This is a genomic window from Tsukamurella sp. DT100, from assembly GCF_049844855.1.
GTDB lineage: Bacteria > Actinomycetota > Actinomycetes > Mycobacteriales > Mycobacteriaceae > Tsukamurella.
The window spans coordinates 270,061-353,598 of record NZ_JBNCLV010000006.1; the positions used below are offsets into that span (position 1 = coordinate 270,061).

Here is an 83,538-nt window from a genome sequence, read left to right on the forward strand (position 1 = left end):
GACAGGTCGACGGCGCGGTCCACGGCGTAGCCGTAGCCGGCGATCCCGAATCCGGCGATCACGCCGGCGGCGATGGGCGAGACGTAGGAGTGGTGCCGGAAGGCCTCACGCGCGTGGACGTTGGAGATGTGCACCTCGATGATCGGCACCTCGGGGATCACCAAAGCATCGGCGACCGCTACTGAAGTATGCGTCCACGCTGCCGGATTGATCACGATCGCGGAGAAGTTTCTGTCGCGTGCGACATCGTGGATCCACCCCACCAGCTCGGCCTCGTCATTGGTCTGACGGACCTCTACTTCTACTTCGGCGTCGCGCGCGGCGGCCGCTCGGCGGCAAACGTCGACGACGTCGGCGTACGAATTCTTCCCGTAGACCTGCGGCTGCCGCACGCCGAGCATGTTCAGATTCGGTCCGTTCAGCACCAGAATGCGGGCTCCCATGGGGCCAGAATAGCCCGGAGCGGATCCAGGGAAATGGGATACATGTCCCACGCCGTGCGCATCGGCCCCGTGGATCATGTAATCTCCCAGTATTCGCAATCTGGAAGGGAGGGCCTTATGACGACGTTCGCGGCCAAATTGAACCGACTTTTCGAGGTCGTGCATCCCGCAGACCGGGGGCCCTACACCTCCTCCGAGTTCTGCAGGATGGTCGAGGAGAGCGGCGGCAAGCTGTCCGTTCCCTATCTGTCGCAGCTGCGCTCGGGCCGGAGCTCGCGCCCCGCGTACGACATGGTGGCGTCCATCGCACAGACCTTCGGCGTCCGCGCCGAGTACTTCTCGGACCCGCTCTACGAGCGCGAGGTCCTGGGCGACCTGGAGCTGACCCGCGAGCTGCGCGAGTCGGGCATGCTCGAGATGGCGCGTCGTTCGACGAAGCTCTCAGCGGACCGTCGGGCGGCACTCGCCGGGCTCCTCGCGGAGCTCGAGGCGGAGGACGGCAAGGAGGGCACGGCCTAGGCCGTGCACTCTCCGGGCCTTAGGCCCGCCGGGCCGGTAGCGGCCCACCGGGGCTCAGCGCACCCGCTCCAACAGGGGCGACGGGGTGTGCTGGGCCCTTTTCGTCACTGCGGCCGTCCAGCGCGAGGTCCGCCAGCCCGACGGGGGCTCCAGATCGACGGCGTGCACGGAGCCGTACGGCGCCTCACGATCCAGCCATCGCGCCACCGCGGCGGCGCGGTCGACCGGCGAGGCGTCGGACAACTTGCCGTCGCCGGGGCTGGCCAGCATCGCCCAGCCGTCGAGCACGACGACGGCACGCGCCTCCGCCGTCTCGACCCAGCCGCCGCCCTGCCGCACGACGGCCTCGAGGTCGGGGAACAACTCCTTGACCTGCTCGTACGCCGGCCGGAAGTGCAGCCACTCCCGCGCCGAGATGAGGATCGACGCGAGCCACGAAGCCATCAGCACCAGCGTCCAGCTCGCGAACGCGGCGTCCAGCATGAACCGGTTCAGCCGGAGCACCCACACGCCCACCTGCAGCTGCTGGAGCAGGACGCCGCCGGCGATGACGTTCGCGACCGCGACGACCGCGAGCAGGACCCCACCCAGCGCCAGAAGCCGGAGCTGCGCGCGGTGCACCCGGCTGCGCTTGGACACCCGCCACGTGGACACGGCCACGACCAGCGCCGTGGCTCCGAGGCAGGTGTAGACCAGCGCCGTCTCGACCGCGAGCCCGAAGTCGCCGCCGAAGCCCAAGCCCGTCGGGTCGCCGAGGTGGCCGAGGGCGGACCCGGTCACGATGATCACGCCGACCACGACGAGCGGCGGCGCCCATACCAGGAGCCGGGCCCGGCTCAACCGCCCGTCGAGCGCGAAGGCGAAGACGAGCGCGCCGTAGCAGGCCACGAGCAGCAGGACCCGCTCGATGGTCACCACTTCGTACTCGGACAGGCCCAGTCGGCCCAGCGCCTCGATGGACACCGGGGTGTCGATGGTGACCATCAGCGCGAGCGCGACCGCGGTGAGCAGCGCACCGCCCGCCGGGGGGTTCCGGTTCGTCTGCCACCGGCTGAATCTTTCCAGCGCACCGAGCCAGAGGATCGGTGCGACGAGCGACGCGATCATCCGAGCAGTTCGTCGACCACCGAGTCGACGCGGGTGATCGTGTGCCCGGCCTTCACACGGCGCACGAGCAGCGTGGCGAAGGACTCCGCCTCGGCCTCGCACCGCGCGGCCCGGCCGCTGTCGGGATCGGAGGAGCAGCCCTGCTCGTGGCCGAGCACCAGGTGGCCCAGTTCGTGCGCGAGCGTCTGCTCGAAGGTGGCGACGCCGCTGGAGACCACCAGCAGGTCGCGTTCGTCGGAGCGCAGCCACATCCCGAAGACGCCGACGGGCAGCGTCATGCGCTGCACGTCGATCCGCCGGCCGAGATGCTCGGAGTACGCGGCGACCACTTCGGCGACGGTTCCCGGACCCGATCCGGACTGCGGGGTCACCGCACGCACGACGGCGCGGACTGCGCGTGTCGGCCGGTCGGATCCCCTCATGACCGAAACGATACGTCGGTTCGTCGGCTCGTTGTACACCAAGCCACTCATAGAACCGGTTCGCCCGGATTCCGCCAGGTCGCGACGTCTAGACTCGCGGGGTGCCCGAACCGTCCGACGCTGCCCGCACCGTCCGCTCCACGGCCCGGACCGCCGCACTGACCGGCGTTCTCGGCGTCCTGTTCGCGCTGCTCACGCCGTTCATGCCGGTCCAGCAGACCACCGCCGCACTGGACTGGCCGCAGCGCGGATCGCTCGAGGCCGTCACGGCGCCGCTCATGTCCTACGTGCCCGATAGGGTCGACGTCACAATCCCCTGTTCCGCTGTGGGCGGACTTCCGGGGGGCGCTGGGACCCTGGTCGCGACCGGGCCCGTCGACTCCCCCGACACCGTCCGACGGGGCATGACCATCGGCGTCAACACACTCCCCGACCAGCGGCGCATGCTGGAGGTGGTGGTCCGCAACACCCCCCTGCTCACGGTCGACGTCGCGGCGCTGACCGCCCCGGGCTGTCGCGCGATCGTCTTCTCCGGCGACAACAAGACGGTGAAGGCCGAGGTCGTGGGCGTCTCCGCCCCCGACGGCACGCCCCTCGCGGGCGGCAAGGACAACGGCTTCGACTACCGGCCCCAGGTCGTCGGGGTGTTCACAGACCTGCATGGCACAGTCACGGGCAGCACGCGGATTCAGTTCCGTGCGGATATCGACACGCGCTACTCGACGGTTCCGGCCGCCGCCCGGTGGGTCGTCATCGTCCTCGCGATCGCGCTGATCCTCGCGAGCCTCGTCGCCCTGCACCGGCTCGACGTCGCGGCCGACGGCCGCCGGCACCGTCGGATCATGCCCGAGGGGTGGTGGCGCCCGACGAAGCTCGACAGCACCGTCCTCGCCCTGCTGGCTACCTGGCACGTGATCGGCGCGAACACCTCCGACGACGGCTACATCCTCACCATGGCCCGGACGGCGGAGGCCGCGGGCTACACCGCGAACTACTACCGCTGGTACGGCGCGCCTGAAACCCCCTTCGGCTGGTACTACCAGGCCTTCGCCTGGCTCTCGCACCTCTCGACGGCCAGCCCGTGGGTCCGGCTGCCCGCCCTGATCTGCGGGATCGCGACCTGGCTGATCATCAGCCGGGAGGTGGTGCCCCGGCTGGGCCGGGCCGCGCGCTCGCGGTTCGCGCTGTGGGCCGCCGCCGGGGTCTTCCTGGTCTACTGGTTCGCCTTCAACAACGGGCTGCGCCCCGAGCCCGTGATCGCCCTGGGCGCGCTGCTCACCTGGTGCTCGGTGGAGCGGGCGATCGCGACGGGCCGGGTCCTGCCCTTCGCGGCGGCCGCGGTCTTCGCGGGGTGGACGGTGGCGGCCGGGCCGACGGGCATCATGACGGTGGCCGCGCTGCTGGCCGGCGTGCGGCCGGTGGGCCGGCGGATCCTCGCCCGGGCCCGCACGAGCCCCGCCGGGTTCCGGCTCACGATCGCCGCGTACGTGGCGCCGGTGCTCGCCGCCGGGGTGCTGCTGGTGCCGATCATCTTCTCCAAGCTCACCGCGTCGGCCTTCGTGCAGAAGACGCTGATGCAGTCCGACGTGGGCACCGTCGTCGACACCAAGAAGTGGTACAACGAGATCGACCGGTACTCGGCCCTGTTCACGTTCACGGCCGACGGCGGCGTCGCCCGACGGTTCGCGGTCATCGTCACCATCGCCTGCCTGCTGCTCACGGGCGCGGTGCTGCTGCGCAAGGGCCGGATCCCCGGCGCGAGCCTCGGGCCGAGCCGGCGCCTCGTGGCCGTCACGCTGGGCGGCCTGCTGCTGCTCATGTTCACCCCCACCAAGTGGACGCACCAGTTCGGCGCCTTCGCGGGCCTGGCGGGCGCGCTGGCCGCGCTCACGGCGATCGCGCTGGCCCCCGCGGCCCTGCGCAGCGCCCGCAATCGCGCGCTGAGCGCCTCCGTGGTCCTCCTGGTGCTCGGCCTGTCCTTCAGCGGCCCGAACGGCTGGTGGTACGCCAGCAACTACGGCGTGCCCTGGGGCGAGTCGACGGTGCTCGCCCTCGGCACGGTCTTCTTCGCCGGGGCGGGCGTCGCGCTGCTGGTCGCCGGGTGGCTGCACTTCCACGAGCCCGATCCGGCCCCGGTGCCGCCGCGGGCGAAGCGGGTCGTCGACTTCTTCAGTCGCCAGTCGTCGATCACGTGGGCCGCCTGGACGGTGGTCGTGTTGTGCGTCGGCTCGATGCTCGCGACGACCGGCATCACCCAGTTCTCCTCGTTCTCCAACGGCAAGGCGAACCTCCGGGCGTTCGGCGGCGACGGCTGCAACCTGGCCGATTACGTGCTCACCGAGCCGGATCCCACGTCGGGCCTGCTGCTGCCGCTCGACGGGAACATCCGCGACGGCCTCGCCGGGCCGGGCACCACCGGCGTCTCGCCCGACGGGGTGCCGACCATCATCAACGCCACCACCAGCTCCAACACCGACGATTCGAGCACCTCGCTCGACGCGATGGCGCGGCTGCCGCAGGACACCACGTCGGGCCGCACGTCGACGGCCGGGATCAACGGCTCGCACATGCGTCTGCCCTACGGCCTGGATCCCGCGCGCACCCCGGTGCTCGGCTCCTACTCGCAGGAGGGCCAGGTCAAGGCCCAGGTGGTCTCGAAGTGGTACCCGCTGCCGGCGAACGCCGCGGACCGCTCGCTCATCACGCTCTCCGCCGCCGGGAAGTTCACCGACGACGAGCTCTACGTCGAGTACTCCACCGATCCGCCGGCCGCCGGCGCGCAGCCGAAGGTCGCGGGCAAGAAGTCCTTCATCGACATCGGGCCGAAGCCGGCGTGGCGGAACCTGCGCCTGCCCCGCACCGACCTGCCCGCGGACGCCACCGCGATCCGAGTCGTCGCGCTCGACGACGACCTGGCGATCGACCACTGGCTCGCCGTGACCCCGCCGCGGGTGTCGAAGCTGGTCACGGCGCAGGAACTGATCGGCTCCACCGAGCCGGTGCTGCTCGACTGGACGTCCGGCCTGGCCTTCCCGTGCCAGCGGCCGTTCAGCCACGCCAACGGCGTCGCGGAGGTGCCGCAGTGGCGGATCACCCCCGATCAGAACCTGTCGCCCGTCACCACGGAGTGGGAGGGCACCCTCGGCGGCGGCCCGCTCGGCTGGTCACAGATGCTGCTCCAGCAGGAGAAGATCCCCGGCTACCTCCAGGGCGACCTGGGCCAGGACTTCGGCGACGTGATGCGGCTCGTTCCGTACTCCCAGGCGCGTGCGGCGGATCTCACACTCGGGACCCGCACCGTCTGGGGCACGCACGTCGAGGCGCCGATCCGCAAGGACCGGACCGATTCCTGACGGACTTTCCTGACCTGCGGCATCGCACGGACTGAGAATCCCTTAAGCGATCCCGTCTTCCCCGGACGGCGAATCGGTTCTCGCAGCTGACTCGCATACCATGAGCACCCGTGTCCGTGCCTACGTCCCGCTCCGAGTCGGAGCCCGGCCCCCAGCGTCGAGCCGCCGCCGCGGCGCCGCCGCGAGCCGCCGGTGTCGCCCGCCTCGCCGCGGTCGTCGCCGGTGCGGTCGGCCTGCTGCTCTGCCTGCTGACCCCGCTGCTGCCCGTCCAGCAGGCCACCGCCTCGCTCGACTGGCCGCAGCTGCGACCCGGGGCCGAGAGCGCGGAGGTCACGGCCTCCCTCGTCACGCAGTCGCCCGCCGACCTCACGGCGACGGTGCCGTGCTCGGCGATCGCCCGCGCCGCCGGCTCCGGGGGCACCGTCCTCTCGACGCTGCCCGTGGGCTCGGGCGCCGCCCGCGAGTTGGGCCTGAACGTCACCGTCGGGGCGCCCGGGCCGGGCCAGGCGGTCACCGTCTCCTCCCGCAACACCGTCATCGCCGCGGCGCCCGTCGACCGGCTGCGCGGCTGCTCGCAGCTGCGCCTGTGGTCCAACGCCGCCGAGGTGGGCGCGCGCTTCGAGGGCATCGACGTGGCGGGGTCCATCCCCACGGAGAACCGCCCCGTCATGGGCGGCGTCTTCACCTCCCTGAAGGCCGCCGACGTCGCCGCCGCGGGCCCGGGCCTGCGCCTGCACGCGGACCTCGACACCCGCTTCGAGCTGTCGCCGTCGCCCCTCAAGGCCGCGGCGATCGGCATCGGCCTGCTCAGCGTGCTCGCCTCGCTGATCGCGCTGTGGCTGCTGGACCGGAACTTCGGCCACCACCGTCGCGCGCCGCACCGCACCGTCGGGCAGATCCTGCGCCCCCGCCTCGTCGACGTGGCCGTGCTCGGCGGCCTCGCCCTGTGGACCGTGCTCGGCGCGGGCAGCTCCGACGACGGCTACATCCTGTCGATGGGCAAGGTCGCGCCCGAGGCCGGCTACACGGCCAACTACTACCGATTCTTCGGCGCCCCCGAGGCGCCCTTCGACTGGTACTACACCTTCCTCTCGCACTGGGGCTCGATCAGCGCGAACGCGATCTGGATGCGGCTGCCGATGCTGGCCGCGGGCGCACTCACGTGGCTGCTGCTCAGCCGCGTGCTACTGCCGCGCCTCGGCCCGGGCGTGCGCCGCTACCCGCTGGCCGTGTGGACCGCGGGCGCGATGCTCCTGGCCTTCTGGTTCCCGCTGGCCTCGGGCCTGCGCTCCGAGCCGATCATCGTGCTCGGCACCATCGTCACCTGGGCCGCCGTCGAGCGGTCCGTCGCGACCCACCGCGCGCTGCCCGCGGCGGTCGCCGCGATGGCGGCGGGCCTGACGCTGGGCCTCGCCCCGCAGGGCGTCGTCGCGGCGGCCCTGCTGCTGGCCTCGTCGGCCGCGGTGCTCCGCGTGCTCGTCGCGCGACGGCGCGAGGCCGGCCTGGCCGCGCTGGTCCTGCCGGTGCTCGCCGCCGCGGCCGTGGTGATCCCGATCGCCTTCCGCGACCAGTCGCTGGCCTCGGTGGCCGAGGCCATCCGGATCCGGCTCGAGGTGGGCCCGGCCGCGCCGTGGACGCAGGAGTACCTGCGCTTCTTCTTCCTCACGGTCGAGACGACCGACGGCTCGCTGGTCCGCCGCGTGCCGGTCTACCTGTTCGTCATGTGCCTGTTCGTGGCGCTGTTCGTCATGCTCCGCGGCCGCCGGATCCCGCGGATCGCGCCGGGCCCGGTGTGGCGCCTGGTCGGCGCCGTCTTCATCGCGGCGGCCCTCCTCTCGCTCACGCCCACCAAGTGGACCGTGCACTTCGGGGTGTATGCCGGGCTCGCCGCCGCGCTGGCCGCGGTGACGACGGTGGCGGTGGTCGAGGCCGCCCGCACCTCCGTCCGGAACTTCACCTTCTTCCTGTGCGGGATGCTCTTCGCACTGGCCGCCGCCTTCGCGGGCTTCAACCTGTGGTCGTGGCCGTACCTGTGGGGCGTGCCGTGGTTCGACCGGCAGCCCGAGGTCGCCGGCATCACCTTCAGCAAGGCCTTCCTGATCCTGGCCGGCCTGGCGGGCGCGCTCGCCGCGTGGCAGCACTTCCGGATCGACTTCCGCGGCCGCGGCGAGGGCGGCCTGGTCGAGGACGGCACCGTCGACGAATCCGCGCTCGACGACGCGGAGCTCGCCACGCACACCCGGGCCGACCGCGACCAGGCGCTGCGCAGCCGGCGCCGGCTGCAGCTGGCCTCGCTGCCGCTGGTGGCGGTCCTGGGCATGCTGGTGCTCGGCGAGGGCGCGATCTTCGCGAAGGCCTATGTCTCGAACCCGGCCACGTACACCGTGGCCAAGGGCAACCTGGACGCGCTGCGCGGCAAGAGCTGCGGAATGGCGCGCTCGGTGCTCGTGGAGACCGACCCGAACGCCGACATGCTCACCTCCGCCGAGGGCCGTCCAGCCGCGCAGGCGCTGGTCGGGGCGGGATCGACCGGCTTCACGCCCGACGGGATCCCGAACGAGCTCAAGCCCCTGGCGATCAGCTCGGCGCCCGGCCAGATCAACATGGCGTCGCCGATCACGTCGCCGTTCACGTCGACCGCGGCGACGGCGGGCACCGGAGGCGGCACCGGGCCGCGCACCGTCAACGGCAGCACCGCCGCCCTGCCCTTCGGGCTCGACCCGGCGCGCACGCCGGTCGTCGGCTCGTACGGCCAGAACACGGTGCCCGCGGAGCTCTTCAGCGACTGGTACGGCCTGCCCGCGCGGTCGGCCGACCGACCGCTCGTGGCCTTCGCCGCCTCCGGCGCCATCTCCTCCGTCGGCCCGACCGGCAAGAAGGAGTACGGCCAGCCCGTGACCCTGGAGTGGGCCGAGCGCCGCGCCGACGGCTCGATCGGCGCCCGCGGCGTCATCGACCCGATCGACCCGGGCCCCAACAAGCCCTGGCGCAACCTGCGGGTCCCGATGGAGGCCATCCCGCCGGCCGCGAACGTGGTCCGCATCCACGTGCGCGACCCGAACCTGGGCGCACAGCAGTGGGTGGCGGTGACGCCGCCGCGCGTGCCGCGCCTGCGGACCCTCCAGGACGTGGTGGGCGAGAAGGACCCGGTCCTGCTCGACCTGCTCGTGGGCCAGCAGTTCCCGTGCCAGCGCCCGCTGGCCATCCGCAACGGCACCTACGAGGTCCCGAAGTGGCGGATCCTGCCCACCCGCAAGGACGCGCTCTCGACGTCGGGGACCTGGCAGGCGCGGGAGGCCGGCGGCCTCCTGACGGTGCCCGACACGCTGCTGCGGACCACGACGCTGCCGACGTACATGACGGGTGACCTCACCCGGGACTGGGGCGAACTTCAGCAGTACGCGCCCCTCGCCGACGACGCCCCCGCGGCGGACCTGACGGTCGGTGTCCAGACGCGGTCGGGATGGTGGCGCCAGGGCCCCATCCGCGCGCTGACCAACCAGACGGTGAAGAGCTAGGAATCGATGATGAGCAGCGATAACTCGACCGCACCCGCGACGGTGCCGCCGGAGCAGCGCTACGGGAAGTGGCGGATCGTCGCCGCCGTCGCGGGCCTGCTGGGCTTCGTCCTGGCGATCCTCACCCCCTTCCTGCCCGTCAAGGAGACCACCACCGCACTGCACTGGCCGCAGAACGGCAAGGTCGCGAACGTCGAGGCTCCGCTGGTCTCGTACACGCCGGTGCGGCTCGACGTCACGCTGCCGTGCTCGGTGGTCGACGAACTCCCCGCGGCCGGCGGCACGCTGCTGCGGACGCTCCCGGAGGACGGCCCGCGCCCGGGCCTGCAGGGCCTGGTGATCCGCGCGGACGCCAAGAACGTCATCATCGCCGACCGCGACGTCGCGCTGGCGACGGCGAGCCGCGCCGACGTGGCGCGCGCCGGCGCGGGCTGCGCGATCCGCTTCGTCTCGACCCCCGAGGCGACGACGGCCGAGTTCACCGGGATGCCGGAGGGCGCGCAGACCTCCAACCAGCTGTCGAACACCGTCGCCGACCCGAACCTGCGTCCGCAGATCGCCGGCTTCTACACCGACCTCCCGCCGTCGACGCCCGTCGCCGGCATCGACGTGGCGACGCAGGTGGACACCCGCTTCAACACCTCGCCCTCGACGATCAAGCTGATCGCGATCATCGTCGGCATCGCCGCCACCATCCTCGCGCTCGTCGCGCTGGGCTTCGTGGACATGCGCGACGGCCGCGGCCACATCCGGTTCATGCCGCAGGGCTGGCTGCGCCCCCGGCCCGTCGACTTCACCGTGATCGGCGTGCTCGGGATCTGGTGGCTGATCGGCCCGAACACGTCCGACGACGGCTACCAGATCACGATGGCCACGCAGACCAAGTTCAGCGGCTACATGATCAACTACTTCCGCAGCTTCGGCGTGCCGGAGAACCCGGTCGGCTGGAACGACTACCTGTTCACCGCGATCTCGCACTTCACGACGGCGGCGCCCGCGATGCGCGTGCCCGGGCTGATCTTCGGACTCCTGACCTGGCTGATCATCTCGCGCGAGATGATCCCGCGGCTCGGCCGCGCGGTGCGCAACAACCCCGCCGCCCTGTGGGCCGGCGCGGGCGGATTCCTGCTGATCTGGCTGCCGCTCAACAACGGCCTGCGTCCCGAGCCTGCGGTGGTCTTCTTCTCCCTGCTGACCTGGGTCTCGGTGGAGCGCGCCATCGCGACCGGTCGCATGCTGCCCGTCGCGATCGCCGTCCCGTGCGCCGCGCTCTGCGTGGGCGCCGCGCCCGGCGGCCTCATCGCCGTGGCCGCCCTGCTCGCCGCGTCGCGCCAGATCATCACGCGCATCGTCAAGCGCCGGAAGCGCGACGGGCTGCTCCCGATGATCGCGCCGATCCTCGCCTCGGGCATGGCGTACCTGTTCTACGCCTTCTTCACGCCGACCGCGGCGGCCCTCCGGGAGGCCATCACCGTCAAGGGCGTCACCGGGCCGACGCTGGACTGGTACGAGGAGGGCGTCCGCTACTACTACCTGATGCTCGAGACGGAGGACGGCTCCGCCGTGCGCCGCATCGGCGTGCTCACCGCCTTCCTCTGCCTGCTCACGGTGCTGACCTTCATGCTGCGCCGCAAGCGTCCGGCGGGCATCTCCGCGGGCCCCGTGTGGCGGCTCATGGCGGTCTTCTTCGCCACCGTGGTGCTGCTGGCGTTCACCCCGACCAAGTGGACGCATCACCTGGGCCTGTTCGCCGGCTACGCCGCGGGCATCGCCGCGGTCGCGGCGACGCTGACGATGGCGCCGATGATGCGCTCGAAGCGCAACCGCGTCTTCTTCGCCGCCGCCGCGCTGTTCATCGCCGCGATCTCCTTCGCGGCGCGCGTCGGCTACTACTGGGTGGGCACCTACGGCATCCCCTGGAACACCATGCCGCCGCAGCTCTTCGGGCTCGAGATCTCCTGGATGCTGTTCTTCGCCTCGGTGCTCACGGCCCTCTACGGCCTGTGGCTGCACTACCGTCGCGACTACGCGCCGGAGCCCACGAAGACCCACGGTCGTACCCTCCCGACGCTGGCGATCCTCACCATGCTGATGGTGCTCTTCGACGTGGGCACGATGGCGAAGGGCGCCTACGCGCAGCGCGGCAGCTTCTCCTGGACCGCGTCGAACGTCCGGGCGCTGCAGGGCGATACGTGCTCGATGGCGGACTACGTGCTGATGGAGACCGACCCCAACGCGGGGCAGCTCAAGCCCGCCCCGCGGCCCGACGGTTCCGTGCCGAGCGCGGCGCAGGCTCTGGCCGGCAAGTCGACGGGCTTCTCCCCCACGGGTATCCCCGGCTGGCTCTCGCCCGTGAAGTCGAACCCGGGCCACAACACCGACGTGACCAACTCCGACGTGCCGGAGACGGTGGGCGGCAAGCGCAATCCCGACCCGAAGACCGACGGGGTGCCGCTGCCCTTCGGCCTGAACCCGGCGACCACGCCGGTGCTCGGATCCTCCGGCGCGACCGGCCTGGCCAACCTGACCACCGACTGGTACACGCTCGGCGCGGTCGACGAGTCGACCCCTCTGGTGACCCTCTCCGTCGGCGGCCCCGTGGCGGCGACCGGCCTGAACGGCGTGAAGCGCGACGGCCGGACGCTGTTCCTCGAGGCCGGGAACCGGTCCGCGAACGGTGCGGTGCAGCCGCTGGGCCGCCTGGCACCGCTCGACGCGTGGACCAACAACAACTGGCGCAACCTCCGCTTCCCGACGGCCGACCTGCCCCGCGGTACGAACACGGTGCGCGTGGTCATCGACGACAAGGTGCCCTCGGCCGATCCGATCGTGGTGACGCCGCCGCGGATGACGCCGATGAAGACGCTGCAGGAGTTCCTGGGCCGCGACACCGTCGTGGCGTTGGACTTCATGGTGGCCTTCGCCTTCCCGTGCCAGCACCAGGTACGGGCGGTCAACGGCCTGTTCGAGCGGCCCGAGTACCGGATCTCGCCGGATTACATGGCGACCGTTCTCACCTCGAACACGTGGCAGGGCTGGAAGACGGGCGGCCCGCTCGGCGTGAGCGACGCGCTGTACCACGAGCAGATCGTGCCCACCTACCTCAAGGGGAAGTGGGCCATGGACTGGGGCACGCTGACGAAGTTCACCCCGTGGACCGCGGCCGAACCGGCGCAGCTGGAGCTCGGCACCACGACCCGCACGGGCTGGTACACCCCGGGGCCGATGCGCTCCGCGCCGTACTGATCGGCGCCGGCGCACCGGCCGGTCCGCGCTAGCGCACTCCGTCCCAGAGGGCGCGGAGTTCCGGTGCGGGATCGACGACGGTGCCGCCCTCCCCGCCGAACACCCGCACGGTGCGGGCGGGGAGGTAGGGCGCCCAGCCCGGGTCCTCGCCGCGGGTGAAACGCACCCAGGCGCCGTGGGTCTCGTCGGCGACGGCCTGTGAGGGGTCCGGCCCGGTCAGGTTGGTGACCCCGTCGGCGTGGAGGTTGTCGAAGGTGAAGGCGAGCTCGACGGCGTGGCAGGCGCCGAGGCGGCCGCCGAGCGCGGTGGACGGCTCGTCGAAGCGGTAGAAGAAGGTCTCCGCCGGCGCGTCCGCGCGGGCCTCGGCGATCCGCACCGCGGGGATGCCGAAGAACCAGTCGGCCATGATGCGGCAGAACAGGTCCCCGGGCGACGCGGCGGGCTCGGCCGCCCGGTACGCGGCGACCGCGGCCGCCGGGTCGGGCAGGCCGTACTTCGCGGCGGTGGGGGCGAGCGCCGCGTCGGGCAGTAGGTCGATCAGCCCGCCGGGAACGATGAAGAAGCGGGCCTCGTCGGCGTTGGCGCCCACCAGGACCCGCACGCCGGCGCCGGAGCCGGCGCGGATCGCGTCGATCGGCAGCTGCGGCAGCACGTCCCCGTCGATCACCGGCTCGAAGATCATCACGTTCCGCGAGAGCTCGCCCCACGCGGCGGGGTCCGGGTTCGCCTGGATCTCGGCGTCGAGGGCCGTCGTGGCGTCGACGAGGGCGGCGGGTTCGACCGTCGCGAAGCCCTCACGGCTGGGTTCCACGCCGAGTCGCTCGGCGAGGGCGCGGGTAACCTTCTGCGCGGTCTCCCGGGTGATCGCGTGGTGGCCCGCGCCGCTCTGCAGCACGGCCTGGGCGAACAGGCCCTGTGCGAGGGGCGATCCGAGCAGCGAGCCGACGCTCATCCCGCCGGCGGACTCGCCCGCGACGGTGACCCGCGCCGGGTCGCCGCCGAAGCCGGCGATGTTGTCGCGCACCCATTCCAGCGCCATGATCTGATCGCGCAGGCCGAGATTGGTGTGCTCGTCGCCGGTGTCGAGGAAGCCGAGCGCGCCCAGCCGGTAGTTGATGGTCACGCACACGACGCCGTCGCGGGCGAAGGCGGCGCCGTCGTAGTAGCCGCTGCGGCCGCTGCCGTTGCGGAAGGCGCCGCCGTGGATCCAGACGAAGACCGGCAGCCCGTCGGCGCCCTCGGGCGCCCAGACGTTGAGGTTGAGGCATTCGGCGCCGGGGAAGTCCGGCTCGGCCGTGAGGATCTCGGCGACGGGGCCCTGGTAGCCGGGCTTGGGCACCGTCGGGCCGAAGGCGGAGGCGTCGCGCTCGCCCTCCCACGGCGCGGGCGGCGCGGCGGGCAGGAGCCAGCCGGCACCGTCGAGCGGGGCTGCGTAGGGCAGGCCCAGGAAGCGGGCCACACCCTGCTCGACGGTGCCGCGGACGCGGCCGGAACGGGTCTCGGCGGTGACGGAGGAGGTCATGCCTCCCTGTCTACCGGGAGGCGTCGTCCTTCGGATCGATTTCGATCGGCCCGGAGTGATCGGCGTCGTAGACCTCGACGGTGACCAGCTCGCCGGTGTGCGGCGGGTGGTAGAGGTCCTCCGGGACCTCGCCGTCGGAGTACACGGGCAGGTCGTCCGAGGGCAGCACGTCGGTGCTGTCGTCGGTCACCGCGAGCGTGTTGGCGTGCCAGCGCATCCGCTCGCCGAGCTCGTCGCGGTGCGCCCGCTCCGCCACGATCAGCGGATCGTGCCAGAGGTCCATCATCAGGCCCACGCACATCCCGACCATCACCACGAGGAAGGGCGCCGCCGCGATGATCGCCATCTGTTTGATGCCGGTCAGCGCATCGTCGCCGCTCACCCAGAGCAGTAGCGCCGCAACGGTACCGGTGAGCACGCCCCAGAAGATCGTGATCATCCGGTTCGGTTCCTCGGCCCCGCGCTGCGACAGCGTGCCCATCACGATGGACGCGGAGTCGGCCCCGGAGACGAAGAAGATCCCGACGAGGAGCACCACCAGGAAGGCGGTGATGGTCGGCCACGGCAGGTTGCCGAGGACGTCGAAGAGCATGACCTCCTCGTTCTCCGCCTTGCTGATGCCGAGGCCCGCCTGCTCCTGGTTGATCGCGGTGCCGCCGAAGACGGCGAACCAGACCAACGAGACCAGGGTGGGCACGGCCATGACGCCGATCACGAACTCGCGAATGGTGCGGCCGCGCGAGATCTTCGCGAGGAACAGGCCCACGAACGGCGTCCAGCTGACCCACCAGGCCCAGTAGAAGATGGTCCACGAGGCCAGCCACTTGCCGGCCTCAGGCTCGTTGGCGGCGGACCGGGCCGACATGTCCATGAAGTCGGCCGCGTACGCGCCCATCGACGTGGGCAGCAGGTTCAGGATGAACACGGTGGGGCCGACCACGAAGACGAAGACCGCCAGCACCAGCGCGAGCACCATGTTGGTGTTCGAGAGCCACTGGATTCCCTTGGCGACGCCCGAGACCGCCGAGGCCACGAAGGCCAGCGTCAGGATGGCGATGATGGCCACGAGCAGCAGCTTGCTGGAACCGTCCTCGGCCCAGCCGAGCCGCTCCAGGCCGGCGCCGACCTGCGCGGCGCCGAGGCCGAGCGAGGCGGTGGTGCCGAACAGCGTGGCGAAGATGGCCAGGATGTCGATGATCCGGCCGCCGACGCCGTGCCCGCCGGTGCGATTGAAGATCGGCGCGAAGACCGAGCTGATCAGCTGGCTGCGACCGCACCGGTAGGTGCTGTACGCGATCGCGAGGCCGACCACGGCGTAGATCGCCCACGGGTGGAAGCCCCAGTGGAACATGGTGGTCGCCATCGCGACGGCCACGTCGTGGCCGTTCATTCCGGGAGGCGCGCCGACGAAGTGGTAGATCGGCTCGGCGGCGCCGAAGAACATCAGGCCGATGCCCATGCCCGCGCTGAACATCATCGCGATCCACGAGACGGTCTTGAACTCGGGCTTCTCACCGTCGCGTCCCAGCGGGATGCGACCGAATCGGGAGAAGGCGAGGAAAGCTGCGAAAAGGACGAAGAAGCTGGCTGAGATCAGGAACAGCCAACCCAAATCGGTGATGATCCAATTGAGGACATCGGAGGTCGTCTTCTTCAACCCGTCCGAATCCAGGAAACCCCAGAGGACGAACGCCAGAACCGCGGCGGCCGTCACACCGAAAACGACCCAGTCGGTCGTCCGGCGATGGTCTCCTGTCTTATTAGTTACAGTAGCCATGATCCCACTAGATCACAGTGGACATGGCACCGGTCAAATCTCCGGTGAAGTCCCACAGGCCCTGACGCGGCGAACTACACTGCCCGACCTGGGCGTTCGTACGCCGGAGAAACCTTCCGACGTCTAACCGGACGGGACGACCGACCGCACCCAGCCCTCGAGGCCGCGCGGATTCCGGGTCTGCAGCAGCACCCGCCCCGGGCCGGTGAACTCGAAGACCATGCCCTCGCCGGACTTCATCGACTGGATCCACTTCCCCTGCACGGCGCGCCGCATGGTGAACTGCATGTTGAGGTCGTAGGCCACGACGTGCCCGGTGTCGATGACCACCTGCTCGCCCGGCCGCAGGTCGATCACGTCGATGGCGCCGTAGCAGGCGACGAGCACCTCGCCCTGGCCCGCGGCCTGCAGGCCGAACGCGCCCTCGCCGCCGAAGAAGGTCTTCGCACCACCGAACTGGGTGGTGGTCTGCACGCCGTGGGAGCTCGCGAGCCACCCGCCGCGGGTCACGTAGTAGGGCCGGTCCGGCTGGATCTGCAGCACGGCGATGTCGCCGGGCAGCGTGCCCGCGATGTCGACCCAGCCGCCCTGCGGCGGCGCGGTGAAGGTGGAGACGAAGAACGACTCGCCGGAGAGCAGGCTGCGCTTGAGGCCCTGCATGATGCCGCCCTGCGCCTGCGACTGGAGGTTCATCCCGGCGGAGTGCGCCACCATCGCGCCCGACTCCACGGTCATCGGCTCGTTGGGCGCCAGCTGGCAGCGGGCCATGGAGAACGACGGGTTGTGACGGAGCTGTACCTGCATGCCGTCGAATCTAGCCGAATCCGGTCACCCCGCGACACGCTCCCGGCGGCGGGCGTCCCGCTCGAGTGCGCGGTCGCGCGCGGCCTCGAACTTCCGTGCCCGGACGTCCAGCTCCTCGACGAAGTCGCCGATCAGGTCGCGCAGCCGCGCGGCCTCGCCGGTGAGGTCGGTGCGCTCGAGGAGCCGCCAATGGCGCAGCACCGGCACGACCACGGCGTCGCGGTGCTGGCGCAGGTCGTAGATGCCGCTCTTCGCCATGAGCACAGCGTCGCGCCGGAAGTGCGGGAGCGCGGCGCCGGGCATCTGGAAGTTGGTGAGCACGGCGTGGATCGCGGCGAGGGCCTGCGCCGGCGCGACCTCGATCGCGGCGCCGAGGATGTTGCGGTAGAAGAGCATGTGCAGGTTCTCGTCGGCGGCGACCCGGGCGAGCATCCGGTCGGCGACGGGATCGTCGCAGACCGCGGCGGTGTTGCGATGGCTGATCCGCGTCGCGAGCTCCTGGAAGGTCACGTAGCTCACCGACAGCAGCATCGAGTTCATCCCCGGCGCGAAGCCGTGCTGCATCTGCGTCATCCGCAGGCCCTCGAGTTCGACGGGATCGACCCCGCGGGTCACGGTGAGGTAGTCGCGCAGCACGATCGAGTGCCGCGCCTCCTCCGCCGTCCAGCGGTGCACCCAGTAGCCCCAGGCACCGTCGAGGGTGAAGTTCTCGGCGATCTCGCGGTGGTAGCTCGGGAGGTTGTCCTCGGTGAGCAGGTTCATCACCAGCGACGCCCGGGCGACGGGCGACAGCGCGGAGTCGCTCTCCCGGAAGTCCTCGCCGCCGAGCGCGGCGAAGTCGCGGCCGCGGCTCCACGGCACGTAGTCGTGCGGGTGCCAGTCGACCGCCTGCCGGAGGTGCCGGTCGACCTCCCGCTCGGCCGTCTCCGAGAGCTCGTACAGCAGTTCCAGGTCGGTCAGATCACTCATGATTCCCAGCCTGGCCCGCCGCGGCCGGCACGGGCAGGGGCGATGGTCCCCGACGGCGTCCCGCATCCCGGCCCGGCGGTGCGTCACCACTGGTGGGGACGTGCGTACCGGTGCGCCCGGGACGTATGTCCCGTCCTCGCCCGGCGACGGTCCGCCGAGGAGGGCCCACGCCCCGTACGGGCCTACGCTGAGGGCATGTCCTCGGTATTCCTCGTCGACGACCACGAGATCGTCCGGCGCGGCCTGGCCGACCTCCTCGCCTCCGACGGCAGCCACACCGTGGTGGGCGAGGCGTCGACGGTCCGCGAGGCCCTCGCCCGCATCCCCGCCGTGCGCCCGGACGTCGCGGTGGTCGACGTGCGCCTGCCCGACGGCTCGGGCATCGACCTCGTCCGCACGCTCCGCGACCAGCTGCCCGACCTGCCCTGCCTCGTGCTCACCTCGTACTCCGACGACGAGGCCCTGCTCGACGCGATCACCGCGGGCGCGCAGGGCTACGTGCTCAAGCAGATCCGCGGGACCGAGCTGGTGTCGGCGATCCGCACCGTCGCGGCCGGCGGTTCGCTGCTGGACTCCGCGAGCACCGCCCGGGTGCTGCAGCGCATCCGCCGGGGCCAGGAGGCCCCGCCGGCACCGACGGGCCTGACCGGGCAGGAGGAAGCCGTCCTCGAGCTGCTCGCCGAGGGTCTGACGAACAAGCAGATCGCGGAGCGGATGTTCCTGGCGGAGAAGACCGTCCGCAATCACGTGACCGGCATCCTGGCGAAGCTCGGCGTGGAGAACCGGGTGCAGGCGGCCCTGCGCGCGGCGCAATGGCGCGACGCGGGCGGGGCCCGCCGATGACCGGCTCAGGCCAGCGCCGCGCGGGCCTGGCGCCACGCGTCGACCGCGGGGGTGCCGCGCTGCACCGCGCGCTCCGCGAGCAGCCGGCCCAGGAGCCGGCACACCAGGTACTCCCAATCCAGGTCGTCGAGGGCCGCGGTCGTGCGCACCTCGTTCCAGCGGGCGAGGCGGCCGGTGTAGGCGGCCTCGGCGAGGTCCACGACGAGGGCGCGCACGTCGGACCGGTCCAGCGGGTCGATGTCGATTCCGTTCACGCCGCCCAGCGTGGCGCCCGGATGGGCTCCGCGCCAGGGACGTTCGTCCCGACGCTGCTCCTCCATCTGCGGGGCGCGGTCCGGTGACGGCGGAGCACGGGCCGGACGCCGACCTGCAGGACATCCTCAGCGCCGTGATGGTCGTGGCCCAGGGACTGGACCTGCCCGCGACGGTGCGCCGCATCGTCACCTCCGCGATGGCACTGGTGGACGCGCGGTACGGGGCGGTGGGCGTGAGCAGTGACGACGGCTCGCTGGAGGAGTTCATCTACGTCGGCGTGGACGCGGAGACGGCGGCGCTGATCGGTGATCCCCCGTGCGGCCGCGGCCTGCTGGGGTACCTCCTCGAGGTGCAGCAGCCGGTCCGGATCGCGGAGCTCTCCGAGCACCCGTCCTCGGTCGGCTTCCCGCCGAACCACCCCCCGATGCACAGCTTCCTGGGCGCGCCGATCATCGTCGGCGGGAACCTGTTCGGGTGCATCTACCTGGCGGAGAAGGCCGACGGTGTCGCCTTCACGGCCGGCGACGCGAAGGCGATCGAGATCTTCGCCGCCGCCACGGCGGTCGCCATCGACAACGCCCAGATGCACGCGGAGACGCTGCGCCAGCAGCAGCGTCTCGGCGAGCTGCAGGTCATCGAGGAGCGCGAGCGGATCGGGCGCGACCTGCACGACCACGTGATCCAGCGGATCTTCGCCGCCGGCCTCGGGCTGCAGGTGGCGCGCTCCGCCGCGGCGGACGAGCCCGTCCGCGAGCGGCTCGACGCCGCCATCGGTGAGCTCGACCGCACGATCGCCGACATCCGCTCGACGATCTTCGAGCTCTCGACCGACGGGAGCGGGCTCCGGAGCCGGCTCGTGCGCGCGGTGCGGGCCGTCGCGCACGGCGGCGAGACGGCCGTCGACGTCGGCTTCTCCGGCCCGGTGGAGAGCGCCGTGGCCGACGACGGCCTCGCCCGTGATCTCGAGGCCGTGGTGACGGAGAGCGTCTCCAACGCGATCCGCCACTCGGGCGGCACCCGCGTCGCGGTCACGGTGATCGCGAGCGGCGAAGCGGTCACCGTGGAGGTCGCCGACGACGGGACGGGCATCCCCGACGGTGGCCGACGCAGCGGGCTGCGGAACCTCGCCACCCGCGCGGAGCTGCGGGGCGGCACCGTCGACCTGCTGCCGGCGGACGCGACGGCGGAGCGGCCCGGCACCGTCGTGCGGTGGTCGGTTCCGCGGGACCCCTAACCGGCGGAGGGCACCGCCGTGAGCGCCTTGTACCCACCCGCGAGGTCCGTGGCGCGGTGCAGCCCGATGTCGCGCAGGGCGGCGGCGGCCAGGGAGCTGGCGTAGCCCTCGGAGCACAGCACGATCCACCGCACATCCCAGCCCGTGGCCTCGGGGATCCGGGCGTCGGACGTCGGATCGAGCCGCCATTCGAGCACGTTCCGCTCGATGATCAGGGCTCCGTCGACCTCGCCCTCGACGGCGCGCTGCGCCGCGGGACGGGTGTCGACGAGGACGGCGCCGGCGTCCAGCTCGGCGCGCAGGTCGGCGGCCTCGACCCGGTCGATGCGGTCCCGCGCGCCCGCCAGGAGCCCGTCGACGCCGCGCCCGCCGGTGGGGCCCTCGGGTTCGTCGGTCAGCTCGCTACGCACGCGGCGCAGCCTGCCGACCGGCGTCACCTCGTAGTACGACATCGCGGTGAGCGGCGGGGAGTAGGCGTGCACGGAGAGGGTGGGCGTGGCCGCCTCGCCCGTCGCCGCGTCGTGGGCGTCGGCGTGTCGGGTCACGTCGTGCACCCAGCCGCGGTCGAAGGACGCCTGCCCGCCGGCGTCGATCCGCCGCTCCCGCAGGGCTTCCCCGTCCCAGCTGCGCTCCGCGAGCGCGCCCGAGACCACGGTGAGCGCGCCCAGCGAGCCGGCGTGGTCGTGCAGCTCCGTCGAACGCTCGGGCACCCAGCTGATGAGCCAGACGTCCACGTCGTCGTCGCCCCACAGGCGGGTCGACCACCGCTCGCCCGCCGGCCAGTCGGTGGGGATCACGCGGTCGTACTCGCCGGCACACACCTTCGCGGCCTCGGTCGCGGTGAGCGCCAGCAGGTCCGGTGCGGTATCGGTCATGCGGTTCAGTGTCGGACGGGGCACCCGCGGGGTGAACCCTTCCGCTCACCGCGACCGAAAGCCGCGGGCCCTCAGCGGACGAGCCCCACCTTCTTGAGCCAGGTGGCGGCCACGTCGGCGGGATCGCGGCCCTCGATGTCGATCTGCCCGTTGAGCTCCTGCATCGTCTCGTTGGTCAGCAGGCGGCTCACCTTGGCCAGCACGTCCTTGATGGCGGGGTACTTCGCCAGCGCGTCCGTCCGGACCTCCGGCACGCCGTCGTAGGGCAGGAAGAACTTCCGGTCGTCCTCCAACAACTGCAGCCCGAGCTTGCGAATGCGGCCGTCGGTGGCGTAGACGTCGCCCGCGAGGCAGGTGTTGCCGGAGATCGCGGAGTAGATCACGCCCGCGTCCATCGTCGTGATAGTGTTCGCCGGCGTGCCGCTGCCGAGCGGCACCTCGTACTTGTCCAAGAGGCGCCCCAGTCCGTCGGGGCGCGACTGGAACTCGGGGTCGACGCAGAGGGAGCGCTGCGCGGGCGGCAGCCGGAACAACTCGCTCAGCGTGTTCAGCTTCAGCTGCGCCTTCTGCGCCGGGGTCACCGCGAAGGCGTAGGTGTTGTTGAACGGGGCCGGGGTGAGGACCTCGATCCCGTTGGCCCGCTCCGCGTCGCGGACGCGGGTCCACAGCGCGGTGGAGTCGCTGATCGTCTCCGTCTGCCCGAGGTAGCTGACCCAGATGGTGCCGGTGTACTCCCACGAGACGTCGGCGGCGCCGCTCGTCATCGCCTGCCGGGAGGACATCGAGCCCGGCGCGTTGGTGAGGTCGGTGATCTCGGCGCCCGCGGCCTGCAGGATCGTCGTGCTGATCTTGCCGAGCAGGATGCCCTCGGAGAAGGACTTCGACGTCACCGAGATCTTCGCGCCCGCCAGCGGGGTCTGGCCGTCCGAGGACTCGGCGTGCACGAAGTGGCCCGACGAACTCTCGAGCCCGCAGCCTGCGAGCACGAGCGACAGTGCCGCCACCACGGGCAGCAGTGCGCGCCGCACGCGCACCCGCCCGGTCCCGCGCGCCGTCATGCGGTCACCCCGCGCAGGCCGCGCGGCGCCAGCAGGTACTCGGCGAGCCGGGCCAGCCAGTCGATGCCGAGCGCGAGCAGCGCGACCAGCAGCGCGCCCGAGAAGAGCAGGGCCGGCAGGTACAGGGTGACGCCGGTGGTGATGAGCACGCCCAGTCCGCCGGCGCCGATGAAGGTGCCGAGGGTGGCGGTGCCGACGAGGATGACCAGCGCAGTGCGCACACCGTGCAGGATCACCGGAACCGACAGCGGCAGCTCGACCCGGATCAACGTCTGGAAGGCCGAGAAACCCTGGCCGCGCGCGGCCTCGATGACACGGTCGTCCACCTGCCGCAGGCCGGTCACGGTGTTCTGCAGGATCGGCAGCACCGCGTAGACGACGAGCGCGGCGACGGCGGTGCCGAAGCCGGTACCGAACCACATGGCGAACAGCACGACCATGCCCAGCACGGGCGCGGCCTGGCCGACGTTGGCGAGGGCGACGATCACCGGCGCGATGCGCGCGAACCGCTTGCGCGTCGCCAGTATCCCCAGCGGGATCGCGATGAGCACCACCAGCACGGCGGAGACCACGGTCAGCTGGATGTGTTCCCACACCGAACCGCCGAGCTCGGACCACTGCAGCTGCACCGCCTCGGTCTCCGAGAAGTCCTGGCTCGCGTGCCAGATCAGATAGCCGACGAAGCCGACCACGACGAGCAGCGGTTCGAGGATCAGGTCGATCGGCACACCGCCCGCGAATCGCGGCGTGGGCCCGACGCGCGCCTCCTTGGACGCGTTCGCCGCGGCGGTCACGACGGGGCCGCCCGGTAGGTGTCGGCGGCCTGTTCGGGATTCGCGATGGCCTGGCGCTCGCGGATCCGCTGCGCGACCTGTTCGATGGTGAGCGCGCCGATCACCTTGCCGCGCTGCGTGACGAGCACGCCGCCCTGGCTGGCGGCCAGCATCACGTCGAGCGCGTCCGCGAGGGTCGCGGTGCGCTCGGCGACGGGCAGTCGCTGGTCGACGTAGGTCGAGACGACGGGCTTGCTCAGCACCTCGGAGACGGAGGGCCAGGCGCGCGGCCGGTCGTCCTCGTCGACCACGACGACCCAGCTGAGCTTCGCCTCCTTGGCCCGCGCGGCCACCTCCTCCGACGGGTCGCCGGGGCGCGCGAGCACGACGGGGGCGCTGGGGATCTCGCCCACGGAGCTGAGCGAGAGGTGCTTGAGGGTGGCGCCCGAGCCGACGAACTCCTCCACGAAGGCGTTGGCCGGCGCGGTCAGGATCTCCTCGGGCGTGCCGAACTGCTCGATCTGGCCGCCCTCGGAGAGGATCAGCACCCGGTCGCCCAGCTTGATCGCCTCGTCGACGTCGTGCGTGACGATCACGATGGTCTTGTGCAGCTCCTCCTGGATCGCGAGGAGCTGGTCCTGCAGCCGCACGCGGGTGATGGGGTCGACGGCGCCGAAGGGCTCGTCCATGAGCAGGACCGGCGGATCGGCGGCGAGCGCGCGGGCGACGCCGACGCGCTGCTGCTGGCCGCCGGACATCTCCTTGGGGAACCGGCCGCGGAAGACGTCCGGGTCCAGCCCGACCAGTTCCAGCAGCTCGGTGACCCGGGCGCGGGTGCGGGCCTTGTCCCAGCCGAGCAGGCCCGGCACGGCGCCGATGTTCTTCTCGACGGTCCAGTGCGGGAACAGGCCACCGGCCTGGACCACGTAGCCGATGCCCTGCCGCAGGCCGTCGGCGTCCGCCTTGGTGACGTCCGTCCCGCCGATGAGCACCCGACCCGAGGTGGGCTCGATCAACCGGTTGATCATCTTCAGCGTGGTGGTCTTGCCGCAGCCGGAGGGACCGACGATGGCGACGGTCTCGCCCGCTTCGATGACGATGGACAGCTCCTTGACCGCCGGCTTCTCCTGCCCGCGGTAGCGCTTGATCACCTTCTCCAGCTCGATGGCAACGCCCGTGGTTTGACTCATCGCAGTCCCTTCGAGACGGTGAAGCGGCCCAGGAGCACCAGCAGACCGTCGAGTACGAGCGCGACGGCCACCACGAGAACGGTGCCCACCAACGCGGATTCGAGTGCACCGGCGCCGCCGAGGCGGGCGAGGCCGGAGAAGATCAGGGAGCCGAGGCCCGGCCCGAGCACATAGGCGACGACCGTCGCGACGCCGACCACGAGCTGGGTGCTGACCCGGATCCCGGTGAGGATCACGGGCCACGCATTCGGCAGTTCGACGGTGGCCAGCACCCGCCAGCGGGGCATGCCCAGGCCGCGGGCGGCCTCGACCAGCGCCGGCGGCACCGCCTGCAGCCCGACGATCGCGCTGGTCAGGATCGGCAGCGTGGCGTAGAAGGCGAGCATCGTCACCGACGGGGTGACGCCCAGCCCGAACACGATGAGCAGCAGTGCGAGCAGGGCGAGGGACGGCACCGTCATACCGACGGAGGCGACGGCGGTGGCGAACGCGGCCCCCGCGCGCGAGCGGTACACCAGCGCCGCGATGACCAGCGCGATCACCGCTCCCAGCACCACGCACTGGATCACCAGCGAGGCGTGTTGGTAGGTGAGGAAGCCGAGCTGACCCCCACGACCGTCGAGGAATCTTCGGAGGTCCACGGATCCGAACCTACAGACGATGGAGGGTTCGCGCGCGATTCGCGTCAGAGTGGGCCGAACCGGGAATGGCCGGAGAAGGCGTGCGGCGAAGCGGGAGCGGACACACGGCACCCCGAAGTCTTTCCCCTTCTAACTTATAACGCACCCCGGGCCTTGCCGCAAGGCCCCGTGGAGGGCGCATACTCGCTGGCCGGATCCGATTTCTGTCGAGGTGGGTGCATGTCTGAATACGAGAACGAGCTGACATCGGAGCGCGAGTACGTGGCGGGGTTGTACGCACGGCTGGACGCCGAACGGGACCGGGCGCGGCGACGCTACACGGACGCCCTGCGCGACCACGAGGGCCGGGCGGTGGACCGGGAGGGCGACGTGATGACCTCCGCGCGGGAGGTGCGGCGGCTGAGCGTCGCCGAGGAGGGGCTGGCCTTCGGCCGGCTCGACGGGGAGCCGGGCGGCACCGTCGGGACGAGGTACGTCGGGCGGCTGGGCCTGTTCGACGACGAGGACGGCGAGGAGGAGTTGCTGCTGGACTGGCGGGCCCCGGCGTCGCGGCCGTTCTACACCGCGACGGGCGCGCACCCGGAGGGCGTGCACCGGCGGCGGCAGTTCCTCAGCGAGGGCCGCGCGCTGACCGCGTTCACCGACGAGATGCTGGGCCGCCCGGGCGCCGACGCCCGCGGCGACGCGGCGCTGCTGGCCGCGGTGAACGCGCCGCGCGGCGAGGGGATGCGCGACATCGTCGCGACCATCCAGGCCGATCAGGACCGGATCATCCGCTCCGACAATCCGGGCGTCACCGTGATCGAGGGCGGCCCCGGCACCGGCAAGACGGTGGTGGCGCTGCACCGGGTGGCGTACCTGCTGTACACGCAGCGGGCGCGGTTCGAGCGGCACGGCGTGCTGGTGGTGGGCCCGAACACGTCCTTCCTGCGGCACATCGGGCGGGTGCTGCCCTCGCTCGGCGAATCCGACGTGGTGTTCGCGACCCCGGCGACGCTCTACCCGGGCGTCACGACCCGCGCGGAGGACACGCCCGCAGTCGCGCGGATCAAGGGCGCGGCCGCGATGGCGGACGTGCTCGCCGCCGCGGTCGCGGACTTCTCCACCCTGCCGGAGACGCCCGTCTCCATCGGGCTCGGCGACGCCACGGTGCGGATCGAGGCCGACGTGGTCGGCTGGGCCCGGGACGAGGCGCGCGACAGCGGGCAGCCGCACAACCAGGCGCGCACCGTCTTCCTCGACGTGCTGACCTGGGCGATCACCGAGCGGGCGCTGGGCCGGATCGGGAAGCAGTGGCTGCGCCGCGAGGACACGCGGGCGTGGGAGGAGATGCGGGCCGGCATGCTCGCCGACCTCGCGGCGGACGGGACGTTCCGGCGCACCGTCGACCGGCTGTGGCCCGTGCTCTCCCCCGAGGCGCTGCTCGCGGACCTGCTGAGCTCGCCCGAGCGGCTGGCCGCGGCGGGCGCGGACCCGTCGCTGCTGCGGTCCGACGGTGCCGCCTGGACCGTCTCGGACGTGCCGCTGCTGGACGAGCTCGCGGAGCTGCTCGGCCCGCACGAGGTCCCGGACGACTCCGCGGCGCGGGTCGCGCGCGAGCAGGCGGAGTTCGCGGAGGGCGTGCTGGATTCGCTGGTGTCGCGGGCGGATTCGATGGACGACGAGGACCATCTCTTCGCCACCGATCTGCTCTACGCCGACGACCTGGCCGAACGCTTCGAGGAGCGCGATACTCGTGATCTCGTGGACCGCGCTGCGGCCGACCGCACCTGGGTGTACCGGCATGTGGTGGTCGACGAGGCGCAGGAGCTCTCGGCGATGGACTGGCGGGTGCTGATGCGCCGCTGCCCGTCCCGCTCGTTCACGGTGGTCGGCGACCTCACGCAGCGCAGCGCCCCGGCGGGCGCCCGTTCGTGGGCGGAGATGCTGGATCCGTACGTCGCGGGCCGGTGGGCGTACACCGCGCTCACGGTGAACTACCGCACCCCGTCGGAGATCATGGCGGTGGCGGCGGACGTGCTGGCGGAGTTCGCGCCCGGCACCGTGCCGCCGGAGTCGGTGCGCGCCTCCGGGGTCCGGCCATGGGCGCGGCGGGTGACCGGCGACGGTCTCGCCGGGGCGATCGACGAGTTCGCCCGCGACGAGGCGGGGCGGGAAGGAACGTCCGTCGTCATCGGGCCCGACGGTACGCCGGGCGCGGTCCCGCCCTCGGAGACGAAGGGGCTCGAGTTCGACGCGGTGCTGGTGGTGGACCCCGAGGCGATCCTCGCCGACGGCGAGCGCGGCGCGGCGGAGCTCTACGTGGCGCTCACCCGCGCGACGCAGCGCCTCGGCGTACTGCACCGGGCGCCGTTGCCGGCGTGCCTGTCCGGGCTCGGGAGCCCCGTCGCCGCGTCCTGACGCCGGGGCGCGACGGGCTCAGCCTCCGCTCTTGATCCAGTCCAGCGCGATCGCCACGACGGCCGCGTTGAAGAAGAAGCTGAGCACGCTGTGCACGATCACCAGCCGCCGCGTGGAACGCCGGGTGACGGTGACGTCCGAGACCGCGAAGGACGTGCCGATCGTGATGGAGAAGTAGACGAACTCGGTGAGCTGCGGGCGCTCGCAGTCCGGGAACTGCAGGCCGCCGGCGGAGAAGTAGTCGCGGGCGTAGATCTGGGCGAACGCGGTGTGCAGGAGCAGCCAGGAGAGGAGGACCGTGGCCGCGGCGACGGGCTGGAGCACGGGATCCGGCTCGTCGCCGCGGGTGGCGATCATGAGCAGGCCGCCCACCAGGCCGGAGCCGCTGACCACCGCCGCGAACAGCGCGGTCTGCCAGCGCGGCGCCGACATCAGGTCCGGATCGTCCTCGCCCGCGGGGATCCGGCGGCGCAGCAGGAACCAGCCGGCCACCACGTAGGCGACGGCCGCCACGTTCCACAGGATGAGCAGGGGCACGGCGGAACTGCCGAACACCAGCACCGCGGCGAGCCACGTCAGGCCCAGCAGCGTGAGCACCGTTTCGAGCAGGGGGACCAGTACCGAACGTCGCATGCGGTCAGCTTTCCACGGCACCCCGCGCCCGGCGGATACCATCGCCGCATGCCGCCCGCCCGCTCGAGCCCGTCGCGCTACGTGCAGCTGCGCTTCCTCGAGGCGGGGCTGGCGGTCCTGGCCGAGCGGGGGCACGCGGCGCTGAAGCTGGCCGCGGTGTGCGAGCAGGCCGGATCGTCGACCGGCAGCTTCTACCACGCGTATCCGAGCTGGCCGGAGTTCACGTCGGCGCTGATCACGTACTGGCGGCAGACCAAGAGCGACCGGCTGATCGAGGCCGCCCGCCAGGTACCGGACGCCTACGACCGGCTGATGTCGCTCACGCACGTCGGCCTGACGCTGCCGCACGCCACGGAGGCGGCGATCCGCGTGTGGGCGGCGCACGATCCGGAGGTGGCGCGGCACCAGGCGGAGGTGGACCTCGAGCGGCGCGACGTGATCGCGGAGACCTACACCGAGGTGATCGGCGACCGTGAGCTCGCCGAGAAGTACGCCACCACCGCGCTGTACCTGCTGGTGGGCTACGAGAGCGGCACCCTGCAATCGCTCGAGACCCTGGCCTTCGCCTTCCGCACCTTCACCGACGGTGCGCTCGGCTCGGCCCTCGACGATCCCGAACCGGGCGGTCCGGCAACCCGCTGACCGCGCGCGCCCGCTCAGTTCTCGCGGGAGAACTGCACCGGGAGCCAGGGGTCGGTGTGGGCGGAGTCGGGCCGCGCGAACCCGTGGCTCGGAGTGGGGATCTCACTGATCGCCCGCGCGAGATCGGCGAGGGGTGCCGCCGTCTGCGGCGGCGCGGGCGCCGGGCGCGGCCGCCCGAACCCCGCGAGGGAAAGGATCGCCCCGGCGGCACCGGCCGCGCAGAGCGACCACGCCCAGCGCGTGCCCGGATCGACCGGGGAGGCGACGAGCGCGGGCGTCTCCGAGCCGTTGTCCACCGACTCGCGGAGCTTCGTCTGTACCAGCGCGAGCTGCGCGTCGATCGACCGCAGTGCGACGTCCAGCTGCCGGAGACCGGTCGAGAGGTTCGTCGTCGCGGCCAGCGCCTGGGGTCGCGCCTTCTCGATCGTCGCGAGCCCGTCGCGCAGTGACCGCGCGGCGATGCGCGCCCGGCCCAGCGACGTCGACGAGGACGACGCCGCCTGCGTCAGCGATGTCAGCGAGGTGGCGAGGCCGTCCGCGGCGCCCAGCGCCGACAGTCCGTCCGTCGCTGCGATGAGCTGGTCCAGCTGCGCGACGGTCGCCGCCGCATCCGGGGTCGGCTGCGCCACGAGTCGCGTGCGCAGCTGCACCGCGTTGGTGCGGATCGAGACCGCCATCCCGGAGAGGCTCTGCAGCTCTCCGATGGTCCCGGACCACGACTTCGCCGACGCGGACACCTGGTCCAGGGCCGCCGACGCCGTCGCGGTCTCCGCGAGGCCCGCGGCCACCTCATCGGCGCCGGCTCGGGCCGTCGTCACGCTGTCGAAGACCTGCGGAACTCCCGCCATCGCGGTCGACATCCCGGCCGTCGACGTGGTGACCGCGTTGGACAGCAGGGTGAACATGGTGCGGGAGTCGTCCGCCGCCTTGAGCGCGATCCGCGCCGGGTCCGTGGGCGGTGCGACGGAGGCGGACGGTCCCGGAGCGGTGGCGACCGTCGGCTGACGAGGCGTCTGCGGGACCGGCTCCTGCGCCGGCGTTCCGCCGAGCGCGTACACCGCACCACCCGCCGTCATCGCCCCGAAGACGGCGAGCATTCCGGACCCGGCGGCGGCGCGGGCCAGCCGTCCGGCGAAGTGACTCGCGCCACCTCGGGAACGCGCACTTGGATTGATCACAACGCGATGGTAGCCAGAAGTCGGCGGCCGAGCCGGGTCTGATCTCGGGCTAACGAAGTTGATACATCACACCGAAAAATGCTGCGCGCCTTGACCTGCCGTTCCAGGTCGCAGGTGTGCTCGGCCGCCCCGGGGAGCTGTTGTTCGGCGCCCGTCGCCGGGTTCGCGGTCGGGCCCCGTTCAGCCGGCCGGTCGGACGACGAGGGCGTCGAGCAGGGCGAAGACCTGCGCGGTGAGCACGGTGGCGGCGGTCTCATCGCCGAGGACCCGGCGGCGGACGGCACGCTCGAAGGGGCCGTCGAGCGCGGCGTAGGTGCCGGCGGCATCGAGGAGCGGCGCGCCGCCCGCGAGTTCGGCGTAGCGGCTCACGACCCGCCAGATCATCGCCTCGAGAGAGCCGTCGATCTCGCGGACGTCGTCGGTGAGCGCCGCCTCGAACATGGCCTGCGAGCGCAGGTCGTACCAGAGCTTGTGGGTCGGGAGGTCGTGCTCCATCGTCGCGGCGAGCCGCTCCGCGAACCGGGTCCGCAGCCCGGGCGCGTCGTCGTCGGCGCGGAGGACGTCGTCGTAGGAGGCGATGCACTCGGCCTTGTAGAGGTGGACGCAGTGCGCGATCAGCTCGAGCCGGTCGGCGAAGTAGTAGTGCAGCACGCCGTGGCTGTACTCGGAGTTCGCAGCGATCTCGCGCAGGCTGGTGCGCGCGTAGCCGAGCTCGGAGAGCGTCTTGAGTGCCGCGCGCGCCAGCTCGTCGCGCTTGGCCGCGACTTTCGTGGCGTGCTTGGTGGCGCCCACGGCGGCGGGCGCGGTCGCCTGCGCGATCACCTCGGTCACCCCGCACTCCTCTCCGCCGGCCGACGATTCGTCGGCATCGTCCCAGGATAACCCCCGTGCCGCGGACCGGAGCGACACCCTCACCAATTTCTCTTGACGATTGTCCAACATTTTTCTTGACAGTCGTCTAAATTCTGCGATGTGATGGTCGCCACAGAGTCGGCCGCACCGAAGTCCGATCCACCTCGAGCAAGGGAGTAGTCGTGAGCGCATTCGATCTGACCGGCCGGCGGGTCCTGGTCACCGGCGGGGCACAGGGCCTCGGCGAGGGCATGGCACGCGCGCTGGCCGCCGCCGGCGCCCGGGTGATGCTGGGCGACGTGCAGGCCGACCGCGCCGTCGCCGTCGCGAAGGAGCTGGGCGACGGGAGCGGCTCCGTCCACCTCGACGTCACCTCCGAGGAGAGCTGGTCCGCCGCCATCGACGCCACCGTGGCCCAGCTCGGCGGGCTGGACGTGGTGGTCAACAACGCCGGCGTCGAGATCACGGGCCTGCTCACCGAGATCTCCGTCGACGACGTGCGGCGGCAGCTCGACGTGAACGTGCTCGGTACCGCCCTCGGCCTCAAGCACGGGCTCCGGGCCCTGCGCCCCGGCGGCGCGGCGGGCGCAGGCGGGGCCATCATCAACGTCGCGTCCGTCGCGGCGACCATCGCCTTCCCCGGTATCGCGATCTACTCGGCCACCAAGTCGGCCATCGACCGGATGACGCGGGTGGCGGCCATGGAGGCCGGGAAGCTCGGCTACGGCGTGCGCGTGAACTGCATCTACCCGGGCCTCGTTCCCACCGAGATGGGTACCGGCCTCGCGGTCGACATGGCGAACATCGGGCTGTTCGGCTCGCCGGAGGAGGCCGTGGAGGCGGTCGTCGGCCTCACGCCCAGCGGCCGGCTCGGCGAGGTCCAGGACATGGCGGACGCGGTCGTCTTCCTCGCATCCGACGCCTCCCGCTTCGTCAACGGGGCAGGACTGCCCGTCGACGGCGGCATGGGCATGTAACGAAAACCTCTCAGGACGAAGGAGAATCATGAGCAACAAGCCGGTAGTGGTGTACGGGGCCTCGGGCTACACGGGCCGCCTCATCTGCGAGTACCTGCGCGAGTACAACGTGCCCTTCACCGCGGCGGGCCGCGACGAGGGCAAGCTGACCGACTCGATGAACGCGCACGTCGCGGGGATCGAGACGGCCGACTACGAGATCGTGGAGGTGAAGCACGACGTCGACTCCCTGACCGAGCTGTTCCGCGGCAGCAAGGTGGTCCTGAACACGGTGGGGCCCTTCATCAAGTTCGGCGACGCCGTCGTCGAGGCCGCCCTCAACGCGGGCGCGCACTACAGTGACACCACCGGCGAGCAGGACTGGCTGATCCACCTCGACGAGACCTTCCACGAGCGGTACGCGGAGGCCGGCCTCCTGCTGGCTCCCGGCATCGCCCAGATGTACACGACGGGCGAAATCGCCGCCCAGATCGCTCTGGAGACACCGGGACTCGACACCCTCGACATCGCGGTCTTCTGGGGCGGCAGCCCGACCATCGCCTCCACCCGGACGATCCTCGTCAACGCGGCGGGCGGCGACGCCTTCTACCTCGAGCAGAACCAGTACGTCTCGTTCGATCCGATGCAGGGCCTGGTGCCCCTGTCGGTGCCCGGGCAGCACGAACTGGCGCAGTCGCTGCCGTGGGGCGGCACCTCGCACCCGGTGTGGTTCAAGCGCGATCCGCGCGTCGCGAACTGCAAGGCGCAGGGCGGCGTCTTCAACGCGGCCCTGATGAACAACGTGCCCGTGATCGTGGCCGACGCGCTGGAGGCCACGAAGGACATGTCGCCCGAGGACCGCGCCGACGCCCTCGACGCCGTCGCCGCCCAAGTCATGAATTCGATGCCGCCGCGCGAGAATCCGCGCGTGAACAAGTCGCTGGACTCCGTCCACGCCTCCGGCCCGCTGGGCCGCTCGCACGTGGTGATCCACGGCAACAGCAACTACAAGCAGACGGGCCTGCTGCAGGCCTACGCCGCGTACTCGCTGCTGCAGCAGCCCCCGAAGCGCGTCGGCCTCGCCTCGGGGTGCCAGGCCTTCGGCCACCGCGAGCTCGAGGGCGTGCTGCGAACCTTCGGCCTCATCTCCGAGCCGATCGTCACGGTGCATCGATGACGGTGCGCGACCTGCCCGAGGTGCCCGCCCTCCCGGAGACCCGGGCGGCGCGGGCACCGGCGGCCCCCGCCCTCGCCGACGACCGGCTGGACCTGTCGAACGCCGAGTTCGCCGCGGCCGTCCGCACCGCGGCGATCCGGCTGGAGGAGTACGGGGTCTCCCGTGGCGATGTGGTGGGACTCCTCCTGCCCAATCGGGTCGAGCTGGTGGTCGCCCTGTTCGCCGCGTGGCGCCTCGGCGCAGCGGCCACCCCGATCAATCCCGCGCTCGCACCCCCCGAAATCGCCTACCAGGCCGCCGACGCCGGCGCCCGCGTGCTGGTGACGGAGGCCGACGCCGAGACCCCCGACGGCGTCGCCGCGGTCGCGTGCCACGAGCTCCTCGCCGTGTCCGACGGCGAGCCGGTGGAAGCCGTCGCCGTGCGGCCCTCCGATCTCGCACTGCTCATCTACACCGCGGGAACCACCGGGAAACCCAAGGGCGTCATGATCACCCACGGGAACATCGCGGCGATGACGGCCTCGTTCATCGAGCACTTCGCGTTCACCGAGCGCGATCACAGCCTGCTGGTGCTGCCGCTGTTCCACGCCAACGGCGTCGTGCTCGGCACGCTCAGCCCCCTGCGGGCCGGCGGGCGCGCGACGATCGTCGGCCGGTTCCGGCCGGAGGAGTTCTTCCCCGCGGTGGAGCGGCACCGTCCCACCTACTTCTCCGCTGTGCCCGCGATCTACGCGATGCTCACCGCGCTGCCGGAGAAGGTGCGCCCGGATTCGTCATCGCTCCGGTTCGGGATCTGCGGCGCCGCACCGATGCCCGTCGACCTCATCGAGCGGTTCGAGTCGCGTTTCGGGGTGCCGATCGTCGAGGGCTACGGGCTGTCGGAGACCACCACCGCGTCGGCGATCAACCCGCTCGACGGGCCGCGCAAGCCCGGCACCGTCGGGCCCGCGCTCCCGGGCCAGCGGATCCGCATCGTCGACGGTGCGCTCCGCGACGTCGCGCCGGGCGAGACCGGCGAGGTGCTCATCGCCGGCAAGGTGGTGATGGCCGGGTACCTGAACCGGCCCGAGGCCACCGCCGAGACGATCGTCGACGGCTGGCTGCGCACCGGGGACGTCGGACTGCTCGACGAAGACGGCTACCTGCGGCTGGTGGATCGCGTGAAGGACATGGTGATCCGCGGCGGCGAGAACATCTATCCCAAGGAGATCGAGGCCCAGCTGTACCGGAACCCGCAGGTCTTCGAAGCCGCGGTGATCGGGCGGCCGCACGAGGTGCTCGGCGAGGTGCCCGTCGCCTACGTCTCGCTCCGCGAGGGCGCGACGGTCACCGCCGGCGAGCTGCTCGACGGCCTCCGCGGGGAGCTGGCGAAGGTGAAGGTCCCCGTCGACCTGATCCTGCTCGACGAGATACCGAAGAACCCCGTCGGGAAGATCGACAAACCCACACTGCGGCAGCGGGACCGGGCACAGGCGTAGGGTTCGGGCGCGCGGGCTCAGGCGGAGCGGGCGACCTTGTCGACCGCCGCGGCGACGAGCCGGTCGAACTGCGCGCGGTCGACGCTCTCGCCCTGGAAAGCCCGCAGCCGCGCCCACACGGCGTAGTCGCCGACGCGGGCGTACGCCACGAGGGCGCGCTGCTTCGAGAGCGGATCGTCCGGGGTCTCCTCGACGACGAGCAACTGGTCCGCTCGGCCCCGGTCCCCGTCGCGGACCGCGAAGGTGGTGGTCAACGGGGTTCCCCCGTCGTTCTGCACCACGATCGGGCACCGGCGGACGTAGGCCGCGACCGCGGCGATGTCGGGCCGGCGGGCGACGACGGCTTCCGTGAAGGTGGACCGCCCGCCTCCCTCGCCCGCGGCGACCCCGGCGAGGGAGGCGGCGGGCTGGGTGGCACCGTCGAACATCGACACCGGCGCGCACGCGGACGGCGAGTACGTGGTGCCCGTGGGCCGCTGTCCCGTCAGCGGCTCGAGCACGGCGCGGACGACGTCGTCGTCCATCGCGAAGTCCGCCATCGACATCCCCGACGGAAGATCGGCGGCCGCGAGCACGAGTTGCCGCGATGAAGCCACCGGCGCGGACGCGGAACTCGACGGTGCCGCGCTCCCGTCGGCTCCCGATCCGCTTCCGCAGCCCGCCAGGGCCATCGCACCGAGGGCGAGCATCGCGCAGAGACCACGTGCCGGTGTCATGGTCCGACACTAGCCCGCGACGAGGTCCTCCGTCGTGGACCGGCCGCGGACGGCGACGCTCGCCGCCCAGTACAGGCCCGCGCTCACCAGGAAGGTCGGGACGGTGGCGCCCACGGGGCTCACCCAGAGGTAGGTGATCGCCGAGGAGAAGGCGACGCCCACGATCCACACCGTCACCGCGATCGGGTTCCATCCGCCGCGGTACCAGTAGTCGCGCGACCCGGCCTCGGCGAGCGACGCCGCGTATCGCCCCCGCCGCAGCAGGTAGTAGTCCACGACGATGATCGCGAAGACGGGGATGAAGACGATGCCGATGGCGGTGAGGAAGGAGGTGAACTTGTCGAGCAGCGCCAGCCACGCCGACCCCGCGATCGAGATCACGCCGAGTCCCAGTGCGGCGGGCAGGAATCGGATGCGTCCCGGCTCGGCGTTCACCAGCGAGGTGACCATCCCGTAGACGGCCATCGAATTGGTCGCCATGACGGAGAAGAAGACGACGCCGGCGAGCGGGACGCCGAACTCGGCCACGATCACCGTCGGGTCGAAGGGCGGCGCGTCCGTGCCGTTCGCGAGCAGCCACGCGATCGCGGTGGCGCCCAGGGCCATCGCGGCCACCGTCGAGGCGATGTAACCCAGTCCCGAGCCGATCACGCCGCCGCGCTCGCTCCGCGCGAACCGGTTGATGTCGGCCGAGAGCACCGTCCACGAGATGGCCGTGGCGACCACGATGTCGAAGATGCCGAGGCCGCTGAGGCCCTCGGGGTCGCGGGGCAGCGCGTTCAGGCGGGCGAGGCCGTCGCCGAACATGTCGATGAACAGGTACGCCATGATGGCCAGGATCACCACGGCCAGTACCGGTTCCACCTTGGCGATGCCGGCGTGACCGAAGATCGCCAGCGAGACCACGAGCACCTCGCACAGCACCGAGAACAGCACGGGATTCGAGTATCCGGTCTGCTGCTCGATCACGTAGTTCACGGTGACGCCGGCGAGCATCGCCTGCACCCAGCTCCACCCCATGAGCACGGCGATGTTGGCGGCCACCGGGATCCGGCTGCCGCGCACCCCGAAGGACGCCCGGGTGAGCGCCATCGTCGGCAGCCCGGTGCGGGTTCCCACGTTGCCGACGGCGACGAGCACCAGGGCTCCGACGACCGTGCCGACGACGATCAGGACCAGGGCGCTGCTCAGCGAGACGGACGGCACGAACAACGTGCCGGTCAGCATCGTGGTCACCACGAGGTTGGCGGCGAGCCAGATGGCGAAGATCCGGCGGCCGCTGAGGTCGCCCCGCACGGGCGTGCCGTCGTCGGCGCCGGCGTGCAGGTGCGCGTCGAGGCGGCGGTAGTAGCGCAGCATCAGGCGGCCGAGAGGTGCTCGTGGACCGCGACGAGCGCACCGTCGGGCGTCGTCGTGAAGACGATCGACTCGCGCTCGCGGGTCTCGGTGCGGGTGCCGTCGCCGTCCTGCGTCACCGTGTGCACCGCGTGGCTGAAGACGGCGGTGGCGCCGACGGCCGTCACGAGGCGCTCGCTGCTCTCGCAGGAGACGACGTGCCAGCCGGAGTCGACCCAGCCGGCCCAGAGCCGCTCGTACTCCGCGCGGTCGGCCAGCGTGCGTGGCTCGGTGTGGAAGACGAAGGTCGCCGCTGGGTGGAAGCCCGCGAAGTAGCCCTCGGTGTTCGTCGCGGCGAAGGCCTCGATGATGCGATCGGCCTCCGCGAGCACCTCACCCTCGGAGATCGTGTGCTGCATGTCGTGCCTCCTGACCTGCGGTTCTCCCGCTCCGGATCGGCCAACTGTAAGGCCGATCACAGCGCCTCGCAAGCAGTTCACTCCACGGGCGAACGCAATCGCGCACGATGTGTGCACGGTGCGCAGCCGATATGCGTCATTCACTGCGCCATGCGAATCCTCTGTGCATGATCAGTACATCGCTGCACTCCGAAAACGCAGTGGGCGAAACTTCGGGAGGGGACGATGGACGAGGTCGACCGGACCCTGGTCGCCCTGCTCAGCCGCGACGGCCGGCTGAGTCACCGGGAGCTCGCCGCCGCCGCCGGGGTCACCCGCGCGACCGTGGCGGCACGGATGCGGCGGCTGCTCGACTCCCGGGCGTTCACCGTGCAGGGCGTGGTGCATCCGTCGGTGCTCAGCCGGGGCTCGGTCTGCTACGCCCGGATCGAAGTCGACGGTTCCGCCGCGCCCGTCGCGGAGGCGGTCGCCGCGCTCCCGGAGGTGGTCTACGTGTCGATCACCACCGGCCGGTTCGCCGTCGCGGCCGAGATCCGGACGGGATCCGGCGACGCCGTCGACGCCGCGCTGGCCCGCCTCCGGGCCCTCTCCGGCGTGGCTCGGGCGGAGACGCTGACGTACCGCGAGGTGCTCCGGGACGCCGTCGGCCCCGTCGGTGAGGCGACGGCGCAACTCGACGCGACCGACGTCGCGCTCCTGCAAGTGCTCGAGCGCGACGGCCGGGCGTCGTACGTCCAACTCGCAGCGGCGGCCGGGGTGTCGGCGGCCGCCGCGCGGCGGCGCGTGCTCCGCCTGGTGGAGGGTTCCGTGGTGCGAATCGGCCCCATCGTCAGCCGCGGCTCGGAGCACGCGCTGGGCATGGGGATCCACGTCCGCGGCGACGCGCGGGACGCCGCCGGGCACCTGGAGGTGCTCGACGGGGTGAGCTTCCTCGCCCGCACCGTCGGGACGTTCGACCTGCTCGCGACGGTCCGCGCACCGTCGGCCATCGGCCTGGCGACGACCGTCGACGCGGTGCGCTCGCTGCCCTCCGTCGCCGGGGCGGAGACGTGGTCGCACCTGCGGTTCGTCAAGGAGTCGTACGCGTCGCTGGGCGCGACCGAGTGAATCAGTGCGCCTCGGCCTCGATGAGGTCGAGGTCGCGGACACAGTAGCGGTGGTGCTCGAAGGTTTCGGTGAGCACGGTGCGCAGGCACTGCCCCACCGAGCGGCCCCGCGCGTAGGGCGGCCAGACGTCGTCGTCGGGCACGGGCGCGGGCGCCGCGAGCTGCTCCTGGGTGGCCCCGTCGAGCCAGCCCTCGAGTTCGGCGGCCTGGGCGTCGCGCGCGCCGACCACCTCGTCGAAGCGCGGGTCCGCGGCGAGGTCGAGCCCGTGGGCCCCGCGGTAGGGGGCGATCTCCGGGCCGAGCCCCATCGGTGTGAAGGTGTCACGCGAGCCCAGGCAGCAGCGACGGAACCAGGAGTCGTGGACGAAGACCAGGTGTCGCAGCGTCTGCGCCGCCGACCACTCGCCGCGCACGGTGCGGCGCTCGAGGCCGGGGGCGCGGCGGATGCGCTCGACGGTCACGGCCCAGTCGGCGTGGAGCGTCGCCGCCGCACGGCGCAGGTCGGCGGGCTCTTCCGAGCGGATCAGGGCGCGCACCGGATACCGCCGGTCGAGCTCAGACTCCACGTATTCGGTGACGTCGACGCCGTTCACCACGAGACCGGAGACGAGGCCGTCGACCACGACGTCCTGCATGACGGCTCCGACGAACCGCGCCCCCGACAGGTCGCACTCGCGGAACTCCGCTCCGCGCAGATCCTCGTCGACGTACCGGACCATGATGCGCATCGTATGCCCGCGGCCGGCTTCGCCGTGGCCGTCTGGAATCAGGCGAGCTGGTCGAGGTTCGCCGACAATCCCTCGGCGCCGTCGACGAACAGCTTGTCCACGGCGAGGGTGAGCACCGGCTCCAGGAAGCGGAGGAGGCCGTGGAAGGTGAACTCCACCGCATAGGTGACGGCGCTACCCGCCTCCTCGGGCGCGATGGAGATGGTGTCGACCGCGGTCACTGAGCTCTTACGGCCCCTCAGGCGGATCAGCGACGTGGGCTGGAGATCGGTGAGTTCGTAGTCGAGGTCGGTGGTCGCACCGGCGAACCTGCTCGTGACTCGGTACGTCGAACCCACGCCACCGTTCCCCAGGAGGCGCGTGACCCTCACGGCGTTGGGGTCCCACTCCTGAGCGTTGGTGAAGTCGGCCAGGTAGGTGAAGACGACGTCCACGGGCGCGGAGGTGTGCACGGTGTGCTGCTTTGTGATCACGCTGTGTCCTTCCATAGGTGTGCGAGCTGGGTCTGCGAGCTCGGATCGGCGGGCGGAGTGGCCGGTCAGGGAGCGATCCCTGCGAAGGAGCGCACGTCGCTCCAGACGGCGCGGCGGTCGCTCTCGCTGAACTCGGTGCGCCGCAGGTAATGCTCGGGCCGTTCTGCACGGTCGTGCCAGAACCTGCCGTTCGCCGGCTTCGGGGTCGTCGCCGCCAGCCACACCGCCGTGTCGGCGCCCTGATCCGCTTTCCGCAGCAGCGGGCCCGCCACCGTGGTGAAGCCGGGCAGCGAATCGGCGACTCCGGGGGTGGCCACCCAGCCGGGGTGCATCCCCGCCACGGTCACGCCTGCCGACTCCCACCGCTGCGCCAGGATCGGCACCATCGCCACCTGGACACGTTTGCTCCGTGCATACGCGACGGCGCCCTTGTACTCACCGCTGCAGTAGTCGAGATCGTCCGTCGGGAGTTCGGCCGTGTACATGCCTCCGGACGACATGAAGATCACGCGGGCGTCTGCGGCGGCCGCCAGCTGCGGTTCCAGCAGATCGGTCAGGAGGATCGGCCCCAGCACGTGCGTCGCGAGGGAGAGCTCGTGACCGTTGCTCGCGGCCGTCCACTCCGGCGGCATCACGCCGGCGTTGTGCACGATCACATCGACGCCGTGCGTCGCGAGCCGTTCGGCCACATCGGGCAGCGCGTCGAGGTCGGAGACGTCACCGAGCTCGACGGTGACGGTCCCATCCGGCCGGCGCCGGACGATGCGGTCCCGAACATCCTCGGCGCGCGCACTGTTCCGTCCCATGATCACGACCTTCGCGCCCAGGTCCGCGACCTGCTGCGCGATCGCGGCCCCGATGCCCGACGTGGCTCCCGTGACGACGACGGTGCGCCCGGTCAGTGATCGAGGGGGCGGATCGCCGTCGTCCCACCGAGACCTGCGCAGCGCATAGCCGATGTTCGAGTATCCGAACACGATCGATCGGTCGAGTGCCGTATCGAACAACCTCAGTCTCGGGCCTCTGCGCCCACTGGTCATGTGAACCCCATCGTCGATCCGCTGACTATCCGGACACCCTGTATTCGTCGCCGTCGGCCATCCGGATGGATCGCCTGCGCTCAGGGGACGATGTGATCTCCCGGCCGCCGTTCGACGGCTCTGCCCGACCGGACTTCGATCCCCAGCTATCTCCCCACCGCAGCCGCGGCGCTCACCGAGGGCGGAGGGGCGGACGTGGCGATCGCCGCGGCGGGGGCGGGTCCGCGTTGTCCTCGGCGTGTCCTGCCTGTCCGCCGGCGGCCGCGTGGTCGTCCTCGCGTTCTACGAGCAGGCGATCGAGTTCCAGCCGACGCAGCTCATGCTCGCCGAGACCGAGGTCGTGGATGCCGTCGGCTACACGCACGAGGGGTTCGACGAGGTGATCACCGCGATGGCCTCCGGCCTGTACGACCTCACCGGCTGGGTCCGGGAGACGGACCTGGACCTCACCGTCGAAGCCATCCAGGCGCTGCGTGCTGGGAGCGGCGCGAAAGTCCTGATCCGAGCCGGCGAGTCGCGAACGGTGCACGGGGGACCGACGACTAGACGATCCGGGTCGGGAAGGCAGGACTGTAGGGTCCCGACCTACCTGGCGACTGTCAGCCTTCTCACCTGCACTGCATCACGCAGTCCCACGGAGTTGGCATCTCGCCAGTCCCAGCAACATGGCATTTCCACCACAGCATTCAGGCCGTCGCCGGACTCCCACTCCAGCAGCAGTACCGTTCCCACAGCCTTCGACAGGTCGTAACTAGAACTGGGTCTACGAATTGATCAGCCGGACCACGTAGGGCATCGCGCCGTCGGTGCGCAGCGGCGATACTTTGACCGTCGATCCGGACTCGGGTGCCTCAAGCATCTGGTTGTCACCCAGATAGAGCGCTTCGTGCTGGCTCGCATTCGGGCCGAAGAAGATCAGGTCACCCCGCTTGATCTCAGCGAGCGGAACCTTCTTGCCGATGTTGTACTGGTAGCCGCTGTAGTGCGGGAGCTTGATGCCGACGGCAGCAAATGCGAACAGCGTCAGGCCCGAGCAATCAAATCCCGGGTTCTCGAAGTCACGGAAGGTATCGGCAACGCCGCCGTCGCGGACCCCGACGGTGGGGCCGTTGATATCACCACCCCCCCAGGAATATCTGGTGCCGACCACCGACAGGCCCCGGGCAATGACCGTGTCAATCATTTGCTTGCCCGACATCGACGCGACTGACACAGGCGCTACTGGTGCCTGGATTGCAGGCACCTGGGCTGCCGCTTGAGCCGGGACCTGGGATGCGGTCTGCGGTTGCGGCGTGAACCCGAACAGGTTGCTCAGTTGCCCGAGCAACGACGACGCTGCGGTCGCGGCCGACGGTGGCCCCCCGGGCGCCGACACTGCCGGTGCCGCAGAAGGAGCCACTACGGGGGTGCTTGCGTTCGGGGGTGCCGCCGGTGCAGGAGCCGGCTGCGAGGAAGGCACCGTCACTGTCTGCTGTTCGCTGACGACGTATTGGTCATAGATCCGCTGCTGACCTGCGGCATCCCCGGACTTCGCCTTCGCCTCGGCGAGCGCCCTTGCGGCCGTCTGCCGACGCAAATCCAACCGTCGGCGTTGATCGGTCGCCGAACGCAGCGCCTCCAGGGTCTGGGCCACCGACCCCTGCGCTCGGGTGCGGCGGTCGGCAGCCGCGCCAGCCGCTGCATCCGCGGAGATCTTCGCGATCCGCGCAGCATCGCGGCTCGATCGCGCCCGCCGCCGGGCGTCATTGAGGCCGGTGACAGTACCTGCCTGGGCGGCAGCAACGCGCCGAAGAACCGCAGTGCGGTCTACCGCCGTCTGCCCATCCGGGGCGGTCAGAGCATCCGCGACCCCGCCCGAGGTGTTCCCCTGCATGTAGGCGGCGCGGAGCATCTCATCGAGCCTGCGCTGAGCAGCATCCACTGCCTGGTCGGAAGCCACGGCCTCCCGATCCGCAACTACTACTGCATTCGTCGCGGCCCGCGCAGCGTCGGCGGCCAACGCCACGTCGATCACCGCCTTGTTCACCGACTGCCGCCGAATGTCAACGTCGTTCTGCAAAGCCGCGATCTGCTGATCAAAGTCCGCAAGGCGCACGATCAACGAAGGAACCACCGCGACCGAGTGACCTGCTCGAGGGTCGTCTCCCACGTGCCGCGCCCACGCAGGATCCGCTCCGCCGACCACGATCGCAGCCACGATCGTCACCGCCGCCGCCCGCTGCATTCCAGACGCCCATCGATGCTGATTCACCACGGAACATCTCCTTCAACGAGCCGACCGCCCCCCGCGGGGAGGTTGCGCCCACGCGAGGGGATCAGAAGCGGAATATTGTTGGTGCGCAATCTTTTTACGCAAAGTTTGACGCGCCGCACCGGCACCCCTTGAGTACCATCCGAACCGTACGTCACAGACGCCACAGAGGGAAGCGGTGATCGAGCAGATGCAGAGCCTTAACTGCCACCTACAATGGGGTTGGCCTGCGGTATTCAAGATTCAATCAAGATCCTGCTACTATCCACGATAGTACTAAGGAGGAGTGCGACCCTTGCCTGGTGAGTTGGAATCCGCGGTCATGCAAGTGCTCTGGGACAGTGAGCACGCCTTGAAGGTGCAGGAGGTGGTCGATGCCCTCGACACCGGGCGGGCACTGGCCTACACCACGGTGATGACGGTTCTAGACAACCTGCACCGCAAGCAGTGGGTCCAACGCGAGAAGGTCGGCAAGGCCTACTTCTACGAGCCGACACTCAGCCGCGCGGAGGCTGCGACCCAGGCGCTGCGTGACGTGCTGGATGCATCCGGCGATCCTGAGGCAGTGCTGCTGCACTTCACCGAGTCCGCGTCGGACGAGGAATCAAAGGTCATCCGGCGGGCACTACGCCGTCGGTCACGGCAGCAATAGACTAAGCCCGGTGCGCGAGATCCGAATCCGGACCCGGATGGAGGGAATGAGTACACGATGACGGTGTTCGCGGCATTGGTCGTCGCGGCGGCTGCGATCGCGGCTGCCGGACCTGTGCTGCTCACCCGCGCGGGGCGTACGCGGCTCGATCCAGTTGCCCTGCTCATCGGCTGGGTGGGAGCGCTGGCAATGCTTGGACTGCTGACGGCGTTAGCGATCGTGGCACTGTTGCTGCCGCTGCACGCAGACTACTCGGTAACCACTGCGTTCGGAGACTGCTGGTCCCTGGCGGTCCATGGCACCGTGCCGCAGGGACGCCGGGCGACCGGCGCCGCACTAGCCGCGCTCATTGCGGGCTCCGTCGTGATCTCCGGCGTGCGCTGCGTCTTCGTCCTCGCGCGCCGGCGGGCGGTCGCGACGTTGCATTGCGACCGAATAAGGCTGGTGGCCAGTCCAGCCGCCGGGGACGGCCGAGTGTGGTGCCTCGAGCACGACGCCCCCTTGGCATTCGCCATCGCCGCACCCAGGGGCGGGATGGTGGTGATCTCCCGCGGCCTACAGACCTTGTTGGCACCCTCCGAGCTGGCGGCAGTGCTGGCACACGAGCACGCACACCTCCGCGGTCGCCACCACCTGATCGTTGCCATCACTGAGGTCATCGGGCAGGTCCTGCGCCCGATCCCGCTGTGCCGGAACGCCCCGAGCGCCGTGCGGGAATTGGTCGAGGCGATCGCTGACGGAGCAGCAGCACGCCGTTGCGGGGCGGCCACGGTACACCGGGCCCTGCTGCAGATGGCCTCCGCACAATCGGTGCGGCAGCGATCAGGGACAGCCGGGCGGGGCCCTACTCTGGCGATGGCGACCACCGCGACCTCGGCGCGGGCCCGCCGCCTACAGCTCCCCGCAGCGAGCCGCAGTGCTCGCGTGCGCCACTGCGGCGCGGTCGCCGCGGCCACCGCCCTGGGATCAGCCGCTACGGTGGCGCTTGCAGCCCTCGTCGTGTCCGCTATTTCCTGCCCAGCGCTCTAGCCCGCTGCGCCCGTGGCGCAGCGTGACAGAGAGATTTGCCTGTTCCCCGGGGGGCCAACTGCGCAGCAACATCCGCTGCGACGCTTCATCGTGACTAGCGAGTGCGACCCACGAGTCGCATTTCAGCGACCGTACACCGAGTCCCGAGCGCCTACGTCCTTGAGCCACTACGCTCCGGTGCCGCTATTCGACGAGTCACGAATGCCGATGCCCGGCGGTCGTGTCCACAGCCACAGGCATCTTCGCCGAGGGGTCGCACACCCCGGCGGGGCATTCGCTCACCTGTAGCGGATGCTCAGGCTCGCCGCCCCGCCACGACCACCGTATCCCCCAGCGGGTGGCGACCGCGGCACCCATGGCGAGGGCCGAGACGACAGCAACCAGGGGCTGCAGCGGCGCCCACAGCGTCAACGCTCCCGACGCGCCCAACATCGCGACGACGACCTTGTTACACAACGGGCACCCCACCGCGAGCGTCGACAGGACCACACCGGAAGCGCCTCGCACAGCACCACGATTCCACCCGGCCACCACCGGAGCTGCCAGCCAGGCGGCCGCGAGAACGGTCACCACCACGAGGACGAGGTAGTCCCACCAGCGCACCGGCGTCATCCGGGTGAAGACAGGATTGGGAAGCACTCGGGAGGGGATCGCGATCACCAGTGCGATCAGCGCACCGCCAGCCGCTGCGTGCCACCACCGCACCCGTCCAATGACCGCCCTGCGGTTCATACCACTCACAGTGCACCCTCCTCACCTCGCGCTTGTCTTTCCTCGAACTCAGCATAACTACTAGATCACATAGTAGTTCTTGGTGGCGGGCCTGCCCGCCCCTCATCTACTATTCAACATAGTAGTTACCTACTAAGCGTGTTAGTAGCTCAATCTCGGGAGAGGCCTGATCGATGAAACATCTCTCTAGCGTGCCGGATCCAGACGTGGGCCTTCCAACGGTGACCGAATCCGTCGGCGCGCCGGTGCGGCATGACGCGGTGCAGGCGTCGGAGAGGATCTCGACGATCACCGGTCCGGTGGGCGGTTGCGACCCAGTGAACGAAGCGGAGCCACAAGGACTGTCCGCTACGTACGTGCTAGACGCGGTCAGCGCTCCCGGTGCGCTCCGGATGCAGTACGAGGGCCTACGGATCGGCGCCGAGGCCGACGATACGCAAGGGCGATTCACCTGCCAGCGCGATGTCAGTCTCGCGGCGGCCCGCGGGCGGCCGGTCGCTGTGACCGAGCGGCTATCGGGGATCCCGGCAGGCGAGTGGGATATTCGGGTGCGAGCAGCGTGGACACCGGCTGCGACGCAGGCGGGCGAGCTGGCGGGCGAGATGAAGCTTCCGGACCAGCAGATGCGGGTCCGGACGGTGTTCGCGCCTCTGGCACACGGGCCCGCGGTGGCAGCGTGGTGTTGGCCGCTGCTGGTGGGGCTCGGCGCTGTCGTCGCGGTCGCGCTCATGGCAGTGAACGTCTCCCTCGCTGGCGGCTCTGCATTCGCGGCGGTGGGGATCAGCGGTGTGGCCTGTGCTGTGGGGTTTCTCGGCGCGCGGTTGTGGTTCTTGGCAATCCATCGGATGCCGCTACGGAAGCTGCTGTCCTCCGGAGCCTGCATTCAGGGGTTCAACGCCGCTGCCGCGGTGGTCTTGGTGATGGGGGCGCCGGCGATCGGACTGTCATGGGGCGCGGTGCTCGATTCTGCTGCCCCGGCACTGCTCGCAGGGATGGCCGTCGGGAGGCCGGGGTGTTGGCTGACCGGCTGTTGCGCTGGAAAGGTCACCGTGTCGCGGTGGTCACTGTGGTCATCGGATCGGAGGGTGGCCGCTTCACGCTATCCGGTGCAGCTGTTTGAAGCTGCGGCGTGCGGGACGCTGGCGATAGGGGCCGAATTCCTGTTCCTGGGCGTCCGGCACTCGGGAGCGATCTTCGTGATCGGACTCGCTGCCTACGCGCTGATCCGGCAGGTGCTGTTTCCGCTGCGCTCCGACCCGCACACTCGGTGGGGGCGTACCGCAGTCGCAGCAGGTGCTACGGCCGCGATCGCGGTGGCGATATGGGTGATGACGTTGTGACGAGTCGGCGGGGCTACCGGGATGTGCTCAGACAGATCCGGACTGCCTCGCCCATTCTCCGTCCTGGTCAGCGGCCTTCCGACGACGCCAGGGCGCTGGCTTTGGTCCACTGCTGCCAGGGCACACTCCAGTCACCGTTCTGCCATTGCTCGAGAGGTGCGCCGCCAGTGTTGCGGATTTCGACGATGTCGCCGGGGACCGAGAAGTCGAAGAACCATCGAGCGTTGTCACCGTTGAGGTTGAGGCACCCGTGGGAAGTGTTCGTGTTGCCCTGCGCCCACACAGAACTGTCGAGTTGGTGCAGGTAGATACCGTCTGTGCTGATCCGTGTCGCGTAGTTGATCGTCTGTTTGTACCCCAAGCGCGAGTTGATCGGTAGCCCGTAGGTGGACGAGTCCATCACCACCGGGTTCGCCTTGTCCATCACGGTGTAGATGCCCCGTTGGGTCCAGAAGCTGATGGTGTTGCCGTTGATGATCTCGCTGCCGCCCATGCCCATGGAGGTGGGCATCGTACGGACGAGATTACCGCCGTCGTAGACGGTGACCGTCTTGGTCGCGTCGTCGGCGATCGAGACATGCGAGGCGCCGATGGTCGCACTGGCACGCACGTCCTCGGCGCCGTAGAGGCGCTCGCCCAGGCGGACACCGTATAGCGCGGCGTCCACGGTGATCTGAGTGCCCGGCGTGTGGTATTTCTCAGGTCGCCAATGCGCTTCGGTATTCGAGACCCAGCACCACGCTCCCTCGACCGCGGGTGTACAGGTGACTTTCATACGACGTTCTGCCTCGGCGCGGTCTGCGATGTCGGTGTCGAACTTCGCCACTAGCACCAGCCCCACACCGTAGGTCCGCCCTTCGCCGACCGGGATGCCCGCCGTCGTTGCCAGCTCCATCGTCACCTGCGCCTGTGGTGCGAGCGTGGTGAACGTGCTCTGCCGTTCGGTCCGGCGTCCTGCCTCATCGACCGCGACCGCTCGCAAGCGGTAGGTGCGGCCGAATCCAAGGGGCTCACCGGCCGACCAGAATTTGCGCGGTGCGTCCAACGTGCCGGCAACGGCACGCCCCGCCTCGTTGGTGAGCGTGACTTCGGCGAGGGCGCCAGTGCCCACGACATGGACAGTGACCGGTGTTCGTGGCGTGACTTCCGCGGCGCCGTCGGCCGGCGCCAACTCGATCCGTAGACCGGCGCCGGACGATTCCGGTGAGGACGAGGGGCCGCTCAGCGGCACCGCGCCCCACTCAACACCGCAGGCGGACGTGATCGCGACGGCTCCGATTCCGGTTGCCGTCCGCGCCAGCAGAGTTCGCCGTTGCAGAACCATTCAACCTCCCTCGATCCGCCTCATCGCGCAACTACTAATTTGCATAGTACTTTATGGTGAGTGGTCGAGCCCATCAGGCCCGCACGCGAGGTACTCTCACCCACTGCGCCGGTACCGGCACCAGGCGCGGCGAGTCGTCGAGTAGGTACAGGGTGGGTGTTGTGACCCGTTCCATCGACTAAAGCGCTCACTTGCCCGGCAGCGAGGGTTGCGCCCTCGCAACAGCGTCCTCGATGTCCTGTACTGATCGGAAGACCAGCGGGTCCACGATCCGCTGCACGGAGCCGTCGGGGCGGACGAGAAAGGACAGCGGCAGCAAAGGCGGGATCTGCAGTGCCCTCGCCACCGCGCCGTCTGCGTCGATGATGCTCGGGTACGCGAGAGCGAGATCGGTGGCGAAGGTGCGGGCGTAACTCTCGACGTCGCGGACGTTGATCCCGAGTACCTGGACTGCCTCGGGGCGTTGGGCGTAGCGCGAGAGGATCGGCATTTCTTCGCGACATGTCCCGCACCAGGACGCCCAGAAGTTGAGCAAGGTGGTTCTTCCTACGGTGAGTTGTCCGAGGTTTATCACATCGGGGGTACTGAGGCAGGGCTCAGACAGATCAGCCAGGGGCCCAGCGGGTCGGGCTGATGCCGATTTCGTTCCGCCGCACTGCGGTTTAGGTTCACCACGGGCTAAGCTGGTCTGGAGTGGAGCCTCGGTTCCAGTGCGAGTGCCGGTGGAGGCCGTATCGTGGTCTCCTGGTTTTTCTGTGAGCGAGTGCGCGGTCGAGATGGCGATGAGCAGCAGCGCGGCAGCGATCGCGATCAGGGCCAATGCGTACCGGTGCCGGCGATGCCACGGCGGGGTTGAGGCGCTCTCGTCGGGTACGGGGGGGGGAGGGCGACGCTCATGGGCTCTTCTGCTCGTCGATGGGCACGGGCGTCGTATCGGCGGGGACCGACTGTTTGAGACCGGAGGTGCGACGTGCGCGCCGTTTGAACACCGTTGCGGCGATCAGAGCCGCAGCGGCCAGGGCGGACGTGATCGCTTCGGGCAACGCGCCCCAGCGGGTGGCGAGTGTGAGCCGGTCGTCGAGGGGAACTGTCGCGATCAGAGTATCCGCACTGAACAGTGCGGACTGGTCGGTGACCGTCCCGTCCGGGGTAACGACTGCGCTGACGCCACTCGTCGCGGCGATCAGAACGGTGCGGCGGTGCTCAATGGCCCGCAGTCGGGACATCGCCAGTTGTTGGAATGACATGGCCGTGCGGCCGAACGTCGCGTTGTTGGTGGGCACGGTGATCAGCTGAGCTCCACCACGTACAGATTCACGGATGAGGTCGTCGAAGGCCACTTCGTAGCAGATGGCAGCCGCGGTCGGTATGCCAGCGAGGGTGACAATGCCGTCACCATCGCCAGGCACGAACCGGCCGGCCTTGTCGGCGTATGCGGACAGGCGGGTTGCGACCGGCCGCATCGGTAGGTACTCCCCGAAGGGCACCAGTCGCCGCTTGATGTGTTGCTGCCCTGGACCGGAGCCGGGGTTCCAGACGATGGAGACGTTGCGTGATGTGCCGTCGTCGGCGGAGAGTACTGCACCGACGAGGACAGGTACGCCGAGCCTGTTGACCGTCTCATCGATCCGCGCGCGCACCTGCCGATCGCGCAGCGGGTCGATATCCGAGGCGTTCTCGGGCCAGACGATCATGGCGGGCCGGGGCATCTGGCCAGATTCGATGGCACTGGCGAGGTCCTCGGTGCGTCGTAGGTGATTCTCGAGCACTGCGGCACGCTGAGCATTGAAGTCCAGTCCTAGGCGGGGAACGTTGCCTTGGATCACCGCAACGGTCACGCTCGCTCGCGGTTCGTACGCTGGTAGCGCGATTAGGAGTGCTGCGCCGGCGAACGGGAGGATGCCACCAAGCGACGCACGGACAGCAGCGCGCGGTGACCTCCGCAGTGCCGCGCGGACCACGGCGAAACCGGAGCACCCGATGAGGGCGACCGCGAACGAGACAGCCGGTGCGCCGCCGACCGCGGCCAACTGTACGAGAGGCCCATCGGTCTGCCCGAACGCCAACTTTCCCCAAGGGAACCCGCCGAATGGCAGGCGGCTGCGCAGTGCCTCCGTCGCTGTCCACGCGCAGGCGCACCACAGCGGGTAGCCGGGGAGAACCACCATCCGGCTGACCAAGGCGCCGAACACCGCTACCGCGACGGCTTCGACCGCGGCGAGCGCGATCCACGGCCCAGCCCCAACGTAGATGCCTACCCACGGAAGCAAGGGCAGGAAGAACGCCAGCCCCGCGGCGTAACCGTACAGCAGGGCTTGGCCGATTCCGCAGCCCCACACGGCGGCGACCACGAGCGCGACACCGACCGGCGCCGCTCCCCACAGCGCGGTGGGTGGGAACGAGATGAACATCGCTCCGCCGCCGGCGGCAGCCAGAAGTAGCCTGACCGCTGTGTGCGTCCACGGCCAATGAGTCGGCCCCCACCGAGTGGATGTCGCGGATGGGAGCCTTCGTGCTGTCTGCGTGGTCACGAGTGAGATCTCCTCAATTCTGGACCGTGGTGGTGCTGCTCGTCGCGAGTCGTCTGGGCGATCGCGGGCGTACTGGTTGGTGCGTGTCGACGGCGATTCCTGTCAGATCGGCATGACGATGTTGGAGACGAAGAGCCGCCGGACCATGTCGACGAAGTCGGACCAGTAGCCGGTGACCAGGGCGAGTCCGACGACGATCATGAGCACGCCGCCGGCGACCTGGATGCGTCGGCTGTTGCGGCGAAGCCATCCGACGGCCCGCACCGCGGCGGTCGATCCGACGGCGAGTGCGATGAACGGCAGGCCCAGGCCTACGCAGTAGGCCACCACCAGCGCGGCACCGCGTGCCGGTGCAGCGTTGGTGCCCACAATGATCGACATGATCCCCGCCAGGGTGGGACCGATACAGGGAGTCCAGCCGAGCGCGAACACCCCGCCCAGCAGCGGGGCACCGGCAAGCGTGGTCCAGGGTCGTGGCGCAAAACGCACCTCGCGGGCAAGTGCCGGGACCAATCCGATGAACGCCAAGCCCATGATGATGGTGATTCCCCCACCTATCCGCATCAGCGTCTCTGCATTGAGCCGAATCGTCGCCGCCAGACCAAACACCGACATCGTCATCAAGAGGAAGGCCGCTGTGAACCCGCCGACGAACAACGCGGCTGCGCCGAGCACTCTCCACCGACCGGACCGGTCTACCGCCTTTCCGCTGCCGCCGAGCTCTGCGATCGACGTCGCTGGAGCCTCGGCGCCGACCAGCCCCGCGAGGTACGACAAGTAGCCGGGAACAAGGGGCACGATGCACGGCGAGGCGAAGGACACCAACCCGGCGAGCAGGCATGCCCCGATCGCCAGGATCAGCGGACCTGACACGGCGGCGTCGGCAAAGGCTTGTCCCATCAGCCCTCCCCGGCGACGCGGTCCACGGCATCGGTGAGGGTCTTCTCGTCGATCGTCGTCAGGTATGCCGCGGCCACGCGATGCTGCCGATCAAGGACGAAGGTCATCGGCACTACTGTGGTCGGATACTGCTCACCGAGCGCTAGCAGCGTCTTGCCAGGGGGATCGTAGATCGACGGATAGGTCAGCCCGTGGGAGCGGATGAAGTCCCGCGCCGCATCGTCGCCGGCGGTTTCACGAACGTCGATACCGAGAAACTGCACACCCTTGGACTTGCGCGCCGTGTACACCTTTTCCAGAGCAGGAGCCTCGAGACGACAGGGGGCGCACCAGGAGCCCCAGACGTTGATCACCACGACCTTTCCGGCGTAGTCCGACAGTCGCAGCGTGGCCCCGGGATCAGTGACACTACGTCCGGACAGCTCACCGACGACGCTGCGCCGCTCGGGCGGGTAGAAGTGCCTGGCCTTGCCATCCGGAGCGATGATCCCGCCATCACGTGCCCGGTCGCTGAGCTGAACGCACCCGCCGAGCAGCATCGCGACCACAAGCACCGCGATCACACCGGCGCACCGGCGCAGACTCGAGCTGCCGCTCGGGGGACAGTCATCATCGCCCAGCGATGCCCGTGTGGACTGTCGTCGCATCCTCACCCCTTCTCGGCGGCTAACGAACCAGCCACCAACTACTAAGTAGCATAGTAGTTGGTGGCTGGTCGATCGCACTCGCCATCGGGGGCAGCCGCGGAGACGTCGGTCGCGTCAGGTGTACTTGAGGGTGGTCATCATGCCCATCTCCATGTGATAGATGTTGTGGCAGTGCAGGGCCCAGGTTCCGGGGTTGTCCGCGTCGAGGTCGACCTCGACCGAGCCCATGGGCTTGATGAGCACCGTGTCCTTGCGCAGTCCGCCACTGCCGGGGAGGCCCCAGGTGTGGCCGTGGATATGCATGGGGTGAAGCATCATCGTTTCGTTGGTGATCTGCATCCGCAGTCGCTGGCCCTTGCTGACGCGCAGAGGCGTGTCTTCGCCGTGCTTCTTGCCGTTAATGCCCCAGGCGTACGGGTCCATCTGGCCGTTGAGCGCGACCTTGATCGTGGAGTCGGGCTGGGCGTCAGGAAGGCGCGCGGAGTCCGCGGCGGCGAGTTCGGTGGCGCCGAGCAGGACCGCGCCGTCCAGTTCCGCGGGGCGAATGTCGGCGGCGGGTGCGGCGCCAGAGCCTGTGCGCAGGACTGCCAGAGCCTGGCCCTTCTTGCCCTCAGCCGCGGCGACTAGCGGAAACGCGCCGTCGCCTGCGGTGACGGTCACGTCGTAGCGTTCCCCCATAGCGACGAAGAGCGCGCGGGCCTGCATGTCGTTGACCCTGTGTCCGTCGGTGTGGGTGACGGTCATCGTGTGACCGCCGAGGGCAACGCGGAAGACGGTGTCGGAGCCGGCGTTGATGATCCGCAGGCGGATGCGTTGTCCGGGCTTGGCGCGGAACTCGGTCGGCGCCGCAGGGATCCGGCCGTTGATGAGGTAGTGCGGGTAGACCACGTCACCAGCATCGCCCAGCGGAGAGCTTCCCATGCCAGGCATCGAGGAGTGGTCCATGCCACCCATCCCGCCCATCCCGGTCTGCAAAGGTCCGGTCTTGGCCTGGAAGTCGGCAAGGATCTGGTCAGGGTTCTTGCCGATGCCGTCGGTCCAGTCATCGAGGACGACGATCCACTCCGCGTCGAAGGCGCCTCGCTCATTGGGGTCGTCGATGATGATCGGAGCGTAGAGGGCACGGTCGAGCTGGGCACCGACGTGGGGATGGAAGTAGTGGGTACCGGCGTCCGGGGCGGTGAACTCGTAGACGAATCGCCCCCCGGGGCGCACAGCATCCTGGGTGACGCCGGGAACGCCGTCAGCTTCGTTACGCAGGCGGATGCCATGCCAGTGGATGGTGGTGTCGGCGGGAAGCTTGTTGTCGAGGGTGACGCGGAGGAAGTCTCCGGCGTTGGCGCGCAGGACCTTGCCGGGGAGGGCGTCGTCGTAGGCCCAGGTACGGGCGGTGATACCGCCGAGGTCTACGGTGGTCTCGCGCGCGGTGAGGGTCGTCTCAACGACCTTCTGTCCGGCCTGGGGTGTGGCCTGTAGTGGCGGTCCTTGCAGCGCACGAGAGGCACCACTCGGCGTGCTGGCGGTCTTGTCGCCACATGCGGCGAGCGCGCCGACGCTGAGCGCGGCGAGACCGCCGAAGAGGGCTGTTCGTCTGGTCACCGGTGTCATGAATTGGTTCCTTGGTTTGACGTCGAGGAAGTCGGGGGCGGCCCTGCTTAGGGGGCAGCGGGGCTGACTGTCGGGCTGCCGTCGCCCATCCCTGGCATACCCGACATACCCGGCATGCTTGTGTGAGGTGTCGGCGATGAAGTCGGGGAGCTGCTCATCGAGTGGCCTGCGGGCATCGACGGTTGGGTTGAGGTGGGGGTAGTGCTGGTGTCGTCGTTCATGTTCATCGTGGACATGTCGTCGCCGCAGGCGGTGACGGCGAGGGCAATAGTGGCGGTGACGGCGGCGGTGGTGATCAGTCGTTTCGGGTTCATCGGTTCGTCTTTCTGGCAGGGATTCTCTGTGGGGTTCGTTGAAGGGGCGGTCGGGGTAGTGGGCTCGAGGCTGTACCGGGTTCCGGTGGTGGGTGTTCTCGCTTGGTGTTGCGGCGTTTGTAGACCGGCAGGGTCAGGGTGAACTGGGCGCCTTGTCCGGGCCCGCGGCTGGTGGCGGTGAGGGATCCGTCGTGGGCCTCGGCGAGCGCGCGGGCGATAGTCAGGCCGATACCGCTGCCGCCGGCGTCGCGGCTGCGAGAGGTGTCAGTGCGGTAGAAGCGGTCGAAGATGTGTGGGAGGTGTTCGCTGGCGATGCCTTCGCCTGTGTCGTCGACGATGATGTCGATGAGGTTGTGGTCGCGGCGGCGGCTACTGACCGTGACGCTGCCTCCCGGTGGGGTGTGTCGGCGTGCGTTGCTGAGCAGGTTCGCGAGGGTCTGGCCGATGCGGGCACGGTCGGCGTCGACGAGGTCGGTGGTGGTGGGCCCGAGGCCGAGGTGGATACCTACAGCGTCGTAGCCGGGTTGCGCCTCACGGACCGCGGCGGTGGTGATGTCGTTGACCGCGGTCGGCTCTGCTTCGACGCGTAGTTGTCGTTCGCCGGCGCGGGAGACAGCATCGATGTCGTCAGCGAGTCGCTTGAGGCGACCGGTGGCGCTGCGGATGACGCCGTACATTTGCACGCCTGGTGTGCGGATGCCGTCCTCGGCGGCTTCGATTTGGGCGGTGATGGTGGTGATCGGCGTCCGAAGTTCATGGGCGAGGTCGGAGAGCATCTGCTGGCGGATCTCTTCGGTGGTATCGATCTGCTCGGCGAGTCGGTTCACGCTGCGGGTCAGGTCGCTGAATTCGCGGCCCAAGCGGCTGGGCGGGACGCGAATCGCGTGGTTGCCGGCGGCGATGTTCGCCGTCGAGGTCACCACGGCGCCGATGGAGCGTCGGACGCGGCGGGTGATCAGCCAACTGACGACGAGTGCGAGGACCATGGAGCTCAATAGGGCGACCGAGACGGATACCACCAGTGAGGAGGCGAACGCCTCCTCGACGTGTTTGGCTTGGGGTGAGGCGGTCGGCAGGCCGGCGTGGGCCATGTGGGTGTGGAACAGGTGCGGTGCGACAGTCCACGCCACCAGCGCGGAGGCCCCAGCGCCAGCGGCGATGACGATGGTCTGGGCGATGAACAGCCTGGTGGTGAACCCCGAACGTGGGCGACGGGTGCGCCGTGCGTCGGATCGGGGCGCGCTCATTGCTTCGACCGGCCGTCACCCATTCGGTAACCGATGCCGCGGATGGTGCGGATGTAGCGCCGTTCGGTGGTGGTGTCGCCGAGCTTGCGACGCAGGCTGGCGATGTGGACGTCGACGACGTGTGCATCGCCGACCCAGGTCGGTCCCCAGAGTTCGGCGAGCAGTTGGTCGCGGCTGAACACCATGCCCGGGCGGCGCGAGAGGACGTCGAGAAGGTCGAACTCGGTGCGGGTGAGAGCCGCGGGTCTACCGGCGACGCTCACCTCCCGACCGCTCGGGTCGATTAGCAGATCCCCGATGCGGCGCTCCGCGCCCTGTGCCACGGCGGGCCCGTTGACGGTTCCGGCGCGGGGGCGGCGCAGCATTGCTTCGATTCGGGCGATCAGCTCCCGCGGGCTGAACGGTTTGGTCAGGTAGTCGTCCGCCCCGACCGACAGGCCGACCAGGGTGTCGACTTCGTCGGCGCGGGCGGTGACCATGACAACGTAGGCGTCCGAGAAGGTGCGCAGTTGCCGGCACACTTCGACACCGTCGAGCGAGGGCAGCCCGAGGTCGAGGACGACGACATCCGGTGGAGTTCGGTGCGCGGCGGCGACTGCGGCCGCTCCATCGCCGGTGATCTCGACATCGAAACCACTGCGCTGAAGGTAGTCGGCGATGACCTCGGCGAGGTCCGGCTCGTCCTCGACAACCATCGCGCGCAGGCCCAGCTTCGGCCGCGGTTCGGTCACCGCCGTCGGCTTGGGCTCGGCAACAATCGCATCCATGCCTCCCATCGTGGCCTGACCGTATGCCCAGGATCGACCCGAGGCGCGGTTCTTGAGCAAATCTTGATCTTGAGCACACATAACGGCCTGGTTAGGGCACGCACAGTCGAGGGCGATCAGATACCCCTCACCGGACTGATCACCGGTGGCACGTCTTCACCCGGCGGGCCACGGGCACGCCATCTGCCGACTCACGCTGACCGTCCTGGTCCTGCAAGACCGTCGCGGCGGGTGGCGTGCCACACACCTGTGCCGCCCTTTTCCGCTTCCGAAAGGACCCCAGCACGTGAGCACCGAAGTGACCACGGTTCCTGATTCTCGCCCCCCACTGTCATTGCTGCACCCGCCGTTGCCCGCCCGGTCACTCGTCGACATCGGACCTGTCTCGGAGCGCCCGGCGGCCCTGGTCGGCAACACTCCGGTGATGCGGATCGCCGAACCGTTCGCGCCGGCCGGGCACGGGTTCTGGGCCAAACTCGAGGGGTTCAATCCCGGAGGAATGAAGGACCGGCCGGCCCTACATATGATCGAACGCGCGAAGGCGCGGGGGGATCTCTCCCCGGGCGCACGGATCGTGGAGTCGACCAGCGGGACTCTCGGGCTGGGGCTGGCTTTGGCGGGCATCGTGCACGGTCATCCGGTGACGCTGGTGACCGACCCTGGGCTGGAGCCGATCCTGACCCAGATGCTCGCCGCGTACGGCGCCGAGGTCGACTTGGTGACCGAACCTCATCCGACCGGAGGTTGGCAGCAAGCGCGCCGAGACCGAGTCTGTGAGCACCTGGCTTCGGACCCGACTGCCTGGTGCCCGGATCAGTACACCAACCCGGATAACGTCAGCGCGTACCAGCCGCTGGCACTCGAGCTATTGACCCAACTCGGGCACATCGACGTACTGGTCTGTTCGGTCGGCACCGGTGGACATTCAGCTGGGGTCAGCCGCACCCTGAGGCAGTTCCTGCCAGACCTACAGCTCATCGGGGTCGACACCGTCGGGTCGACGATCTTCGGCCAGCCCGCGCGCAAGCGGCTCATGCGAGGCCTGGGCTCGAGCATATACCCGGAGAACGTCGACTACTCGGCGTTCTCCGAGGTGCACTGGGTGGCGCCCGCGGAATCGGTGTGGGCGTGCCGGACTCTTGCCGCGACGCACTATGCCACCGGCGGCTGGAGCGTCGGTGCCGTCGCCCAAGTGGCCGGATGGATCGCCGGCACTCGCTCGCCTGACACGGTCGTCGCCGCGATCTTCCCCGACGGCCCCCAGCGCTATTACGGAACGGTCTACAGCGACGAGTTCTGCAACGCCAACGACATCAATCCGACCGTGGCGCCGCCGTCGGCGCCGATCACCATCTCCGACCCGACCTCCACTGTCGTGCACCGCTGGTCCCGCACCACCGCTGTCTGCAACCCGCTGACCATCGTATGAGGGGGCCGCTCGCCACGTTCCGAACGTTCGACCGGCCCAGCCAGGTGTTGATGGTCAATCAGTTCACCATCAACCTGGGCTTCTACATGCTCATGCCCTACCTCGCCGGGTACCTCGCAGGCCCCGTCGGGCTCGCAGGCTGGGCCATCGGGCTCGTCATGGGGATTCGCAACTTCTCCCAGCAGGGCATGTTCCTCATCGGCGGCACCCTCGCCGACCGTCTGGGGTTCAAGCCCCTTATCGTCGCTGGGTGTCTACTGCGGACCATCGGATTCGCCTTGCTGGCGACGGTGGACTCGCTACCCGCACTACTCATCGCATCCGCAGCTACTGGGTTCGCCGGGGCGTTGTTCAACCCAGCCGTGCGCGCGTACCTCGCCGCCGACGCCGGCGACCGGCGGATCGAGGCATTCGCCATCTTCAACATCTTCTACCAGGGCGGCATCCTCATCGGCCCGCTGGTCGGGGTGGCACTGATGGCCTTCGACTTCCAGGCGACATCGGCGGTCGCCGCCGGAGTGTTCGGCGTGCTGACCATCGCACAGATCCTCGCGCTGCCGCGCGACCGACGCGATCGCACGGACCTAGCCGGCCCACGGCAGTCGGTCCTCGCTGACTGGCGGATTGTGGCCGGCAACCGCCCGTTCGTCCTGTTCTCCTGCGCGATGATCGGCTCGTACGTGCTCTCCTTCCAGGTCTATCTCGCGCTGCCACTGCACGCGGCGTCGATCACAGGCAGCGAGCAGGCCTCGTCGTACCTGGTCGCAGCCGTGTTCGTGGTCACCGGTGTGATTGCCGTGGCCGGGCAGCTGCGGATCACCGCGCTGTTCCGCAGCAGGTTCGGGCCCACCCGTAGCCTTGGCATCGGGATGGCGCTGATGACAGCTGCGTTCGTGCCGCTCGTAGCCGTGCCGACCACGGCGCTGGCCGGGCAGGCCGCCGCGATCGCGGCGCTGTTGCTGGCGGCAGCGGGCCTGGCGATAGCCACGGCGACCGTCTTCCCCTTCGAGATGGACACCGTCGTCAGCCTCTCCGGCAATCGACTCGTCGCTACCCACTACGGGCTCTACAACACGGTGGTCGGCGTGGGGATCCTGGCCGGCAACCTCGGCACCGGGGCGCTCATGTCATTGGGGAACCGGCTCGGGTTCCCGGCGCTGATCTGGCTCGTGCTCATCATCGTCGGTTCCGGCGCGGCACTCGCGCTGCGGGCGCTCTATCGAGCCGGCGCGCTGAGTGGGCCCGAGGCCGCGGCCCGCGAGGCGGACGTGGCCGTTGAGGCGGGAAGGGATCGTCGGTGACCTGCTGTCCAGCGTCTGTGCTGCGGTGTTCCGCTACCCAGGGCCCCGACCCTCCGCGGTGGAGGGCTGGGGCCGGGGCGGCGTTAGCTGGCGACGCTGGTGAAGCCACGCAGCCGCAGGCTGTTGCCGACGACGAAGACGCTGGAGAAGGCCATCGCGGCGCCGGCCAGCATCGGGTTGAGCATGCCCGCCGCAGCGACCGGTATCGCAGCGGTGTTGTAGGCGAATGCCCAGAACAGGTTCGTCTTGATCGTGCTCAGCGTTTTGCGAGAGAGCCTGATCGCGTCAACGGCGCTGCGCAGGTCTCCGCGTACCAGGGTGATGTCGGAGGCTTCGATCGCGACGTCGGTGCCAGTTCCCATTGCCAGGCCCAGGTCGGCCTGGGCCAGCGCGGGTGCGTCGTTGACGCCGTCGCCGACCATGGCGACGACCTTGCCCTGATCCTGCAGGCGCTTGACCACCGACACCTTGTCCTGCGGCATCACCTCGGAGATGACCTCGTCGATGCCGACTTCGGCCGCGATTCGTTGTGCGACGGCGGCGTTGTCACCGGTGAGCAGCACCGGCTTCAGTCCCAGGGCCCGCAGTTCGCTGATCGCCTGGGCGCTGGTCGGCTTGACCGCGTCAGCGACAACGAGGATGCCCGTCGCCTGGCCGTCCCACCCGACCGCCACGACGGTCTTGCCGTCCGCTTCGGCGTCCCGTTTCACGGCCGCCGTCCGAGGGGAGAGTTCGAGTGCCCAGTCGGCCAGGAAACTCTCGCGGCCCACGATCACGGCATGCCCGTCGACCACGCCCTGCACCCCTTGCCCTTCGACGTTGGCGAAACCTTCCGGTGTGGGCAGTTCTCCGCCACTGTCGCGAGCCGCGGCGGCAATGGCCTGGGCGATCGGATGCTCGGAGGCGTTCTCCAGCGCGCCGGCTAGCCGTAGCAGTTCGTCAGAGTCGGTGCCGTCCTCTGCAATCACCTCGGCCAGCGTCATCTTGCCGGTCGTGACCGTTCCGGTCTTGTCGAGCACGATGGTGTCGACTTTGCGGGTGGACTCGAGCACTTCCGGGCCCTTGATCAGTACACCCATCTGGGCTCCACGACCCGTTCCCACGAGAAGCGCTGTCGGCGTGGCCAGTCCAAGTGCACACGGGCAGGCGATCACGAGCACGGCGACCGCGGCAGTGAACGCGGCCGCGACGGGGAAGCCAGCACCGAGCCACGCGCCGAGGGTGGCGAACGCGATCGCGATGACGATCGGCACGAACACACCCGAGATCCGGTCCGCGAGCCGTTGCACCTCGGCCTTCCCCGTCTGCGCGTCCTCGACGAGCTTGGCCATCTGCGCGAGCTGCGTATCCGCTCCGACCCGGGTGGCGCGCACCTCAAGCCGTCCTCCGGAATTGACCGTCGCTCCGGTCACCGTGTCCCCAACGGAGACCTCGACCGGGACGGACTCGCCGGTCAGCATCGACGCATCGATGGCCGAGGATCCGGACGTGACCACCCCGTCGGTGGCGACCTTCTCCCCCGGTCGGACCACGAAGGTGTCGCCGACGGCCAGCTCGGCGACCGGGATCCGAACCTCCGCGCCGTCACGCAGCACTGCCACGTCCTTGACGCCGAGCTCGAGGAGCGCGCGCAATGCTGCTCCGGCCTGCCGCTTGGACCTCTTCTCGAAGTAGCGGCCGGCGAGCACGAACACCGTGACCCCTGCGCCGACCTCGAGGTAGATGTTGCCTGCTCCGTCCGACGGAGCGATCGAGAACTCGAACCCGTGTGTCATCCCGGGCGTGCCCGCGGTGCCGAGGAACAACGCGTACAGCGACCACAGGAACGCTGTTAGGGTGCCCATCGAGATGAGGGTGTCCATGGTGGCGGTTCCGTGTTTGAGGTTCATCCACGCCGCCCGATGGAACGGATAGGCACCCCAGACGATCACTGGCGCAGCGAGCGTGAGCGATGCCCACTGCCAATAGGTGAACTGTAGGGCCGGTGCCATCGCCATCGCGACTACCGGCACCGCCAGCACAGCCGAGCCGATCAGCCGCTGCCTCAGGGACGTCAGCTCCGGGTCCATGTCCTCGCCGGCAACCCCAGCACCAGGTCCTCCAGCCCCCGGCGTCGAGGACCGCGGGAGAGTCGCCGAGTAGCCGGTCTTTGCCACCTCGTCGATCAGCGCCTGCGCATCGAAACCCTCGGGGACGTGCACCTTCGCCTTCTCCGTGGCGTAGTTCACCGTGGCCTCGACCCCATCGAGCCCGTTGAGTTTGCGCTCGATCCGGTTCGCGCACGAGGCGCACGTCATCCCGCCGATGTCCAGCTCGACACTACGGCCGCCCGACGGCGCTGACACACTCATCATTTTCCTCGATCCGTACTTGCGGTCTATCGCCAGGCCTGTGGCCCGCGCTGCTTCATTGCGTCACTGCTGGTGGCCGCCACCGTGCGGGGCGCCCGGTTCACTCGCCGGCACGGCGGGCGATCCACCGGGGGCACGGTGCTCCCACCGCGCGACCGCCGAGTCGGGTACTGCCACCCCACCGATCACATACGCGCTGGCGAAGACACCGGTCACCGCAACCACGTAGACGATCAGCCTGCGCATGGCACTCATGGATTGCGCACTGCCGAGTAGCCAGCCTCTTCCACCGCGGCGAGAACCCGCTCGTCGGTCACCTGCTGCGCTCCCGTGACACGCAGCCGACCCGTCTGCGCGCTGACCTCGATGGACTCGACACCGGGGATAAGGCTGACCTCCTCACGGATGGACATTTCGCAGTGGCCGCAGGTCATGCCTGTCACCTGGTATTCGCTGGTCGTCATCGCCTTCTCCTACCCAGTTCAGATACCCCCTGTGGGTATCTCCAAATCATGCTTAACATACCCCAGGCGGGTATGTCTAGGCCCTCCTGTCGCGGCGAGTGCGCCGGAGCGGTGGTCGCGCGGCCGATCCCGAGCAACCCTTGCGGTCAATACCCCGCCGGGGTATATATTCGGGGTACCCGGCTGGGGTACCCGTTCAGGTGAATGTGAGACGGTCGGGGGGCCTGAGATGAAGGAGTTCGACGATGACCGACAATGCACACCGACAGTCTTGCTGTGGGCACACCGGCCCCGGCGAGCAGTCGCTCGAGCTGACCCGCAGCGCCCGGCAGGCGGGCACAGGCGGTACCGACACGGCGGAGTGCCCCGTCATGACCGGCACGGTGGTGGACAAGTCTGCCGCTGTCAGCAAGGGCCTCTACCGCGACTTCGAGGGCACGCGGTACTACCTGTGCTGCGCCGGGTGCGGGCCTCGGTTCGACGCCGACCCACACAAGTACGTTACGGCGGCCTCGGCGTGAGCACCGATATCCCCGCGGTTGCGGTCGAGCGGGCCGAGTGCTGTGCGGCGCAGCACGGGTATTTGACCGATAAGTCGCGCTATCTGATGCGGGCGAAGCGGATCGAGGGACAGGTGCGTGGCATTGAGCGGATGATCGATGAGGACCAGTATTGCATCGACATCCTGACCCAGATCAGTGCCGCGACGAGCGCCCTGCAAGGGCTCGCCTTGGCGTTGCTGGATGACCACATGCGGCACTGCGTCGTCCAGGCCGCCCGCTCAGACCAGCAGGAACTCGACACCAAGCTGAACGAAGCGACTGCCGCGATCACCCGTCTCGTCCGATCATGAGTCCACCCGGGGTGTCGTCCCGGTGGCTGTCGTTTCCGCGAAGGAGCACGTTATGGAGCACGGTTCGCATACCGATCACACAGGACACGCCGGTCACGGCGTTGGGCCCGAGGTGCCACAGGGGCTGCAGGTCGCCGCTCGAGGCTATCGCTTCGAACCGGCGATCCAGATCGTCGACGCCGGGACCGTGGAACTTCGCTTTGTGATCCTCGGGCCCGACGGCGAGCCGCTAGTCACCTTCGAGGAACGTCACGACAAGCAGTTGCACTTGATCGTTGTGAGCCGCGACACCAGCGTCTTTCACCACGTCCATCCGTCGATGGACAGTGCCGGGTCCTGGACTGTGCAGCTGGCGCTCACGCCGGGAGTGTGGCGGGTCTTGGCCGATTTCGTGCCGCAGGGCGCGCCGGACGGGCTCACGCTCGGTGCCGACCTGTTCGTGCCTGGCGGGTTCCATCCTCGGCCCTTGCCTGAGTTGAGAAGGGCCTGGACCGGCGGCGACTACACCGTCACGCTCGAGGGCGATCTCGTTGCCGCCCAAGCCGGGGAGCTGCAGGCCGTCGTCACCTGGAATGGCGTCCCGGTGACCGATCTGCAGCCCTATCTTGCTGCGTACGGCCACCTGGTGGCGTTGCGGGCCGGTGACCTCGCTTACCTGCATATCCATCCCGAGGGGAGCCCGTCGGACCCGCAGACGCCTGCAGGTCCCCGGATCCGGTTCCACGCGGTCGCTCCCTCCGTGGGAACCTACCGGCTGTTCCTGGATTTCCGACATCAGGACACCGTCCGGACCGCGGACTTCACCCTCGTTGCCACCGGAGGCACCACCGGTGCAGTCACTGGCGGTGCGAGCGCGCACCACCATCAGTAGCGCTGATTCAGGCAGTACTAGGTTTTCCGGAGCCCGGGGTGGCGTGCGTTGCGGGCCCTGTTCGATCGACGTCGTCGCCAACTAGTTGGGAGCCATCGTGGGGCCTTTTTCTCATCGCGATTTCCGCCTGTTGTTCAGTGCGCAGATCGTTGCGCTGCTCGGCACCGGGCTAGCGACGGTCGCCCTCGGGCTGCTCGCCTACGACATCGCTGGCTCGTCCGCAGCGGTCGTCCTGGGAACGGCGCTGACGATCAAGATGGTTCTCTATGTCGTTATCGCACCGGTGGCGGCGGCGTACGTCGACCGGCTGCCGCGACGCGCGTTCCTGATTGCGCTGGACCTGTTCCGTGCGGCGATCGTGCTGGCGTTGCCGTTCGTCACTGAGGTCTGGCAGATCTACGTGCTCATCGGATCACTGCAGGCGGCGTCGGCCGCGTTCACGCCTACGTTCCAAGCCGTGATCCCCGACATCATCACCGATGAGCGCGAGTACACCACTGCGTTGTCGGCCTCGCAAGTTGCCTACACGATGGAGAGTCTGGTCAGCCCGGTCGTGGCGGCGCTGGCGTTGCTGGTGATCGAGTTCAATGTGCTCTTCGTCGGTACCGCGATCGGGTTCGTCCTGTCCGCGGTGCTGGTGCTGCAAGCCAAGGTACCCAACGCGAAACCGTCGGGCGCCACGCGGCCAACGGACCGGATCTTCGCCGGTCTGCGGATTTTCACAGGTACCGCCAGCCTGCGAGGAGTCATCGCGGTCAATTTCGCTGTCGCCGCGGCCGGTTCGATCGTGGTGGTGAACACCGTCAACTACGTCCGTGACCGACTGAGCGGGTCCGAGTCCGACGTCGCGTGGATGATGGCGGCGTCCGGCGGTGGGACCCTAGCTGTGGCACTAGCGGTACCACGCTTGCTCGACCGGGTGACCGCCCGCGCCGTGATGCTCACCGGAGCGGGCCTGCTCACCGCCGCGGCTACTGCGGCGGTTGCCATGGCTGCGGTGGACCGGCCGAGCTGGGCGGTGACCGCGGCGATCTGGCTGGCGAGCGGTGCCGGCTCAGCGCTGGCTATCACCCCGACCGGAAAGGTGCTGCGGTCTGCTGTGGCGCCGGCAAACGTTGCTTCCGTGTTCGCGGCGCAGTTCTCGCTCTCGCACCTCGCTTGGCTCATTGCCTACCCGATCGCGGGTTGGGGGGCCACACGATTCGGTCTCGTACCCGCGTGGGGTGTACTCGCGCTGATCGCCGCCGCCGGTGCGATCGCCGCGCCGCTGCTCTGGCGGCGCGGTGCCCTGCCCGCTGGCACGCAGGTACCGGCCCCCGCGGAGGAAGGCGGCGCGGTCCCACCCGATCAGGCATGGCGTCACGCTGCGGCCGCCGACGGGACCCTGACCGAGTGCCAGTGTACATGCACACAAGCCGCGTAACGCCCAGGCGACGAAATTCCAGCACCTGCGCCGTCCCATCGCGGCCGCCTCGTCTATGGCAGGCAACCAATCCTGATCCGTACAAGCTGGCCGCCCCGCTCACCACCGTCCGGTGGGTGGATACTGACGCTATGGCGACAAGCGACGAGGCTGCGCAGTTCGTTTCAGGCAATGCCGGCTGGCCCAGATCCTGTCCGATCCGGAGCGCCGGACGCGCGTAGACGCCATCACCACAGAGATGGCCTTGCTCGACCGTCAATACCGCGCGGCTGTACGGCTCCTCGACGGCGCGCTAGCCGCGAAGACCACCACTGGCGAGTCCCCCAAGGTTCGAACAAGGCAGTGCAGGCCAAAGAGCAGGACGACGCCGCAGGCGGCCGCCACAACCGCGTCATCCGCACCGCGCCCCACGCTCTCGGGCGGGTGGTCCTCCGGTGCCAATACCGGCGCCTATACGCGGAACTGCGGTGGACCGATGCGACGAAGCAGCACGCCGAGTACCTCGGCGAGATGACCTGGCAGAGCCGCGCCGACAACCTCGCCGCCGCCTGGAGCGCAGCACACGCCCGCGGTCTCACCGCGAAGGTCCTCGAGGAAGGGTCCGCCGAAACCGGTACCAGGTAACCGCTCCGGTGCCACGCCCCTACTGCAGCCAGCGGGCGCCGTCCTCGGATGCACGTGCCAGGACGGTGTCCAGGCGGCGGGGATCACGCGGGCCGCGGGTGAGGTAGGTGATCGCCGTCTGGTCATCGAGGTCCGCCGACGGCGCGCACATCCAGCACGCCGCCGTCCACGGCTCGGCGGCGCGCCGCAGGGCCTGCCAGACGGTCAGCAGCCGCTCATCCACCCAGCGACCGTCGGGGAACTGCCACGCAGGGAACACCGGTGTGCCGCCGGCCAGCGGCACCCAGATCACCTGCTCCGCGGCGACCATCCGCGCCAGGTCATCGCCATCTAGACCGAGGTACCCGGTGACACCATCGGCGTCGTAGAAGGGACCGACGAGCTCGTCGAGTATCGCTGCCGCAGCGGCGCCGGCGCTCGTCTCGTCCACGCAAGGTGATGATCCGCGCGGCCGGTGCACTTGTCCACCCGAAATGACCCGCACCCAGAGCTGGCCCAGAAGTGGATACTGACGACCATGACGGAAAGCGGCGACGAAGTGCGGTTCATCTCCGGCGATGAGCGACTGGCGCGGATTCTCGCCGACCCGCAGCGGCGGGCCCGGGTGGACGCCATCACCGCCGAGATGGACCTGATCGATCAGCGGTACCGCACGGCCGCCCAGCTGCTCGACGACGCAGTGCCACGACAGCCGCAGAGGTCGGCGCCCGCGCGACCGCCGCGGTCCTCACCGCACTCCAGCGTCACCTCACCGCCGCGGGCGTCCGCGAGGTCAGCATCACGCTCACATTCGGCGATCACGACGTGACGGTGCCGTGGATCCGGTTCGCCGGACATCGCCTGCCAGACACCGACGACTGATCACCGTGCACCCGGACCCACACCGACCCTTCTAGTCCGGTGCGGACTCGTCGAGGGTGAATCCGCTCGCCTCGGCGTCCGCGGCGCACAGGGTCCGGACCCAGCTCCCGCGGCGCGTGAGGCCACCGTCACCGCCGCACTGCTCGCACATACGCTCGGACCGCCGTTCCGCCGCCCGGATCAACTCGTCGAAACCCGGCCGGGGCCGGTCCGGTTCGAACTCGACGTAGTACCGCAGGCCGCCGAACTTCTCCTTGATCTGAATCAGCTGGTAGCCGGGGTCGATCGCCGCCAGCTCCCGGTCGAGATCGACGATCAACCGGTACCAGCCAGGCCCCACATCCAGGGACCCGTACCACCCCGGAAGGAACCGGGCACGGATCCCCGCCAGATCATCCTCACTCACTTCGTCGGCCATGCAGGCCAGCCTGCCAAGACGCCTGCACCGCGGAGTGACAGGCCCGGCACCACCCCCGACTCCACCGGTTCGGTGCGCAATCACCGCCGGGGAACTACCCACAACCCCGGGGAAGCGATGGATCCGTGCCGACGCACTGCGACCCCGACCACCCTGCCTACAGGCCGAATGCGCCGCCCGAGACGAGGATGATGACCCCGAGGGTGATCAGCACCAGGGGAAACAGCACGCTTTCCCCTCGTTCGAGGATCTCGGCGATGCGGCGGCGGGTGGCGACGTACCGGGCAATGGACACCAGTGCCCCCACCAAGATCACGAAGACCACGCAGTAGGCGGCGATCGCGGTGTGGTTGATGCTGGCGAAGACGGGCACGTACACGCCGATGTTGTCGCCGCCGTTGGCGAAGGTCACGCCCGCCACGCCCAGGACGCCGACCGCGTTGCCCGCCCCCTTCCCCGTCGCGCAGTCACCATCGCCGCTGCCGCTGCCGCGGTATTCGCGCCAGCTCGACCACGCTGCCCGCAGCCCCAGGATCAGGGGGACGAGCCCGAAGTACGGGATCGCCGCGACGGGGAGGAAGGCGCCGGCGCCGAGGGCGATCAGCACTGCGGCAGCGAGGATGCCGGCGAATCCGAGGTACTGCCCGGCGGTGATCTTGGCCGTCAGGTGCCGCTGGCCCGCGCCGCGGGCGAAGAACAGGGAGATCACGATGATGTCGTCGATGTTGGTGGCCACGAACAGGCCCACGGCTTGCAGCACGGTCGAGATCATCACCGGCCACCTGCCCGTGATGTGAGCGCTGACCCGGCGGGTGACGTGACGGAGGTCGTCGCAGCGGCAGTGGTGGTGGCCGGGGCGGTCGCGCGGTCGAATCGGCGGGCGCAGTCGGCTGAGCAGAACCACCATCGGCCGGTGTCGGTGTGCCGGTGTGCGGGGGCGGTCGCCGGGTCGATGCGGGCGCCGCAGATCGGGTCGTGCGGGTGCCGGGTGTCGGTGAAGGTGATGCTGTGCAGTTCGATTGGGGTGCTGATGTTGCGCAGGTTTCGCGGGCCGAGGGCGGTGGTGGGCACACCGGCGCGGGTGGCGGCGGGCAGGAGCGGGTCGGTGAGGACGGCGTGGCCGGCGCCGGCGAGGGCGGTGATGCGGGCGGCGATGTTGACCGCGTGCCCGTACAGGTCGCCGTCGCGTCGGAGGGCGGTGCCGTGGTGGATTCCGGCGCGGAGGGCGAGGAATCCGTCCTCATCGGCGGCGTGCCCGGCGAGCGCGGTGATCGTGGCCAGCATCGCATCGGTGGTGTCGGCGGTGAGCATCACCGCATCGCCGATGGTCTTGACCAGCCGGGCCTGCGGGTGCAGGGCTCGACGGGCGTGCTCAGCCAACCGGAGCGCAAGCTCGGCGGCTTCGTGGTCGCCGCACATCTCGGTGAGCACGCTGTAGCCGGCGAGGTCGACGAATGCCACGGCGACCTCCACCTGTTCGAGGCCGTCCAGCTCGGGCCGCGCACCGTGGTGATGGCCGCGGCCGAGCCGGTGTTCGGGCCCTGGCGTGGTCATCGGCCTGCGGTGCGGGTCGCGCGGAAGCGGGTCAGTGCCGCGTTCTCCCGGACGGTGACCTCCCGCAGCGGCAGGCCTGCCAGGTGCGGGCGCAGCTGGCCGCGGTCGATGAACCGGTGCGGTGCGCCTTCGAGCCGGTGCAGGATCCGCGCCGGCGCGGTGCCGAGCAGGTCGTAGCCGACCAGGGTTCCGCCGGGGCGCAGCACCCGGACGGCTTCGCGGAGGGCCTGCTCCCAGTCGACGACGTGGTGCAACATGATGAACGAGACGACGGTGTCGAACTCGTCGTCGCCGAAGGGCAACGCGGCGGCGTCGGCCACCCTCGCCTGCGCTCGGTCACCGAAGCGCTGCAACCGATCCTGCGCGGCGGCGACCATCACCGGGTCGAAGTCGGTGACGGTGAGCTGCACCTGATCCGCAGGGGCGCTCGCCGCCAGCAGCTGCGCGGCCATCGCGCCGCCGCCGCCGCCGATCTCCAGCACCCTCCCCGTAGGGCGCACGCCCTGCAAGGTCCACGGCAACACCCACCGCCGTGTCGCTGCCTCCCACGGCGTGCTGCGGCAGAACAGGGACTCGATCGTCGACATCGATGGCATACCCAGCAGCTCCCAACACCGCTCACGGCCACCGATCGGCGGCCTGTTCCTCGCGAGAACTCGATTACACCACAGAATACCGCTATCATCGTCGTATGACGATGAATGAGTGTTCGGTGGCGACGGGCGCGCAGCTCGATCCCGCGGTCGCGTTGTTCCACAGCCTCTCCGACGGGACCCGGCTGGCGATCGCGACGCGGCTTGCCCACGGTGGCGAGGCCCGGGTGGCGGACCTGATGGCCGAGCTGGGCCTGGCGCAGTCGACGGTGTCGGCGCACGTGGCGTGCCTGCGGGACTGCGGTCTGGTGCAGGGCCGCCCGCAGGGGCGGCAGGTGTTCTACAGCCTCGCCCGCCCGGAGCTGATGGACCTGCTCGCGGCGGCGGAGACGCTGCTCGCGGCGACCGGCAACGCGGTCGCGTTGTGCCCGAACTACGGCACCGACAGCGCCACCTGCTGCAGCCCGGACGCTGTGACGACCGAGGAGGCTTCGGCGGCGAAGGTGGTGCGGCGATGAGTGACGCGTGCGGCTGCGGGCACGACGAGCCCGCCGGCGAGGACGAGCAGGCTCCCGGGCAGTGGTGGCAGGTGCGGGAATTGCAGGCCGCCGCGGCCGCGGCGGTGTTCCTACTCGCCGCATACATCGTCGGGTGGGCCGGCGGCCCGCAGCGCCTGTCACTGGTGCTGGAGTGGATCGCGCTGCTGATCGGGGCGTGGACTTTCGTGCCGTCCACGCTGCGGCGCCTGGCCCAGGGCAAGATCGGCGTCGGGATACTGATGACGATCGCCGCCGTCGGCGCGGTGATCCTCGGCGAGGTCGGCGAGGCGGCGATGCTCGCCGTGCTGTTCGCCATCAGCGAGGGCCTCGAGGAGTACGCCGTCTCACGGACCCGCCGCGGCCTGCGGGCGCTGCTCAACCTCGTCCCCGACACCGCGACCGTCCTGCGCGACGGCACCCCGGCCACCATCTCCCCGGCCGAGCTGGCGGTCGGAGACCGGATGCTGGTCAAGCCCGGCGAGCGGATCGCCACCGACGGCGTGATCCGCGACGGCCGCACCGCCCTGGACGTCTCGGCGATCACCGGCGAATCCGTGCCCGTCGAGGCCGGACCCGGCGACGAGGTGTTCGCCGGGACGATCAACGGCACCGGCGCCCTCACGGTCGAAGTCACCACCACCGCGGAGAACAACTCGCTGGCCAAGATCGTGCAGATCGTCGAGGCCGAACAGTCCCGCAAGGGCGACGCACAACGCCTCGCCGACACCATCGCCAAGCCCCTGGTCCCGGCGATCATGATCTTCGCCGCCGCGATCGCGATCCTCGGGTCCCTGCTCGGTGACCCCGCAACGTGGATCGAACGGGCCCTGGTCGTGCTGGTCGCCGCCTCCCCCTGCGCACTGGCGATCTCCGTCCCCGTCACCGTCGTCGCCGCGATCGGCGCCGCCAGCAAGATCGGCGTCCTGGTCAAGGGCGGCGCCGCCCTCGAGGCCCTCGGCCGGGTGCGGACGGTCGCCCTCGACAAGACCGGCACCCTGACCGCGAACCGCCCCGCCGTCGTCGACATCGCCACCATCACCGACCCGGCCACCGACCCGGCCGGCCCCTCCGTCGAGGCGAGCGACCTCGGCTCGGGCGTCCGGTCGCCGGAACAGGACCGGGTGCTCGCCGTCGCCGCGGCGCTCGAAGCCCACAGTGAACATCCCCTCGCCCGGGCGATCCTCACCGCCAATGGCGACCGCATACCGGCGGCGGTCGATGTGCAGGCCGTCCCCGGGGCCGGGCTGACCGGGCTCGTCGACGGGCGGCCCGCCCGGCTCGGCCGGCCCGGCTGGATCGACCCGGGCCCACTTGCAGCGCGGGTCGCGGCCATGCAAGCCGGCGGCGCCACCGCGGTCCTCGTCGAAGACGACGGGCAGGTCATCGGGGCGGTCGCCGTCCGCGACGAGCTGCGTCCTGAAGCCCGCGAGGTCATCGATCACCTGCACCGCGGCGGCGCCACCGTCGCGATGCTCACCGGCGACAACACCGCCACCGCCACCGCCCTGGCGAAGATCGCCGGGATCGACGACGTACACGCCGACCTGCGGCCCGAGGACAAGGCCCGGATCATCGGCGAGCTCCGCAAAGACCGGTTCACCGCGATGGTCGGCGACGGCGTCAACGACGCCCCCGCCCTCGCCACCGCGGACCTCGGCATCGCCATGGGCGCCATGGGCTCGGACGTCGCGATCGAAACTGCCGACATCGCGCTCATGGGTGAGGACCTACGGACCCTGCCGCAGGCCCTCGATCACGCCCGCCGGGCCCGGAACATCATGCTGCAGAACGTGGCCCTGTCCCTCGGGCTGATCGCGATCCTCATCCCGCTCGCACTGTTCGGCGTCCTCGGCCTCGCCGCCGTCGTCGCCGTCCACGAACTCGCCGAGATCGTCGTCATCGCCAACGGCGTCCGCGCCGGCCGCGTCACCGCGCTCCCGCCGGCTCCCCCAGCAACGAGCCGGCGGCCGACGATTCAGCAAGCGGTGTAGCGCCACGCCACGGGCCTCCGCGCGGGTACTGGGGCGGGATCAGTGCGGTCTGCGGGCGGTGCGGCTTGCGTTCGCGGACTCAGGTCCGGGCGGGTGAGCTGCTCGGTGTCCTTCGGGATTTCAGGGGACACCGAGGAAGGACAGTCGCTTGTGCTCGGTGCTCTGCTCGCCGTCACCGAAACATGCGCGGCTCGGTCCGTTCGTTTGGGTTCGAGGGATGTCCCTGGTATTTCGCGCGCGCATTTCGCACACCGCTCCTACCAAGCGGCGGGCCACCGTCGAGCAACCTCCGAATTGGTTACTGGCACGCTTGTACCAATGTCCCGGAGATCAGATCGCAACCGCACCCCTCGCCCGAAGCCCGCGCCCGCACCGCTGGATCACACACCGCTGATGACGGCATTGCGGCAGGTGGAGATCGCCGTCGCCGGGTTCAACCGCGAGGCCGCGCGGATCGAGAGCGAGTACGGCATCGCCATCTGTCCCGAGCGGGTCGTCAACACTCCCGAGACCACTGGCCTGGCACACTACATCGAGGTCGCGATCGGCATCGTCGCACGTAAGCTTCCCGTGGCGGTGTATGGGTCGGACGGCCGGCGCTGGACCGGCGCCCGGTCTCCGCGGCAGGTGTTCGCGCTGTACGAGGCGGCCGGCGACAACACCGCTGACTACCTGACGCAGATGGCTCTCAACGTCGAGCGGATCAAGGCCAAGAAGGACGACCTCGACCGCAGCCTCAAGAGGAAGTGCCTGCGGCCGAAGACGAACGGGAAACCGTGTCAGATGCGGCCGCTGTATCAGGCCGGAGTGGGCCACCAGGACGGGTTCGGTTGCTGGCGCCATGCCACCGACGACGAGAAGCTCGAGCTGGAGAAGTCGCGTATCGCCATCGAGACCAAGACCGGTTGTCCGGGGTGCAAGGCCGGGCCTGGCGAGGCGTGCTTGATCCCCACCGAGGACGGCCTCACTCCCGCCCAGGCCGGCCTGACGATGGTCGACGGCGAGTGGCCCCGTGTGCGGGTTCTCGGTGGAGCCGAGATCCACGTCCCGCGGATCGAACTGATCCATCCTCGCGTCCTCGAGCCCGCCGAGTAGATCCGCCAAGGACGGCACGCGAACCCCAGGCCCAAAATCATGGGCGCACCCGGCAGCGGCGCCCCAAATCAACTCCGCCTAGCGTTCGGGACAGTGAGCCTGACCCTATACCCCTATACGAGGAGTCCCATGACGGATGAACCGGATGTCCAGCAGCCGCCCGACGGCAACGATCCACCGTCGGAGACGGTGGATGAGCTCACGGACGGTATGCGCGGCCGGTGGGTGGTGGCCTCGCAGGGATCAACGCACCTGTGGGACCTGGATGCGTTGACGTACACGCGTCGTCCCGGCCCCGCCAGCCCGTCTGGGGCGTTCGACTACGACGGCATCGCGCACCGGATCACAAGGGTCACCCGCTGGCCGCGTGTCGGTGACCAGTCACTGGTCTGGTTCGACGATCCCGCGAGCCCCTTCGACACCGAGCAGTTCCGCCGCTCGTCGGTGATCGTGTCGATCACCCGCGCCCCAGAGCTGGCGGATGAAGAACCAGACGGTTCTGAAGTCGGTGACGCCGGCTGAGTCCGGTAGGTGTAGGCGGCAGTCAGCTGCGTCGTTCGATGAGGACGACGTCGCGCCAGCGGCCGTCGCGTTGGCCGATGCGTTCGCGGGTGCCGACGGTGCGGAATCCGGCGCGCCGGTGCAGGGCGAGGCTGGCGTGGTTCTCGGGGAAGATCCCGGTCTGGATGGTCCACACCCCGGCGGCGTCGGCGGAGACGATGAGGGCCTGCAGCAATGTTGCCCCGACACGGTGGCCGGTGTGGTCGGGGTGGACGTAGATGCTGTGCTCGATGACGCCGGCGTAGACGCAGCGCCCCGAGACGGGCGCCGCGGCGACCCACCCGGTGACCTGCCCGGTCGGGGTGAGAGCGACGAATCGGTGCTCGGGTAGGTGTCGTTGGTCGAAGTCCGTCCAGCTGGGTGCGGTGGTTTCGAAGGTGGCGTTGCCGGTGTCCATGCCGGCTTGGTAGATCGCGAGGACCTGTGGCCCGTGCTCGGGCCGCATCGCGACGATCGCCGGGGCCGCCGCCGATGCGGCGGGCCCGGGGGTGTCGTGGTCGGTGCTGGTCACCTGTTCAGGCTAAGGGCGCTGCGCTGGTGGTGCAGCTGGTGTTCGCGGACCCAGTTCTGGGCGGCGACCTGCACGGCGTCCCAGGGGGACCCGAGGGGCGGGGTGTAGGACAGGTCGAGCTCGGAGAGGGCGTCGACGGTCATTCCGTGGTGCAGGGCGGTGGCGTAGGTGTCGACGCGCTTGGAGATCTCGGCCGTGCGGTGCCCGATGAGCTGGGCGCCGAGCAGTGCGCCGGTGTTCTGGTCGCCGGTGATCCGGATGCTGATGGTGGTGGCGCCCGGGTAGTAGGCCTTGTGATCGTCCGGTGTGGAGGTCGTCGACACCGGTACCCAGCCGCGGGCGGCGGCGAGGGCTTCGGTGGCTTTGAGGCCGGTGCGGGCGGCGACGAGGTCGAAGATCTTCACGACTTGGGTGCCTAGGGAGCCGGTGTAGCGGGCGGTGCCGCCGAGGGCGTTCTCGCCGGCGACGCGGCCCTGCTTGTGCGCGGTGGTGCCGAGTGGGAGCCAGGTGATGCCGAGCTGGCGGTGGTGGGTGTGCACGGCGTCGCCGGCGGCGAAGACGTCGGGCAGGTTGGTGCGCATCTGCTCGTCGACGGCGATGGTGTTCTTGATGCCGAGATGCGCGCCGGCTGCGGCGGCGAGAGTGGTGTCGGGGCGCACGCCCACGACGACGAGCACGAGATCGGCGGTGAGGTGGTCGGTCTGGCCGTCGCTGCTGGTGGTGACGGTCAGGGCGCCGGTGTCGGTGCGGTCGACGGCGGTGACCAGGGTGTGGGTGCGGACGTCGACCCGGTTGCGGACCAGTTCGTCGTGGACGAGGGCGCCGAGTTCGGGTTCGACGGTGGGGAGCACCTCGGGGAGGGCTTCGATCTGGGTGACGGTGATGCCGCGGGCGGTGAGACCTTCGGCCATTTCGAGGCCGATGTAGCCGGCGCCGATGATGATCGCGGTCTTGGGATCCTTCGTGGTGAGGGTGTTCATCACGGCGAAGGTGTCGCCCATCGAGTGCAGCAGGTGCACGCCGTCGTCCGGGCCGAGGTGGTCGAGGCCGGTGATCGGCGGCCGCACGGAGACGGCGCCGGTACCGATGACGAGGGTGTCGTAGTCGAGGTCCCGGGCGGCGCCGTCGGGGCCGGTGACGGTCAGGCGGTGCCCGTCCGCGTCGATGGCGGTCGCTCTGGTGTCGGTGTGCACGGTCATGCCGGTGGCGGCGAGGTCGGCGGCGGTGCGGTGGGCGAGGTTGCTCCAGTGGGTGACCTCGCCGGAGACGTAGTACGGGATGCCGCAGATGGAGAAGTTCGGGTAGGCGTCGGCGACGACCACGGTGACCTCACTGGTGGGGTCGAGTTCGCGGGCCCGCAGGGCGGCGGAGATCCCGGCGTCCGATCCGCCGATGGCGATGATCTTGCGTGCAGACATGGGGTGTCGGTTCCCTTCCAAGAACAGGCGAATGAGGTGTGGCAGGCACAAGCGGTGCCGACAGCCTGCGATCAGGAGTGTCGAGCAGGTCGATCACGGGTTGGGTCAGGTGGTGGCGGGATGGAGCTCGGTGAGGAGGGCTTTGACGCGGCGGTCGAGGTCGTCGCGGATCAGGCGGACGGTCTCGATGGGGTGGTTGTCGGGGTCGGCGACCTGCCAGTCCAGGTACCGCTTGCCCGGGTAGACCGGGCAGGCGTCGCCGCAGCCCATGGAGATCACGACGTCCGCGGCCGCGACCGCGTCGTCGGTGAGCGGCTTGGGGAACTCGGCGGCCAGGTCGAGTCCGACCTCGGTCATGGCCTGCTCGACGATCGGGTTGATCACCGCGGCCGGCAGCGAGCCGGCGGAGCGCACGTGTACCGCCCCGGCGGCGTGGTGCGTCAGGAGCGCGGCGGCCATCTGCGAGCGGCCCGCGTTGTGGACGCAGATGAACAGCACCTCGGGCACGGTTTTGGTGCTCGCACCCGTCGACTGCGCCAGGGCGGAGAGGCGCTCGGCGGCGAACCGGCCGGCGAGGGTCACCAGGTGGGTGTGGATGCGGGCGGTGCGCCGCAGTGCGGTGTAGGACTCGAAGACGACCCGTTCGACTGTCTGCTCGGAGACGATCCCGCGGTACTGGGCGGCGAGCCGCTCCGCGGTCCGCGCCAGCAGGGCCTGGGGCATCAGCAGTTCTGGTGTTCCGGCCGACTCGGTAGAGGCGTTGGCGTTCATCCGACTTCTCCCGCTTCTCGGGCTTCCCGGCCTGCTGGGGCGCTACCGGGTGGTGAGTTCGGCTGCCAGCGCGGTGACGCGGGCGGCGATGTCGTCGCGCACGAGGCGCATCCGTTCGATCCCGTCGATGCCCCGCTCCGACGGCTCGTCGGTGTCCCAGTTGACCAGCGCGACGCCGTCCGGGGTGTCGACGACGGCTTCGCGGCCGAGCGTGACCACCAGGTCCACCCGGGCGAGCAGCTCGGGGTCGATGGGCTTGGGGGTCTCACCGGTGATGTCGACGCCGATCTCGGCCAGGGATTCGGCGGACAGGCCGTTGACCGCGCTTCCGGGCTTGGTGCCGGCCGAGTGGACCTCGACGGCATCGCCGGCGGTCTTGCGCATCAGTCCGGCGGCCATCTGGGACTTGCCGCCGTTCTTCACGCACACGAACAACACGCTCGGCGTGCGGGTTTCGTTGTCGGGCATCAGTTCACACTCCTGGACGGATCCGCGCTAGCGGCGGTAGACGATGTGGTGAGGGGGAAGCGCTTGCGCAGGGCCAGCGAGACATAGACCAGGGCCACCAGGACGGGTACCTCGATGAGCGGTCCGACCACCCCGGCCAGGGCCTGCCCGGAGGTGGCGCCGTAGGTGGCGATCGCGACGGCGATGGCGAGCTCGAAGTTGTTGCCCGCGGCGGTGAACGCGAGGGTGGTGGTGCGCTCGTAGCCCAGGCCCATGGCGGCGCCGAGGAGGTACCCACCACCCCACATCACGGCGAAGTACGCCAGCAGCGGCAGGGCGATGCGGGCGACGTCCCAGGGGCGGGAGGTGATCTGCTCGCCCTGCAGGGCGAAGAGGATGACGATGGTGAACAGCAGCCCGTAGAGCGCCCACGGTCCGATGCGCGGGAGGAACTTCGCCTCGTACCAGTCGCGGCCCTTGGTCTTCTCCCCGATCCGGCGGGAGAGGTACCCGGCGAGCAGCGGGATGCCCAGGAAGATCAGCACGGACTTGGCGATCTGCCACGGCGAGGTGCTGATGGTGGTCTGTTCGAGGCCGAGCCAGCCGGGCAGGATCGAGAGGTAGAACCAGCCGAGGACGGCGAACATGATCACCTGGAACACCGAGTTCAGCGCCACGAGGACCGCGGCGGCCTCCCGGTCGCCGCAGGCGAGGTCGTTCCAGATGATCACCATCGCGATGCACCGGGCCAGGCCGACGAGGATCAGCCCGGTCCGGTATTCGGGCAGGTCGGGCAGGAAGATCCACGCGAGGGCGAACATCAGCGCCGGTCCGAGGACCCAGTTCAGCAGCAGCGAGCCCAGGAGGAGCTTGCGGTCGCCGGTGACGGTGTCGAGGCGGTCGTAGCGGACCTTCGCCAGCACCGGGTACATCATGATCAGCAGCCCGAGTGCGATCGGCAGGGAGACGCCGTCGACCTGGATCTTCTCCAGCGCGGTGTTCAGGCCCGGGATCATCCGGCCGAGCAGCAGTCCGGCGACCATCGCGACGCCGATCCACACCGGTAGGAACCGGTCGAGGGTGGAGAGCTTGCCGACGACCGGCTGATGCTCGGTGGTCGGGGCGGGGCTGGTCACGAGAGAACCTCCAACGAGGTGGCGGGTTCGCCGGACTGCAGGATCCCGGCGAGCGAGGACAGGACTTCGGGGATGACGCGGTAGTACACCCACGAGGCGCGGCGCTCGGACTCGAGCAGGCCGGCAGTCTTGAGGACCTTGAGGTGGTGCGAGATCGTGGGTTGCGAGACGTCGACCGCCGGGGAGATGTCGCAGACGCAGGCCTCGCCGCCCTCGTGGCTGGCGATCAGGCTGAACAGGCGCAGGCGGATCGGGTCAGCCAGGGCCTTGAACACCGCCGCGAGGTCGACGGACTGCCCCTCCGACAGGGGCTCGCGGACCAGCGGTGAACACCGCACGGTCACGTCGGTCAACGGAATCGAATTCGACACACATCGATATTGACAGATATCGATTCGGATGGCAAGGCCGAGCCGCGGCTCCACGACGAGGCGCCTCTCCGAATTCCGGAGAGGCGCCTCGTGCGTATCAGCTGCCGTGGCTACCGCTTGTCGCGCGGCGGAAACGGGTCGTTGCCAGGGGCGATGGTGTCGGAATCGCGGATCCGACCGTCGCGCCCGTGGATCTGCACCTCACCTCCCCCGGCGTTGGTGACGATCTCCCGAGCGCGGGAGATGGCCTCCACCTGGGTGTCGGTGTGGGCACTGGCACGACTGCCACCGGGCTTCGTGACATCCCAGCCACCGCCGGGGTTCGGAACGACGCTGCGTCGATTCTGATTGCTCATCGTTGAGCCTCTTCTGCGCGTCTTGTCCAGGGGCAGACCGGGACAAGCTGGTAGCGCGTCGAGTTGTGACGGGAAGCGACGGAGATTAGGGTACGAATCCTCTCACAGATCGGACCCGGGACCTCTTCGCCGCTTCAAGCGGCCGAGGGGTCCCGGCGCCTTCTGCACCTGTGTTCGATCTTATTCGAGCACCCTGACACCTTTGCGGAGCACAAGCACTTGTGTCGAGCGTGTCGCATCAGCACTACCGGTTGTAGTTGCGATCGGCGACGCAACTCGAAGGGCGCCGTCGTCGGTCTGCTCGGTTCTCGGGCGACTACTCCGTGGCTGCGTCGGTCAGCAGCAGTTCGCCGCGGTAGGGGTGCAGCACGCCGCCGGCGTCGCGTCGGCGTCGGCGTCGGCGTCGCCGGCAGTACTCGAGGCAACGGGCTCTCCGTTGAAGGTCTCGGCGTCAGCCAGGACGGTGTAGACCTCCCAGCGTTCGGCGTCGGGGGCGGTGACCCAGACCTTGTCCTGGGTGGCGAAGCAACAGGTGGCGCCGATCTCCTCCTCGGTGAACAGCTGCTCCTCGGTCAGGCGGGCGATCTCGGCGTGCACCTTCTCGCTGGAGTCGACCTCGACGCCGAGGTGGTTGATGCTGCCGCCCTGGCCGGGGTTCTCCAGCAGGACCAGCTTGAGCGCCGGGTCGGCGACGGCGAAGTTGGCGTAGCCGGGCTTGACCTTCGCCGGTCCGGTGCCGAACAGCTTGGTGTAGAACGCGATCGACTGATCGAGGTCGTCGACGTTGAGGGCGAGCTGGACGCGGGACATGAGAACCTCCGAGGCTTCGACATACATCTAATTGGTGTGCGGGTTCAGTTCTACCCACTCGTTGACATATGTCAACGAGTGGGTAGATTGGAGTCATGCCCAAGACGCTCCCCGTCGTCGACATCAGCGCCCCGATCTGCTGCGCTCCGCTCGCTGCCGGCGTGATGGACGAGGCGGCGGCGCTTGAGCTCGCCCTGCGCCTCAAGGCGCTCGCCGACCCGGCCCGGATCCAGCTGATCTCGCTCCTCATGGCCGCACGTCCAGGCGACGTCAGCACGGGCGATCTCGCCGACACCGTGGGCCTGTCGTCGGCGACCGTCAGTCACCACCTGAGCCAGCTCAAGAAGGCCGGCCTCGTCAGCTCCGAGCGGCGGGGGATCAACGTCTTCTACCGCGCCGAACCCGACTCCCTCGAAGCGCTCCGGGCCGTCCTGGCCACGTGCTGCTAGAGCGAACGCGCAGGTAACGGCTGCACGACACCGTCGCGAGGCTCTCGGGCACTGCATCGCCGGTATCGCCTGCGGCAGGATCGACAGACGTGGACCACATCGAGCAGCAGCTAGAGCAACAGCTCCGCGAACGCGGCATCCCCCTCACCGCGACCGAGTTCCTCCGCGCCGTCCTCGAAGCCCTCGATGCCGTCTCTTCCGACGGCGTTTCCGTGCCTTAGCGGGACAGCGGTCGGCACGACGATCATGCGCTGTAATCCACAGTACCAGTGTCTGTTCGGTCTTTGACTGCTAAAATCAGCAGTATGCTTCCCACGGGTCCCCGGACGATCGACAGCTTCCGCCGGATCACCATCCCGGCGAAGGTGGCGAAGGTGGCCGGAGTGCGGCAGCCTTCGTGGGTCCGGATCGGTGTCGTCGCCGGCCAGAGGATCGTCGAGATCGTTCCCACTCGCGGCCCGCGCGGAAAGAAGCCGTCCGTACGAAGTAACCCGGATCGCCCGCGGCGGCTGCGGACGTCACGACAGATCGCGTTGCCGGCGGCGGTCCTGGACTCGGCCGGCCTGGACATAGGGAGCGTCGTGGCGTTCCTGGCCCTGGAGGACCGCATTCACCTGTTCGATGCGTCACGGGTCATCGCCCCGGAGCCCACCCCCGTGGAACAGGAAGACCAGTGACGGCGCGGCGACGTACCCGGCAGGAGCGCGCAGAGGCGGGTCAGATCCCGCTGTTCGAGGTCCCTGTCGTCCGGTCTGCGGATCTGGTCGACGCGGCCGTGGTCGCGGCTGCGGAGCTCGTCCTCGATAGCTCGGTGTCGGTGTTGCCGCGGACCGAACTGTCGGGGCTTCGCGGGTATCCGGTGGTCCGATGGTCGTCGACCGTCGCCGAACGGATGTCGTCCGGGGCGGGACCGATGCTCGACGCGCAGGTCCTCGAGCTGTGGGAGATGTGCCCGGCGGAGGGCGCGGGGGCGCCGCCGGCGGCGCCGTTGAGCATCGTCGGGTTCGTCGCCACCGGGCAGTGGAAGAGGGCCCTGTATGTCGCCAGTGAGCTTCGCGGGTTCGGCGAGACCGTGGTGCTGACCGAGCGGCGGCCCACGGCGCTGAGCTTGACGGCGGCGGACCTCGCCGACGTGAGCGTGGTGCATACCTCTCACGCCGGCGAGGAACTACTGGTGCGGGGATCGAAGGTTGCCGATCCTCCGCGGATCGTCGCGGTGCGGTACTGGGAGGAGCGGCTATTCGCTCACGCCCTCGCGACAGGGGTGCCGATCACGCCGCAGCCGGCTCCGGCGTAGCGCCGATCCAGGCGGACAGGGCGCGTTTGCGCTTCCAGTCCCCGCCGGTGAGCTTCTCGATCTCGATGTTGCTCTCGTGGGCGGCCTCGCACATCGCCGTCCACGCCTGCGGGCCGTTGTGGGCGGCGATAGCGGTGGCCAAACCGCGACCGAGCATCGCGACCGCGGAGACCGAATGCGAGAACGCTGCTGCCTTCGGGATGTCAGCCGTGCGGATCCAGGTCAGGTCCCGTCCACCGCAGAGTGCGCAGTCGCAGCACCACGCGGCGTGGGACTTGTCCTTGAGGTAATGCCGCTCGAACGCGGTCAGCGACGTGTACGCGAGAAGCTCCGGGAGGATGAACGACACCGACCCGCTGGTGCCGCCCCCGCCGATGTCGGGGTAGATGTGCCGGTAGGTGGTCGATGACCCCATCGCCGCGCCTGCGGCGCCGTACGCCAGCGCCCCCAACCCCGCCGTGTCACTGCGCAGGAGCAGCACCGGGACATCTGCGGTGAGGACGTGCACCAGCCCGGTCACGACGTTGGTCCGGTCGAACGGGTCGTCGGTGTCTTCGACCATCAACGCCACGGGGATGCCGTGCGCGTTGATCTCAGACCGGAGCGAATCGGCGGCGTGCGAAAGCCACCAGCTCGCGATCGGCAGCGCCGCAATCACCTGTCCACCGAAGCGGGCCGCCGTCTTCAGGGTGGTCCGCAGCCCAGCGGTGTCGCCCTTGGCCACATAGCCGGAATCGGTCAATGCCCACGTCAGGCCCGCGCTACGTTGCACGGTGATCCAGTCGCGGGTCGGCTCCGCCGTCGCCACCTTCCGCTGCCGGCCGCTGTAGAGGTTCGCGTCGAGCAGCAACGCTGCTTCGGGGCACTTCTTGCGGGTCTGATCCGCCGCGGTCCTCGCCACCGCGGAGCGGTGGGTCCGGGACTGCCACGGCACGGAGTAGACCGCGCCGACACCTTCCGACGCGATCAGCGCGCGAGTCGGGTCGATCAAGGTCGTCGGGACCTGAACGAACAGGTCCGTCGACATGCCCTCGAGCCGGTGCTGCCCGACCTGGATGGGCCGGGCACCTCCAGCCCGTTCAGTGCTGGTGGTATCGGTTGTGCGATCAGAGTCGCGACTGTCGTTGGTCAACGGTGCCTCCTCAAGGCAGTGTGGATGAGCCACCACGCCAAGGTCCGCATCGCTCGCCCACACCAGCGTTCCGGTGTTTGGCGAACCCGCGCACACCGTCTACCATCGGAGGCGTCATCCAAAGACATTCGCAACGGTCACGGTATCGAGGGGCGAACCCTCGGAGTGGTGATTCGGTTGTTCAGCTGAGCCCGGTTCGTCGGCAAACGAGCCGGGCTTAGCTGTCTCTATTCTAGAGCCTCACCATGACAGGTTCCGGGACGTGGAATCGCGGTTCGCTCCTGACCCTACCGACGCGACGACGTGCGTGGAGGCTAGGGCATTCCGAACCACGTCTTCACCACCTGAGAGGCCAGGTTCAGGAACTTGGTGCACCGTTTTACCCACCGGGAGACTCGCTAGCAGTTCCGTCCAGCTTTCGAATGGCGTCGATCACCCTCCGTCCGTGGGCGGTCAGGGTCATAGGGCGATTGCGCTCGGCACGGTCGAACAGAGCTCCGCCGGTCTCGCGTTCGAGCCGGAGAAACTGGTTCGTGAGGGTTGCCTGGCTGGTTCCTAACGCGTGTGCAGCCTCGGTCAGCGTGGGGAATCGCGATGCTGCTTTCGCCCGTTCCAGTCGGTCGCGCCCGCCCTGGGCCGCAACAGCTGTGCGCAAGATCGGCGGCACCGTTTTCGCGGCGGCCGCGGCGTCGAGGGCCGCGGTGTGACTGGGTCCGCCGCGGGGTCTCATCGGAATCTCGTGTTTGTTCGCCCACCGAGCCAGGTTCGCCGTGCTCATGCCCAGTTCTCGGGCTATGTCAGGGAGGGCCCTGCTGTTGGTGACATATTGCTGGTAGAGCCAGTCGCGGTCGATGATGATCTTCGCGCGCTCGGTAGCGGGGATCGTCGGGATCTCGTATTCGGTGAGGAGTCGACGGATCACCTGACGACTGACTCCAATACGGTTAGCGATCTGTCGCAAGGTGAGGCGATCGTGATGATAGAGCTGGGTCAAAGCCTCCGGGGGGAGCTGCGTTCGAGCGCTGGCGTACTTCCGGCGGCCGGTATCGACTGGGAGGGGATTGACGATCAGCTCAAGGCGAACCGCCTCGCCAGTGGTGCCGAGGTCGCGGGCGGCGGCGCCGATGGGAAGGTCGCGTTCTCGGATGAGCTTTCGAAGGCGATCACGGTCGATCAGTCCTGGTCGCGGGCCAGGGAGGTCGAGACCAGCGAGGAGCTCAATTGGCGGCTCCCAGGCAATTGGTTCCTCATCGATGCCCGCGGCGTCCAAGAACACCCGTGCGTGGTTGATCAGCTCGTCCCGAAGGCCGGGTGTCAGATCGCGGGGAAACGCGGCGATCTTAGCGAGCAAGTCTGCGGACCCGTCAACCGTGGGGACGCCTGTGAGCTCCTCGCGAAGAAACGCCCGAACAACAGCCGCCCGGGCGGAGCCGCCCTGTGACGGCGTTCCGGTGCGGTGGCAGATCTGCCTCCACTCATCGTCCGGAAGCAAACCGGTGCAATCGAGTGCCCGTCGGCGCTGATAGTCGATCGGTACGCCGCGCTCGACAACGTAATCGGCAACGCGTGTCAGACCCGCGCACACATCGCTCCAGTGTTGATCGGACTCCAGAATCTGTAGGAATCGGGATAGGGCATGGCCAGCCAGGTGACCTCCGACCTGCTGACCAGCGGCCGTCAGATTCAACCGAGTGCCCACCAACTGTAAGGCCGCAGACAATGCCAGGCGCATCATTGTGCGCCTCGCCGCCGGGACCGTGAAGGGCAAACTGATTCCGGCCCAAAATTGCGTCGGCGTGTGACGCGCTAGTAGCTCTGCGCGCCCACTGGTCACCAAGGTGGGAAGGTCGGAGTGAGTGCGGTAGCGAAGTTGGTCGGACGGGTCGAGCATCGGGGATAGCGCGGCGAGCTGGACACCGGTCAGGATTGGTGAGATTCGCGTCCCCCAGCCGATGTTCGTCGGTTGAACACTGAGGCCTGTCTCCCGGGCCGAGGTCACTAACCATCGCAGGCGATCAGCTGCGGCTGCGAGGTCCGAGCAGTGCAGAACGTCGATCGCGGCACTGACGCCAATCGCAGCTGTGACGGCTCTCGCTGGCGCTTCGAGGGCCGGCTTCGTGCGGCTCTGTCGGACTTGTCCGGATCGTGCACCACCTTGTTCATCGACTGCCCGGTACTCAACCGCCAGTTCGGGTCCCACTCGCGCTAAGAGCTCTTCGTCGGTGGCGTAGGACAGTACTCGGCCGCCGATGGCGCGAATGTCGGCAAGCACAGAAGCCGCAGGCTGTGGAAGGCGCGCGTAGACCCCGAACCGCACGACTCCGTCGTCGATGATTCGATCGATGAGGGCCTGTGCCCGAAGAGCGGGGTGCGCACCAGGAAGGTCGAGGACCTCGGCAGCCGTGAGATCGGCGCCGCACCGTCGGGCCTCCCGTCCAATGCCTCCTTCCTGCGCCGGCGATGCACATCGGCCGGGGATCGGGGTGCAGTGGCCCGGGAGCGGGCGGCGGCGTGGAATTCTATGGCAGCGAGGGCATTCGTCGGACAGCAAACAACGATGGTCGGTGCAGGCAAACGCCCAGCCGAGTCGCCATTCGAGCTTCCATCGGCCGCCGTTGCTTCGGAGGCAGTGCGGGCAGAAGCGGGATCCGGTGCGGCGGGTCCATGCCACTTCGCGGCGCAAACTCCGCGACTGCGAGTCGATGCGCACCGCGGTCCCGTCGAACCGGGTGAGGGTCATCATCGAAAATTCGACGTCGCTGCCCGTGGCGGCACACAGGCTGGCTACTTCGGCCTCGCTGAGTGCGATCGTCTCACTATGACAGCTTGAAGAGGCCCCGGCTCGACGGCTAGACCTGGCCCCGTTTGCGACTCGCCGGTGGTGTTGC

Annotated in this window: 81 protein-coding genes and 2 pseudogenes (1 of these 83 only partly in view); 30 read left to right on the top strand and 53 right to left on the bottom strand. The window is 69.6% G+C overall.

Going from position 1 to position 83,538, the window contains the following annotated elements:
* Window positions 1-443: the 5' portion of a type II 3-dehydroquinate dehydratase gene (gene aroQ, locus ACLQ3K_RS16745; protein WP_426000849.1), read on the bottom strand. Its footprint begins 4 nt before the window's first position; the window shows 443 of its 447 coding nt (coding positions 1-443); its start codon is at window positions 441-443; its stop codon lies beyond the left edge, outside the window.
* Between the two features lie 159 nt (window positions 444-602).
* Here aroQ and ACLQ3K_RS16750 point away from each other — a divergent pair, with 159 nt between their 5' ends.
* Entirely contained in the window at window positions 603-962 is a 360-nt protein-coding gene (locus ACLQ3K_RS16750; RefSeq protein WP_426000851.1) for a hypothetical protein, read from the top strand.
* 54 nt (window positions 963-1,016) lie between these two features.
* On the opposite strand, the gene ACLQ3K_RS16755 is transcribed toward ACLQ3K_RS16750, so the two are convergent.
* Together ACLQ3K_RS16755 and ACLQ3K_RS16760 are read right to left on the bottom strand one after the other, a co-directional pair.
* On the bottom strand, window positions 1,017-2,069 hold the full coding sequence (locus ACLQ3K_RS16755) for a hypothetical protein (RefSeq protein WP_224645603.1): 1,053 nt from the start codon (window positions 2,067-2,069) through the stop codon (window positions 1,017-1,019).
* A complete protein-coding gene (locus tag ACLQ3K_RS16760; protein WP_224645602.1) occupies window positions 2,066-2,491 on the bottom strand; it encodes an ImmA/IrrE family metallo-endopeptidase in 426 nt (141 codons plus the stop codon). The genes ACLQ3K_RS16755 and ACLQ3K_RS16760 overlap by 4 nt, the downstream gene beginning before the upstream one ends.
* A 101-nt stretch (window positions 2,492-2,592) precedes the next feature.
* On the opposite strand from ACLQ3K_RS16760, the gene ACLQ3K_RS16765 reads away from it, so the two are divergent.
* From ACLQ3K_RS16765 to ACLQ3K_RS16775, 3 genes are all read left to right on the top strand, one after another.
* On the top strand, window positions 2,593-5,844 hold the full coding sequence (locus ACLQ3K_RS16765; protein WP_426000853.1) for an arabinosyltransferase domain-containing protein: 3,252 nt from the start codon (window positions 2,593-2,595) through the stop codon (window positions 5,842-5,844).
* Between the two features lie 110 nt (window positions 5,845-5,954).
* Window positions 5,955-9,362 carry an arabinosyltransferase domain-containing protein gene (locus ACLQ3K_RS16770; RefSeq protein ID WP_426000855.1) on the top strand — a complete coding sequence of 1,136 codons (3,408 nt, stop codon included), beginning with the start codon at window positions 5,955-5,957 and terminating at the stop codon, window positions 9,360-9,362.
* 9 nt (window positions 9,363-9,371) lie between these two features.
* On the top strand, window positions 9,372-12,608 hold the full coding sequence (locus ACLQ3K_RS16775) for an arabinosyltransferase domain-containing protein (protein ID WP_426000857.1): 3,237 nt from the start codon (window positions 9,372-9,374) through the stop codon (window positions 12,606-12,608).
* Between the two features lie 28 nt (window positions 12,609-12,636).
* Here ACLQ3K_RS16775 and ACLQ3K_RS16780 read toward each other — a convergent pair whose 3' ends face one another.
* The 4 genes from ACLQ3K_RS16780 to ACLQ3K_RS16795 all read right to left on the bottom strand — a co-directional run bounded on the left by ACLQ3K_RS16780 (window position 12,637) and on the right by ACLQ3K_RS16795 (window position 17,680).
* Window positions 12,637-14,130 carry a carboxylesterase/lipase family protein gene (locus ACLQ3K_RS16780; protein ID WP_426000859.1) on the bottom strand — a complete coding sequence of 498 codons (1,494 nt, stop codon included), beginning with the start codon at window positions 14,128-14,130 and terminating at the stop codon, window positions 12,637-12,639.
* Window positions 14,131-14,140: 10 nt separating this feature from the next.
* Window positions 14,141-15,907 carry a BCCT family transporter gene (locus ACLQ3K_RS16785; RefSeq protein ID WP_336672210.1) on the bottom strand — a complete coding sequence of 589 codons (1,767 nt, stop codon included), beginning with the start codon at window positions 15,905-15,907 and terminating at the stop codon, window positions 14,141-14,143.
* A 123-nt stretch (window positions 15,908-16,030) separates the two neighbouring features.
* Window positions 16,031-16,711 (bottom strand): TIGR00266 family protein, encoded by a 681-nt coding sequence (locus ACLQ3K_RS16790; RefSeq protein ID WP_336672211.1) that lies wholly within the window; start codon window positions 16,709-16,711, stop codon window positions 16,031-16,033.
* Window positions 16,712-16,735: 24 nt separating this feature from the next.
* Window positions 16,736-17,680 (bottom strand): acyl-ACP desaturase, encoded by a 945-nt coding sequence (locus ACLQ3K_RS16795; protein ID WP_426000860.1) that lies wholly within the window; start codon window positions 17,678-17,680, stop codon window positions 16,736-16,738.
* 195 nt (window positions 17,681-17,875) lie between these two features.
* Here ACLQ3K_RS16795 and ACLQ3K_RS16800 point away from each other — a divergent pair, with 195 nt between their 5' ends.
* Window positions 17,876-18,523, top strand: coding sequence for a response regulator (locus ACLQ3K_RS16800; RefSeq protein WP_426000861.1), 648 nt, complete (start codon window positions 17,876-17,878; stop codon window positions 18,521-18,523).
* Window positions 18,524-18,528: 5 nt separating this feature from the next.
* On the opposite strand, the gene ACLQ3K_RS16805 is transcribed toward ACLQ3K_RS16800, so the two are convergent.
* A complete protein-coding gene (locus ACLQ3K_RS16805; protein WP_224645594.1) occupies window positions 18,529-18,777 on the bottom strand; it encodes a hypothetical protein in 249 nt (82 codons plus the stop codon).
* An 83-nt stretch (window positions 18,778-18,860) separates the two neighbouring features.
* Here ACLQ3K_RS16805 and ACLQ3K_RS16810 point away from each other — a divergent pair, with 83 nt between their 5' ends.
* Window positions 18,861-20,012 carry a GAF domain-containing protein gene (locus tag ACLQ3K_RS16810; RefSeq protein WP_426000862.1) on the top strand — a complete coding sequence of 384 codons (1,152 nt, stop codon included), beginning with the start codon at window positions 18,861-18,863 and terminating at the stop codon, window positions 20,010-20,012.
* On the opposite strand, the gene ACLQ3K_RS16815 is transcribed toward ACLQ3K_RS16810, so the two are convergent.
* The 6 genes and pseudogenes from ACLQ3K_RS16815 to ACLQ3K_RS16840 form a co-directional block, all read right to left on the bottom strand.
* Window positions 20,009-20,410, bottom strand: a complete 402-nt coding sequence (locus ACLQ3K_RS16815) for a rhodanese-like domain-containing protein (protein WP_336672265.1) — start codon at window positions 20,408-20,410, stop codon at window positions 20,009-20,011. The two genes, ACLQ3K_RS16810 and ACLQ3K_RS16815, sit on opposite strands and share 4 nt — an antisense overlap.
* Window positions 20,390-20,887, bottom strand: a pseudogene (locus ACLQ3K_RS16820) (cysteine dioxygenase); the annotation flags it as partial. The gene ACLQ3K_RS16815 and the pseudogene ACLQ3K_RS16820, both read right to left, overlap by 21 nt.
* A 71-nt stretch (window positions 20,888-20,958) precedes the next feature.
* Window positions 20,959-21,945, bottom strand: a complete 987-nt coding sequence (locus ACLQ3K_RS16825; protein WP_426000863.1) for a glycine betaine ABC transporter substrate-binding protein — start codon at window positions 21,943-21,945, stop codon at window positions 20,959-20,961.
* Window positions 21,942-22,739 (bottom strand): ABC transporter permease, encoded by a 798-nt coding sequence (locus ACLQ3K_RS16830; RefSeq protein ID WP_426000864.1) that lies wholly within the window; start codon window positions 22,737-22,739, stop codon window positions 21,942-21,944. Before ACLQ3K_RS16830 ends, ACLQ3K_RS16825 begins: the two co-directional genes overlap by 4 nt.
* On the bottom strand, window positions 22,736-23,908 hold the full coding sequence (locus tag ACLQ3K_RS16835) for an ABC transporter ATP-binding protein (RefSeq protein WP_336672215.1): 1,173 nt from the start codon (window positions 23,906-23,908) through the stop codon (window positions 22,736-22,738). Before ACLQ3K_RS16835 ends, ACLQ3K_RS16830 begins: the two co-directional genes overlap by 4 nt.
* On the bottom strand, window positions 23,905-24,549 hold the full coding sequence (locus ACLQ3K_RS16840) for an ABC transporter permease (RefSeq protein WP_224645590.1): 645 nt from the start codon (window positions 24,547-24,549) through the stop codon (window positions 23,905-23,907). Before ACLQ3K_RS16840 ends, ACLQ3K_RS16835 begins: the two co-directional genes overlap by 4 nt.
* A gap of 219 nt (window positions 24,550-24,768) precedes the next feature.
* Here ACLQ3K_RS16840 and helR point away from each other — a divergent pair, with 219 nt between their 5' ends.
* The gene (helR, locus tag ACLQ3K_RS16845; RefSeq protein ID WP_426000865.1) at window positions 24,769-26,949 is read left to right on the top strand and encodes an RNA polymerase recycling motor ATPase HelR; all 2,181 of its coding nucleotides are present in this window, start codon (window positions 24,769-24,771) and stop codon (window positions 26,947-26,949) included.
* 18 nt (window positions 26,950-26,967) lie between these two features.
* Here helR and ACLQ3K_RS16850 read toward each other — a convergent pair whose 3' ends face one another.
* Entirely contained in the window at window positions 26,968-27,582 is a 615-nt protein-coding gene (locus ACLQ3K_RS16850; protein ID WP_426000866.1) for a DUF1345 domain-containing protein, read from the bottom strand.
* 48 nt (window positions 27,583-27,630) lie between these two features.
* On the opposite strand from ACLQ3K_RS16850, the gene ACLQ3K_RS16855 reads away from it, so the two are divergent.
* Window positions 27,631-28,224: a TetR/AcrR family transcriptional regulator gene (locus ACLQ3K_RS16855; RefSeq protein WP_224645587.1), complete on the top strand. Its 594-nt coding sequence runs from the start codon at window positions 27,631-27,633 to the stop codon at window positions 28,222-28,224.
* Window positions 28,225-28,238: 14 nt separating this feature from the next.
* Here the strand turns inward: ACLQ3K_RS16855 and ACLQ3K_RS16860 are convergent, their stop codons facing one another.
* The gene (locus ACLQ3K_RS16860) at window positions 28,239-29,402 is read right to left on the bottom strand and encodes a hypothetical protein (RefSeq protein ID WP_336672219.1); all 1,164 of its coding nucleotides are present in this window, start codon (window positions 29,400-29,402) and stop codon (window positions 28,239-28,241) included.
* 180 nt (window positions 29,403-29,582) lie between these two features.
* Complete coding sequence (locus ACLQ3K_RS16865) at window positions 29,583-30,233, bottom strand: TetR/AcrR family transcriptional regulator (RefSeq protein WP_336672220.1); 651 nt, start codon at window positions 30,231-30,233, stop codon at window positions 29,583-29,585.
* A gap of 203 nt (window positions 30,234-30,436) precedes the next feature.
* On the opposite strand from ACLQ3K_RS16865, the gene ACLQ3K_RS16870 reads away from it, so the two are divergent.
* From ACLQ3K_RS16870 to ACLQ3K_RS16880, 3 genes are read left to right on the top strand one after another with little or no spacing between them, the layout of a single operon-like run.
* Entirely contained in the window at window positions 30,437-31,231 is a 795-nt protein-coding gene (locus tag ACLQ3K_RS16870; RefSeq protein WP_336672221.1) for an SDR family NAD(P)-dependent oxidoreductase, read from the top strand.
* Between the two features lie 25 nt (window positions 31,232-31,256).
* Entirely contained in the window at window positions 31,257-32,387 is a 1,131-nt protein-coding gene (locus tag ACLQ3K_RS16875) for a DUF5938 domain-containing protein (RefSeq protein ID WP_426000889.1), read from the top strand.
* On the top strand, window positions 32,384-33,865 hold the full coding sequence (locus ACLQ3K_RS16880) for a class I adenylate-forming enzyme family protein (protein ID WP_426000867.1): 1,482 nt from the start codon (window positions 32,384-32,386) through the stop codon (window positions 33,863-33,865). Before ACLQ3K_RS16875 ends, ACLQ3K_RS16880 begins: the two co-directional genes overlap by 4 nt.
* Before the next feature lie 17 nt (window positions 33,866-33,882).
* Here the strand turns inward: ACLQ3K_RS16880 and ACLQ3K_RS16885 are convergent, their stop codons facing one another.
* The 3 genes from ACLQ3K_RS16885 to ACLQ3K_RS16895 are packed head-to-tail and all read right to left on the bottom strand — an operon-like array spanning window position 33,883 to window position 36,335.
* Window positions 33,883-34,581, bottom strand: a complete 699-nt coding sequence (locus ACLQ3K_RS16885) for a hypothetical protein (RefSeq protein WP_426000868.1) — start codon at window positions 34,579-34,581, stop codon at window positions 33,883-33,885.
* 9 nt (window positions 34,582-34,590) lie between these two features.
* A complete protein-coding gene (locus ACLQ3K_RS16890; RefSeq protein ID WP_426000869.1) occupies window positions 34,591-35,940 on the bottom strand; it encodes a purine-cytosine permease family protein in 1,350 nt (449 codons plus the stop codon).
* The gene (locus tag ACLQ3K_RS16895; RefSeq protein ID WP_224645580.1) at window positions 35,940-36,335 is read right to left on the bottom strand and encodes a YybH family protein; all 396 of its coding nucleotides are present in this window, start codon (window positions 36,333-36,335) and stop codon (window positions 35,940-35,942) included. The genes ACLQ3K_RS16890 and ACLQ3K_RS16895 overlap by 1 nt, the downstream gene beginning before the upstream one ends.
* Window positions 36,336-36,560: 225 nt before the next feature.
* On the opposite strand from ACLQ3K_RS16895, the gene ACLQ3K_RS16900 reads away from it, so the two are divergent.
* Window positions 36,561-37,442 carry an Lrp/AsnC family transcriptional regulator gene (locus ACLQ3K_RS16900; RefSeq protein ID WP_224645579.1) on the top strand — a complete coding sequence of 294 codons (882 nt, stop codon included), beginning with the start codon at window positions 36,561-36,563 and terminating at the stop codon, window positions 37,440-37,442.
* A gap of 1 nt (window position 37,443) precedes the next feature.
* Here the strand turns inward: ACLQ3K_RS16900 and ACLQ3K_RS16905 are convergent, their stop codons facing one another.
* The 3 genes from ACLQ3K_RS16905 to ACLQ3K_RS16915 form a co-directional block, all read right to left on the bottom strand.
* Window positions 37,444-38,160, bottom strand: coding sequence for a DinB family protein (locus tag ACLQ3K_RS16905; RefSeq protein WP_224645578.1), 717 nt, complete (start codon window positions 38,158-38,160; stop codon window positions 37,444-37,446).
* A 47-nt stretch (window positions 38,161-38,207) separates the two neighbouring features.
* Window positions 38,208-38,642, bottom strand: a complete 435-nt coding sequence (locus ACLQ3K_RS16910) for an SRPBCC family protein (protein ID WP_336672227.1) — start codon at window positions 38,640-38,642, stop codon at window positions 38,208-38,210.
* A gap of 65 nt (window positions 38,643-38,707) precedes the next feature.
* Entirely contained in the window at window positions 38,708-39,682 is a 975-nt protein-coding gene (locus ACLQ3K_RS16915; RefSeq protein ID WP_426000870.1) for an SDR family NAD(P)-dependent oxidoreductase, read from the bottom strand.
* Between the two features lie 265 nt (window positions 39,683-39,947).
* Here ACLQ3K_RS16915 and ACLQ3K_RS16920 point away from each other — a divergent pair, with 265 nt between their 5' ends.
* A complete protein-coding gene (locus ACLQ3K_RS16920; protein WP_426000871.1) occupies window positions 39,948-40,433 on the top strand; it encodes a hypothetical protein in 486 nt (161 codons plus the stop codon).
* Between the two features lie 12 nt (window positions 40,434-40,445).
* On the opposite strand, the gene ACLQ3K_RS16925 is transcribed toward ACLQ3K_RS16920, so the two are convergent.
* Window positions 40,446-41,936 carry an NlpC/P60 family protein gene (locus ACLQ3K_RS16925; RefSeq protein WP_426000872.1) on the bottom strand — a complete coding sequence of 497 codons (1,491 nt, stop codon included), beginning with the start codon at window positions 41,934-41,936 and terminating at the stop codon, window positions 40,446-40,448.
* A 283-nt stretch (window positions 41,937-42,219) separates the two neighbouring features.
* Between ACLQ3K_RS16925 and ACLQ3K_RS16930 the strand changes: the two genes are divergently transcribed.
* A complete protein-coding gene (locus ACLQ3K_RS16930; protein ID WP_040765956.1) occupies window positions 42,220-42,585 on the top strand; it encodes a BlaI/MecI/CopY family transcriptional regulator in 366 nt (121 codons plus the stop codon).
* Window positions 42,586-42,642: 57 nt separating this feature from the next.
* The gene (locus tag ACLQ3K_RS16935) at window positions 42,643-43,614 is read left to right on the top strand and encodes a M56 family metallopeptidase (RefSeq protein WP_019201638.1); all 972 of its coding nucleotides are present in this window, start codon (window positions 42,643-42,645) and stop codon (window positions 43,612-43,614) included.
* Between the two features lie 195 nt (window positions 43,615-43,809).
* Here the strand turns inward: ACLQ3K_RS16935 and ACLQ3K_RS16940 are convergent, their stop codons facing one another.
* A complete protein-coding gene (locus tag ACLQ3K_RS16940; protein ID WP_426000873.1) occupies window positions 43,810-44,346 on the bottom strand; it encodes a hypothetical protein in 537 nt (178 codons plus the stop codon).
* 221 nt (window positions 44,347-44,567) lie between these two features.
* On the opposite strand from ACLQ3K_RS16940, the gene ACLQ3K_RS16945 reads away from it, so the two are divergent.
* Window positions 44,568-45,686 carry a prolipoprotein diacylglyceryl transferase family protein gene (locus ACLQ3K_RS16945; protein ID WP_160126343.1) on the top strand — a complete coding sequence of 373 codons (1,119 nt, stop codon included), beginning with the start codon at window positions 44,568-44,570 and terminating at the stop codon, window positions 45,684-45,686.
* A gap of 67 nt (window positions 45,687-45,753) precedes the next feature.
* Here ACLQ3K_RS16945 and ACLQ3K_RS16950 read toward each other — a convergent pair whose 3' ends face one another.
* From ACLQ3K_RS16950 to ACLQ3K_RS16985, 8 genes are all read right to left on the bottom strand, one after another.
* The gene (locus tag ACLQ3K_RS16950; protein WP_082756359.1) at window positions 45,754-47,010 is read right to left on the bottom strand and encodes a L,D-transpeptidase; all 1,257 of its coding nucleotides are present in this window, start codon (window positions 47,008-47,010) and stop codon (window positions 45,754-45,756) included.
* Window positions 47,011-47,197: 187 nt separating this feature from the next.
* A complete protein-coding gene (locus ACLQ3K_RS16955; protein WP_217491769.1) occupies window positions 47,198-47,584 on the bottom strand; it encodes a TlpA disulfide reductase family protein in 387 nt (128 codons plus the stop codon).
* A 319-nt stretch (window positions 47,585-47,903) separates the two neighbouring features.
* The gene (gene lnt / locus ACLQ3K_RS16960; RefSeq protein WP_082776391.1) at window positions 47,904-49,421 is read right to left on the bottom strand and encodes an apolipoprotein N-acyltransferase; all 1,518 of its coding nucleotides are present in this window, start codon (window positions 49,419-49,421) and stop codon (window positions 47,904-47,906) included.
* A gap of 222 nt (window positions 49,422-49,643) precedes the next feature.
* On the bottom strand, window positions 49,644-50,441 hold the full coding sequence (locus ACLQ3K_RS16965; protein WP_068565094.1) for a cytochrome c biogenesis CcdA family protein: 798 nt from the start codon (window positions 50,439-50,441) through the stop codon (window positions 49,644-49,646).
* Window positions 50,441-51,004, bottom strand: a complete 564-nt coding sequence (locus ACLQ3K_RS16970; protein ID WP_019201631.1) for a TlpA disulfide reductase family protein — start codon at window positions 51,002-51,004, stop codon at window positions 50,441-50,443. Before ACLQ3K_RS16970 ends, ACLQ3K_RS16965 begins: the two co-directional genes overlap by 1 nt.
* 198 nt (window positions 51,005-51,202) lie before the next feature.
* Entirely contained in the window at window positions 51,203-52,696 is a 1,494-nt protein-coding gene (locus ACLQ3K_RS16975) for a multicopper oxidase family protein (RefSeq protein WP_068565096.1), read from the bottom strand.
* Window positions 52,697-53,006: 310 nt separating this feature from the next.
* The gene (locus ACLQ3K_RS16980; protein WP_426000874.1) at window positions 53,007-54,257 is read right to left on the bottom strand and encodes a sensor histidine kinase; all 1,251 of its coding nucleotides are present in this window, start codon (window positions 54,255-54,257) and stop codon (window positions 53,007-53,009) included.
* Window positions 54,254-55,024 (bottom strand): response regulator transcription factor, encoded by a 771-nt coding sequence (locus ACLQ3K_RS16985; protein WP_068537249.1) that lies wholly within the window; start codon window positions 55,022-55,024, stop codon window positions 54,254-54,256. Before ACLQ3K_RS16985 ends, ACLQ3K_RS16980 begins: the two co-directional genes overlap by 4 nt.
* Before the next feature lie 349 nt (window positions 55,025-55,373).
* Between ACLQ3K_RS16985 and ACLQ3K_RS16990 the strand changes: the two genes are divergently transcribed.
* On the top strand, window positions 55,374-56,453 hold the full coding sequence (locus tag ACLQ3K_RS16990; RefSeq protein WP_068537251.1) for a PLP-dependent cysteine synthase family protein: 1,080 nt from the start codon (window positions 55,374-55,376) through the stop codon (window positions 56,451-56,453).
* Window positions 56,450-57,754 carry an MFS transporter gene (locus ACLQ3K_RS16995; RefSeq protein ID WP_068537254.1) on the top strand — a complete coding sequence of 435 codons (1,305 nt, stop codon included), beginning with the start codon at window positions 56,450-56,452 and terminating at the stop codon, window positions 57,752-57,754. Before ACLQ3K_RS16990 ends, ACLQ3K_RS16995 begins: the two co-directional genes overlap by 4 nt.
* An 83-nt stretch (window positions 57,755-57,837) precedes the next feature.
* On the opposite strand, the gene ACLQ3K_RS17000 is transcribed toward ACLQ3K_RS16995, so the two are convergent.
* Window positions 57,838-60,099, bottom strand: coding sequence for a heavy metal translocating P-type ATPase (locus tag ACLQ3K_RS17000; protein WP_414929908.1), 2,262 nt, complete (start codon window positions 60,097-60,099; stop codon window positions 57,838-57,840).
* Window positions 60,100-60,356: 257 nt separating this feature from the next.
* Window positions 60,357-60,569, bottom strand: coding sequence for a heavy-metal-associated domain-containing protein (locus ACLQ3K_RS17005; RefSeq protein WP_019201623.1), 213 nt, complete (start codon window positions 60,567-60,569; stop codon window positions 60,357-60,359).
* Window positions 60,570-60,814: 245 nt separating this feature from the next.
* Between ACLQ3K_RS17005 and ACLQ3K_RS17010 the strand changes: the two genes are divergently transcribed.
* The 5 genes from ACLQ3K_RS17010 to ACLQ3K_RS17030 all read left to right on the top strand — a co-directional run bounded on the left by ACLQ3K_RS17010 (window position 60,815) and on the right by ACLQ3K_RS17030 (window position 64,340).
* Window positions 60,815-61,090: a YHS domain-containing protein gene (locus ACLQ3K_RS17010; protein WP_019201622.1), complete on the top strand. Its 276-nt coding sequence runs from the start codon at window positions 60,815-60,817 to the stop codon at window positions 61,088-61,090.
* Window positions 61,087-61,422: a metal-sensitive transcriptional regulator gene (locus ACLQ3K_RS17015; RefSeq protein ID WP_019201621.1), complete on the top strand. Its 336-nt coding sequence runs from the start codon at window positions 61,087-61,089 to the stop codon at window positions 61,420-61,422. The genes ACLQ3K_RS17010 and ACLQ3K_RS17015 overlap by 4 nt, the downstream gene beginning before the upstream one ends.
* A gap of 52 nt (window positions 61,423-61,474) precedes the next feature.
* Entirely contained in the window at window positions 61,475-62,293 is an 819-nt protein-coding gene (locus ACLQ3K_RS17020) for a hypothetical protein (protein WP_040765953.1), read from the top strand.
* Window positions 62,294-62,390: 97 nt separating this feature from the next.
* Window positions 62,391-63,716 (top strand): MFS transporter, encoded by a 1,326-nt coding sequence (locus tag ACLQ3K_RS17025; RefSeq protein WP_019201619.1) that lies wholly within the window; start codon window positions 62,391-62,393, stop codon window positions 63,714-63,716.
* Between the two features lie 342 nt (window positions 63,717-64,058).
* Window positions 64,059-64,340 carry a hypothetical protein gene (locus ACLQ3K_RS17030; protein WP_019201618.1) on the top strand — a complete coding sequence of 94 codons (282 nt, stop codon included), beginning with the start codon at window positions 64,059-64,061 and terminating at the stop codon, window positions 64,338-64,340.
* 19 nt (window positions 64,341-64,359) lie between these two features.
* Here the strand turns inward: ACLQ3K_RS17030 and ACLQ3K_RS17035 are convergent, their stop codons facing one another.
* The 6 genes from ACLQ3K_RS17035 to ACLQ3K_RS17060 all read right to left on the bottom strand — a co-directional run bounded on the left by ACLQ3K_RS17035 (window position 64,360) and on the right by ACLQ3K_RS17060 (window position 67,769).
* Entirely contained in the window at window positions 64,360-64,770 is a 411-nt protein-coding gene (locus tag ACLQ3K_RS17035) for a hypothetical protein (RefSeq protein ID WP_019201617.1), read from the bottom strand.
* A gap of 209 nt (window positions 64,771-64,979) precedes the next feature.
* On the bottom strand, window positions 64,980-65,141 hold the full coding sequence (locus ACLQ3K_RS17040) for a hypothetical protein (protein WP_415676219.1): 162 nt from the start codon (window positions 65,139-65,141) through the stop codon (window positions 64,980-64,982).
* 91 nt (window positions 65,142-65,232) lie between these two features.
* The gene (locus ACLQ3K_RS17045) at window positions 65,233-65,619 is read right to left on the bottom strand and encodes a hypothetical protein (protein ID WP_126195756.1); all 387 of its coding nucleotides are present in this window, start codon (window positions 65,617-65,619) and stop codon (window positions 65,233-65,235) included.
* Between the two features lie 157 nt (window positions 65,620-65,776).
* Window positions 65,777-66,394, bottom strand: a complete 618-nt coding sequence (locus ACLQ3K_RS17050; protein ID WP_068526155.1) for a cadmium resistance transporter — start codon at window positions 66,392-66,394, stop codon at window positions 65,777-65,779.
* The gene (locus tag ACLQ3K_RS17055; protein ID WP_068537260.1) at window positions 66,391-67,173 is read right to left on the bottom strand and encodes an adenylate/guanylate cyclase domain-containing protein; all 783 of its coding nucleotides are present in this window, start codon (window positions 67,171-67,173) and stop codon (window positions 66,391-66,393) included. The genes ACLQ3K_RS17050 and ACLQ3K_RS17055 overlap by 4 nt, the downstream gene beginning before the upstream one ends.
* Window positions 67,170-67,769, bottom strand: coding sequence for a class I SAM-dependent methyltransferase (locus tag ACLQ3K_RS17060; protein WP_426000875.1), 600 nt, complete (start codon window positions 67,767-67,769; stop codon window positions 67,170-67,172). The genes ACLQ3K_RS17055 and ACLQ3K_RS17060 overlap by 4 nt, the downstream gene beginning before the upstream one ends.
* A 95-nt stretch (window positions 67,770-67,864) precedes the next feature.
* Between ACLQ3K_RS17060 and ACLQ3K_RS17065 the strand changes: the two genes are divergently transcribed.
* From ACLQ3K_RS17065 to ACLQ3K_RS17080, 4 genes are all read left to right on the top strand, one after another.
* Window positions 67,865-68,284, top strand: a complete 420-nt coding sequence (locus ACLQ3K_RS17065) for an ArsR/SmtB family transcription factor (RefSeq protein ID WP_051158840.1) — start codon at window positions 67,865-67,867, stop codon at window positions 68,282-68,284.
* Window positions 68,281-70,296, top strand: a complete 2,016-nt coding sequence (locus ACLQ3K_RS17070) for a heavy metal translocating P-type ATPase (RefSeq protein ID WP_019201610.1) — start codon at window positions 68,281-68,283, stop codon at window positions 70,294-70,296. The genes ACLQ3K_RS17065 and ACLQ3K_RS17070 overlap by 4 nt, the downstream gene beginning before the upstream one ends.
* Window positions 70,297-70,707: 411 nt before the next feature.
* Window positions 70,708-71,391, top strand: a complete 684-nt coding sequence (locus ACLQ3K_RS17075) for a hypothetical protein (RefSeq protein WP_068526157.1) — start codon at window positions 70,708-70,710, stop codon at window positions 71,389-71,391.
* 129 nt (window positions 71,392-71,520) lie between these two features.
* Entirely contained in the window at window positions 71,521-71,913 is a 393-nt protein-coding gene (locus ACLQ3K_RS17080) for a hypothetical protein (protein ID WP_019201608.1), read from the top strand.
* Between the two features lie 22 nt (window positions 71,914-71,935).
* Here the strand turns inward: ACLQ3K_RS17080 and ACLQ3K_RS17085 are convergent, their stop codons facing one another.
* The 8 genes from ACLQ3K_RS17085 to ACLQ3K_RS17120 form a co-directional block, all read right to left on the bottom strand.
* Complete coding sequence (locus tag ACLQ3K_RS17085; protein WP_426000876.1) at window positions 71,936-72,463, bottom strand: GNAT family N-acetyltransferase; 528 nt, start codon at window positions 72,461-72,463, stop codon at window positions 71,936-71,938.
* A complete protein-coding gene (locus tag ACLQ3K_RS17090; protein ID WP_019201606.1) occupies window positions 72,460-73,881 on the bottom strand; it encodes an FAD-dependent oxidoreductase in 1,422 nt (473 codons plus the stop codon). Before ACLQ3K_RS17090 ends, ACLQ3K_RS17085 begins: the two co-directional genes overlap by 4 nt.
* A 105-nt stretch (window positions 73,882-73,986) precedes the next feature.
* Window positions 73,987-74,652, bottom strand: a complete 666-nt coding sequence (locus tag ACLQ3K_RS17095) for a three-helix bundle dimerization domain-containing protein (protein WP_040765946.1) — start codon at window positions 74,650-74,652, stop codon at window positions 73,987-73,989.
* Window positions 74,653-74,694: 42 nt separating this feature from the next.
* Window positions 74,695-75,120, bottom strand: a complete 426-nt coding sequence (locus ACLQ3K_RS17100; RefSeq protein ID WP_019201604.1) for a low molecular weight phosphatase family protein — start codon at window positions 75,118-75,120, stop codon at window positions 74,695-74,697.
* Window positions 75,120-76,235, bottom strand: a complete 1,116-nt coding sequence (arsB, locus tag ACLQ3K_RS17105; RefSeq protein WP_426000877.1) for an ACR3 family arsenite efflux transporter — start codon at window positions 76,233-76,235, stop codon at window positions 75,120-75,122. Before arsB ends, ACLQ3K_RS17100 begins: the two co-directional genes overlap by 1 nt.
* Window positions 76,232-76,606: an ArsR/SmtB family transcription factor gene (locus ACLQ3K_RS17110; protein WP_019201602.1), complete on the bottom strand. Its 375-nt coding sequence runs from the start codon at window positions 76,604-76,606 to the stop codon at window positions 76,232-76,234. Before ACLQ3K_RS17110 ends, arsB begins: the two co-directional genes overlap by 4 nt.
* A gap of 110 nt (window positions 76,607-76,716) precedes the next feature.
* Window positions 76,717-76,962: a DUF2188 domain-containing protein gene (locus ACLQ3K_RS17115; protein ID WP_040765944.1), complete on the bottom strand. Its 246-nt coding sequence runs from the start codon at window positions 76,960-76,962 to the stop codon at window positions 76,717-76,719.
* Window positions 76,963-77,298: 336 nt separating this feature from the next.
* Window positions 77,299-77,772, bottom strand: coding sequence for an ArsI/CadI family heavy metal resistance metalloenzyme (locus tag ACLQ3K_RS17120; RefSeq protein WP_426000878.1), 474 nt, complete (start codon window positions 77,770-77,772; stop codon window positions 77,299-77,301).
* 95 nt (window positions 77,773-77,867) lie between these two features.
* On the opposite strand from ACLQ3K_RS17120, the gene ACLQ3K_RS17125 reads away from it, so the two are divergent.
* Window positions 77,868-78,221: an Rv2640c family ArsR-like transcriptional regulator gene (locus tag ACLQ3K_RS17125; protein WP_019201599.1), complete on the top strand. Its 354-nt coding sequence runs from the start codon at window positions 77,868-77,870 to the stop codon at window positions 78,219-78,221.
* A gap of 110 nt (window positions 78,222-78,331) precedes the next feature.
* On the opposite strand, the gene ACLQ3K_RS17130 is transcribed toward ACLQ3K_RS17125, so the two are convergent.
* Window positions 78,332-78,469, bottom strand: coding sequence for a hypothetical protein (locus ACLQ3K_RS17130; RefSeq protein ID WP_212553493.1), 138 nt, complete (start codon window positions 78,467-78,469; stop codon window positions 78,332-78,334).
* A gap of 57 nt (window positions 78,470-78,526) precedes the next feature.
* Here ACLQ3K_RS17130 and ACLQ3K_RS17135 point away from each other — a divergent pair, with 57 nt between their 5' ends.
* Both ACLQ3K_RS17135 and ACLQ3K_RS17140 read left to right on the top strand, forming a co-directional pair.
* Complete coding sequence (locus ACLQ3K_RS17135; RefSeq protein ID WP_019201597.1) at window positions 78,527-78,898, top strand: hypothetical protein; 372 nt, start codon at window positions 78,527-78,529, stop codon at window positions 78,896-78,898.
* Window positions 78,895-79,518 (top strand): hypothetical protein, encoded by a 624-nt coding sequence (locus ACLQ3K_RS17140; RefSeq protein WP_019201596.1) that lies wholly within the window; start codon window positions 78,895-78,897, stop codon window positions 79,516-79,518. Before ACLQ3K_RS17135 ends, ACLQ3K_RS17140 begins: the two co-directional genes overlap by 4 nt.
* On the opposite strand, the gene ACLQ3K_RS17145 is transcribed toward ACLQ3K_RS17140, so the two are convergent.
* The 3 genes and pseudogenes from ACLQ3K_RS17145 to ACLQ3K_RS17155 form a co-directional block, all read right to left on the bottom strand.
* Complete coding sequence (locus ACLQ3K_RS17145) at window positions 79,493-80,650, bottom strand: hypothetical protein (RefSeq protein WP_126195752.1); 1,158 nt, start codon at window positions 80,648-80,650, stop codon at window positions 79,493-79,495. The two genes, ACLQ3K_RS17140 and ACLQ3K_RS17145, sit on opposite strands and share 26 nt — an antisense overlap.
* 379 nt (window positions 80,651-81,029) lie before the next feature.
* Window positions 81,030-82,382, bottom strand: a complete 1,353-nt coding sequence (locus ACLQ3K_RS17150; protein WP_426000890.1) for a LysR family transcriptional regulator — start codon at window positions 82,380-82,382, stop codon at window positions 81,030-81,032.
* 825 nt (window positions 82,383-83,207) lie between these two features.
* A pseudogene (locus ACLQ3K_RS17155) lies at window positions 83,208-83,538 on the bottom strand (TniQ family protein); the annotation flags it as partial.

Coding starts and splice junctions, on each gene's coding strand:
- ACLQ3K_RS16885 (WP_426000868.1), bottom strand. CDS start 34,581: ATGACACCGGCACGTGGTCTCTGCGCGATGCTCGCCCTCGGTGCGATG.
- ACLQ3K_RS16775 (WP_426000857.1), top strand. CDS start 9,372: ATGAGCAGCGATAACTCGACCGCACCCGCGACGGTGCCGCCGGAGCAG.
- ACLQ3K_RS16780 (WP_426000859.1), bottom strand. CDS start 14,130: ATGACCTCCTCCGTCACCGCCGAGACCCGTTCCGGCCGCGTCCGCGGC.
- ACLQ3K_RS17065 (WP_051158840.1), top strand. CDS start 67,865: ATGACGATGAATGAGTGTTCGGTGGCGACGGGCGCGCAGCTCGATCCC.
- ACLQ3K_RS16935 (WP_019201638.1), top strand. CDS start 42,643: ATGACGGTGTTCGCGGCATTGGTCGTCGCGGCGGCTGCGATCGCGGCT.
- ACLQ3K_RS16785 (WP_336672210.1), bottom strand. CDS start 15,907: ATGGCTACTGTAACTAATAAGACAGGAGACCATCGCCGGACGACCGAC.
- ACLQ3K_RS16985 (WP_068537249.1), bottom strand. CDS start 55,024: ATGGATGCGATTGTTGCCGAGCCCAAGCCGACGGCGGTGACCGAACCG.
- ACLQ3K_RS17045 (WP_126195756.1), bottom strand. CDS start 65,619: ATGGCCGACGAAGTGAGTGAGGATGATCTGGCGGGGATCCGTGCCCGG.
- ACLQ3K_RS17115 (WP_040765944.1), bottom strand. CDS start 76,962: ATGAGCAATCAGAATCGACGCAGCGTCGTTCCGAACCCCGGCGGTGGC.
- ACLQ3K_RS17005 (WP_019201623.1), bottom strand. CDS start 60,569: ATGACGACCAGCGAATACCAGGTGACAGGCATGACCTGCGGCCACTGC.
- lnt (WP_082776391.1), bottom strand. CDS start 49,421: ATGTTCATCTCGTTCCCACCCACCGCGCTGTGGGGAGCGGCGCCGGTC.
- ACLQ3K_RS16850 (WP_426000866.1), bottom strand. CDS start 27,582: ATGCGACGTTCGGTACTGGTCCCCCTGCTCGAAACGGTGCTCACGCTG.
- helR (WP_426000865.1), top strand. CDS start 24,769: ATGTCTGAATACGAGAACGAGCTGACATCGGAGCGCGAGTACGTGGCG.
- ACLQ3K_RS16760 (WP_224645602.1), bottom strand. CDS start 2,491: ATGAGGGGATCCGACCGGCCGACACGCGCAGTCCGCGCCGTCGTGCGT.
- ACLQ3K_RS17125 (WP_019201599.1), top strand. CDS start 77,868: ATGCCCAAGACGCTCCCCGTCGTCGACATCAGCGCCCCGATCTGCTGC.
- ACLQ3K_RS16915 (WP_426000870.1), bottom strand. CDS start 39,682: ATGACCAGTGGGCGCAGAGGCCCGAGACTGAGGTTGTTCGATACGGCA.
- ACLQ3K_RS17070 (WP_019201610.1), top strand. CDS start 68,281: ATGAGTGACGCGTGCGGCTGCGGGCACGACGAGCCCGCCGGCGAGGAC.
- ACLQ3K_RS16835 (WP_336672215.1), bottom strand. CDS start 23,908: ATGAGTCAAACCACGGGCGTTGCCATCGAGCTGGAGAAGGTGATCAAG.
- ACLQ3K_RS16975 (WP_068565096.1), bottom strand. CDS start 52,696: ATGACACCGGTGACCAGACGAACAGCCCTCTTCGGCGGTCTCGCCGCG.
- ACLQ3K_RS17080 (WP_019201608.1), top strand. CDS start 71,521: ATGACGGATGAACCGGATGTCCAGCAGCCGCCCGACGGCAACGATCCA.
- ACLQ3K_RS16900 (WP_224645579.1), top strand. CDS start 36,561: ATGGACGAGGTCGACCGGACCCTGGTCGCCCTGCTCAGCCGCGACGGC.
- ACLQ3K_RS17135 (WP_019201597.1), top strand. CDS start 78,527: ATGCTTCCCACGGGTCCCCGGACGATCGACAGCTTCCGCCGGATCACC.
- ACLQ3K_RS16890 (WP_426000869.1), bottom strand. CDS start 35,940: ATGCTGCGCTACTACCGCCGCCTCGACGCGCACCTGCACGCCGGCGCC.
- ACLQ3K_RS17055 (WP_068537260.1), bottom strand. CDS start 67,173: ATGACCACGCCAGGGCCCGAACACCGGCTCGGCCGCGGCCATCACCAC.
- ACLQ3K_RS16950 (WP_082756359.1), bottom strand. CDS start 47,010: ATGGTTCTGCAACGGCGAACTCTGCTGGCGCGGACGGCAACCGGAATC.
- ACLQ3K_RS16790 (WP_336672211.1), bottom strand. CDS start 16,711: ATGCAGGTACAGCTCCGTCACAACCCGTCGTTCTCCATGGCCCGCTGC.
- ACLQ3K_RS16800 (WP_426000861.1), top strand. CDS start 17,876: ATGTCCTCGGTATTCCTCGTCGACGACCACGAGATCGTCCGGCGCGGC.
- ACLQ3K_RS16965 (WP_068565094.1), bottom strand. CDS start 50,441: ATGGGACAAGCCTTTGCCGACGCCGCCGTGTCAGGTCCGCTGATCCTG.
- ACLQ3K_RS16980 (WP_426000874.1), bottom strand. CDS start 54,257: ATGAGCGCGCCCCGATCCGACGCACGGCGCACCCGTCGCCCACGTTCG.
- ACLQ3K_RS16880 (WP_426000867.1), top strand. CDS start 32,384: ATGACGGTGCGCGACCTGCCCGAGGTGCCCGCCCTCCCGGAGACCCGG.
- ACLQ3K_RS16795 (WP_426000860.1), bottom strand. CDS start 17,680: ATGAGTGATCTGACCGACCTGGAACTGCTGTACGAGCTCTCGGAGACG.
- ACLQ3K_RS16855 (WP_224645587.1), top strand. CDS start 27,631: ATGCCGCCCGCCCGCTCGAGCCCGTCGCGCTACGTGCAGCTGCGCTTC.
- ACLQ3K_RS17095 (WP_040765946.1), bottom strand. CDS start 74,652: ATGAACGCCAACGCCTCTACCGAGTCGGCCGGAACACCAGAACTGCTG.
- ACLQ3K_RS16825 (WP_426000863.1), bottom strand. CDS start 21,945: ATGACGGCGCGCGGGACCGGGCGGGTGCGCGTGCGGCGCGCACTGCTG.
- ACLQ3K_RS16755 (WP_224645603.1), bottom strand. CDS start 2,069: ATGATCGCGTCGCTCGTCGCACCGATCCTCTGGCTCGGTGCGCTGGAA.
- ACLQ3K_RS17090 (WP_019201606.1), bottom strand. CDS start 73,881: ATGTCTGCACGCAAGATCATCGCCATCGGCGGATCGGACGCCGGGATC.
- ACLQ3K_RS16995 (WP_068537254.1), top strand. CDS start 56,450: ATGAGGGGGCCGCTCGCCACGTTCCGAACGTTCGACCGGCCCAGCCAG.
- ACLQ3K_RS17120 (WP_426000878.1), bottom strand. CDS start 77,772: ATGTCCCGCGTCCAGCTCGCCCTCAACGTCGACGACCTCGATCAGTCG.
- ACLQ3K_RS17010 (WP_019201622.1), top strand. CDS start 60,815: ATGACCGACAATGCACACCGACAGTCTTGCTGTGGGCACACCGGCCCC.
- ACLQ3K_RS16940 (WP_426000873.1), bottom strand. CDS start 44,346: ATGAACCGCAGGGCGGTCATTGGACGGGTGCGGTGGTGGCACGCAGCG.
- ACLQ3K_RS17060 (WP_426000875.1), bottom strand. CDS start 67,769: ATGCCATCGATGTCGACGATCGAGTCCCTGTTCTGCCGCAGCACGCCG.
- ACLQ3K_RS17130 (WP_212553493.1), bottom strand. CDS start 78,469: ATGATCGTCGTGCCGACCGCTGTCCCGCTAAGGCACGGAAACGCCGTC.
- ACLQ3K_RS16895 (WP_224645580.1), bottom strand. CDS start 36,335: ATGCAGCACACGATCTCCGAGGGTGAGGTGCTCGCGGAGGCCGATCGC.
- ACLQ3K_RS17100 (WP_019201604.1), bottom strand. CDS start 75,120: ATGCCCGACAACGAAACCCGCACGCCGAGCGTGTTGTTCGTGTGCGTG.
- ACLQ3K_RS16905 (WP_224645578.1), bottom strand. CDS start 38,160: ATGGTCCGGTACGTCGACGAGGATCTGCGCGGAGCGGAGTTCCGCGAG.
- ACLQ3K_RS17020 (WP_040765953.1), top strand. CDS start 61,475: ATGGAGCACGGTTCGCATACCGATCACACAGGACACGCCGGTCACGGC.
- ACLQ3K_RS17150 (WP_426000890.1), bottom strand. CDS start 82,382: ATGCGCCTGGCATTGTCTGCGGCCTTACAGTTGGTGGGCACTCGGTTG.